Consider the following 113,326-nt stretch of genomic DNA (forward strand, 5'->3'; position numbering starts at 1 on the left):
CTACGGCCTCGACTACCAGGAGCGCTACCGCAACCTGCGTGACATCGGCACGCTCGCGCCGCACGTCTACTCCTGAGTGGTGGGGGTGCTGAGGGTCCGGGTCGACGTGAGGTTCGTCGGCTGGGACCCGGGGCTCTTCCTGGGAACGAGTTCGTGGTCGGCTACGGCCTCGACTACCAGGAGCGCTACCGCAACCTGCGTGACATCGGCACGCTCGCGCCGCACGTCTACTCCTGAGCGGACCGTCCGGCGGGCCCACGGTGCCGCCATTCCGCGGATCCTGAGACAATCGTGATTGCCGACGACGTGTACCGTCGTGGGTTCAGACGTGCCCGAGTCGGAAGAAGCCAGTGAAGCGCATATTCAAGGGTCCGTGGGTCTGGATCGTCGTCGCTGTCGTCGGCGTCCTGCTCGCTCTCCAGTTCCTCACCCCCAACGACGGGGGCAAGGAGATCCCCGCCTCCGAGATGAGCTCGCTCATCGCCGACGGCGGTCTCAAGAAGGTCACCTTCGTCGACGGTGACCAGGAGATCCGGGCGGTGAAGGAGAACGACGACGAGGTCTTCACCAAGTGGATCGGTGGCACCCAGGACACCATCTACGAGGCCGCGATCGCGCAGCAGGACGCCGGCGAGATCGACAAGGTCGAGACCGAGGTCGCCGAGCAGAGCATCCTCGCGACGCTGCTGATCTCGTTCCTGCCGATCATCCTGATCGTCCTGGTCTTCTTCTGGCTCATCAACAGCATGCAGGGCGGCGGCGGCCGCGGCGTCATGCAGTTCGCGAAGTCCAAGGCCAAGCTGATCTCCAAGGACATGCCGAAGACGACGTTCACCGACGTCGCCGGCGCCGAGGAGGCCATCGAGGAGCTCGGCGAGATCAAGGAGTTCCTCCAGGAGCCGGCCAAGTTCCAGGCCGTCGGCGCCAAGATCCCGAAGGGCGTGCTGCTCTACGGTCCTCCCGGCACCGGCAAGACCCTGCTCGCGCGCGCCGTCGCCGGCGAGGCGGGCGTGCCGTTCTACTCCATCTCCGGCTCCGACTTCGTCGAGATGTTCGTGGGCGTCGGCGCCAGCCGCGTCCGTGACCTGTTCGAGCAGGCCAAGGAGAACGCCCCCGCGATCGTCTTCATCGACGAGATCGACGCCGTCGGCCGTCACCGCGGCGCCGGCATGGGCGGCGGCCACGACGAGCGCGAGCAGACGCTCAACCAGCTGCTCGTCGAGATGGACGGCTTCGACGTCCGCGGCGGGGTCATCCTGATCGCGGCCACCAACCGGCCCGATGTGCTCGACCCGGCGCTGCTGCGCCCAGGCCGCTTCGACCGCCAGATCCAGGTCGACGCCCCCGACCTGTCGGGTCGCCACCAGATCCTGCAGGTCCACTCGCGCGGCAAGCCGATGTCCGAGGACATCGACCTGATCTCGGTGGCCCGCCGTACGCCCGGGTTCACCGGCGCCGACCTGGCCAACGTGCTCAACGAGGCAGCGCTGCTCACCGCGCGCAGCAACCAGAAGCTGATCACCAACGCCACCCTCGACGAGGCGATCGACCGGGTGATCGCGGGTCCGCAGCGTCGTACCCGCCTGATGAGCGAGAAGGAGAAGCTCATCACGGCCTACCACGAGGGCGGCCACGCCCTCGTCGCCGCGGCGCTCCCGGGCACCGACCCGGTCCACAAGATCACGATCCTGCCGCGCGGCCGGGCCCTCGGCTACACGATGGTGCTGCCCGACGAGGACAAGTACTCCCAGACCCGCTCCGAGATGCTCGACAAGCTGGCCTACATGCTGGGCGGCCGGGCGGCCGAGGAGATGGTGTTCCACGACCCCACCACCGGCGCCGGCAACGACATCGAGAAGGCCACGAACCTGGCTCGGGCGATGGTGACCCAGTACGGCATGACCGACCGGCTCGGGGCGATCAAGCTCGGCGAGACGCAGGGCGAGCCGTTCCTGGGCCGTGACATGGGCCACCAGCGCAACTACTCCGAGGACGTCGCCGCGGTCGTCGACGAAGAGACCAAGAAGTTCCTCGCGACGGCCCACCAGGAGGCCTTCGACATCCTCGAGGAGAACCGCGACGTCCTCGACTCGCTGGTGCTCGCGCTGCTCGACAAGGAGACGCTCGACAAGGCGCAGGTGGCCGAGATCTTCACGCCGCTGCGCCGCCGTCAGACGCGCCCGGCCTGGACCGGCTCCCCGGACCGCAACCCGTCCGACATCCCGCCGATCGAGATCCCGCAGGAGATCCGCGACCGGGCCGCCGCCAACGGGCACGCGACGGCGTCGTCGCCCGGCGTCGTCGTGACGCCCCCGGGCCCTGGGGGCGACGTCCACGGCGACCCGACCCTCGGCTCCGGAGGCGGTCCCGTCCCGCCCCCGACGCCGCCGGGTCCCGGCCCGGCATGACCGATCCGGTGTCCTCCCCGGTACGCCGGCCGGAGGACGTCCCGGCCTTCGACCACGCCCGGGCCGAGGCCGCCGTGCGCGAGCTGCTGGTCGCGATCGGCGAGGACCCCGAGCGCGAGGGGCTGCTCGAGACCCCGGCGCGCGTCGCCCGGGCGTACGCCGAGCTGACCGCGGGGATCCGGATGACCCCCGAAGACGTGCTCACCACGACCTTCGACCTCGGGCACGACGAGATGGTCCTGGTCCGCGACATCGAGCTGTGGTCGATGTGCGAGCACCACCTGGTGCCGTTCACCGGGGTCGCCCACGTCGGCTACATCCCGGCGGAGACCGGCAAGATCACCGGCCTGTCCAAGCTCGCCCGGCTGGTCGACGTCTACGCCAAGCGCCCGCAGGTCCAGGAGCGGCTGACCACCCAGGTGGCCGACGCCCTGGTCGAGATCCTCGAGGCGCGCGGCGTGATCGTGGTGATCGAGGCCGAGCACCTCTGCATGACCATGCGCGGGGTCCGCAAGGCCGGCGCCCGCACCATCACCTCCGCCGTGCGGGGCTCCTTCCTCAACAGCCCGTCCACCCGGGCAGAGGCCATGGCGCTCATCCACAGCCCGAGGCGTTAGCGCCGCCGTGGACCTGCTGCACCCGACGGGTCGGCCCCGGGTGATGGGCGTCGTCAACGTCACCCCCGACTCCTTCTCCGACGGGGGTCGCTACGCCACCTCGGAGGCCGCGGTCGCGCACGGTCTCCGGCTGCTGGCCGACGGCGCCGACCTGCTGGACATCGGGGGCGAGTCGACCCGGCCCGGCGCGACCCGGCCGGTGGTCTCGGAGGAGCTGGCCCGCGTGGTGCCGGTCATCCGTGAGCTCGCCGCTGCGGGGGCGGTCGTCTCGGTCGACACCATGCGCGCCGAGGTGGCCGAGGCGGCGCTGGCGGCGGGGGCCGCGGTCGTCAACGACGTCTCGGGCGGGCTCGCCGACCCCGCGATGCTGAGCGTCGTCGCGGACGCGGGCGCGCCGTACGTCGCGATGCACTGGCGCGCCCACAGCGACCACATGACCGACTTCGCCCGGTACGACGCCCCCGGCGGGGTCGTCGCCGCGGTCCGCGACGAGCTCGCGGCCCGGGTCGAGGCGATGCTCGCCGCCGGGATCGCGGCCGAGCGCGTGGTGCTCGACCCCGGCCTGGGGTTCGCCAAGCGCGGCGAGCACAACTGGGAGCTGCTGGCCGACCTCGCGCCGCTGCAGGCCCTGGGCCTGCCGCTGCTGGTCGGGGCGAGCCGCAAGAGCTTCCTCGGCAGCCTGCTCGGCCCCGACGGCGGCCGGCCCCGGCCGGTCGACGAGCGCGAGCACGCCCATGCCGCCGTCCTGGCCCACCTGACCCGTCTGGGAGTGTGGGGGGTGCGGGTCCACGACGTCCGTGCGGCCCGCGACGCCATCGCGGCGACCGTCGCGATCGCCTCCAGGGAGGGGTCCGGATGACCGACGAGCTGGCCGTGCTCGGGATCGAGTGCTACGGCCACCACGGCGTGTTCGAGTTCGAGAAGCGCGAGGGACAGACCTTCGTGATCGACCTCGCGCTCGGCATCGACACCGCCCCCGCCGCGGCGTCGGACGACTTGCAAGACACGGTCGACTACGGGAGTCTCGTGGCCGCGGTGAAGATCGCCGTGGAGCAGGACCCGGTCGACCTGATCGAGACCCTGGCGCAGCGGATCGCGGACGTCTGCCTCTTGGACGACCGTGTTGAATGGGCGCGGGTCACGGTCCACAAGCCGGATGCACCCATCGAGGCGACGTTCCGTGACGTCGCGCTGACGATCACGCGAAGGACTCCCCGTGACTGAGACCCCCAACCCGCACATCGTCGACGCGGACACCCTCACCGGTGAGATGCGGCCGATCCGGCGCGCGGTGCTGGCCCTCGGCTCCAACCTCGGGGAGCGGATGACCGCCCTCCAGGGCGCCATCAACGCGCTGGCCGACACCCCCGACGTGTGGATCACCGGCGTCTCGCCGGTCTACGAGACCGTCCCGGTCGACTCCCCGGTCGAGGCCAAGAACTACCTCAACGCGGTGGTCCTGATCGACACCACCCTGGCCGCCACCCGGCTGATGGACCGCGCGCTGGCCATCGAGGACGCCTTCGACCGCGAGCGTTCAGAGGTCCCCAACTCCCCGCGCACCCTCGACGTCGACCTGATCGTCGTCGGCGACCGGCGCAGCGACGACGAGCACCTGCGGCTGCCGCACCCGCGCGCCGCCCAGCGCGCCTTCGTGCTCAAGCCGTGGTTCGACCTGGAGCCCGACGCCGAGTTCCCCGACGCCGGCCCGATCTCGGAGCTGCTGGCGACGATCGGCACCGACGGCCTCACCCCTCGCGACGACCTGACGCTCGAGCTCGAGTGAGCCGCCGGTGAGCCAGCCCTCCGAGGAGCCGCCGGGAGCACCCGACGGGCCTGGTGAGGGGCGGCTCCGCCCGACCTCCCCGGCCGGGCTCACCGTCTGCGCCGTCGCCGGTCTCGTCGGCGGTTGGTTCGTCCGACCGCTGGCCGTCGCCCTCGACGGCACGGCCCGGGTCGTCGGCTGGACCCAGCCGGTCGCCCTCGGCGTGGTCGCCGTGATCGTCGGCGTCGCCGCCTGGTCGACCTGGCGCCAGCTCCAGGTGCGCCGCGAGTGGATGGAGCCGCACCGCGCCCTGAACCGGCTCGCCCTGGCCCGCGCGAGCGCGTACGTCGGCGCGCTGGTCGCCGGCACCTACGCCGGCTACGCCGTCTCCTGGCTCGGCCTGGCCTCCGAGCTGGTGGGCGAGCAGGTGACCCGCGCCCTCGTCGCCGCGGTCGCCGGAGTGGCGATGGTGATCGGCGGGCTGCTGCTCGAGCGCGCGTGTCGCGTCCGATCCGACGACCCGGACGCCTAACCTGCTAGGCATGGCTTCCCCATCAGCAACACGCGTCACAGCACGTCGTCGTCAGCGCAGCACCCGGCTGACGGTGGCCGTGGCGCTCCTGGTGCTCGCGGCCGCCGCCGTCACCGGCGCGGTCGTCAGCGGCTCGTGGCTCCTCGTCACGATCGCCGCGTTCCTCGGCGTCGCCCTCGGGGCGGCCGCCACCCGGATCACCCACACCGAGCTCGCCCAGGCCCGGCGCGACGCCGCCCGCGACCGCGCGGAGCAGGCCCAGGCCTACCGCGTCCTCACCGAGGAGCGCACGGCCGAGCACGCGTCGTACGCCGCCTCGATGGCGGGGCGGATCGCCGAGCGCGAGTCGGCGCTGGCCCAGCTCCAGGAGGCCCTGGGCGACGCCCAGCGCCGGGCCGCCGACGCGACCCGCAAGATGAACGCCGAGGCCCGTCGCGCCGACGTGGCCGAGCGTGAGGGGCAGCGGATCGTCTCGCGGCTCGACGAGGCCGAGCAGACCGCGGCCGAGGCCGTGGTGCTGGTCGCCGAGCTGGAGCAGCAGGTCGACGTCCTGAAGGCCGAGCTGACCGCGGTCACCGCCGCCTGGCGGGCGTCCGAGGCCACCCGCAAGCGCGCCTGACCGCCCGCCTGCCGCCCGCCTACCGCCCGCCTACCGCCCGCCTACCGCCCGCATGGGGGAGGGCGCGGTGGGGCACAATGCCTCTCCGTGATCCCCGACGACTCCCGCTTCGAGACCGATCCCGAGGAGCTGGTCCCGGACCCGCCCGGCCTGCCGGAGGCCTGGAGCGTCGCGACGCCCGACCCGAGTGACCGCTTCGACGTCGCCCGGCTCACCCACCTGCTGCGCGCCCACGAGCGGCACGGCCGAGGCTGGGCCGGCTCCGGCGTCGACGACGTGCTGGTCGAGGTCTCCGAGAAGGGCCTGCGCACGCGCGAGAACGTCGTCGTCCGCGACCCGGGCGGCGAGATCCGCGCCTGGGGCAGCGTCCACGACCGCGCCGGCGGCCGGATGCTCTTCGTGCACGTGGTCGAGCGCGGTCTCGACGACGTGGTCGCGCGGGCCTGCTCCGACGTCCTGGTCGAGTGGGCCGTGGGCCAGGCCCGGGCCGTCGGCTCGGCCCGCGGTCTCGACGTCCAGCAGATCGACACCGGGGCGTTCGCCGACGACGACCGGCAGCACACCTGGCTGGAGGCGTCCGGCTTCACCCGGGTCCGCACCTGGCACCAGCAGAGCCGCCCCGTCACTCCCGACGAGGTCGAGCTGGTCCCCGACCCGGCGGCGTGGGAGTCCGAGGGCATGCGCATCCGGCTGGTGCGTCGTACCGGCTCGGGGATGCCCGACGAGGACGACCTGCGCGACGTCCACGACGTGCTCGAGGGCGCGTTCGTCGACCACTTCAACTCGTGGGAGGAGACCTTCGACGAGTTCCTGCACCGGCTGCGCGAGGACCCCGGGCACCGCTGGGACCACTGGTGGCTGGCCGAGCTCCTCGACGGGGACGAGCCGCAGCCGGTCGGCGCGCTGGTCGCCAACGTCTCCGAGAGCACCTCGGGCCCGGACGGGTCGTACGTCTCCTACATCGGCGTGCTCGAGGCCGCCCGCGGTCGCGGCGTGGCCAAGGGTCTGCTGCGCACCGTGATCGCCGACGCCGCCGCCCGCGGCCGGGACCGGGTCGGCCTCGAGGTCGACGCCGACTCGCCGACCGGCGCCCACGGCCTCTACTCGTCGATGGGCTGGGAGACGACGTACGTCACCGAGTCCTGGCACCGCGACGTCCCGGTCACCGACTGACGGTCCACCCGCATCGACGACAAGCTCACGCCGACTCGGCGTCGGCGAGGGAGGCGCGCAGGGCGCGGTGGATGCCGTCGGGGGTGAGGATGCCGACGACCTGCGGGCCGTCCTGGACGCCGATCACGCCGCGGTCGTCGCGCAGGAGCACGGCGAGCGCCTCCTCCAGCGAGGAGTCGACGTCGATGACCGCGCCGAGGGCGCCGGTGGTGACGCCGTCGACCGGCTCGAGGTGGGCGCGGTCGATGCGGGTCACGCTGAGCCGGCGCAGGCCGCGGGTCGAGCCCACGAAGTCGGCGACGAAGTCGTCGGCGGGCCGGCCGAGGACCTCGGCGGGGGTGCCGTACTGCGCGAGCCGGCCGCCGGTGGCGAAGACCGCCACCCGGTCGCCCATCCGCACCGCCTCGTCGATGTCGTGGGTGACCAGCACGACGGTCTTGCCGAGCTCGCGCTGCAGCCGCAGGAACTCGTCCTGCAGCCGCACGCGTACGACGGGGTCGACCGCGCCGAACGGCTCGTCCATGAGCAGCACCGGCGGGTTGGCCGCGAGCGCCCGCGCGACGCCGACGCGCTGGCGCTGACCACCCGAGAGCTGGTGGGGGTAGCGGTCGGCGTACGTCGCCGGCTCCAGGCCGACCAGCTCCATCAGCTCCAGCGCCCGCCGGCGGGCGGTGGCCTTCGACTCGCCGTACAGCAGGGGCACGGTCATCACGTTGGTGACGATCTTCTGGTGGGGGAACAGCCCCACCTGCTGGATGACGTAGCCGATCCCGCGGCGCAGCTCGACCGGGTCCTGGCCGGTGACGTCGCGGCCGTCGATCTCGATCGTCCCGGTCGTCGGCTCGATCAGCCGGTTGATCATCTTCAGCGTGGTCGACTTGCCGCAGCCGGAGGGGCCGACGAAGCAGACCAGCTCGCCCTGACCGACCTCGAGGTCGAGGCCCTGGACGGCGACGGTGCCGTCGTCGTACGTCTTTCCCACGCCCGACAGGCGGATCATCGCGTGGTCGTCCGCCGAACGGGTACGTTCCATGACCGTGACAGTACCCACGCTGGTCGCCCCGGCGGCGGAGCCGAGCTGCTACAGCCGGCTGACCAACGAGTGGATCTGCGGGCAGTACCTCTCCGACCGCCAGGACCAGATCGTCGACGCGACGGTCCAGCACCTCGCCATCACCGTCGCGGCGGTCGTCCTCGGGGTGCTGATCGCCTTCCCGCTCGCGCTGCTGGCCCGGCGCTACCCGCGCCTGGAGTCGACGGTGCTGGGCGTGAGCACGGGCGTCTACACGATCCCGTCGCTGGCGCTCTTCCCGCTGCTGGTGCCGTTCACCGGGCTGTCGCCGACCACGGTCGTGATCGGCCTGGCCCTCTACGCCCTGACCGTGCTGGTCCGGGCGATCCTGGAGGGGCTGCGGTCGGTGCCCGACGAGGTCCGTGAGTCCGCGACCGGTCTCGGGTACGGCGCCGGCCGGCTCCTCCTGCGGGTGGAGCTGCCGCTGGCGCTGCCGGTGATCATGGCCGGCCTGCGGGTCGCGACGGTCTCCACGGTCGCGCTCACGACCGTCGGCTCCCTGGTCGCGTACGGCGGGCTCGGCAACCTGATCAAGGACGGCGTCAGCACCAACTTCCGGGCCGAGCTGTTCACCGCCTCGGTGCTGTGCGTGCTGCTGGCCCTGGTCCTCGACGTCGTGCTCGTCCTCACCCAGCGCGTGCTGACGCCGTGGACGCGGGGGGTAGGCGCATGACCGTCCTCTCCGACGCCTGGGCCTACCTCACCGCCGGCGACAGCTGGACGGGCGACACCGGCATGCTGGCGCTGCTGCTCCAGCAGCTGCTGCTCACGGTCACCGCGCTGGGCCTCGCGATGCTGGTCGGGCTGCCGGTCGCGCTGTGGCTGGGGCACCTGGGTCGCGGCGGCTTCCTCGCGATCAACATCTCCAACATCGGCCGGGCGGTGCCGACCTTCGCGCTGCTGGCGCTCCTGGTCACCGCCGACTTCCCGGGGGCGCAGGAGTTCGGGCCCTACGGCCGGGCCGGCCTGGCCACCCTGATCGCGCTGGCGCTGTTCGCGCTGCCGCCGATCATCACCAACGCCTACGTCGCCGTCCGCGAGGTGCCGGCCGACGTCCGCGAGGCGGCGACCGGCATGGGCATGACCGGCTGGCAGCGGTTCGTGCGCGTCGAGCTCCCGCTGGCCCTGCCGCTGGTGGTCTCGGGCGTGCGGCTCGCGCTGGTGCAGGTGTGGGCGACCGCGACCATCGCCGCGCTGGTCGCCGGGCCGGGACTGGGCCGGGTCATCACCGACGGGTTCTACCGGACCAACTACGGCAAGGGCATCGCCGGCGCGGTGGTGGTCGCCCTGGTCGCGCTGCTGCTGGAGCTGCTGGCCGCCCTCGCGCAGCGGCTGTCGGACCCGGCCCGCCGGGGATCGTCACCGAATCGAGACCTGTCGGGTGAGGTGGGAATGTCGGTGACCGCTTCTAGTGTTGCGGACGACGCCGGCACCGTCGGCCGATAGCAGCATCCGGACACGCGTGGCCACGACGCCGCGGGACACAGAAGGAACCTCATGCTCGTACGACGCCAGTTGGCCGCGGTCCTCTCGGTCAGCACCCTCTTCCTCGCCACGGCCTGCGCCGGTGACGACCTCTCGTCGGACTCCGCCGACGACCCGGCCCCCTCCTCGGACTCCTCCGACGCCCCCGCGGGCGGCGGCGAGCTGACCCTGGCCGGCCAGAACTTCCCCGAGGCCACCCTGGTCGCCTCGATGTACGAGCAGCTGCTCGAGGACGCCGGCTACACCGTCGACGTCAAGCTGGTCGACGCCCGCGACGCCTACATGTCCACGTTCCCCGCGAGCGTCGACGTCGTCCCGGAGTACGTCGGCGGCATCGTCAACTTCCTCAACTCGCGCGAGAACGGCGCGGAGGCCGAGCCCTTCGAGGCCGGCGACGGCGACCAGTTGGCCAGCGACGGCCAGGCCCTGCTCGAGGGCGCCGGGATCTCGCTGCTCGACGTCTCCCCGGCGACCGACACCAACGCCTTCTTCGTCACCCAGGAGTACTCCGACGAGAACGGCGTCACCAAGCTCTCCGACCTGAAGGGCAAGTCGGTCAAGCTGGCCGCGGCGCCCGACTGCGAGGGTCGGCTCGACTGCGAGGGCGGGCTGAGCGAGCAGTACGGCATCGACGTCACCGACGTGCTGCCGCTCGGCTACGCCAGCGACCAGACCTACCAGTCGGTCCTCGACGGGGAGTCCGAGCTCGGCGAGACCAGCACCACGGACGGCACGCTCGAGGAGCAGGGTCTGGTGGTCCTCGAGGACGACCTGCAGATCCAGCCCGCCCAGAACCTCGTCCCCGCCGTGAGCACCGCGTTCCTCGACGAGCACCCGGACCTGGCCGACGTGCTCAACCCGCTGATGGCGGCGCTGACGACCGAGAACCTCACCGAGCTCAACGGCCGGGTCGCGGTCGACCGCGAGCTGCCCGAGGACGTCGCAGCTGACTTCCTGACCGCCGCCGGCCTGCTCTGACGCCGATCCGGACCCGACACCGGCCGGCCCGTCCCCCCTCGTGCAGGGGCGGACGGGCCGGCCGTCGGTGATGAGGCAGAATCCCCGCCGTGCTCCGTGATCTGCTGCCCGGCGGCCCGGGCGACGAGCTGACGCCGCGCCTCGGCGTGCTGGCCCGCCCCGCCCCGCTCCCGTCCCGCGAGCGGCGGCGCCGGGAGAAGGAGCGCCGGGAGGGCGTCGTCAGCGTGGTCATGCCCGCCTACAACGTGGCGCCCTACATCGCCGACGCCGTCGCGTCCGTGCTGGGCCAGAGCCACTGCGAGGTGGAGCTCGTCGTGGTCGACGACGGCTCGACCGACGGCACCCGCCGGCTCCTCGAGGAGCTGGCCGCGTCCGACCCGCGCCTCCAGGTCCACACCCAGGCCAACGGCGGTCCCAACGCAGCGCGCAACCTGGCCCTGAACCACGCCCGGGGCGAGTTCCTCACCTTCCTCGACGGCGACGACGTGGTCCTGCCGGGGGCCTACGCGCGGCTGGTCGGCTCGCTGCGGGCGACCGGCTCCGACTTCGCGCAGGCGTCGTACCTCCGGCTGCGCGGGAGCGAGCAGGAGCCGCCGATGCCGTGGATCAGCCGGGCGCACGGCCAGGAGCTGCTCGCCGCGTCCGTGACCGATCGGCCGTCGATGATGGTCAACGCGGTCCAGTGGAGCAAGGTCTACCGCCGGTCCTACTGGGACGAGGCGGTCCGGGAGTTCGCGGAGCCCGGCTACTACCAGGACCAGCTGGTGAGCGCCCGCGCGTTCGGCCACGCCCGCGCCGTCGACCACCTGGTCGAGCCGACCGTCGCCTGGCGCGCCCGTGACGACCGCAGCTCGATGACCCAGCAGGTGCTGTCCACGGCCAACCTGCGCGACCGCTTCCGCACGGCGAGCGAGGCGCTCGACATCCTGGCCACGGTCTCGGGTCCGAAGCTCCACGACGCGCGCCTGACCCAGTACCTCAACAACGACTTCGGCTCCACGATCCGCCGTGTCGACGAGGCCCCCGACGACTACTGGCAGGCGCTGGTCGCGGAGGTGCGCGCCTTCACCGCGCTGGTCCCCAAGCCGGCCTTCTGGGACCGCATCTATCCCCAGCACAAGGTCGTCTACCACCTGATCGTCGAGGAGCGGCGATCCGACGCCATCGCCTTCAACGAGGCGGGCGGGCGGGTGATGAGCGACTTCCCCTACCTCGACCTCGAGGACGCCTGCTACCTCCGGCTGCCGCTCTGGGACGACCCGTCGCTGCCCCGCCACCTCTTCCGGCTGCCGCCCCGCTTCACCCGCGGCCTGCGCAGCGGCGAGCGCGAGTGGCCGGCCGGCCGGGTCGACGCCTGACGCTCACCACCCGGGCGGCCGGTAGCATCGGTCCGCCCAGCAGGAGTCGTCGAGAGGAGAACCGTCGGTGCGTCCACGGCAGCGCGTGGCCGAGGCCCTGGTCCGAGCCGGCAAGGCGACGCCCCGGGGCATCCGCGGCCCGATCGGTCGGGCGAGCCGACGCTTCCGCAGCGGGTGGGGCGACCCCCTGGTGACCGTGGTCCTGGCCGTCAGCGACGAGGAGACGACCCGGATCGGTCCCCAGCTCGACGAGCTGCGCGGGCAGGTCTACCGCAACCTCGAGGTGCGGGTGCAGCCGTGGGGCCGCAGCACCGAGGTACGACGGGTCGCGGGCGAGCACGCCGACGCCGACTGGCGCATCCGGATCGCCAAGCACGACGCCCCGGACGCCGCGTCCGCCCGCAACGCGGGCGCCGACGCCGCGAAGGGCGCGTACCTCCTCTTCGCCGGGGGCGGCGACAACATCCCGCCGAAGGGCCTCGACCGGCTCGCCCAGGTCCTGCAGCGCTCCGGCTCCGACTTCGCCGTCGGCCGGATGGTCCTTCCGCCGGGGCCCGCGGGCCGGCACGTCGACTCGCCGTACCGCGCCGCCCACGAGGTGGAGCTGGTCGGCACCGATCTGGCGACCTCGCCGATCGCTGTCACCGACCTGGGCCTCGGCAACCGCCTGCTCCGCACCGAGTTCTGGCGCTCGTCCGGCCTGCGCTTCGCCCCCGACCGGTCGCGCGGCACCGACGTCGCGCTGGCGTCGTACGCGAAGGCGCGCGCGTTCGACCTGCTGGCCGAGGACACCTACGTGCCGGTCGGACGACGCGACGGCGTCAGCGTGGGCTCCATGACCGACGTGCTCGCCGGCCTGGACGCCTGGGTCGAGGAGCACGAGCAGACCTGGTCCCAGCTGGAGGCGCTCGGCGCCGACGACGTCAGCGACTGGTGGCTGTGGGGTGTCCTCGACACCGCGATCCAGCCGTTCGTCTCCGACGTCGAGCGGGCCACCGAGGAGCAGTGGACGCGGCTGCGCGAGCACGCCCGGCTGCTGGTCCGCGAGGGCGGCGACGCGGCGTGGCGCTCCCTCGGCGCCGAGTCCCGGGTGCGGCTCTGGCTGCTGCAGGCCGGGAAGCGCACGGAGCTGGAGGATCTGGTCACGGGCCGGCTCTTCGAGCGCGACAACCGGCCGACCCTGGTCGAGGGCGGCGTCGTGGTCGCCGACCTGCCCTTCCGTCAGGACCCCGAGGTCGGGGTCCCCGACGACTGCTACGTGATGACCGAGCAGGAGACCCCGCTGGTCGTGGTGCTCCGCAACGTCCGGTGGGCCCCCGGAGACCGGCTGCAGCTCGACCTGGCGGCGTACGTCGACCACGTCGGCCTCCCCGACTTCCCGGACCTGCGGGTCGAGCTGGTGCGCGGTGACGAGCGGGTCGCCCTCGAGGTCGAGCAGTACGTCGACTGGTCGATCAACCCCAGCGAGGGCCGGATGTACCAGGACCTGGCCCGCTCCGCGGCCCGGGTCACGGTCGACGCCCCCGCGCTGGCCGAGCTGACGCGGTCGGGCCCGGACGGGACGGCCCGCTGGACGGTCGAGGTGCAGTTGGAGACGCAGGGGCTGACCCGCCGCGGCGGGATCACCCGCTTCGACGAGCGCTCGGTGGCCAGCTCCCTCTGGCACGGGTACGTCGGCGGCCGCCGCTTCGGCGACCAGCGCGTCGACCCGACCCGGCGCGGGGCGCGCTTCCGCGTCGAGGTGCGCCCCGACCACGGGCCCCGGCTCGTCGAGGCGCGCGTGAACGGTCGGCGCGTCGTCGGTGCGCTGCGCCCCGGCACCGGTGCCCTGCGCGCGATCCAGGTCCAGATGGGCAGCCTGGAGAAGCGGGTGACCCTGCGGCCCGACGGCGACCTGCTGCGCTTCGACCTGGAGGTGCCGCAGCCCTGGGTGGGCCGCGAGCACGCCCGCTGGGACCTGCGGGCCGTCGGCGCGTCCGGCGACCTGCTCCCCGTCGGCTGGCCGGACCAGGAGGACCCCTGGCTCGCCGTGGGCGAGGGCGGCCTGGCGCTGAGCCGCTCCGGCACCGGCGACACCGACGTCGTCGAGGCCGACGGCGTCCTGGTCGTCCACGGCCTCGAGCTGGCCGACGGCGCCCTCGACCTGACCGGCTCCTGGCTGGGCCGGCCCGCGGCCCGGGGCCGCGTCGAGCTGCTCGGCCCGGCCCGGCTCACGGCCGACCTGACCACCGGGTCCGACGGCCTGGTGCACGCCGCGCTCCCGACCGTCTGGGACCCGTGGGGCCTCGGTCCCGCCCCGGTCCCGCCGGGCGCCTACACCTTCGAGCTCGACGGCGTCCCCGGGTCCGCGGCCCGGGTGATCTTCGACCCGGCGACCCTCGACCGCCTCCTCGACTTCTCCGTCGCCCACGGCTTCCGCTTCCGGCCCGCGCGCTCGGCCCGTGGCCTCGGCGTCCAGCTGCTCCCGCCGCTCGCCGACGACGAGCGCGGCCCGTTCGCCCAGGCCAGCCTGCAGGCCTGGGCACGCACCCACACCGAGCCGGTCGACGAGCGGGCCGTCTACCTCCAGTCGTACGACGGCGCGACGGCCACCGACAGCCAGCTGGCGATCCACCACGAGCTGCGTCGTACGCACCCGGAGCTGACGATCTACTGGGGCGTCTCCGACAGTGGCTCGCAGGTGCCCGAGGGCGGCGTCCCGGTCCTGATGCGCTCGCGCGAGTGGTACCGCGTGCTGACCACCGCCCGCTACCTCTGCCTCAACATCGACGTCGACCGCTGGTTCTTCAAGCGGCCGGGCCAGCAGCTGCTGCAGACCTTCCACGGCTACCCCGCGAAGTCGATGGGCATCCGGATGTGGGAGGCCAAGGGCTACACCCCGCGCCGGATCGCCCTCGAGCTGGCCCGCACCTCCGGCGACTGGGACCTGATCCTCACCCCGTCGCCCGAGATGGACGTCTACTACCGCACCGAGTACGAGTACGACGGCGCCATCCACAACCAGGGCTACCCGCGCGACGATGCGCTGGTCGCCCCGGACGCCGCGGAGCGGCGGGCCGACACCCGCCGTCGGCTCGGCATCGGTCCCGAGCAGAAGGTCGTGCTGTACGCGCCGACCTGGCGCGACGACCTGGCCACCGACTGGCGCTCGGCCGAGATGATCCACCACCTCGACCTCACCGCGGCCAGTCGCAAGCTCGGGCCTGACTACGTCCTGCTGATGCGCGGGCACCGCTTCCACGCCCGCCCGGACGCCGAGGCGGCCACCCAGGCCCGGCTGCTCGACGTCAGCGGCTACCCCGAGATCAACGACCTGATCCTGGCCTCCGACGCCGCGGTGCTCGACTACTCGTCACTGCGCTTCGACGTCGCCTTGGCCCGCGTCCCGACGCTGTTCCTGGTGCCCGACCTGGCGGCCTACACCGGCGGCGTGCGCGGCTTCCTCTACCCGTTCGAGGACTCCGCCCCCGGCCCGCTCCTCGACACCGCCGACGAGGTCATCGACTGGCTCAAGCGACTGCCCCGGCTCGCCGAGGAGTACGCCGGCGCGCAGGAGGACTTCCACCGCACCTACAACGCGCTGCAGGACGGTCGCAGCGCCGAGCGGGTCGTCCGGGCGTTCTGGGGCTGAGGAGCCCCGCCGCGCTGGCGGCCGCGGGGCTCAGGCCTCGTCGTACGCGGTCTCCTGCATGGCCAGGGCGATCGGGTCGGCGCGGCGCAGGTCGATGAGGTGGCCGGTGCCGCCGGCGATCAGGGTGTCCAGCGAGGCCCGGGCGACGGCGGTGGACTCCAGCAGCGAGTCGGCCGGCTCCTCGCCGAAGGCCTTGGTGCGCATCGGGGTGCCGGTGCGCTCGGGGTTGATGCAGTTGACGCGCACGTGGTCGGCGGCCCACTCGTCGGCGAGCGCCTGGGTCAGGTTGACCGTGGCGGCCTTCGCCGAGGAGTAGAGGCTGTAGCCGCTGCGGCCGCGGGTGTAGGAGCTGGAGGTGAAGAGCAGCAGGCTGCCCCGGGTCTCCTTCAGCAGGGGGTAGAACTCCTGGGCGATGAGGATCGGGCCGATGTAGTTGATCTCGGTGGCGGCCCAGATGGTCTCGTCACTGGTCTCGACGAGGGTCCCGCGGGGCAGCACGCCGGCGGTGTTGACGACGTAGTCGACCCGGCCGTGCTCGGCCACGACCTGCGCGGCGGCGCTGGCGATGTCCTCGCGGCGCTGCACGTGGGTGCCGGTGGTCGAGCGGCTGAAGGCGACCACGGTGGCGCCGTACTCCTCGCCGAGGCGGGCGATGTCGGCGCCGATGCCGTAGCTGCCGCCGAAGACGACCATCACCTTGCCGGCGAGCACGTCGCGGTAGGCCTCGGGCTCGCGGGTCGGGGGCAGGTCGCTCTGGGCGAGCTGGAAGAGCTTGTCGGCGAGGTAGATGTCGATCGGCTCGGTGACCTTCATGTTGCGCTCGTCGCCCGGGACCACCCAGATCGGGACGTCCGGCTGGTAGCGCAGCACGACGGTGCAGTCGTCGGTGGCCTCGAAGTCGGGGTCGAGCTCGGCGCGCGCGTAGGCGGCCTTCAGGACCGAGGCGAGGAAGGCCTGCGGGGTCTGCCCGCGGCGCAGCGACGCCCGCGGCGGGATGTCGCGGATCGTGTTGTCGGGGGCGACCTCGATGATCGTGTCGGCCGACGGGATGGCGACGTCGACGGCGCCGTAGGTCTCGAGGGCCTCGAAGCAGTCGCTGATGATCCGCGGGCTCAGCAGCGGGCGGACGGCGTCGTGCAGCAGCACCTTGCAGTCCTCGTCGCCGAGGGCGGCCAGCGCCCGCCGCGTCGTGTCGTTGCGGGTCTCGGCGCCCTCGAGGATCTGCGTGATCTTCTCGTAGCCGCCGGTGCGGACCATCGCGTGGACCGCGTCGAGGTGACCCGGGGTCATCAGCACCAGGATCTCGTCGACGTCCTCGTGGGCGTCGAGGATGGCCAGCGTGTGCTCCATGATCGGTCGTCCGGCGATCTTGATGAGCTGCTTGGGGACGTCGAGACCGACGCGGACGCCGACCCCGCCGGCCAGCAGAACGGCCACGTTCTTCACGAGCAGGTGATCCTTCGGTGGACGGCAGGAGGGCGTCGAGCAGCCTACAACGCGGGTCGGGCCCGGTCGGGGGCCGTACGGGCGGGGATCTCTCAGGCCGCCGATATAAGGTCGGACCCGTCCTGGTGGCCCCGGGGCGGACACCAACGAGGAGTTGACGGGTCGACATGCGCTCAACGGGGACGGCGCCGACGCTGCCGGACGGGTCGAAGGTCATCCACATCGGCATGCCCAAGACGGGCACGACCGCCCTGCAGACCGCGCTGGACGCCGTCCGCGAGCAGATCGCCGAGGACGGCGTACGCCTCATCGGCAAGGGGCGTCACGAGATGAAGACGGCCCTCGCCGCCGCGGGCACCCTCGCGCCGTACTACCAGGACCGGCGCGAGGAGCGCTGGCAGGAGCTGGCCACCAACTTCCGCACCTCCGACTCCCGGGTGACGATCTGGTCGAGCGAGGCGCTGTCCCAGGCGCTGCCGGAGCGGATCCCGCACATCGCCGAGATGCTCGGACCCGACGTCCACGTCGTCATCACCCTGCGCCCGCTCGCCCCGCTCCTCGCCTCGCAGTGGCAGGAGGTCATCCGCCGACGCGGCCTGGAGACGCTCGACGAGTGGCTTCGCCGGCACTTCTCGTGGGTGTCGCTCGACGGTGAGGTGCACACGACCTGGACCCGGGTGATGCCCGAGCTGCACCGCTTCAGCCTGCGACGGCTCGTCGAGCAGTGGGGCTCGGTCTTCGGCGAGGACCGGCTGACCTTCATCGTGTCCGATCCCCGGGACCGCACCACCAACCAGCGCGCCTTCGAGGCGCTGCTCGGGCTGGGCCCGGACACGCTCACGGCCGAGGAGCGCGCGAACGCCTCGCTGCCGATCGCCGAGGCCGAGCTGCTGCGCCAGTTCAACATCGCCTTCACCGAGCGCGACGGGGACCACCCGACCTACATGAACACCGTGAGCCGGTCCGGCAAGCTCGCCATGCGCGAGCTGACCGGACTGACCGGCCAGCCGATCCAGGCGCCGCGGTGGGCGGCCGAGCGCTGCAACGACTACACGCGGACCTGGATCGAGGCCGTCGAGGCCTCGGACGCGACGGTGGTCGGCGACCTCGACCACCTCCTCGTCGACCCGGCCGACTACCCCGAGGACATCAGCCCGCCCGACAGCATCAGCGTCTCGTCGGCGGGCCTGATCTCCGAGCTGCTCTTCGAGTCCGGTCTCCACCACGTCCCGGAGTCGCACAGCCTTCCGGGCCTGGACCGCTACCCGGGCGGCGACCTGGTGCGCGAGCTCGCCCGCCGCGCCCGCCAGCGGGTGGGACGACGTCGGTGAGGGCGCGAGCCGCCCGGGCCCTGGCCACCGTGCCGGGTGCCCGCCCCGTCGTACGTCGCCTGCGCGGGGGTCGCGCCGCCGTCCGCGGGTTCGCCCGCCGCCGGCGCTACGCCGAGCTGGCCGGCCTGGTCGCGGCCGCCGCAGACGGCGATGCCGTGGTCGTGGTCCTCGGCCCCGCCAGCCCCCGGCTGGTGGCCGCGATCCGCGCGGCCTCGCCCCGGGCGCAGGTGCGGGAGGTCGTCTCCGACGACGAGGAGCGGCACCTCGAGCTGGCGCTGCTCGGCCGGGTCGACGTGATCGTCGACCAGGAGGACGTCGCCGGGCGCCGGCACCGGTTCGAGGAGACGTTCTTCCACCTGCGGGCCGGGGGCTCGTACGTCGTCCCCGACGGCGCCGGCGAGCTGGCCGGCGGTCCCCGGACGCTGGGCGAGCTGCTCGACCCCGACGCCACCCGGCCGCGCGGCCCGCGCCGGGCCCGGATCCGCGTGCGCGACCTGCGCGAGGTCGTGGCTCAGCACGTCACCCACCGGGTGGCCGGACCGGATCTGGTGCTCAGTCACGACGCCGACGGCGTGCTGGCCAAGATGCGCGAGAGCGAGTTCAACGCCTACCTGGCGGCCGGGACGTCCCGGCACCGGCTGCTGAAGACCATCCCGGCCGGCAGCCCGCCGCCCGCCCCGCCCGGCACCGAGGGCCCGGTTCCGCGACGACCGCCGATGCACCGTCGGATCCAGCCGGCGGAGCTCAGCCTGCGCGACTACCGCGACGTGGTCGTCGGCCAGTGGCAGCGGGTGGTGTCCGACGACCTGCTGCTGCCCGACACCTTCCGGCACAACCAGTGGCCCGAGCTGGTCCACACGAAGCTGGTCGAGTACGGCCCGCGGTTCGCCGTACCTCGGCCGCGGATGCCCGCGGACGCCCCGCGCCTCGAGGGCACCTTCCTGCACCTCGACAACGAGTTCCGCGGCCACTTCGGCCACCTGCTCACCGAGAGCCTGTCGCGGGTCTGGACCTGGCGCGAGGCGCTGGCGATCGACCCGGACGTGCGGGTCCTGGTCGGGGCGACCAAGCCACGGCCGCGTCCCTTCGAGTACGAGCTGGAGCTCTACGAGGCCGCCGGCATCCCGCGCGACCGGATCGTCGTCATCGACCACCCGGTCCGCGTCGACCGGTTGATCTCCGGCACGCCGATGTTCAGCCACCCTCAGTACGTCCACCCGCTGATCGCCGAGACCTGGCGTGAGGTGGGCGACAACCTGGCCGCGCAGGCCGAGGACCGCGACTGGCCGGGCCGCTTCTTCGTCGGCCGGCGCAGCGACAAGCGCGCCTGCCTCAACGGTGCCGACGTCGAGGCGATCTTCGGCGAGTACGGCTTCGAGGTCGTCTACCCCGAGGACTTCACGCTCGGCGAGCAGATCCGGCTCTTCCGGGCCGCCGAGGTCGCAGGCGGGTACGCCGGCAGCGGGCTGTTCCAGATCGCGTTCGTGCCTGACCCCACGCACGTGATCATGGTCGGCGCGGCGACGTACACGCCGCGCAACGAGTACCTCATGGCCGCGGTCCACGGGCACCGGGTCGAGGCCGTCATCTGCCGGCCGGGCGGTCGCAGCATCCAGTCGTCGTACACCTTCGACGTGGAGCGCGAGGGGCCGTTCCTGCGGAAGCTGCTCGACCGGCTGCCCTGACCCACTGACGCATGGCCGACAGCCGTGTCGGTTACGTCACACGCGATCCGGTTCCGCGGAGCGAGCGCCGGACGTAGCCTCGAGTCGGAAGCAAGCATCGCTACAACCCGTCCGGTACCCACCCCGGCTCCGTCCTCGGACGGAGTGGTCGGAGGGACTGGAACGAGAGATGTGGAGCAGCAGCATGGTCCAGCAGTCCCCGCGACCCCGGCGCGTCGGCGTCATCGGTGCCGGCCGGGTCGGTGCCGTCCTGGCGGCCGGTCTGGCGAGCGCGGGTCACCCCGTGGTGGCCGCCGCCGGCGAGTCCGACGCGACGCGTGCGCGGATCGCCGCGCTGCTCCCGGGCGTCCGGCACGCGAAGCCGACCGACGTCGCGCGCGCCAGCGAGGTGCTGCTGCTGACGGTCCCCGACGACATGCTCGCCAACGTGGTCTCGATGCTGGCCGCGAGCGGCGCGCTGCGCCCGGGCCAGGTCGTGGTGCACACCTCGGGCCGGCACGGGCTGGCCGTGCTCGAGCCCGCCCGCGAGGTCGGGGCCCGCGTGGTGGCGCTGCACCCCGCGATGACCTTCACCGGCACGGCCGTCGACCTGGGTCGCCTGGCCGGCTGCGTCTTCGGGCTGACCGCCGCTCCGGCGGAGCGCGCGCTCGCCGAGAGCCTGGTCGCCGACCTCGGCGGCCGGCCGATGTGGGTGCCCGAGGAGATGCGCACGCTCTACCACGCGGGCCTGGCCCACGGCGCCAACCACCTGGTCACGCTGGTCAGCGAGGCCATGGAGATGCTGGCCGCCGCCGGGGCCGACGACCCGGCCGGCACGCTCCGCCCGCTGCTGACGGCCGCGCTCGACAACGCGCTCGCCCACGGCGACGCCGCGCTGACCGGACCCATCGTCCGCGGCGACCTCGGCACCGTCCGCGCCCACCTCGACGACCTGGCCACGAACGCCCCGCACACGCTGCCGTCGTACGTCGCCATGGCGCGCGCGACCCTGGCCCGCGCCGTCACCGACGGACGGCTGGTGCCGCTGCGCGCCCTGCGCATCCACGAGGCGCTGACCGAGGCGCTCGCCGACGCCCCCGCCCTGCCGATCCTCCCGGCCGAGACGCGATGAGCCGTGGGCCCGCCCTCGCGCACACGCGCGAGGAGCTCGCCGACCTGCTCGCACGCGCCCGGGGTGCGGGGGAGCGGGTGGGGTTCGTGCCGACCATGGGCGCGCTCCACGAGGGGCACGCCAGCCTGATGCGGACCGCCCGCGAGCGGGTCGGCACCGGACCCGTGGTGGCCTCCGTCTTCGTCAACCCGCTGCAGTTCGCCGCCGGTGAGGACCTCGACCGCTACCCCCGCACGCTCGAGGCCGATCTCGACGTCTGCGCGCGCGAGGGCGTCGACATCGTCTTCGCGCCCAGCGCCGAAGAGGTCTACCCGGGGTGGCCCCAGCAGCGGGAGCCCCAGGTCACCGTCGAGCCCGGACCGCTCGCGACGCTGCTGGAGGGCCGGGTCCGGCCCGGCCACTTCAAGGGTGTGCTGGTGGTCGTGGCCAAGCTGCTCGGCCTGGTCCGTCCCGACGTCGCGGTGTTCGGGCAGAAGGACTACCAGCAGCTGGTCCTGGTCCGGCAGATGGTCGCGGACCTGTGCATGGGCGTCGACGTCGTCGGCGCCGAGACCGTGCGCGAGCCCGACGGGCTGGCCCTGTCGAGTCGCAACCGCTACCTCGACGCCGACCAGCGGGCCGAGGCCGTGCACCTCAACCGGGCGCTGCGCGAGGCCCAGGACAACGCCCGGTACGGCGTCGCGGTCGCGCTCGACGCCGCCCGCGCCGAGCTGCGGCTGGGCAAGGGGGTCGACCTCGACTACCTGGTCGTGACCACCCCGGCGCTGGCCGAGCTGCCGCCCGTCGTACCGCCGGGGACGCAGGCGCGGATCCTCGTCGCCGCCCGGCTCGGCGCCACCCGCCTGATCGACAACCTGCCGCTGGTCCTCGGGACCACCGGGGAGGACGCCTGATGCTCCGCACCATGATGAAGAGCAAGATCCATCGCGCGACCGTGACCCAGGCCGACCTGCACTACGTGGGCTCGGTGACCGTCGACGAGGACCTCCTCGACGCGGCCGACCTGCTGCCCGGCGAGCTGGTCCACATCGTCGACGTCACCAACGGCGCCCGGCTGGAGACCTACACGATCGCCGGCGAGCGCGGCTCGGGCGTGATCGGCATCAACGGGGCGGCCGCCCACCTCGTCCACCCCGGCGACCTGGTGATTCTGATCGCCTACGCCCAGGTGGAGGACGCGGAGGCCCGCGAGCTGCGCCCGCACGTCGTCTTCGTCGACGCCGACAACCGGGTCCTGGCCACCGGCCTCGACCCGGCCGAGGCCGTCGCCGGCTCCGGTCTGGTCCGCGGTGACCGGCTGGTCGAGCGGTAGCCTGCCCGAATGCCTCTCTCTGCGGTACGCCGCGTGCCGGGCCGGCTCACGGCTCCGGATCCCGGGTGGACGACGCGGGCCGACGTCGTCGTCATCGGCTCCGGCATCGCGGGGCTCACCGCCGCGCTGCGCCTGCGGGAACACGTGGACCGGGTCCTGGTGGTCACCAAGGACGTGCTCGCCGCCGGCTCGACGCAGTGGGCCCAGGGCGGCATCGCGGCGGCGCTGGGCCCGGAGGACACCCCGGCCGAGCACGAGCACGACACGCTGGTGGCGGGCGCGGGCGCCTGTGACGCGGACGCCGTACGGGTCCTGGTCACGGAGGGCCCCGAGGCGGTCCACGAGCTGATCGCGCTGGGCGCGCAGTTCGACCACAGCCCGGACGGAGCCCTGTCGCTCACGCGGGAGGGCGGCCACCACCGCGACCGGATCGCCCACGCCGGCGGCGACGCGACCGGCGCCGAGATCCAGCGCGCCCTGATCGCGGCGGTCGAGGCGGCACCCGAGATCGAGGTGATCCAGCACGCGCTCGCGGTCGACCTCCTGCTCGACGGTCCCGCCGGCGAGGGCGGCGGGATCGCCGGCGTCACCCTGCACGTGATGGGCGAGGGGCAGCGTGACGGCGTCGGCGCCGTGCACTGCCGCGCCGTGGTGCTCGCCAGCGGTGGGCTGGGCCAGGTGTTCTCGCAGACGACGAACCCCGCGGTCTCGACCGGCGACGGCATGGCGATCGCGCTGCGCGCGGGCGCGACGCTGCGCGACCTGGAGTTCGTGCAGTTCCACCCGACGGTGATGTACCTCGGTCCGGACTCGGTCGGGCAGCAGCCGCTGATCTCCGAGGCCGTGCGCGGCGAGGGTGCGTTCCTGGTCGACTTCGAGGGACGCCGGATCATGGAGGGCGTCCACGAGCTGGCCGACCTGGCGCCGCGCGACGTGGTCGCCAAGGCGATCATGCGCCGGATGACCGAGACCGGGCACCCGCACATGTGGCTCGACGCCCGCCACCTCGGAGGCGCGTTCTGGGAGCGGCGGTTTCCCACCATCCTCGCGACCGCCCGGTCCCACGACATCGACCCGGTCACCGAGCTGATCCCGGTCGCGCCGGCCTGCCACTACGCCTCCGGCGGTGCGGCGACGGACCTGTGGGGCCGCACCGACGTCCCCGGCCTCTACGCCACCGGTGAGGCGGCCTGCTCCGGGGTGCACGGCGCCAACAGGCTCGCCTCGAACTCCCTGCTCGAGGGCCTGGTCTTCTCGCGCCGGATCGCCTCGGTCCTGCCGGACGAGCTGCGGCCCTGGGCCGAGCCGACCACCGACGAGCGGACGCCGGGCCTGGTGTCCGGGGCCGTCCGCCCGGAGCTGCAGGAGGTCATGTCGGCCCGCGCCGGCGTGCTCCGCAGCGCAGGCGGGCTCGGCGACGCCGCCGCTCACCTGGAGAAGCTGACCGGCGTCCCCGCCGACGCCCCCGACGTCGCCTCGTGGGAGACCACCAACCTGCTGACCATCGCGGGGGCCCTGGTCGAGGCGGCCGCGCTGCGCGAGGAGACCCGCGGGTCGCACTGGCGCGAGGACTTCCCCGAGCGGGACGACGCGCGCTGGGCGGGCCACTTCGACGTCCGGATGCGCGACGGCGAGACCACCATCGCCTTCGCCCCGGCGCCCGCCACGGACGGCCCGGCATGATCGCGCGGACGTCGTACGCCGACCTCCCGCGGCCGTTGATCGAGGAGCTGTCCGGGGCCGGGCTCGACCCGCGCAGCGTCTACGAGATGGTGGTCGCCGCGTTCGAGGAGGACCTGCCCGACGGCGCGGCCGACGTCACCAGCGCGGCGCTGCCGCCCCTGGGTCACGGCACCGGCGACTTCGCCGCCCGCGAGGCCGGGGTGGTGGCCGGGCTCGCGATCGCCGAGCTGGTCTTCGCCTACGCCCTCGGTGACCAGGTCGAGGTCACCGACCGGTTGGCCGACGGGACCCACGTCCGCCCGGGGGACGTGGTGCTGCGGGTGAGCGGTCCGTTCTCCGAGCTGCTCACCGCCGAGCGGACGGCGCTGAACTTCGCGTCGCACCTGTCCGGTGTCGCCACCGCCACCTCGCACTGGGTCGCGGCTCTCGAGGGCACCCGGGCGCGGGTGCTCGACACCCGCAAGACCCTGCCGACCTACCGCGCGCTGCAGAAGTACGCCGTGCGCTGCGGCGGCGGCGTCAACCACCGGTTCAGCCTGGCCGACCGGGCGATGGTCAAGGACAACCACGTGGTGGCCGCGGGCGGCGCGGTGCCGGCGTACGTCGCCGTCCGCGACGCCAATCCGGGGCTGCGGGTCGAGGTCGAGGTGACCGACCTCGACCAGCTGCGCGAGCTGCTCGACGCGGGCTGCACCGAGATCCTGCTCGACAACATGGACTCGCCGACGATGGCCGAGGCGGTCCGCCTCACCGCCGGGCGCGCCACCCTGGAGGCGTCCGGCGGGCTCACCCTCGACCGCGCCCGCGAGGTCGCCGAGACCGGCGTCGACTTCATCTCGGTGGGCGCGCTCACCCACTCGGTGAAGGTCTTCGACCTCGGCCTGGACCTGCACGAGGACTGAGCCCGGTGCCGCTCCTCGCCGCCGACATCGGCAACAGCCACACCGTCCTCGGCCTGCTCGAGGACGGCGAGGTGCTCGCCGACTGGCGGGTGGCGACCGACGAGCGTCGTACCTCCGATGAATGGGCCGTGCTGCTGCGCGGACTGCTCGCCGAGCACTACGCGCGAGTCGACGGCATCGCCGTCTGCTCGACCGTCCCGGCCGTGCTCCACGAATGGCGCGACATGCTCGTGCGGTATTTCCCGGACCGTCCGGCCGTGGTCGTCGAGCCAGGTGTGCGCACCGGTGTGCCCGTCCTCATGGACAATCCGCGCGAGGTGGGCTCGGACCGGATCATCAACGCCCTCGCGGCCGCGACCGAATACGGCGGGCCGGCGATCGTGGTGGATTTCGGCGGTACCGCCACGACGTTCGACGTCGTCAGCGTCCAGGGCCAGTACGTCGGCGGCGCGATCACCCCCGGTATCGAGATATCCCTGGAGGCTTTGGGTCGCCGGGGCGCGCAGTTGCGCAAGGTGGAGCTGCTCCGACCGCGATCGGTGATCGCCAAGAACACCGTCGAGGCGCTGCAGTCCGGCATGGTCTTCGGCGTCGCGAGCCAGGTGGAGGGCATCGTCGCCCGGATGATCGCCGAGCTCGACGTGGCGACGGAGTCCGTGCGCGTGATTGCCACCGGTTATCTCGCTCCGCTCGTGGTCGATGAATGCCGGTGTTTCACCGAGCACGATCCCTGGCTGACGCTGCGCGGCCTGGAGCTGGTTTTCCTCCGCAATTCCTGATTAATCGAATTGCTGACACGTCAGGTTCGGGTTGACGGCTTCGACGGGTTTGGAAAAGCGTCGTATGCCGTGCAACCATATCCGGGCGATATCCGAATAGTCGGGTGTCGTTCGGTGATTTCGACGAAAGAGGAATCATGGCTCAGAAGATCCACATCGTTCTCGAGGACGACCTCGACGGCAGCGAAGCCTCCGAGACGGTGACCTTCGGTCTCGACGGCACGAACTACGAGATCGATCTGAACGACAAGCACGCCGCCGCGCTGCGCGACGCCCTCGCCACCTACGTCGGCCACGGCCGCAAGGTCGGCAGTGCCCCGCGCCGTGGCCGCAAGGCCGCCGCCCCGTCCGCGACCTCGGGGCCGAGCGCCCGCGAGATCCGGGACTGGGCACGCGAGAACGGTCACGACGTCCCCGACCGGGGCCGCGTCTCGTCCGAGGTCCGCGAGGCGTACGACGCCGCGCACTGACCCCGCCGTACCCCTGCACCACGCCGAGTCGGCGTGAGCTCGCCGCCGAATCGGCGCTAGCTCGCGCCGATTCGGCGCTTGAGGGGGACTGGACCCCTGTTCGCTCACAGCGGATGACGGTTTCGGGCTGTGGGGGAACGCGTAGGCTGTCAGCGGGGTTAGTTCTCTCGTCACCTTCCCTGCTACCCAAGCGGGACGGGTCCCCTTTCGAAGTATCAGGAGCGATGCGCATGTTCGAGCGGTTCACAGACCGAGCCCGACGAGTTGTCGTGCTGGCCCAGGAAGAGGCCCGCATGCTCTCCCACAACTACATCGGCACCGAGCACATCCTGCTCGGGCTGATCCACGAGGGCGAGGGCGTCGCCGCGAAGGCGCTCGAGAGCCTCGACATCTCCCTGGAGGCGGTGCGCGCCCAGGTCGAGGAGATCATCGGCCAGGGCCAGCAGGCCCCGAGCGGCCACATCCCGTTCACGCCGCGCGCCAAGAAGGTGCTGGAGCTGTCCCTGCGCGAGGCGCTGCAGCTCGGCCACTCCTACATCGGCACCGAGCACATCCTGCTCGGCCTGATCCGCGAGGGCGAGGGCGTCGCCGCCCAGGTGCTGCAGAAGCTCGGCGCCGACCTCAACCGGGTCCGCCAGCAGGTCATCCAGCTGCTCTCCGGGTTCCAGGGCAAGGAGTCCTCGCAGTCCGCCGCGGCCGCCACCGGCGCCGGCGGCGACGCGCCGTCCTCCTCGCTGGTGCTCGACCAGTTCGGCCGCAACCTGACCCAGGACGCCCGCGAGGGCAAGCTCGACCCGGTCATCGGTCGCGAGCAGGAGATCGAGCGGGTCATGCAGATCCTCTCGCGCCGCACGAAGAACAACCCCGTGCTGATCGGCGAGCCGGGCGTCGGCAAGACGACGATCGTCGAGGGCCTGGCCCAGGACATCGTCAAGGGCAACGTGCCCGAGACGCTGAAGGACAAGCAGATCTACACCCTCGACCTGGGTGCCCTGGTGGCCGGCTCGCGCTACCGCGGTGACTTCGAGGAGCGCCTGAAGAAGGTGCTGAAGGAGATCCGCACCCGCGGTGACATCGTGCTGTTCATCGACGAGATCCACACCCTCGTCGGGGCCGGTGCGGCCGAGGGCGCCATCGACGCCGCCAGCATCCTCAAGCCGATGCTGGCCCGGGGCGAGCTCCAGACCATCGGCGCGACCACCCTCGACGAGTACCGCAAGTACCTCGAGAAGGACGCCGCCCTGGAGCGCCGCTTCCAGCCGATCCAGGTCGCCGAGCCGTCGATCGCCCACACGATCGAGATGCTCAAGGGGCTGCGCGACCGCTACGAGGCCCACCACCGCGTCACGATCACCGACGAGGCGCTCGTGAGCGCCGCGACGCTGGCCGACCGCTACATCTCCGACCGGTTCCTCCCGGACAAGGCGATCGACCTGATCGACGAGGCCGGCTCGCGGCTGCGGATCCGCCGGATGACGGCTCCGTCCGACCTGCGCGAGTTCGACGACAAGATCGGCGACGTCCGCCAGCGCAAGGAGGCGGCGATCGACGGGCAGGACTTCGAGGCCGCGGCCCGCCTGCGCGACGAGGAGAAGCAGCTCATCCTGAAGAAGTCCGAGCGCGAGAAGCAGTGGCGCGCGGGCGACATGGACGAGGTCGCCGAGGTCGACGAGGAGCTGATCGCCGAGGTGCTCGCCGTGGCGACCGGCATCCCGATCGTCAAGCTCTCCGAGGAGGAGTCCTCGCGGCTGCTCAAGATGGAGGACGAGCTGCACAAGCGGGTCATCGGCCAGGACGAGGCGGTCAAGGCGCTCAGTCGCGCGATCCGTCGTACCCGGGCCGGGCTGAAGGACCCCAAGCGGCCCGGCGGGTCGTTCATCTTCGCCGGCCCCTCCGGTGTCGGCAAGACCTGGCTGTCCAAGACGCTCGCCGAGTTCCTCTTCGGCGACGAGGACTCGCTGATCCAGCTCGACATGAGCGAGTTCGGCGAGAAGCACACCGTCTCGCGGCTGTTCGGCTCGCCTCCCGGCTACGTCGGCTACGAGGAGGGCGGCCAGCTCACCGAGAAGGTGCGGCGCAAGCCGTTCTCCGTGGTCCTCTTCGACGAGGTCGAGAAGGCCCACCCGGACATCTTCAACAGCCTGCTCCAGATCCTGGAGGAGGGGCGGCTCACCGACTCTCAGGGCCGGATCGTCGACTTCAAGAACACCGTCATCATCATGACGACCAACCTCGGCACCCGTGACATCAACAAGTCCGTCAACCTGGGCTTCCAGCAGACGGGCGACGCCGCGGGCTCCTACGAGCGGATGAAGAGCAAGGTGTCGGAGGAGCTCAAGCAGCACTTCCGGCCCGAGTTCCTCAACCGGGTCGACGAGATCATCGTGTTCCCGCCGCTGTCGCAGGCGCAGATCGTCCAGATGGTCGACAACATGATCGCCTCGGTCGAGCTGCGGATGCGCGATCGCGACATGAAGCTCGAGCTCACGCAGGCCGCCAAGGACCTGCTCGCGGTTCGTGGCTTCGACCCGGTCCTCGGCGCCCGGCCGCTGCGGCGCACGATCCAGCGCGAGATCGAGGACACCCTCGCCGAGAAGATGCTCTTCGGCGAGGTCGGTCCCGGCATGATCGTGCTGGTCGACGTCGAGGGCGAGGGCCCGACCGCGACGTTCACCTTCGACGGCCAGAAGGTCGGAGAGCTGCCCGACCTGCCCCCGTTCGAGACGGCCGAGATCGGCGGTTCGGAGCTCGAGGGCCCCGACGACTCCGACAGCGGCACCGACGTCCCGAAGGCCAACGGCCCCGACGCCTGATCCTGCACCACCCGCTCCACCCCGTCGGCCCGGCAGTCACCTGCCGGGCCGACGGCCATTTCGCCGTCCACAGGTCAGGGGAGGGCGTAGGTGTCCGGGCCGGCGGGGACGACCAGGCCGTCGGCGACCAGGCCGGCCAGGCAGCGGACCCGCTGGGCCTCCTCGGTCCACGCGGCGTCCAGTCGGCTGCGGTGCACCGGGCCGGGGTCGTCGCGCAGCACCGCGAGCAGCCGGCCGCGGCACTGGCGGTCCGTGCCGGCCCAGGTCTGCACCTTCCGCGGCGGCCCGTCGTACGGCGGATGGCCGGCGGTCCGCCACGCGCAGGCGTCGCGGACCGGGCATGCCTCGCAGCGCGGCTTGGTGGCCGTGCACACCAGGGCCCCGAGCTCCATCAGGGCGATCGACCAGGTGGCCGCGGTCGGCTCGTCGAGGGGGAGCAGCTCCGCGGCCACCTCGCGCTCGGCCCTGGTGACGGCCGTGGCCGGCAGCTCCACGCCCTGGACGACGCGGGCCAGGACTCGCCGCACGTTCGTGTCGAGGACGACGTGCCGGCGTCCGAAGGCGAAGGTGGCGATCGCTGCGGCCGTGTAGTCGCCGATGCCGGACAGGGCGCGGAGGTCGTCGTACGACGAGGGCACCTCGCCCCCGTGGTCGGCGACGATCGCGACCGCGGCGGCGTGCAGCCGCAGCGCCCGACGGGGGTAGCCGAGCCGACCCCAGGCCCGGACCGCCTCACCCACCGGCTCGGCCGCGAGGTCGGCGGGGGTGGGCCAGCGGGTCAGCCAGGCCTCGTGCACCGGGAGGACCCGCGCCACGGGTGTCTGCTGGAGCATGAACTCCGAGACCATCACCGACCACGCGGACGCCTGCGGACCGCGCCACGGCAGCTCGCGGGCGTGGTCGTCGTACCACCGCAGGAGGGGGTCGTGAAGGTCGCTCATCGGCGCCATTGTGGCCCGGCCGCCCGAGCCTCGGTGTGGCACCCCGGCCAGAGGCGTCGCGCTGGATAGCGTGGGCACCATGACCGCTCCGACTCGCGGGCCGCTGACCCGCGGGCCGCTCCCCGCCCAGGTCTACTGGCGCCGTCGCCTGGCCGTGCTCGGTGTGGCGGTGCTGCTCGTGGTGGGCGTCGCCCGGCTCCTCGGCTCCGGCAGCGACGGCTCGTCCGCGTCGGACCGGGCCGAGCTCGCCGACGCGCCCGCCTCCGCGGCGTCGAGCGCCACCTCCGACCCGACGACCTCGCCGACCCCCACCCCGAGCGCCTCACCGACCCCGGTGGCCCCCACGAGCACGGCGCCCGTCCCGGCCGTTCCCGACGGCCCGTGCGTCGACAGCGACGTCGCGGTCACCCCCGAGGTCACCGAGGCCGTGGCCGGCCCCCGCCACGGGGTGACGATCGCCCTGCAGGTCCGCACGATCACCGACGAGGCCTGCACCTGGACGGTCTCGGCGCGGACCCTGACCATGAAGATCACCTCGGGCAAGGACGACATCTGGTCCAGTCGCGAGTGCCCCCGGGTGCTGCCGAAGCAGCAGGTCACCCTGCGGCGGGCGGAGTCCACCACGCTGAACGTCACGTGGAACGCTCGGCGTTCTGACGAGGAGTGCTCGAAGCTGACCGCCTGGGCGATGCCGGGCTTCTACCACGTGTCCGCGGCCGCGCTGGCCGGCGAGCCGTCCGAGGTGCAGTTCGAGCTGCTGGCCCCGCAGCCGGCCGTGGTCACCAAGACCGTCGAGCCGCGACAGGAGAAGGGCTCGAAGAAGGGCACGAAGAAGGACCGGAAGCCCACGACGCCGACCGAGGAGCCCGCGTCGACCGGGGAGCCTTCGGGGGCTGTCGAGCCGGACTGAGGGTCTGTTCGCTCTGGTCTGCTCGGGACACCTGATGGGTCTCGACACGCGCCTTGCGACTTCGTTCCTCAGTCGCAGCGCTCGCTCGACCACCATCGACGAGCCCGCTGACGCGTCCTCGTCACACGTAGCGTTCGAGAATCGTTGACTCGGCGAGGCGGGACAGCCCTTCGCGGACGCTCCGGGCACGCAGCTCGCCGACGCCCTCGACGGCCTGGAGGTCGTCGATGCCGGCGGAGAGCAGCTTCTGGAGGGTGCCGAAGTGGTCGACCAGCCGGTCGACGACCGACCCGGGGAGTCGCGGGACCTTGGCCAGCAGGCGGTAGCCGCGGGGCGCGACCGCTCCGTCGAGGTGCTCGCCGTTGCCGAGGCCCAGGACCCGCGCCGCGGAGGCCGGGTCGACCAGCTCGGTGGCGGAGAGCGCCTCGAGCTTGGTGAGCAGCTCCTCGGGGCTGCGGGTCCGGCGGCCGGAGGGGAGGTAGTCGCGGATGACCAGCTCGCGCTCGGCGTCCACGCCGGTGACCAGCTCCTCCAGCTGCAGCGAGAGCAGGCGGCCGTCGGTGCCGAGCTCCAAGACGTAGTCCTCGATCTCGCGGGCGATCCGGGTGACCATCTCCAGGCGTTGGGCGACCACGGCGACGTCGCGCACGGTCACCAGGTCCTCGATCTCGAGCGCGGACAGCGTGCTGGAGACCTCGTCGAGGCGGAGCTTGTAGCGCTCCAGGGTCGCGAGGGCCTGGTTGGCGCGGGAGAGGATCTGGCCGGAGTCCTCCAGCACGTGGCGCGTCTCGCCGACGTAGGCCGCGATGATCTGCATCGACTGGGACACCGAGATGACCGGGAAGCCGGTCTGGCGCGCGACCCGGTCGGCCGTGCGGTGCCGGGTGCCGGTCTCCTCGGACGGGATGGTGTGGTCGGGCATCAGGTGGACCGCGGCCCGGATGATCCGGGTGAGGTCCTTGTCGACGATGATGCCGCCGTCCATCTTGGCCAGCTCGCGCAGGCCGGTGGCGGTGAACGGGACGTCGAGGACGAAGCCGCCGGTCGAGATCGACTCGACCGTCTTGTCGTTGCCCAGGACGATGAGCGCCCCGGTGCGGCCGCGCAGGATGCGCTCGAGGCCGTCACGCATGGCGGTGCCGGGGGCGATCGAGGCCAGGGTGGCTCGCAGGCGGAGCACCTCGTCCGAGCGGTCGGTGGCCAAGCCGGATCCCTTCGTCACCCTGGCGGAACGCGTCGTGTCCGCGTGCTCACCTTAACCGTCCGAGACGTCCCGGAGCGGCCGTTGCCGCCCGTCGGTCAGCTTCAGCAGTCGCAGCGCGGTGTCGACGTCGGGCACTTCGATCACCCGCATGCCGTCGACCATCCGGCTCTCCTGGCGCTGCGCGGCCCACGCGGGGGAGCGGCTGCCGGGCTGGGCGGGGACGACGGCGACCTGGAAGCCGAGCCGCGCCGCCTCGGCGAGTCGCTGGGGGAGGTCGCGGACCCGGCGCAGCTCGCCGGCCAGCCCGATCTCGCCCATGGCCACCACGCCGCGCGGCGGGACGGCGCCCTGGCTGGCCGAGGCGAGGGCGACGGCCATGGCGAGGTCGACCGCCGGCTCGCTCAGCTTGGCGCCACCGACCGTGGAGGCGAAGACGTCCTGGTTGTGGAACCGGATCCCGCAGTGCTGCTGCAGCACCGCCATCACCATCGCCATCCGCGACCCGTCGAGGCCCGAGGTGGTACGGCGGGGGCGCTCCAGCGCGGAGACGGTGACGAGGGCCTGGACCTCGGCCAGCAGCGGGCGCCGGCCCTCCATCGTGACCGCGACGCAGGTCCCGGGGACCTGGGCGTGGTGGTTCTCGACGAACAGCCCGGTCGGGTCGGTGACGGCGTTGATGCCGTCGCTGGAGAGGTCGAAGCAGCCGACCTCGTCGATCGGGCCGAAGCGGTTCTTCATCGCCCGCACCATGCGGAACCGGGAGTTGCGGTCGCCCTCGAAGTGGAGGACCACGTCGACGAGGTGCTCCAGCACCCGGGGGCCGGCGATCGAGCCGTCCTTGGTGACGTGGCCGACCATCACGGTCGTGATGTTGCGGGTCTTGGCGACCCGGATGAGCGCGGCGGCCACCTCCTTGACCTGGGTGACCCCGCCGGGGACGCCTTCGATGCCGGAGGCGCCGATGGTCTGCACCGAGTCGACGACCAGCAGGGTGGGCCGGACCTCCTCGATGTGGGTCAGCACCGCGCCCAGATCGGTCTCGGCCGCGAGGTAGAGCTCGTCGTGGACGCCACCGGTCCGGTCGGCGCGCAGCCGGACCTGGGACGCGGACTCCTCACCGGTGACGTAGAGCGTGCGGTGGCGGGTGCGCGCGGTCTGCGCGGCGACCTCCAGCAGCAGCGTGCTCTTGCCGACGCCGGGCTCGCCGGCCAGCAGGATCGCGGCTCCCGGGACCAGGCCACCGCCGAGGACCCGGTCGAGCTCGGGCACGCCGCTGGTGCGGAACGCCGACTCGGAGACCGACACCTCGCCGATCGGGACCGCCTTGGTGGTCACCGGCGCCGCGGCGGTGCGGAGGGTGGGTGCCGCGGCCTCGGCCACCGAGCCCCACGCCTGGCACTCGCCGCACCGGCCGACCCACTTGCCGGTCTCCCAGCCGCACTCGGCGCAGCGGTAGGCGGGACGCGGCGACTTGGGTGCGGGCTTCGGCATGTCCCCGACCGTAGGGGACGGCGCCGACAACGCCGGGACACCCGCGCGGGCGGCGGCGGACGGGCCCGTCCGGAGATCGGGCGCGCGGCCGCCGTACCGTCGTTATGCTGCCTTGGATCGATCAAGGCTGGAGGGCGGATGGGCAGGATGCCGGGACGTGTCCCGTCGGCCCCGCCGACCCTGGCCGACGTCGCGGAGCTGGCCGGCGTCTCGCGCCAGACGGTGTCGAACGCGGTCAACAACCCCGACCTGCTGCGCAGCGACACGCTGCTGCGGGTGCAGGACGCGATCGCGACGCTCGGCTACCTGCCCAACCGGGCCGCCCGCAACCTGCGCACCCGCTCCTCGCACCTCATCGGCCTGCGGATCACGGCCGCCCAGGAGGGCACGGCCAACGCGACCATGGACCGGTTCGTCCACTCGTTGGTCGACACCTCGCGGGAGGCCGGCTACCACGTGCTGCTCTTCGCCGGCGACCCCCTCGACCCCCTCGCCGGGTACGACGACCTCCTCCGCTCGACCGCCGTCGACGCGTTCGTGGTGACCGACACCTACCTCGGCAACCCGCAGGCCGCGTGGCTGCAGACCCGCCGCGCGCCGTTCGTGGCCTTCGGCCGGCCCTGGGCCGACCCGGAGGCCACCCACCCGTGGGTCGACGTCGACGGTGCCGCCGGCTGCGACCTGGCGACCTCCCACCTCCTCGACCGCGGCCACCAGCGGGTCGCGTGGATCGGCTGGCGCAAGGACTCCTTCATCGGCGAGGACCGGCGCTCGGGGTGGAGCCGGGCGATGCGGTCGCGGGGGCTGCCGACCACCGGCCTGGCCTCCCGGGTCGAGGACACGGTGTCGTCCGGGCGCGAGGCCAGCGCGGTACTGCTCGACGAGGCGCACCCGTCGGCCTTCGTCTGCGCCAGCGACACGCTGGCCATGGGGGTCCTGCACACCCTGTCCCAGCGCGGGCTGGTCCCGGGGCGCGACGTCGCCGTGGTCGGCTTCGACGACTCCCAGGTGGCGCAGGTCGTCCCGCCCGGCCTGACCTCGGTGCGCCAGCCGCTGGAGGACGTCGCCGCCGAGGTCGTCACCGCCCTCGAGAGCCTCCTCGGCCACCCGCCGGCGGCCCACCCCGGCGTCCTGCTGGAGCCGACCCTGGCGGTCCGCGGCTCGTCGTAGGACTGGGCGGCGCGGGCAGGGGTAGGAAGCCCGCGTGCTGATCCCCCTGTGGCTCCCGTGGGCCGTCGTCGCCGCGGCCGTGCTGTACGCCTTCCTGGCTCCCGGCGAGGCCCTGTCCGTCCCCGACCTGGGCCGCCGGGCGGTGGCCGTCGTCGCGATCGCGGTCGCCCTGGGCGTCACCGTGGACCGCTACTCCGTCAGCGAGACGGAGCTGTACGACGCGACCCTGCACGTCACCGCTCCCCTCGACGGTCGCGCCGGCTACGTCTTGTCGCCGAGCGTCCGGGTGCTGGTCGAGGAGCGGCTCGGGCAGGAGGTCCTCCTCGAAAGCGTCACCGCCGACGACGCGGTCAGCCCGTACGAGCAGGTCAGCGAGCTCGAGGTCCGGGCGGGGGAGGGGGGTCCCGTCGCGTGCCTGGAGCTGCGGACCGCGCTGAGCAAGACGGGCCCCCCGATCACCTACACGTCGGTCCAGGCCGGCGCCTGCCGCCGGTCGGACTAGTAGTCCTTCGACCAGACGTTGACCGCGTAGTCGACCTCGGTGCCCTCGTGCCCGGCGAGGGCGGCCTCGGCGGCGCCGGGCGTCAGCTCGATCCGGACGACCGCCTCGAGGTCCGCGCGCGAGGAGAAGGACCACCGCATGTCCACCGGCGTACGACGCCAGCCGCGGCCCGTCCAGAACCGCTGCACCGCCTCGGGGTCGACCTCCGGGAAGGACCGGCGGAACCAGCCGCCGAAGGTCGAGCGGGTCGGGTCGTTGTCGATGACGAACGCCGTGCCGCCCCGCCGTACGACGCGGTCGAGCTCGGCCAGCCCCGGCTCGCAGCCCGGCCCGAAGAAGTAGGCCCACCGGGCGTGCACGACGTCGACGGACGCGTCCGGCAGCGGCAGGTCCTGGGCGGTGCCCTGCAGCACCGAGACGTGCCGCAGCCGCTTGGTCCGGCGCCGGGCGATGGCGGCCAGGTCGTGGTGCGGCTCGACGCCGAAGACCGAGGCGGCGGCCTCGGCGAAGCGCGGCAGGTGGAAGCCGGTGCCGCAGCCGACGTCGAGCACGGTCCGGCCGGCCCAGGACGCCTGCGCGGCCATCGTCGTCTCGAGGAGGCCGTCAGGGTCGACGGCCCGGTTCTCGATCTCGTACGTCGCCGTGTGGTGCCAGATGTTGGGGCTCGGCCGGGCCCCGGGGGAGACGCCTCGCGAGCCGGATCCGGATCTCGACACGCCCGTCACGACCTCGTTCCTCGGTCGTGGGGCTGCTCGATCCGATCTCCCCGCGCAGCCCGTTCGTTCCTCACGGCCTGCTGGCGATCAGATGCGGACGAGGCCGTTCGGGGTCTGCACCTGCGCCGCGATCACGCCGGGCGTGCCGTGCGGGGCGACCCACTCGACCTTGACGTCCTCCAGCGGCGCCTCGACGGTCTCGCCGAGCCACTCGCTGACCCGCTGGGGGTCACCGGCGATCTCCAGGCAGGCCAGGGAGTAGGCGCCGTCGGCACCGGCGCTGGGCCGCTGCTCGACCGGGCTCTGCCACTCGATGAAGAACGGCAGCTGCGGGTCGGCGATCAGGCCGTGGACGCCGATCTGCTTCCAGCGCAGGTCGGTGCCGTCGGGGACGTGCCGGTTGCCCTGCACGGCCTCGCGGCCGAGCCGGGTCTCGACGGTGCTGATGTCGGGCACGGAGACGACCCAGCCGAGCCAGCCGCCGCCGAGGGCCGAGCGGGCCCGGACGGCCTGGCCGAACGGCGCCTTGTCGGAGGCGGGGTGGTCGAGCACCTCGACGATCTCCAGGTAGGTGCCGCCGCCGAGGGCGAGCGTCATGTTGCGGGTGCCGAAGCGGGGGTGCACGCCGCCGTCGACGAAGGACCGGCCGAGCAGGGCCCCGATGCGCTGGGCGGTGCTCGCGAGGCCATCCGGTCCGGCTGCGTAAGAGAGATGGTCCAGGCGCATGCCACAGATTGTGGGCGACCGCCATGGGCCGACCGGACACCGGGGTCGGGTCTCTTGACGTCGAGAGGACGACGAAACGTTTCAGTAACGCAGCGCGGGTGTCAGCGCGGGTCGGCCGGGTGCAGCGCCAGCGCCGAGCGCGACCGCACGTGCGCCTCGCAGTGCCGGTGCAGCTCGTCGTACGCCTCCTGGCCCATCAGGGCCACCAGCTCGGGGGCGGAGGTGAGGTAGAGCGGCTCCACGGCGACGTGCGCCTCGGTGTTGCCGGTGCAGTACCAGTCGAGGTCGTGGCCGCCCGGGCCCCAGCCGCGCCGGTCGTACTCGCTGATCGACACCTCGGTGTACGACGTGCCGTCGGTGCGCTCCACCTCGCGGAAGGTACGACGGATCGGCAGCTGCCAGCAGACGTCCGGCTTGGTCTCCAGCGGGTTGAGCTCGAGCGTGAACGCCAGCGCGTGCAGCGCGCAGCCGGCGCCGGCGGCGAAGTCGGTGCGGTTGTGGAAGACGCAGGCCCGCTGGCCGTCGACCTCGACGGTCCGGGTCTTGCGCTCGCCCTCGTCGTCGAGCTCGACCCAGTCCTCGCGGCGCAGCTCGCCGGTGGGCCGGTGCTGCCAGAGCCCGTCGGTGAGCTGGTCGACGAAGCCGGCGACCCGCTCCTCGTCCTCGTCGTCGGCGAAGTGGGCGCCGAGGGTGCAGCAGCCGACGTCGGGGGCGTCGGCGTAGATGCCGGGGCAGCCCTGGCCGAAGATGCAGGTGTAGCTCGACGTCAGCCAGGTGAGGTCGCAGCGCAGCACCTCGGTCTCGTCGGCCGGGTTGACGAACTCCACCCAGGCGCGGGGGAACACCAGGTCGACCTCGGGCACCGACCCAGCCTACGGGCCCGGCACGCGGCGAGTACGTTGGAGCCATGCGCGTGGGCGTCCTCGACATCGGGTCCAACACCGGCCACCTGCTGGTGGTCGACGCCCACGGGGGCGCGGCCCCGCTCCCGGCGTACTCCCACAAGGAGCCGCTGCGCCTCGCCGAGCACCTCGACGACACCGGCGCGGTGACCCGGGACGGCATCGACGCCCTCACCGCCTTCACCGCCGGCGCGCTGGTCGTCGCGGAGGACAAGGGCTGCGAGGACATGCTCGCGTTCGCGACCTCGGCGGTCCGCGACGCCTCGAACTCCGACGCCGTGCTCGGCCACGTCCGCGAGCGCACCGGCGTCGACATCGGCGTGCTGTCGGGGGAGGACGAGGCCCGGCTGACCTTCCTCGCCGTACGACGGTGGTTCGGCTGGTCCGCCGGTCGCCTCGCCGTCTTCGACATCGGCGGCGGGTCGCTGGAGATCGCCGGCGGTGCGGACGAGGCCCCCGACGTGGCCTGGTCGATGCCGCTGGGCGCGGCCCGGCTGGCCCGCACCTGGTTCGGCGGCGGCCAGCCCGACGACGACGCGATCCGGCGGCTGCGCAAGGAGATCCGGGCCCAGATCGCCCGCGACGCCGGCAACCTCCTGCGCGCCGGCGTACCCGACCGGGCGGCCGCGACGTCGAAGACCTTCCGCTCGCTCGCGCGGATCTGCGGCGCGGCGCCGTCGGGCGACGGCGCGCTGGTGCCCCGCAGCCTGCCCTGCGCCGAGCTGTCCGAGTGGATCCCCAAGCTGGTGGCGATGTCCACGGCCGAGCTCGCCGACCTCCCGGGCGTCTCGCCGAGCCGGGCCCACCAGATCGTGCCGGGCGCGCTGGTCGCGGAGGCCTGCATGGACATCTTCGACCTGACCGAGCTGGAGATCTGCCCCTGGGCGCTCCGCGAGGGCGTGATCCTCGAGCGCCTCGACCAGCTGTCGGTCCTGGCGGGCTCATGACCGGCGTACGGGTCGGTCTGTCCACCTCCTCGGTCTACCCCGAGTCGTCGGCCCATGCCTTCGGCTACGCCGCCGCCGTCGGGTACGACGCCGTCGAGGTGATGGTCGGCATCGACGCGCTGAGCCAGCAGACCAGCGCGATCCTCCAGCTGTCCGAGCACCACGGGATCCCGGTCTCCGCCGTGCACGCCCCCTGCCTGCTCTTCACCCAGCGGGTCTGGGGCACCGAGCCGTGGGGCAAGCTGGAGCGCTCGGCCGAGATGGCCCACGACGTCGGCGCGGCGGTGGTCGTCGTACACCCGCCGTTCCGGTGGCAGAAGGAGTACGCCGCCAACTTCGTCAACGGGATCGCCGCGCTGGAGGAGTCGACCGGCATCGCCTTCGCCGTCGAGAACATGTATCCCTGGCGGGCCTCGCAGAAGCGGGGGATGGAGATGTACCTGCCCGGCTGGGACCCCTCCGCGGAGCCGTACGCCAACACCACCATCGATCTCTCCCACGCCGCGATCGCCCAGTCCGACGTCATCGCGATGGCCGAGCGGCTCGGCAGCCGGCTGCGCCACGTCCACCTCACCGACGGCACCGGCTCGGCCAAGGACGAGCACCTGGTGCCCGGCCGCGGCGGGATGGGCGCCGCGGCGTTCTTGGCGCACCTGGCGGCCACCGGCTTCAGCGGCGAGATCGTCGTCGAGATCAACACCCGGCGCTGCAGCACCCGCGAGGAGCGGGAGGCCGACCTGCGCGAGTCGCTGGAGTTCGCCCGCGAGCACTTCGCGGTCACGACCCCCTGACGGGTCAGCGGTCGGTGAGCCCGAGGCGCTCGCTGACCTCCTGCCAGGCGTCGAAGGCGACCTGCCAGTAGAGGTGGGCGTCGCGGTGCTCCGACCGCAGGGTGCGGTAGACCCCGAGGGACCCGGGGTCCGGGACCTGCCCTGTCGCGAGGGCGTCGGCGATGATCCGGGACTGGGCGTCGCGGCGGCGCCCGGCCTGCTCCAGGGCGTCGCTCGCCGAGCGCAGCGCCACCCGGGTGCGGGTCAGGTCGGGGCTGACGACTCCCCGGGGGAGCGGGAGCTCCTCGGGATCCGGCGCGGGCGAGCTCGGGTCGGCGAGCCGGGCCTCGAGCACGTGCACCTCACGGAGCAGTCGCCGCTCGCGCTCGGCCGAGCGGACCGAGTGGACCGCCACGCCGAGGTCGCGGCCGATGTCGAGGGCCGCCACGGCCTCGACCGAGGTCCAGTCGGGGCCCTCCGCGTCCCGGGTCAGCGCCAGCACCCCGAGGCACTGGTGGCCGGCGCCGAGCGGCACGAGCAGCACCGACTCGACGTCGAGGCTCGTGATGAAGGTCTCCACCGCGCGCGACTCGGCCTGGGTGAGCAGCCGGGACGGTCGCCGAGGGCTGAGCACGGTCGTGTGCTGGTGGTCCCAGAGCCGATGCGCCAGCTTGGCGGAGATCTGGTGGACCTCCGGGGTGAACTCGATCGTCCGGCCGTCGGCGGAGTAGACGGTGCTGCGGCCGAGTCCGTCCTCGTCGAAGGTCTGGATCCACATCCCGAGAGCGCCGAAGCCCTCGAGCAGCGCCGGTCGCGCCGTCTCGAGCACGTGCTGGAGCGAGCGCTCCTCCGACGCCTGGCGTACGACGTGCCGCGCGGTCTCGGCCAGGTGCAGCCGGTCGGCCAGCCGCTCGCGGTGGAGCGTGGCCGCGACCGCCCGCGAGGCATGCGCGGCGTACGCCTCGAAGACCCGCAGGGCGCCGGTGCCCGGCGCGGGGGTCCCCTGCGGCAGGTACGCCGTCAGCGCGCCGCGGACCTCGCCGTGCTCGTCGCGCAGCGGTGCGCGGAGCCGGTCCGGGAGGACCTCGAGGCCGGCTGCGGCCTCGGAGTCGGGGGATCGGACCTCGTCGCCCGCGCTCGCCACGACGTCGAGGTGGCCGTCGTCGCGGACGATCTCCGCGGTCGCCAGGGTCGCGCCGGTGAACGCAGCGACACCCTCGGCGATCAGCTGGAGCGCGTCGTACGACGGCAGCGAAGTCGGTTCTGCCACGGACAATCCCCCACGTCACCCCCCGGTGCAGTTCGGGTCGATCTTCCCCCACCTCCCCGTCACAGGGGAACCGGGTCGGGCGAATCCGTTCAGCTGGCGCGTGCCGCCGCCCCCGGTCGGGCCTGGTAGACCGACGACTTGCCGGCCGGGATCCGGTCCCACGCGTCGTCGACGCCCATGGTCATCTCGGCGGCACCCAGGAACAGGTAGCCGTCGGGAGCCATCACGTCGCGGACCCGGCGCAGGATGTCGCGCTTGGTCTGGACGTCGAAGTAGATGAGGACGTTGCGGAGGAAGACGACGTCGAACTTGCCCATCGGCGGGAACGGCCGGGTCAGGTTGGCGGTGCGGAAGCTGACGCCCTGCTTGATACTCGGGTGGATCCGCCAGCCGGCCCCGGCGCGCTCGAAGTGGCGCACGAGGGAGGTGGCGGGCAGGCCGCGGTTGACCTCCAGCTGGGAGTACTCGCCGGTGCTGGCGCGCTTGACCATCGCCTCGGACAGGTCGGTGCCGATCACCTCGAGCTTCCAGCCGGAGACGGCCGGGGTCTCCGAGGCGACCATCGAGATGCTGTAGGCCTCCTGCCCGCTGGAGCAGGCGGCCGACCAGACGCGCAGCTGGCGGCTCGGCCGGCTCTTCGCGAGGGTCGGGAAGACGGTGGTCTTCAGCGTGTTGAACGGGTCCGCGTCGCGGAACCAGGACGTCTCGTTGGTGGTCAGCGCCTCGACGACCGCGCGCAGCGCGGCCGGGTTGCGGCGGCTCTGGAGCTCGGCCACGTAGCTGTCGACGTCGGTGTGTCCGGCCGCCTTGGCCAGCGGGATCAGCCGCGACTCGACCAGGTACTCCTTGCCAGCGTTCAGGACGATGGCGCTCTCCGTGCGTACGACGTCGCACACGAAGGAGAAGGAGGCCGTGCTGATGCTCATGAGTTCCGTCCCGTCATGACGGCGATCCCGGACGGCACCAGCCGTCGCGCGATCGCGGCTGCGATCTGATCCAGCGGAAGGATCTCCTCCGCCAGGCCTGCGCCGGCGATGGCGCCGGGCATTCCCCAGACCACGGACGTGGCCTGGTCCTGGGCGACGACGCTCCCGCCGGCTGCGACGATCGGCGCAGCGCCCTTGGCGCCGTCCGATCCCATGCCGGTGAGGACGACGGCGAGCGTGGCCGCCCCTGTGACGTGTGCCGCACTGCGGAACAGCACGTCGACCGCGGGCCGGCAGAAGTTCTCGGCGGGCCCCTGGGAGAGCTTGGTGACCAGGCCGCGGGCGTCGCGGACGACCTCCATGTGGAAGTCACCCGGCGCGATCGCGACCATGCCCGGTCGGAGCACCTGGTTGTGCTCGGCCTCGACGACGTCGAAGCGGGTCTGCCGGTCGAGGCGCTGCGCGAACTGGCGGGTGAAGAGCGGCGGCATGTGCTGGACCAGGGCGATCGGCACCGGCAGCGGCGGGAGGGCCGTGAGCAGCTTCTGGACCGCGTCCGGTCCGCCGGTCGAGCTGCCGACGACGAGGAGCTTGTGGCCACCGGCCGGCACGGGGGCGGCGGGGCGCAGCGACACCGGGCCGCCGGTCGGGGCGGGGCGCGCGGTGGCGCCGGCCTGGGGCGCGGCGGCGAGACCGCGGGACGGCACGAGCGCCTTGATCCGGGGGATCAGCGCGTCCCGGACCTGCTCCATCGAGCGGCCGACGCTGCCGACGTTGGCCGGCTTGGCGACGTAGTCGGAGGCACCGGCGGCCAGGGCGTCCAGGGTGGCGGAGGCGCCGCGCTCGGTGAGGGTGCTGAACATGATGATCGGGACCGTGTGACCGGCCGCGCGGATGCGTCGTACGCCCTCGATGCCGTCGACCTCGGGCATCTCCACGTCCATGGTCACCAGGTCGGGGCGCAGCTGCTCGATCTTCTGCAGCGAGGCCCGGCCGTTGATCGCCGTACCGACGACCTCGATCGCGGGGTCGTCGTTGAGGACGCCGCTGACGAGCCGACGGATGACCACCGAGTCGTCGGTGACGAGCACACGGATCTTGCTCACGTGGGTGTCCATTCCTGTCGGTGGCCGCGGCACCAGCGGAGTGGCGGTGCGTCCGAAGCATCGGCGCGCCGACGGGCGACCTGAGGAAGTAGGACGGCGGCCTACGCCGCGGGCCCGGCCTCGCGCCAGGGGCGCAGCAGCACGTCCGCGGTCTCGTCGGCGAGCAGGTCGGCGGCGACGGTCGCCTGGACCACGCCGGACAGGGCGTTCCAGACGCCGTACGCCGCGTCCTGGAGCGTGAAGCCGGCCTGCCGGAAGGCCATGGCGGCCGCGAGCTGCGCGTCGGCGCCGGCGCGCAGCCGGTCGGCGAGCGAGAGGGCCCAGGTGGCGTCGTGCATCGCGGGGGCCCACTCGGCGGTGCGGGCGCGGTGGCGCTCGACGCTCTCCCGCCAGGCCCGGCGGGTGGCCTCGTCGGCCGAGAGCAGGTCCTGCAGCACCGGGTCCACGGCGGGCACGGCGGTGCGGCCCGGGTCGTCGGGCAGGGCGAGGCCGGCCAGCAGGAAGGGCCGGCTCATGGCTCGGCGGACGCCGTCGGGCAGCTCGGTCCCGAGGTAGGCGGCGACGGCGGCATCGGACAGGACGTCGGCCGCGAGGGAGGCGACGGGGTCCTGGGAGAGCAGGCCGCCGGACCCGATCCAGGTCCAGTCGAGGAGGTCGCGTCGGACGAACCGGTCGACGGCGTCGGCGTCGCCGATCCGGCTGGTCTCGAGACGGCGCAGGAGGGTGGTGTCGCCGTCGACGGCCCCGTCGAGGGCCGCGCCGGCGAGGCCGAGCGCGCTGCCGACCTGCCAGGGCGCGTCGGTGGCGTCGGGAACGCGGGTACGACGCCAGTCCTCGCGGACCCGGTCACCCGGGTGCGCGTCGGCCAGCCGGTCGACCTCCGACGGACCGGCGGCGAGCCCGGTCCGCAGGACGACGGCGACCAGCTCGCCCCCGGGGGAGCGGGTCAGGTCGAAGCCGATGGTCGACGAGCCGACTAGCGAGTACACGGGGCCATCCTTCCGCAGTGGTCCGGTGAACCGTCGCGGTGGGACGGCCCCGTGCTGGCTCGGGGGTTCAGGCCTTGAACTGGCCGACGGTGGTGCGCAGCGAGCCGGCCAGCTGGGCCAGCTCGTCGACAGCGGTCTGGGTCTGGGCCAGGGCGGCCGTCGTCGACTCCGCCGCGGCGGAGACCCCCGAGATGTTGGCGGCGATCTCCCCGGAGCCGGTGGCGGCCTCGGCGACGTTGCGGCTCATCTCGTTGGTGGTGGCGGTCTGCTCCTCGACCGCGGCGGCGATGGTGTTCTGGTAGTCGTTGATCGAGGTGATGATCGTGGCGATCTCCCCGATCGCGACCACGGCGCCGGACGTGTCGGCCTGGATGGCCTCGACCCGACGGGCGATGTCCTCGGTGGCGCGGGCGGTCTCCTGGGCCAGCTCCTTGACCTCGTTGGCGACGACGGCGAAGCCCTTGCCGGCCTCGCCGGCGCGGGCGGCCTCGATGGTCGCGTTGAGGGCCAGCAGGTTGGTCTGCTCGGCGATCGAGGTGATCGTCTTGACGACCGCGCCGATCTCCTGCGAGGAGACGCCGAGCTTGGCGACGGTCTCGTTGGTGACCTCGACGGAGGTGACGGCCTCGCCGGCGACGCGGGCGGCCTCGTTGGCGGAGTGGGCGATCTCGCGGATGGACGCCCCCATCTCCTCGGCACCCGCGGAGACGGTCCCGACGTTGCGGGAGACCTCCTCGGCGGCGCCGGTGACGACGCCGGCCTGGACCGAGGTCTCCTCGGCGCCGGCGGCGATCTGCTGCGACGACGCGGAGAGCTCCTCCGACGACGCGGCGACCGCGTCGGCCGAGGACATCACCGAGTTCATCAGCTCGCGGAGCTTCTCGGTGGCGACGTCGAGGCTGGCGGCCATCCGGCCGACCTCGTCCTCGGAGTCGACCTCGGCGCGCCGGGTGAGGTCGCCGTCGGCGAGGGCGTCGGCGACGTCCTTGACCTTCCCGACGTTGCGGGCCTGGACGTTCGCCACCCACAGGCCCAGGGCCAGGGAGAGGGCGACGCCGATGACCAGCACCAGGATCGCGGTGAGCCGGTTGGCCTCGTAAGAGTCCTGAACCAGCGTCACGGCCTCGGCGGCTTCCGTTGCCTCGATCTCGTTCAGGGTCGCGATGGAGTCCGTCATCGCGGCGGTGAACGGTTTGATGACGGTGTCGTTGGCCTTCGTCCATTCGGCTCGGTCGCCCTTCACGGCCAGGGGCGCCATGACGCTCTGCTGGGCGTCGACGTAGCCGGCGAGGGCGGTGGTGAGGGCGTCGAGTGCGTCCTGCCGCTCTGGGTCGACTCCGCTCTCGATGTAGCGAGACTCGGCCTCGTCGAAGTCGTCCTGCAGGTCGACGAGCTCGCCGAGCGCCGTCTGGGTGTCCTCGGGCGATGCCGCGATCAGGGCGTCGCGAGCCTTCTGGCGCATCTGGAAGACGACGATCTCCATGTCGGCGGCCGCGGCGCTGCCCTGGAGGTTGCTGGCGTACATGCTCTCGGCCGCATCGGCCGAGGCACCGAGGGAGCGGAGCCCCATCACGCCCACGACCAGGGCCACGATCGCCGTCAGGAGGACGGCGCTGAGGATCTTGGTGCGGACACCCCGGTTGCGTGCCCACTTCAAGGGTGAGGTCCGGGCGGGTGCGGTGACGGTGGACATGAGGGGGGCTCCTGGCAGGGGGATCAGGCGGTGCGGAACCGCGCGACCTCGGAGTTGAGGTCGGCGGCCATGGTGGCCAGCTCGGAGATCGCGGTCAGCGTCTGGTTGACGGCCTGGGTCGTGGTCTCGGCCGCGGTGGCCACGCCGGAGATGTTGGTCGCGATCTCGCCGGAGCCGGTGGAGGCCTCCCCGACGTTGCGGGACATCTCGTTGGTGGTGGCGGTCTGCTCCTCGACCGCGGAGGCGATCGTGAGCTGGTAGTCGTTGATGCTGGTGATGATCGTGGCGATCTCGCCGATCGCGTCGACGGCACCGCCAGTGTCGGCCTGGATGGCCTCGACGCGCCGGGCGATGTCCTCGGTGGCGCGGGCGGTCTCCTGGGCCAGCTCCTTGACCTCGTTGGCGACGACGGCGAAGCCCTTGCCGGCCTCGCCGGCGCGGGCGGCCTCGATGGTGGCGTTGAGGGCGAGGAGGTTGGTCTGCTCGGCGATCGAGGTGATCACCTTGACCACGTTGCCGATCTCCTGGCTCGACGTCCCGAGCTTCGCGACGGTCTCGTTGGTCGTGTCGACCATGGAGACGGCCTGGGAGGCGACGCGGGCGGCCTCGTTGGCGGAGTGGGCGATCTCGCGGATCGAGGCGCCCATCTCCTCGGCGCCGGCGGCGACGGTCCCGACGTTGCGGGAGACCTCCTCGGCGGCACCCGAGACGACGCCGGCCTGGACCGAGGTCTCCTCGGCACCGGCGGCGATCTGCTGCGAGCTGGCGGACAGCTCCTCGGAGGAGGCGGCCACGGCGTGGGCCGACGCGGAGACGGCCCCGATGATCCGGCCGACGGAGTCGACGGACTGGTTGAGCGCGTGCTCGAGCTCGCCGAGCTCGGCGGCCGACTTCTCCTCCGCGCGCTGGGTGAGGTCACCGTCGGCGAAGGCCTTCAGGACGTCGATGCTGCTGCGCAGCGGGAGGGTGATCGAGCGGGCGATCAGGAAGGCGAGGGAGACCAGCGCGAGCAGGCCCACGAGGCCGGCGATGATCAGCAGCCGCTGGGCGGAGCCCAGGCTCTCGTCCATCTGCTCGCTCTCGGTGTCGGACAGCGCGGTGACCGCCTCGATCGCGGCACCGACGACGGCGTCGGTGGCGTCGTTGGCGGCCTGCACCTCCTCGACGATCTGCGGACCCTTGGCCTGCCACTGCTGCTGGTCGGCCGCGACCTTCGCGACGATGCCGCCGATGGCCTCGCCGTAGGTGGTGAAGGCCTGGGCGAACGCCTGGGCCTCCTCGCCGCCGTCGTCGAGCCCGAGGTCGCGAAGATCCTCGAGGTACCCCTGCACCTGGGCGAGGTCGTCCTCGACGTCCGCCTGCAGCGCGCCCGGGTCGTCCGAGGCGAGCGCCTTCAGGCCGGTGACCTTCAGCTCGCTCGCCCGGGTGTCGATGGCGCGCAGGACGACGACGGCGTCGTCGTACTTCTCGACCTCGTTGTTCTGGTGGTCGAGGGTGCGGAGTCCGTTGAGCGCGACGCCTCCGATGACGACGGCCGTGACGGCGCCGATGCCGGAGATGGCCGCCAGCCGACGGCCCACCGTCCAGGTGATGGGGCTCTTCATGATGGATCTGGTCCTTTCGGGACGTTGAGGTCAGGCGGCGACCGCACGGTCGACGTCCAGGGCGAGCAACAGCTGGTCGTCGAGCTTGTAGGCCCCGAGGATCAGCTCCCGAGAGGGTCCGGACAGGGTGTCCGGGGGAGATTCGAACTGGTCGTCCTCGACGTCCACGACGGAGCCGATGGAGTCGACCAGGAACGCGACCGGCTCGCCGGCCACGCGGATGACCACGAGCATCGGCTCGTGCTCGGTGCTGCGCGGGGGCAGCTGGAGCTGCTCGCGCAGGTCGACGGCGCTGAGCACCTGCCCACGCAGGTTGATCAGGCCCGCCAGGGTCTGCGGGGCGAGCGGGATCCGGGTGCGGGGGAGACCGCGCAGGACCTCCTGGACCGCGCCCACGCCGACGCCGTACATCCGGTCGTCGAGGGTGAAGGTCACCAGCCGGGTGCTCACATCGCCTCCTGGAGCTCGTTCGTCGCGAGGCCGGCGAGCTCCGCGTCGGTGATGGAGTAGAACTTCGGGTCGGCCGCGAGGATCGCGGCGCGGACGTCGAGGACCTCGACGATCCGGTCGCGGATGAGCGCGCTGCCGAGCAGCCCGTGGTCGTCGATGTCGCTGCTGACCTGGGCCTCGTCGTCGACGATGTCGACGATCTCGTCGACCACGATCGCGACGCTGCGCGAGCCGGCCGAGTAGACGACGACCACCAGGTCCTCGCCCTCGCGCTCGCTGTAGGCGCCGAGGTGGCTGTTGAGACGCAGCAGCGGCAGGATCGCGCCGCGGTACTGCACGACCTCGCGGCTGCCGACCTGCTCGACCTGGTCGGTCGGGATGTTCTCCAACCGGGTGACCGAGGACAGCGGGATCGCCACGCGACGACCACCGCCGATGCCGGCGATCAGCATCCGCAGGTGCTCGCTGGTGCCGAGGGTCTCGTCGGTGACCGAGGTGTCGGTGCGCTCGGAGACGTCGGCGACCAGGGCCCGGCGGGCCAGGGCCTGCACGTCGAGGATGAGGGCCACGCGGCCGTCGCCCAGGATCGTCGCGCCGGAGTAGGTGCCGAGCGCCTTCAGCTGCGAGCCGAGCGGCTTGACCACGATCTCCTCGGTGTTGAGGACGCGGTCGATGACCAGGCCGAAGCGCTTGGAGTCGGCCTGCAGCACGGCGATCAGCACGTGGCCGTCCGAGCGGTCGGACTCGACGCCCAGGACGTCGGTGAGCCGGACCAGGGGCAGCAGCGTGCCGCGCAGGCGGTAGACCGAGGCGCCGTTGACGTCCTCGACGGCCGTCGCGGCGCGGTCGGCGTCCAGCGCCACCAGCTCCAGCAGGCTGACCTGCGGAATGGCGTAGCGGTCGCCGGCGCACTCGACGGTGAGCGCGGGGACGATGGCGAGGGTGAGCGGGATCCGCAGGCGGCACGTCGTACCGCGCCCGACGACGGACTCGACCTCGATGTTGCCGCCGATGCCCTCGATGTTGGTGCGGACGACGTCCATGCCGACACCGCGCCCGGAGACGTTGGTGACGGCCGCGGCGGTCGAGAAGCCGGGCAGGAAGATCAGCTGCAGGATGTCGGCCTGCGACATCGCGGCGACCTGGGCCTCGGTGCGCAGCCCGCGCTGGACCGCCTTGGCGGCGATCTTCTCGGCGTCGATGCCGCCGCCGTCGTCGCAGACCTCGACGACGACCTGGCCGCCCTCGTGGTAGGCGCGCAGCGTCAGGGTGCCCTCGGCCGACTTGCCGGCGGCGACGCGCTCCTCCGGGCTCTCGAGCCCGTGGTCGACGGCGTTGCGGACCAGGTGGGTCAGCGGGTCCTTGACCGACTCCAGGAGCGAGCGGTCGAGCTCGGTCTCGCGACCGACCATCGCCAGGGAGACCTTCTTGCCGCACTGGGCACCCAGGTCGCGCACGACGCGGGGCAGCTTGGACCAGAGGTGGTCGATCGGCTGCATGCGCGTCTTCATGACGCCCTCCTGCAGCTCGGTCGCGATCAGGTTCAGCCGCTGCGAGGAGCGGGCGAGGTCCTGGTCGGCCTGCTCGCCGGCCTGGCGGACGATCTGGTTGCGGGTCAGCACCAGCTCGCCCACGAGGCGCATCAGGGTGTCGAGCACGTCGACGTCGACGCGGATCGAGGACTCGGCGACGGTACGACGCGCGGCGGGCTCGTCGGTGGTCTGTTCGGCCTTGGGCGCCTTCGCCGGAGCGGGCGCGGGAGCCGGAGCGGCCGGGACCTCGGCGACCGGCGCGGGGGCCGGCTCGGGCTCGACGGCCTGCTCGGCCACGGCGGTGCTGAGCTCCTCGAGGAGCTCGGCCACGACCTCGGCGACCGGCTCGGCGACGGGCTCGGTCACGACCTCGGCGACCGGCTCGGGGGCCTCCGCGACCTCCGGGGCGGCGGCGACCGGCGCGGGGGCGACCTGGCCGCCCTCCAGCACGATGGTGATGTCGGCGACCACGCTGTCGACGACGACGCCGCTCTCGTTGCCCGAGGCCTCGATCGCGGACAGCAGCTCGCGGACCTTGTCCACCATGGCGAGCAGCACGTCCGTCGTCTGGGGCGTCATCGACATCTTGCCGTCGCGCAGCCGGGCCAGGAGGTTCTCGCCCACGTGGGCGACCGCCTCGAGGCTGCCGAACGCGAGGAAGCCGCTCGTGCCCTTGATCGTGTGGATCGTCCGGAAGATGCTGCCGAGCAGCTCCCGCGACCCGGGGGACTGCTCGAGTGCGACCAGGTCACGATCGAGCTGGTCCAGGTTCTCGTGGCTCTCCACGAGGAACTCCTGGACGATCTCGTCCATCTCCTCCACGGTGCCCGCCTTTCGTATGGTCACATCCGTCGATGTCCTGCCCATCGACCGCTGGGCGGGGGACCTGAGGCGAACGCGGGCGCCGTCCGGGGCGCGACGTAGCCTGAGGGCATGTCGTTGCTCCGCCAGCCGATCCTGCTGCTCGCGCGCAGCCACCGGGTCAAGTCGCTCGTCAGCACGCTCCCGGTCTCGGCGGGCATCGTCACGGGCTACGTGCCCGGCGAGACGACCGAGGCCGCGGTCGCGGCGACCGGCCGGCTCGCCGCGGACGGCCTCCGGGCCACGCTCGACCACCTGGGCGAGGACACGCTGGACTCCGGCCAGGCCGACGCGACGACCGAGGCGTACGTCGTACTCCTGCGCGAGCTGGCCGCGGCCGGGCTCACCCCCGGTGCCGAGGTGTCGGTGAAGCTCTCGGCGATCGGTCAGGCGCTGCCCGACATCGGGCCCAAGGTCGCGCTCGAGAACGCCCGCACCATCTGCCGCGCGGCCCGCAACGCCGGCACCACGGTCACCCTCGACATGGAGGACCACACCACCACCGACTCGACGCTGGCGATCCTGCGCGAGCTGCGCAAGGACTTCCCCGAGACCGGGGCCGTGCTCCAGGCCTACCTGCGCCGTACCGAGGCCGACTGCCGCGCGCTCTCCTACGAGGGCTCGCGCGTCCGGCTCTGCAAGGGCGCCTACTCCGAGCCGGAGAGCGTGGCCTTCACCGACCGCCTCGACGTCGACAGGTCCTACGTCCGCTGCCTGAAGGTGCTGCTGGCCGGCCGCGGCTACCCGATGATCGCCACCCACGACCCGCGGATGGTCGAGATCGCCTCGTCACTGGCCAGCCGCTTCAGCCGGGCGCCGGGCTCCTACGAGTTCCAGATGCTCTACGGCATCCGTCCCGAGGAGCAGAAGCGGCTCGCGGCCGCGGGCGAGACCGTCCGGGTCTACGTCCCCTACGGCGCCGAGTGGTACGGCTACCTCATGCGCCGGCTCGCCGAGCGTCCGCAGAACCTGTCATTCTTCGCCCGGTCCCTGATCAGCAAGAAGTGAACTAGGAGAACGATGAGCTCGCAGACCGCCATCCTCGGCGCCGGGGTGATGGGCGAGACCCTGCTCTCCGGCCTGGTCCGCGCCGGTCGCCGGGTCGACCACCTGCTGGTGGGCGAGAAGCGTCCCGAGCGGGCCCGCGAGCTGGAGGAGCGGTACGGCGTCGCCGTCGTCGGCAACGTCGAGGCGGCCCGCCGGGCCGACACCGTGGCGCTCGTGGTGAAGCCGCAGGACATGGCCGACGTGCTGGCCGAGATCGCCCCCGAGCTCCGGCCCGGGCAGCTGCTGGTCTCCCTGGCCGCCGGCATCACCACCGCGTTCATCGAGTCCCGGGTGCCGGCGGGCGTCGCCGTCGTCCGGGTCATGCCGAACACGCCGGCGCTGGTCGACGAGGGCATGGCCGCGATCTCGCCCGGCTCCCACTGCAGCGAGGACCACCTCGCCGAGGCCGAGGCGCTGATGGGCTCGGTCGGCAAGGTGCTGCGCATCCCCGAGCGGCAGCAGGACGCGGTCACGGCCATCTCGGGCAGCGGGCCGGCGTACATCTTCTTCGTGGTGGAGTCGATGATTGAGGCCGGCGTCCACCTCGGCCTGCCCCGCTCGACCGCCACCGACCTGGTCATCCAGACCCTGGTCGGCTCGGCCAAGATGCTCCGCGAGACCGGCACCCACCCGACGGTCCTGCGCGAGCAGGTCACCTCGCCCGCCGGCACCACCGCTGCGGCCCTGCGCGAGCTGGAGATCCACAAGGTCCGGGCCGCGTTCCTGGCCGCGATGGAGGCCGCGCGCGACCGCTCGCGGGCCCTGGCCGAGGGCAGCTGATGCTTCCCGCTCGTCTGGGGTGCCACCCCGGACGAGCACGCCCGGCCCTACCCGGCCGACCTCCTGGTCGACCGGCCGCTGCTGCTGACCCGCGCGGTCGCCGTCGCCGCGCCGGTGGAGCTGATCTGGCGCTGGCTGTGCCAGGTCGCGGTCGCGCCGTACTCCTACGACCTGATCGACAACCGGGGCCGCCGCTCGCCGCGCTCACTCACCCCGGGCGCCGACCGCCTGGAGCTCGGCCAGACCATGGCCATGGTCTTCACGCTGACGTCGTACGACGTGCCGCGGCAGTGGACGGCCCTCACCGACGCCCGCGGGCAGCGGCTGTTCGGCCCGTGCGCGATGACCTACGCCGCCGAGCCGGACGGGCCGGGTGCCTCCCGGATCGTGTGTCGCCTGGCGGCCGCCGCGGGCGGCGTGCGGACCCTCCGCGCCCACGCGCTCGCCTGGGGCGACCTGGTGATGATGCGCAAGCAGCTGCGCACCCTGCGCGACCTCGCCGAGCGGGATGCGCGAACGGCCGGTCCGGATGCGCCGGCACCGGTTCCTGAACGGGCACGACGACCGCCCGACACGTGACCGACCTCGTCTTGGGCCCGGGCGACGTGACCAGGCGCCACCCGTCGTGGGCCGTGGGCTCAGCCCGGTCTCCGCGCCCTCGAAGTCGCGAGCTGAGTCTTCCGCCTCCACCTCGTAGCCGCGCTGGGTGGCGAAGGCGAGCTCCTGGTGCCGGCGACGAAGCTCCTCGATGTCTCCCGCGGTGCACCCGGCCGACGGGGTGACAGGACCGGGCCGGTCGCGGGCCCACCGAGGCCTGAACATGCCGCTGAGTGTGACTCCGGAGCGGCCCAGGACGCCAACATCCATCGACGTGTGCGTGTGGGGGCATGCCCGTGGCCCTGCCGAGGGTTCTCGGTCAGGGCTGCGGGGTGGTGGTGCCGGTGTGGTCGCGCGTGAAGGTCAGTCCGTTGGGGCTGCGCCAGACGAATGTCGTGTCGTCGATCTTGTTGTAGCGCCATCTGGTGTGGGTCTTGGCGCGGTGATGTCGTCGGCAGAGTGGGGCGATGTTGCAGTCGCAGGTCGGACCGCCTCTGGATGCTGGGTCGTTGTGGTCGTGGTCGCACGACCTGGCCCTGCGGCGGCACCAGGGGAAGACACAGGATTGCTGAAGCAGGGCCTGGCGTTCCTTCAACCTGTCCGGGACCTCGTAGGCATCCACGTGCACGTGACCGGCCAGGTCGATCACGGGCTTGATGACGACCTGACTGTCTCCGTCCTGACACCAGCTCTTGACCTGCTCGACGGAGATCATCGACCGGGTGTTCTCGACGCGGGCGATGGCGGCGTCGGCGAGGTGCACGTGCACCACGACCTGCCGGGGTCGCTTCCGGTCCGGGTCGGGTTCGGGTTCGGCGTTCAGGTCGAGGGTGAGCTGGCGGCGGGCCAGGTCACCGACGGCGATGGATCGGCGTACGTCGAGGGAGAGGTCGGCGGCGATCGTTCCGAGGTGGGTCGCACCCCGCGCGACGGCATCCTCCAGATCCAGTGCGTCGACCAGGTCCAAGGTGCCGCGGACTTCGACGTGGCCGTCGTAGGAGACCTGCTGCACCTCGATGTCGAAGTGCCGCACCTCGGCCGCATCCCGGGCCCGCTGCCGGGCTGCTTCGGGGTCGAAGCGGGTGCGGGCTTCTTCGATGGTCCGGTCGAGTTGGGCGATCGAGATCTTGTGCGCCACTGAGGCGACGTGGGTGTCGACGAACTCGGCGCCGTCTTCGGGGAGGTCGATGGTCTCGGCGGCGATGCGTCGGGCCTTCCACACCGGAAGGTCCAACGACTGGACGCGTTCGTAGACCCTGGGGAGTCGGTGGGCGAGCTCGACGGCGTGTCCGAGGTAGATCCGCCCGGAGTCGGACGACAGGCCGAGCGCAGCGGAGAACTCCAGCACGGAGAACTCAGCGATCAGGGGTGCGCCGGGTCCGGCGATAGCCATCTCGTCCTCACAACCCGGCACCCAGACGGCGGCAGCGTCGGTCAGGGAGTCGGTGGAGTGCATGCCGGCCCAGGTGACGGCGGCAGCGAGCTGGTCGGCCTCGGCCTGGAGCTGCACGGTGCGTCGGGCGCGCACGAAGGCGAGCACCGTGGGTGCGGTGTCGCAGTCGTCGAGGTCCCGAGCCATGCCGTCATTCTAGTCGAACAGGTGATCGAATGCGAGGGTTGTTCACAGCCTTGGCCGAACGGTCGACCCCAAGAGACCGAAAGCTAGAAGCAGGCTCGTGATGGCCCTTGATCACCGCGGACGGTGAGCACCCTTTCTTTCAGTAAATGTCTTTGAACCGGCCTGGTGCCAGGCGCAGACGCCACGGCAGAGGCCGGCTCGAACGAGGTCAGCGGCAGGGCTGCGGGGGTCTCGACGGGCGTTCAGGACTTCGTCCTTCACTGCTCGACCACCGGTGGGGCGACTGGTCCGAACAAGGTCAGTGGCAGGGCTGCGGGGGTCTCGACGGGCGTTCAGGACTTCGTCCTTCACTGCTCGACCACCGGTGGCGCGACCGGCTCGAACGAGGTGAGCGGCAGGGCTGCAGGGGTCTCGACGGGCGCTCGACCGCTAAGGCGGCCTCGCTGCTCGACCACTGGAGGGGCGAGGTCAGCCGCGCAGGGCGGCCACCAGCCCGAGCACGTCGTCGACGAGCCCGCGCACGAGGGGCAACCGCGACATTCGGACGATCCGGTCCACGACCGGGACGATCCGGGTGACCAGCTCGCGGGAGCGCCGCTGCTCGGGGCTGTCGTCGTACACCCAGAAGAGCACGACGCCCATCTGGAGCAGCCACAGCAGCTCGGGCAGCTCGCGACGCACGTTGGGGGCGAGCTTGAGGTCGGTGCCCTCGACGACCCGGGCGTAGAGCCCGGTGGAGGCGGCGCGCGCGGGCGCCGACTCGGCGCTGAAGGGGGACAGGGGCGAGCGCGGGTCGGCGGCGTTCTTGAAGAACTGTCCCGCGAACTCGTGGCTCGGAGCGGCGACGTCGAGCCACACCTCGAGGACGCCGCGCAGTCGGGCGTCGAAGGCGGTCTCCCGCTTGAGCACGTCGGCGGCCGCGTCGGCGTGCTCGTCCTGCATCCGGTCGTAGAACGCCTGGATCAGGTGTTCCTTGGAGCCGAAGTAGTAGTAGGCGTTGCCGACCGAGACGCCGGCCTCGGCCGCGATGGCCCGCATGGTGGTCCGGTCGTAGCCGTCGCGGCGGAACAGTCGCATCGCCGACTCCAGGATGGTGCCGCGGGTCTGCTCAGCCTTGGGCGAGCGGGGCGCAGGATCCGGCACAGGGCTCAGGGTAGTCACCCCTCTCGCGAACCGGGGCGGAGTGCAGCAGGTGACGCAGTCCGGCGGCCGAGTACGCCGCGCCGCGGGCGAGGGGCAGCCACTGCGGTCGGGCCAGCCGCTCGGCGAGGCCGCGGTGCGTCCGGGTGGCCCACAGGCACATCACCCAGGCGTGCTCGTTGGTCCACACCGACCCGTCCGACCCGACGACCGTGATGTCGCGCAGCGTCGCTGCGTGGTCGAGCGTCGGGAACATCCGCCGAGCCTCATCCGAGCCGGCCGGCACCAGGTCGAGCGGCACCAGGAAAGCCTGGCCGGCCAGCCACGACGCGAACCGCCGGCAGAGCGGGCAGCCCGGGTCGTGGAGGACGACGAGCCGGTCGACGTCGATCACGGGAGCGTCACCGCCCCGGCGCCGGGTACGGCGCGGCGTACGGCGCCACGTGCGCCTGGGGCGGGACGGGTGCGCTGCGCAGCGACTCCATCCGGCCGCGGCGACGGATCGCGTTGAAGACGTAGACGTTGAAGAAGTGCAGGACGCCGAGGACCAGGGTCACGACCCCGACCTTCACGCTGAGCTCCTCGAACAGTCCGGCGGCGTCCGGGACGGTGGTCCCGATCCGCAGGTAGAGGCTGACGAAACCCAGGTTGAGCAGGTAGAAGCCGACGACCAGCAGCGTGTTGACGGCCTCGGCGAGCCGGTCGTTGCCGGCGAAGACGTCCTCCAGGAACACCTTCCCGTTGCGCGACAGGGTGGTGGCCACCCACACGGTCAACGGCACGGTCACCAGCAGGTAGACCACGTAGGTTCCGACGGTCCAGGTCATCTCAATCTCCTTGAACGTGTTCAAAAATGGGATGTCCCGAACTGTAGAGCAAGTTCTGAACGCGTTCAACTACAGGCCGACGGCGGCCTCGGCCGCGGCCAGCACCGGCGACGCCAGGGCACGGGCGCGGACCGCGCCGGCGTCGTACACCTCCGAGACGTGGGCGGCGTCGGCCGCGAGCTCGGCGTAGCGCTCCTGCAGCGGCCCGAGCTCGGCCACCACCGCGTCGGTCACCGCCTTCTTCAGGGCGCCGTACGTCGTCAGCCCGTCGGCCGACCCGCCGCAGGCGACCAGGATCTCCAGCAGGTTCGTGACCCCAGGCTTCGCGGCTCGGTCCGCGCGGACGGCGGCCGGCCCGGTCTCGGAGTCGGTGACCGCGCGCGCCACCTTCCGTCGTACGACGTCCGGCGGGTCGAGCAGGAGGATGCTGCCGGCGGCGTCGGCCGACTTGCTCATCTTGCGGGTCGGCTCGGCGAGGTCCATGACCCGCGCCCCGGCCGCGGGCGTGACGGCCTCGGGCACGATGAAGACCTCGCCGTACGTCCGGTTGAAGCGGAGGGCGAGGTCGCGGGTCAGCTCGACGTGCTGGCGCTGGTCGTCGCCGACGGGGACCTGGGTCGGGCGGTAGAGCAGGATGTCGGCCGCCATCAGCACCGGGTAGGTGAGCAGTGAGGTCCGCGACGACGAGCGGCCCTTCTCCTTGTACTGGATCATCCGCCCCAGCTCGCCGGTGGTCGCGACGCACTCGAGCAGGTAGGCCAGCTCCCGGTGAGCAGGTACGGCGCTCTGCCGGAACAGCGTCGCCCGGTCCAGTCCGGCCGCCAGCAGCAGCGTGGCAATCTCGAGCGATCGCGCGCGCAGCTCGGCCGGGTCGTGGGGGACGGTCATCGCGTGCAGGTCGGACAGCCCGTAGAGGGCGTCGTCCTGTCGAGCGGCCATCGGTCGCAGCGCGCCGAGCAGGTTGCCGAGCGTGAGCCGGCCGGAGGGGGTGAGGAGGGAGAGGGTGCGGGTCATCGGGGCTCCTGGACGAAGGTGGGTGAGGCCCACCGGGAGCGCCGAGAAATCGACGACGGCCGCCCGGAGGGCGGCCGTGGGTGAAGTGCGTGCTTCAGACGTGGTCCGCCGTCAGGCGGGCCACCACTGCAGGGCGAGCGGGGTCGTGAGCACGGACACATCATGGCACGGCGGGCGGCGGCGGGTAGCGTCGCGGACATGCCCGCCTGCGAGGGACCGGCCACGGTCGTCTTCGACCCGACGCTCACCGAGTACGACTTCGGTCCCGCCCACCCGATGTCGCCGCTGCGGGTCGACCTGACGATGCGGCTGGCGACCGAGCTCGGGGTGGTGGGCGCCGGCGGACTGAGGACGGTCGCGGCCCCGATCGCCGACCTCGACCTGCTGGCCACGGTCCACGACCCGGCCATGATCGAGGCGGTGATGCGGGCCGGCCGCACGGTCGCGCCCGACGAGGCGTTCGGCCTGGGCACCGACGACAACCCGGTCTTCGCCGGCATGCACGACGCCTCCTCCCACGTCGTCGGCGCGACCGTCGAGGCGTTCCGGCAGGTGTGGAGCGGCGAGTCGCTGCACTCCGCCAGCATTTGCGGCGGCCTGCACCACGCGATGCCCGAACGGGCCAGCGGCTTCTGCATCTACAACGACGTCGCCGTCGGTATCCGCAGCCTGCTCGACCAGGGGGCGCAGCGGGTGGCTTACGTCGATGTCGACGTCCACCACGGCGACGGCGTCGAGAAGGTCTTCTGGGACGACCCGCGGGTGCTCACCATCTCCCTGCACGAGACCGGCCAGATGCTCTTCCCCGGCACCGGGTTCGCCCACGACGTGGGCGGCCCGGACGCGCAGGGGAGTGCGGTCAACGTCGCGCTCCCGCCCGGCACCGGCGACGGCGGCTGGCTGCGCGCGTTCCATGCGGTCGTGCCCCCGCTGCTGCGCGAGTTCAAGCCCGAGGTGCTGGTCACTCAGCACGGCTGCGACTCCCACGCCGAGGACCCGCTGGCCCACCTGATGCTGACCGTGGACGGGCAGCGGGCGGCCTACCAGGCCCTGCACGACCTGGCCCACGAGGTCGCCGGCGGGCGCTGGGTGGTCACCGGCGGGGGCGGCTACGCGCTGGTCGAGGTGGTGCCGCGTGCCTGGACCCACCTGCTGGGCATCGTCGGCGGCCGGCCCGTCGACCCGCAGACCGAGACGCCGGGCGGCTGGCGCGAGTACGTCGCCGAGTACCTCGGCCGCACCGCGCCGTACCGGCTCACGGACGGGCGGAACCCGGCGTACCGCGACTGGCGCGAGGGCTACGACCCGGACACCTGGCTCGATCGGGCGGTGCACGCGACGCGCACCGAGGTCTTCCCCCTGCACGGCCTCGATCCGCTGCCCTGAGGTCGCCCTGACTCCCACAGGGAGGTTCTGCAAGTCAACACGCCGTAGACCACTGGTGTTTCTTTCGTCCATCCCTTCCCACGAGTCACACCAGGCCCTATTCTCACGACAGCGCCGCCCGTGTGATCACCGGTGGGGAAGCCGGTGGCGGGCGCACAAGAAAGAGAGCTGGTGCACGATGGCTGCCAACTCGTCCGGGGACATCTCCGAAGCGAAGTTTCTGACCGTCGCCGAGGTCGCGTCGATGATGCGGGTCTCGAAGATGACCGTCTACCGCCTGGTCCACAACGGTGACCTGCCCGCCGTGCGGGTCGGCCGGTCGTTCCGCGTCCGCGAGGAGGACGCGAACGAGTACCTCCGCAAGAGCTTCTACGACGCCGGCTGACCGGCCCTCGGGCCGCGATTCTCACCTGCCACCCTGCGGCGGATAGGCTGTCTTGGTCCTGCGGTGTCTCCGCCGGATCGCCTCACAGCTGTTGAAAGGTATCCCGTGGGTTCTGTCATCAAGAAGCGGCGCAAGCGTATGGCCAAGAAGAAGCACCGCAAGCTGCTGAAGAAGACGCGCGTCCAGCGCCGCAAGCTCGGCAAGTAAGCCACCTCCCAGGTCGAGGGGTCGCCATGGGCAGCGCTGGCTCGGTCGTCCTGGTCACGGGCGTGTCCCGCGACCTGGGGCGGAAGTTCGCGCGGTCCGTCGCAGTCGACCCTGCCGTCGACCGGGTGATCGGAGTCGACGTCGTCCCCCCGCGGGGCGACCTCGGCGACGTCTCGTTCGTCCGCGCGGACATCCGCAACCCGGTGATCGCCAAGGTGATCGCCAAGGAGGACGTCGACACCGTCGTCCACATGAGCGTCATCTCGACGCCGGGGAGCGCCGGTGGGCGCAACAGCATGAAAGAGCTGAACGTCATCGGGACGATGCAGCTCCTCGCCGCGTGCCAGAAGGCACCCGGGCTGCGCAACCTCGTGGTCAAGTCGACGACCACCATGTACGGCGCGAGCAGTCGCGACCCTGCGATGTTCACCGAGGACATGGAGCCCCGGCGCGCCCCGCGCTCGGGCTACGCGAAGGACGTCGCCGAGATCGAGGGCTACGTCCGCGGCTTCGCCCGGCGGCGCTCCGACGTACGCGTGGCGACGATCCGGGCGGCCAACGTCATCGGGCCCTACGTCTCGAGCCCGATCACGTCGTACTTCCGGCTGCCGGTGATCCCGACCGTGCTCGGCTTCGACGCGCGGCTGCAGTTCCTCCACGAGCAGGACCTGCTCGAGGTGCTGCGGCAGGCCGTGACCCGCGAGGTCGCCGGCACCTTCAACGTCGCCGGCGACGGCATCCTGATGCTCTCCCAGGCCGTACGACGCCTGCAGCGCCCGACGGTGCCGATGCCCGGGATCCTGGTCGGCAACCTCGGGTCCGTGCTCCGCTCCGCCCGGCTCGCCGACTTCTCGCCCGAGCAGCTGGCGTTCCTGACCTACGGCCGCGGCGTCGACACGACCCGGATGCGCGAGGTGCTCGGCTTCGAGCCGTCGTACTCCACGGCGGAGGCCTTCGCCGACTTCGCCTCGACCCTCACGCCGACCGGCGGTCGCGCCGACCGGGCGCTCGCCGGCGTCGAGCGCCAGCTCACGACCGGCCCTGCAGTGCGCTCGGGAGGCGACCATGGGTGACGCCGAGATCATCCCCATCGGCACCCGCGGCCGGCCCGGCCGCGGCACCGGCAAGCAGCCGTCCTCGGCGGCGCGCGGCCTCGCCGGCGGGTCCAAGCCGGCGAAGCCCCGGGCGGCGACGCGCAAGGCCCGCCCGGCTCCCGAGCCGGCGGGGGTCGAGGAGCCGGTCGAGACCGTCGAGGTGCCCGAGGTGCCCCAGGTGGTCGAGGCCGCCGAGCGTCCGCCGGTGACGACGGTCGACCGCGGCCCGCTCACCGGCATCCCCGCCGCCGACTGGCTCTCGGCGTTCCAGCACGCCGCGCTCGAGGTCTTCGGCGACCAGTGGGAGCCCCAGCTGGCCCGGTTCCTCGCCTTCCTGCGCCGCCGGGTCACCGGCGACTACGCCGTCGACGAGTACGGCTTCGACCAGGAGATCACCGAGCGCTTCTTCATGGCCGCGCTGCGCCCGATCGCCGAGCGGTGGTTCCGGATCGAGGTCCGGGGCATCGAGAACATCCCGACCGAGGGCGGCGCCCTGGTCGTCTCCAACCACTCCGGCACCGTGCCCGTCGACGGGCTGATGACGATGGTCTCGGTCCACGACCAGACCGGCCGGTTCCTCCGGCCGCTCGGCGCTGACCTGGTCTTCCGGCTGCCGGTCGTCTCGGCGCTGGCCCGCAAGAGCGGGGCCACCCTGGCCTGCACCGAGGACGCGGAGCGGATGCTGAGCGGGGGCGAGCTGGTCGGCGTGTGGCCGGAGGGCTTCAAGGGCATCGGCAAGCCCTACTCGGAGCGCTACAAGCTCCAGCGGTTCGGGCGGGGCGGATTCGTCTCCGCCGCGCTGCGCACCGGCGTGCCGATCGTGCCGCTGTCGGTGGTCGGCGCCGAGGAGATCTACCCGCTGGTCGGCAACGTCCCGTCGCTGGCCCGGTTGCTCGGCGTCCCCTACATCCCCATCACGCCGCTCTTCCCGCTGCTGGGGCCGCTCGGCCTGGTGCCGCTGCCGTCGAAGTGGCTGCTGGAGTTCGGCGAGCCGATCCGCACCGACGAGTACGACCGGGGCGCTGCGGACGACCCGATGCTGGTCTTCAACGTCACCGACCAGGTGCGCGAGACGATCCAGCAGACCCTCTACTCGCTGCTGATGAAGCGGGAGTCGGTCTTCCGCTGACCGGAGTGGTCAGGGCTTGGTGGTCGGCTTCGGCGGGTTGAGCAGGCCGCCCACGATGTCGCCGACGCCTTCGAGCGTGTCGGTCACGATCGGGATCTCGGGGTCCTCGGTGGGCGTCGAGCTGCTGCCGCCGCCGAGCAGCCCGTTGACCAGGTCCTCGACGGGGTTCTTGCCGCCCGAGGAGCCGGAGCCGCCCGAGCCACCCGAGCCGCCGGAGCCGCCCGAGCCGCCGGAGCCGTTGCCCCCACCCGGCGTGGGCAGGGGTACGGCGGGCGCCGTCGGGACCCCGGCCGAGGGCGCGGACTTCCCGGGCTTCGGGGAGGTCGGCTTGCCCCCGCCCGAACCGGGCTTGGGGTCGGCCGTCGTCGGGGCCTGGCCGGTCCCGGAGGAGATCAGCTGGTCGAGGGTGTTGCCGACCGGCTGGAGGAGCGACTGCGGCAGCTGGGTCAGCGACACCACGCAGCTGGGGCAGGCCTGCTGGACGGCGGCCTCGATCGCGGCCAGCACGTTGCCGACCGGCACCAGTGCCTCGCGCACCTCATCGGTGGCGTCGGAGGCCAGCTGGTCGAGGAGGGTGAAGCCGCGGTCGGTGAAGTCCTGCAGCTCGCTCAGCGCCTCGTCGTCGCCCTCGGCGTCGTAGGCGGCGAGCAGCAGGTCACTGGCCTCGGTCGCCTGGGCCGTGAACAGCACGACGGTCTCCTCGACCGCGCGGACGTCGACCTCGCCGGATGCCGAGGCGCGGGTGAGACGGTCGACCTCCTCGAGCCGGCCGCTCGCGTTGGCCAGCAGCGTCGAGCCCTTCTGCTCGTCGTCGACGCTGAGCCCGGTGTGGGCGTTCTCGATGGCCCGCTTGAGCGGGTAGAGCACGTCGCCCGGGAGCGCGGACTGCGCGGCGACCGCCATCGAGGTGGTCGCGCCGATGATGGCGAACCCGCCGACGACGGCGGCCAGTCGGCGCTCGCGCGGCGAGCGGCGTGTCACGGTGAGCCGATCCTGGACGGCGGCGGTCGGCGCGGCGGGGACCAGCTCGGTCTCGGCCGCGGTCATCAGCCGCTCGCGGAGGTCGGCGACGAAGGCGGGCCGGGGCTCGACCGGGGCGGTCGCGCGGAGCGTGCCCACCAGCGCCAGAAGCTCGTCGTACCGTGCGGGGTCGACCGGCCCGGTCGAGGTTCCCTCGACCAGGGAGTCGAACTCCTCGGCGCGTCTGCGCGCCGCGAACACGGGGCTCATCGGTGGATCCGTCCTGTTGTCTCGGCCATGACCGGGCGCGCGGTGGCGCTCCCGGACGAACGTTTCAACGACGGGCGGACGGCGGAGGTTACGGCGTGTGACGCAGGCGTCAGGACGACTTCAGCACGGGTGCTCATCAGCCGCGGATCCCCTCCGGCATCAGCTTGGCGAGGTTGCGCACCCCACGCAGCTGGAGCTGCTTGATCGCGCCGTCGCTGCGGCCCAGGACGGCGGCCGTCTCGGCGATGCTCATGCCCTGCAGGAACCGCATCACCAGGCAGTCGCGCTGCTCGACGGGCAGCTCGGTCAGGGCCCGCAGCAGGATCTCGTTGGTCAGCCCGGCCAGCACCGCGGCCTCGGGGCCCTCGGTGGCGTCGTCGTGCTGACCCATGTCCTCGGTGGCCATCTCCAGCCGGGTCCGGCCCGCCTTGAAGTGGTCGGTGGCCAGGTTGCGCGCGATGGTCATCAGCCAGGCGCCGAAGTCCTTGCCCTGCCAGCGGAAGCTGGTCATGCTCCGCAGCGCCCGGAAGAAGGTCTCCGAGGTCAGGTCCTCGGCGAGCGTGCTCGAGCGGGTCCGGTAGAACAGGAAGCGGTAGACCGAGCCCTGGTAGTGGTCGTAGAGCAGGCCGAACGCCTCGGAGTCGCCCTGGCGGGCCAGCTCGACCAGGGCGATCAGCCGGGTGCGCTCGGCCTCGGACTCCTCCGAGGAGGCGGCCAGCTCGCTGTCGTCGTACGACGAGCCGGGGCCGGTCGGGACCGGGCCACCCTCGCCGGTGAGCGCTTCGGCCAGGAGCATCCCGGGACCCGGCGTGGCGAGGGGCGGCGGGGCCAGCAGCCGCGCGACCTCGGCGCGCAGGGCATCGAGCCCCCGCGCGGCGTCGCGCACGCCATCGCCACGGTGCCACGGCATCTGGTCGATCCCCTCCCGGAAACGCTCGGCCCCATCGAGCGTTCTTCCCACCTTACGCACGAGTAGTCCGGCATGTGAACGAAACCGTCCGCAAAATCCCGGGCAGGGGAAAGCGGTTCAGTGCCGCCGGCGGACGGCCAGACCCGCCGCGACCGCGCCGGTGGCGGCGCCGGTCATCGCGCCGACCAGGAGCCCGGCGCGAGCGGCCTTGCGGCCGGTGCGGTAGTCGCGGACCCGCCAGCCCTGCTCGCGGGCGTGGGCACGCAGCCGGGCGTCGGGATTGATGGCGCACGGGTCGCCCACCATCGAGAGCATGGGGAGGTCGTTGTAGGAGTCGGAGTACGCCGAGCAGGCGGCCAGCTCGAGCTCCTCGCGCGCGGCGAGCGCCTTGACCGCCTCCGCCTTGGCGGGCCCGTGCAGCATGTCGCCGACCAGTCGCCCGGTGTAGACGCCGTCGTCGTGCTCGGCGACGGTGCCCATCGCCCCGGTCAGCCCGAGCCGGCGGGCGATGATCTGGGCGATCTCGATGGGCGCGGCCGTGACCAGCCAGACCCGCTGGCCCTGGTCGAGGTGCATCTGGGCGAGGGCGCGGGTGCCGGGCCAGATCCGGTGGGCCATCGCCTCGTCGAAGATCTCCTCGCCCAGCTCCTCGAGCTCGGTGACGGTGTGGCCGGCGATGAAGGAGAGCGCGGAGTTGCGGGCGTCGGCGACGTGCTCGGGGTCCTCGACGCCGACCACCCGGAAGTAGGCCTGCTTCCAGGCGGCGCCCGCGATCTCGCGGGTGGTGAAGAACTTGCGGCGGTGCAGGCCGCGGGCCAGGTGGAAGATGCTCGCGCCCTGCATCACGGTGTTGTCGACGTCGAAGAACGCCGCCGAGCGGGCGTCGGCCGGGGTGTGCAGGGCCGTCTCGACCTCGGCGGCCGCCGCGGCGGCCTCGCCGGCCAGCGTGGACCGCTGCTGGAGGTTGGGGAGGCTGCGCCGTTCGGCGGGCGGGGTCACCCGGCCAGGGTAGAGCCCCGACCGGTGTCCGGAGGAGTCCGCCGCGTGCCGTTGCGTGGTGTGGAAGTATCCCTCCATGCCTGCCTCAGCCGAGGTTCCCGACGTCCGTGACGTGGCCGACCTGGTCGCCGCCGCCGCTGTGGAGAGCCCGGACAAGCTGGCGGTCGTCGAGGCCGGCGGTCGCAGCATGACCTGGGCGGAGCTCGACGACGAGGTCGGCCGGATCGCCACAGGCCTCGGCGCGGCGGGCATCGTGGCCGGCTACCGCGTGATGCTCGTGCTCGGCAACCGCCTGGAGTTCGTCGCGACGTACTTCGGGGTGCTGCGGTCGCAGGCGGTCGCCGTACCCGTGAACCCGCTGGCGACCCCGGGTGAGCTGGCCCGGATGATCGCCGACTCCGGGGCGAAGATGGTCGTGACCGACCTCGCCGCGGTGCGGGCCGTCCGCGAGGGCGTCGCACTGCTCGCCCGGGCGGTCGACGACCACGCCGCGGGCCGCGCCCCCGAGCTCGACCCCGAGCTGCTGACCCGGGCGGTCACGCCGCGCGTCGTGGTCGCGGGGGCCACGCTGCTGCCCGGCGAGCGCTCCTACGACCACCTGCGCGCCGATCGGGCCCGGTTCGTCCCGCCGCTCCAGGACCCCGAGAAGCTCGCGTGCCTCCTCTACACCAGCGGCACCTCGGGCCGCCCGCGCGCGGCGATGCTCACCCACCGCGCCCTGCTCGCCAACATCGAGCAGGTCGCGGTCGTCGACCCGCCGATGATGCACGGCGACGACGTCGTGCTCGGCGTGCTGCCGCTCTTCCACGTCTACGGCCTCAACGCGGTGCTCGGCGGTGTCGTGCGGCACCGCGCCAAGCTGGTGCTGGTCGAGCGATTCGACCCCCAGGGCACCCTCGACATCATCGACGACGAGGCCTGCAGCGTCGTCCCGGTGGCCCCGCCGGTCTTCGCCTACTGGCGGGGCGAGGACCACCTGGCCGAACGGCTCGGCCCGGTCCGGCTGGTGCTGTCCGGCTCCGCGCCGCTCGCCCCCGAGCTCGTCGAGGAGTTCGTCGTGCGCACCGAGATCCCGGTGCACCAGGGCTACGGCCTCACCGAGGCGTCCCCGGTGGTGACCAGCACCCTCTGCAGCACGCGGCCACCGGCGGCCGGCTCGGTCGGTGCCGCGCTGCCCGGGATCGACCTGCGCCTGATCGACGACGCCGGCCGCGAGCCCGAGGGGGAGGACCCCGGGCAGATCCAGGTGCGGGGGGCCAACCTGTTCAGCGGCTACTGGCCCGACGGCGCCGACGGCCCGGACGACGACGGCTGGTGGTCGACCGGCGACGTCGGCTTCCTCGACGCCGAGGGCGACCTCTTCCTCGTCGACCGGCTCAAGGAGATGGTCATCGTCTCCGGGTTCAACGTCTACCCGGTCGAGGTCGAGGAGGTCATCCGCGAGCTCGACCAGGTGCTGGAGGCCGCCGTCATCGGCGTCGCCGACGAGCACACGGGCGAGGCCGTGGTCGCCTACGTCGTGGCGAACGGTGACGACCCGGCCATCGTCGGCGCCGCCGTCCGCGACCACTGCGAGGCCCGGCTGGCCCGCTTCAAGCGCCCGCAGCGCATCGAGGTCGTCGCCGAGCTCCCGCTCACCGTCACGGGCAAGGTGCAGAAGGGCCGGCTGCGCGGCATCGAGCGCCGCCGCGCGCTGGGCCTGCTGGAGGAGGCGCCGTGACCGCCCGGGTCACGCTCTACTCCAAGCCGGGGTGCCACCTGTGCGACGACGCCCGTGCGGTGGTCGCGCGGGTCTGCGCCGAGCTCGGTGAGGAGTACGACGAGATCTCAATCCTCGACGACCCCGCCCTGCTCGAGCGGTACGGCGAGGAGATCCCGGTGACCCTCGTCGACGGCCGGCAGCACGACTTCTGGCGGGTCAGCGAGGACCGCTTGCGCACGGCTCTCACCTCGTAGCCACCCCTCCGCGGGTGGGACATGTCACATGTGCTAGGCGTGCCCCCGGACGAGGCTTCCGCCGGTTTGTTCTCTCGTTCACAAACTCCTACAGTGAGCGAGCCGTCGGACGAATCCGGGCTGCGCCGGCCCCCATCTGCGGCAGCTACTTGCCCCTCGTGGCATGGAGAGAAGACGCACGTGACCGCACGGACGCCCAGCGAGACCGCCCGGGACATTCCCGAGGCCACCGTCGCGCGGCTGCCCGTCTACCTCCGGGCCCTGACGTCACTGTCGGAGGCCGGTACGTCGACGTGCTCGAGCGAGGCGCTCGCGGCGTCGGCAGGGGTCAACAGCGCGATGCTCCGCAAGGACCTGTCCTACCTCGGCAGCTACGGCACGCGCGGGGTCGGCTACGACGTCGACTACCTGCGCTACCAGATCGCCCGCGAGATCGGCGTGACCCAGGACTGGCCGGTGGTGATCGTCGGGATCGGCAACCTCGGGCACGCGCTGGCCAACTACTCCGGGTTCCGCAGTCGCGGGTTCCGCACCGTGGCGCTGCTCGACGCCGACCCGGCGCGGACCGGTGAGACGGTCGCGGGCATCGACGTACGCCCGTTCGACGACCTGGAGGGCATCGTGGCCGAGCACGGCGTGGCGATCGGGGTCATCGCGACCCCGGCCCCGGCCGCCCAGGCCGTGGCCGACCGGATGGTCGCCGCCGGCATCAGCAGCATCCTCAACTTCGCCGCCTCCGTGCTGACCGTTCCCGCGGGGGTCGACGTCCGCAAGGTCGACCTGTCCATCGAGCTGCAGATCCTCGCGTACCACGAGCAGCGCAAGGCGCAGGACCAGCAGCAGGAGGAACCGGCATGAGCATCCTGGTCGTCGGCATCTCCCACAACTCCGCTCCCGTCGCTCTCCTGGAGAGCGTCGCGCTGACCTCCGACGGTGTGCAGAAGCTGGTCACCGACGTCGCGTCGTGCACCCACGTCACCGAGGCCACGGTGATCTCCACCTGCAACCGGCTGGAGATCTACACCGAGGTCGACCGGTTCCACGGCTCCGTGGAGGAGCTGTCGCGGCTGCTGGTCGAGCGCGCCGGTCGGAGCGCGGAGACGATGCTCCCGCACCTCTACGTCCACTACGACGACGGCGCCGTCTCCCACCTCTTCCAGGTGGCCGCGGGCCTCGACTCGATGGCCGTCGGCGAGGGCCAGATCCTCGGCCAGGCCCGAGAGGCGCTGCGCCTGGGCCAGGAGCTCGGCACCGTCGGCCCCGCCCTCAACGTGCTCTTCCAGCAGGCCCTGCGCGTCGGCAAGCGCTCGCGCGCCGAGACCGACATCGACCGGGTCGCGCCCTCCCTGGTGACCGCCGCCCTGGAGCGCTCCGAGCTCGCGGGCGGCGGCGTCGCCGGTCGCCGGGTGCTCGTGGTCGGGGCCGGTGCGATGGCCGGTCTGGCCACCGCGACGGTCGCGCGCCTCGGTGCCGGCGAGATCGTCGTCGCCAACCGCAGCCAGGAGCGGGCCGACCGACTCGCCCGCGAGTACGACGCCCGTCCGGCCCCGCTCGCCGACCTCGAGGCCGAGCTGGCCCACGCCGACCTGGTCGTGAGCTGCACCGGCTCGACCGGCGTGCTCGTCACCCGCGCCATGCTCGAGCGGTCCCGTCCCGACAATCGCCCGGTCGTGCTCATCGACCTCGCCCTGCCGCACGACGTCGACCCGGGCGTGACCGAGCTGGACGGGGTGACCCTGCTCGGCCTGGCCGAGCTCGCCGACGACCTGCACGCCTCCGACGCCGGACGCGAGGTCGTCGAGGTCCGCCGGATCGTCGGCCAGGAGGTCGCCGCGTTCCTGGCGGCCCGGCGCCAGGCCAGCGTCACCCCCACGGTCGTGGCGCTGCGCTCGATGGCCACCGCCGTCGTCGACGCCGAGATGGAGCGGCTGGACGGCCGGCTGCCCGGCCTCGACGACACCACCCGCGCCGAGGTGCTGCACACCGTGCGCCGGGTCGCCGACAAGCTGCTGCACGAGCCGACGGTGCGCGTGAAGGAGCTGGCCAACGAGGCCGGCGCCGTGTCGTACGCCGCCGCGCTCGCCGAGCTCTTCGCCCTCGACCCCGAGGCGGTCGACGCGGTCACCCGTCCGGAGGGTCTGCGGTGAGCGCCGCGACCGTGCGCGTCGGCACCCGCGCCTCGCTGCTGGCGACCACCCAGGCCGGTCACGTCGCCGAGCTGATCCGCACCCGGCTGGGCCGCGAGGCCGAGCTGGTCGAGATCGCCACCGACGGCGACCGCAGCCAGGCCGCCGGCACGCCGCTGACCGCCGTGGGCGGCACCGGTGTCTTCGTCGGCGCGCTCCGCGACGCGCTGCTGCGCGGCGAGGTCGACGTGGCGGTGCACTCCCTGAAGGACCTGCCGACCTACCCCGCGGACGGGATCGCGCTGGCCGCCGTACCCGGTCGCGAGGACCCGCGCGACGTGGTCGTCGCCCGCGACGGACTGACCCTGGGCGAGCTCCCGGTCGGGTCGCGGGTCGGCACCGGCTCCCCCCGACGGGCGGCCCAGCTGCACGCCCTCGGCCTCGGTTTGGACGTCGTCGGCGTCCGTGGCAACGTCGACACCCGGATCGGCAAGGTCCGGTCGGGCGAGTACGACGCCGTCGTGCTCGCGCGCGCCGGCCTGGCCCGGATCGGCCGGCTGGAGGAGGCGACGGAGGTGCTCGACCCGCTGCAGATGCTCCCCGCCCCCGGCCAGGGGGCGCTGGGCGTCGAGTGCCGCAGCGACGACGCGCTCGCCGCAGACCTGGCCGTCCTCGACGACCCGCGCGCGCGGGCCGCGGTCGAGGCGGAGCGGGCCGTGCTGGCCACCCTCGAAGGTGGCTGCTCGGCCCCGATCGGCGCCCTCGCCGAGGTTGCCGAGGGCGATGACGGAGACGAGATCTGGGTGCGCGCCATCGCGCTCTCACCCGACGGGGCCCTCGCGGTGCGGATGTCCGCGTCGGGAGACCCCGCCGACGCCGTGGGCGTCGGCAACCGGCTGGCGGCAGAGATGCTCGCCGACGGGGCCGGACAGCTGGACACACGACAGCACGACGAGTCAGAACAGGTGCGCAACGCATGACCCGAGGCAAGACCACCACCGCCACCCCGACCCGCGGATGGGTGTCCTTCGTGGGCAGCGGACCCGGCGACCCGGAGCTGCTCACGGTCCGCGCCGTGGGCCTGATCGAGCAGGCCGACGTGATCGTCACCGAGGCGCCGGAGCACGCCGCCCTGGTGCGGCACCTGCTCGGCCTGGCCGACCCGGCCGACCTTCCCGAGGGTGAGCCGGTCCCCGGCCCCGAGCTGGTCGACGGCGGGTTCGGCGAGGACGGCCAGCCGCTGACCCACGCCGCCCGCGCGAAGGTCGTCGTCAAGCAGGCCAAGCGCGGACACCGCGTCGTGCGGCTGATGACCGGCGACCCGTTCCTCTACGCCTCGGGCCCCGAGGAGGCGCAGGCCTGCGCCAAGGCGGGCCTCGGCTTCGAGATCGTGCCCGGCGTCTCGTCGGTCAGCGCGGTCCCGGCGTACGCCGGCATCCCGCTCACCACCAAGGACCACCGCGAGGTCGCGGTCGTCACCTGTGGCGAGAAGATCGACTGGAGCCACTACGCCGACCGGCGCACCCTGGTGCTGCTCTCGGCCGTCGGCCAGATCGGCGAGGTTAGCAAGGCGCTGGTCGCCGCGGGCCGCTCGCCGCAGACCCCGGTCGCAATGACCCGGGTCGGCACCACCACCACCCAGAGCACCGTCACCTCGACGCTGGAGCACATCGCCACCGACGCCCGCGCGGCCCGGATGGCCCCCCCGGCGATCACCGTGGTCGGCGACGTCGTCGACCTGCGCGACACGCTCTCGTGGTTCGAGACCAAGCCGCTCTTCGGCTGGCGGGTCCTGGTGCCTCGCACCAAGGACCAGGCCGGCCCGCTGGTCAACCGGCTGCGCGGCTACGGCGCCGTCCCCGACGAGGTGCCGACCATCTCGGTCGAGCCGCCCCGCAACCCGCAGCAGATGGACAAGGCCGTCCGCGGCCTGGTCGAGGGTCGCTACGAGTGGATCGCCTTCACCTCCGTCAACGCGGTCCGCGCGGTCCGCGAGAAGTTCGAGGAGTACGGTCTCGACGCCCGGGCCTTCTCCGGCCTGAAGATCGCCGCCGTCGGTGACAAGACCGCCCAGTCCATCGCCGACTGGGGTCTGCGGGCCGACCTGGTCCCCTCGGGCGAGCAGTCCGCGGCCGGCCTGCTCGCCGACTGGCCCGAGTACGACGACGTCCTCGACCCGATCAACCGGGTCTTCCTCCCGCGCGCCGACATCGCCACCGAGACCCTGGTCGCCGGCCTGGTCGACCTCGGCTGGGAGTGCGACGACGTCACGGCCTACCGCACCGTGCGGGCCACCCCGCCGCCGGCGCCCACCCGCGACGCGATCAAGACCGGCAAGTTCGACGCGGTCGTCTTCACCTCGTCCTCGACGGTGCGCAACCTGGTCGGCATCGCCGGCAAGCCGCACCCGTCGACGATCATCGCGGTGATCGGTCCGGCCACGGCCAAGACCGCCGAGGAGCACGGCCTGCGGGTCGACGTCCTGGCCCCCAAGCCGGACGTCGACGAGCTGGTCGACGCGCTCGCCGACTTCGGCTCCGCTCGCCGGGCCGCGATGGTCGAGGCGGGCCAGGAGGTCACCCGGCCGTCCGAGCGCAAGCCGTCGGGCCGCCGGAAGACCACCACCGCGCGATGACCGGCCCCGTCATCCGGCCGCGGCGCCTGCGGACCACCGCGGCGCTGCGGCAGATGGTGGCCGAGACCTCGGTGGAGGCGCGGCAGCTGGTGCTGCCGCTCTTCGTCCGCGAGGGCATCGACGAGCCGGTCCCGATCTCCTCGATGCCGGGCGTCGTCCAGCACTCCCGCTCCAGCGTGCTGGCTGCGGTGAGCGAGGCGGCCGAGCTGGGTCTCGGCGGGGTGATCCTGTTCGGCGTCCCCGAGACCAAGGACGCTGTCGGGTCCGGTGCGGTCGACCCGGCCGGGATCCTCAACGTCGCGATCACCGACGTGGTCGCCGAGGTCGGCGACGCGATCACCGTGATCGGCGACCTGTGCATCGACGAGTTCACCGACCACGGCCACTGCGGGGTGCTCACCCCCGACGGTCGGGTCGACAACGACCGGACCCTCGAGGTGTACGCCGAGATGGCCCGGGCCATGGCCGCGGCCGGCGCCGACATGGTCGCGCCCAGCGGCATGATGGACGGCCAGGTCGCGGCCATCCGCGAGGCGCTGGACGGCGCCGCGCACACCGACGTCTCGATCATGGCCTACTCCACGAAGTACACCTCTGCCTTCTACGGGCCGTTCCGCGAAGCCGTGGACTCCTCGTTGACCGGCGACCGCCGTACCTACCAGCAGGACGGCGGCAACGCGGTCGAGGGCGTCCGCGAGGCGCTGCTCGACGTCGCGCAGGGCGCCGACCTGGTCATGGTGAAGCCCGCGCTGGCCTACCTCGACGTGCTCCGCCGGGTGCGCGACGCCGTCGACGTCCCGGTCGCCGCCTACAACGTCTCCGGCGAGTACGCGATGCTCGAGGCGGCCGCGGCGCAGGGCTGGATCGATCGTGAGGCCGCGATACTCGAGACGCTGACGTCGATCCGCCGCGCGGGTGCCGACGTGGTGCTGACCTACTGGGCGGCCGAGGCCGCCCGGCTGCTCGCCCGCTGACGCGACCCGGTCAGGGGTTCGTGTACTTGGCGATGCAGGCCTCGGTCGCCTCGGCGCCCACCACGGTGTTGAGCAGGCTGAGGATCACGTTGACCAGGCCGTTGACGTCGACCTTCAGGCCGTAGTCGAGCGCGCACTGCACGATCGCCTGGGCCCGGGTCAGGGTCTCGTCGACCGGGGTGACCCCGGTGCTCGGCAGCGTCGGCACGACCACCGGCGGGATGCTGGGGGCCTTCGTGGGCTTGCCGCCGCCCTTGCCGCCGCCGTCGCCCTTGCCGCCGCCGGACGGCGCGGTGGGCGTCGGGGTGGTGGGCGCGGCCGGCGCGGTGGCCTCGGGCTGGTTCGCGCCGGGCTTGCTCTCCTTGACCACCTTCGGGCCGGAGCTCGCGCTCGGCGGCGGGGTGTACGACGTGTCGGGCTGGATGTAGCCCGCGGCCGTGGTGCCGTTCGGGACCGAGGTGTAGGAGCCGGCCAGGTAGTTGCTCATGATCGAGAGCACCAGGTCGACGTAGGAGTCGCTGTGGTTGTAGCGGTAGACCGCGGTGCGCTGCCCGGCGGTCGTCGACAGGTCGTCGTCGCCGGAGCAGAGGTAGACCGCTGAGGCCAGGGCCGCGTCGTCGATGTCCTGCGGGTCGCGCCGGCCGTCGCCGTCGGCGTCCACGCCCACGACCGACCAGGTCGAGGGGATGAACTGCAGCGGGCCGACCGCGCGGTCCCACTTCGCGTCGCCGTCGAACTGGCCGGCGTCGGTGTCGGCGATGGCCTGGGTCTTGTTGGTGCCGTCGAGGGCGATGCCGAAGATGCCGGGGCGGGCGACGCCCTGGTCGTCGAGGGTGTTGCCGCCGTAGCGACCGTGGTCGGACTCGACCCGGCCGATGGCCGCGACCAGCTGCCAGGTGAGGTTGCAGCTCTCGTCGGCGGCGTTGATGACGGTCTCGGCGCGCTGGTAGGCGGCCAGGGCGACCGAGGGGATGCCGGCCGTGGAGGCGGTCGAGACGGCCTGGGCCGCCCCGCCGGCACCTATGCCGGGGGCGACGCCGTCGGGGGAGGAGACGCTGGCGGGGGCCTCGATGGCCTGGGTCGGGACGCTGGTCCCGTCGGGCAGGCTGGTGGCCGGGAGCGGGTCGGGGGTCTGGGTGGCCGTGGCCGACCCCGCGCCGACGCCGGCGAGGCTGGCGGTCCAGGCGGCGGACAACAGCGCGAGCGGCACCAGGGCCGTCGCGCGCTGCGCGCGTCCGAGTCGCTTTGCCATGCGGTCTACTCCCGATCTTCGAGCGATGTGTCGTCCCCGAGCGTTCCGACGTCCGTGGGCGATCAACGAATCGTGTCACGGGCAAGTTACGCGGAGGTTCGAATCAGCCGAACAACTCGGACGAGCTTGAGTGGTCGGCGTCACGATGGTGCCCGACCGGCATGAGCGCGAAACGACCGAGTCCACTGAGTGGGCCATACCACTGTGACGGACGGTGGTCGAGGACCCTCGCCGACGGTCGGTTGGGCGGCTGGGCGACAATGAGGCGATGTCTGCCGCGATCCGTCCCACCCCTGCCTCTGAGGCGCTGTTCACGCGCGCCCGCGCGGTCACGCCCGGGGGCGTGAACTCCCCGGTCCGGGCCTTCAACGCGGTCGGCGGCACCCCGCGCTTCATCCGCTCCGCCGCCGGCGCCTGGCTCACCGACGTCGACGGACACGAGTACGTCGACCTCATCTGCTCGTGGGGCCCGATGCTGCTCGGGCACGCCCACCCGGAGGTGCAGGCCGCGGTGCAGGCCGCGGTGGCCCGCGGCACGTCGTACGGCACGCCGACGGAGCCGGAGGTGGAGCTCGCCGAGGAGATCGTCGACCGCGCGCCGGTCGACCGGGTGCGCTTCGTGTCCTCCGGCACCGAGGCGACCATGTCGGCGATCCGGCTGGCCCGCGGCTTCACCGGCCGTGACGTCGTCGTGAAGTTCGCCGGCTGCTACCACGGCCACGTCGACGCCCTGCTCGCGTCGGCCGGGTCGGGGCTCGCGACGTTCGCGGTCCCGGGGACGCCGGGCGTGCCCGCGTCGTCGACCGAGCTGACCCTGGTGCTGCCCTACAACGACCGCGCCGCGGTGGAGCGGGTCTTCGCCGAGCACGGCGACCGGATCGCCTGCCTGGTCACCGAGGCCGCTCCCGGGAACATGGGCGTCGTCCCGCCGGAGCCAGGCTTCAACCGGTTCCTGTCCGAGACCTGCGCCCGCCACGGCGCGCTGTTCGTGAGCGACGAGGTGATGACCGGCTTCCGTGCGTCGCGGCAGGGGCAGTGGGGCCTCGACGGGGCGGTCGAGGGCTGGCGGCCCGACCTGGTCACCTTCGGCAAGGTGATGGGCGGCGGCTTCCCGGCCGCGGCCTTCGGTGGTCGCGCCGACGTGATGGGCCGCTTGGCGCCGGACGGGCCCGTCTACCAGGCCGGCACGCTGTCGGGGAACCCGATCGCGACCACCGCCGGGCTGACCACGCTGCGGCTGGCCACCGACGAGGTCTACGCCCACATCGGGGCGGCGGGCGAGACGATCAAGGCGGCCGCGACCGAGGCGCTGAGCGCCGCCGGCGTACCTCACGTCGTGCAGGCGAGCGGCACCATGTTCTCCGTGTTCCTCACCGACGGACCGGTCCGCGACTTCGCGGACGCCTCGCGCACCAGCGCCCCGGCGTACGCCGCCTTCTTCCACGCGATGCTCGACGCGGGGGTCTACCTGCCGCCCTCGGCGTACGAGGCGTGGTTCCTCTCCAGCGCCCACGACGACCGCGCCGTCCAGACCGTGGTCGACGCCCTGCCCGGAGCCGCCCGCGCGGCCGCTGCCGCCCTGGAGACCGCATGAGCGCCACCCCCGACACGATCGTCCACCTGCTGCGCCACGGCGAGGTGCACAACCCGCAGGGCGTGCTCTACGGCCGGCGCGACGGCTTCCACCTGTCGGCGCTGGGCAACCGGATGGCCGAGCGGATCGCCGAGTCGATCGGCGACCGCGACATCACCCACCTGGTCGCCTCGCCGCTGGAGCGGGCCCAGGAGACCGCCCGCCCGCTGGCGGCGGCCCGGGGCCTGGAGATCGTCACCGACGAGCGGGTCATCGAGTCCACGACCGTCTTCGAGGGGCTGAGCTTCGGCGAGGGCGCGATGACGCTGGTCAAGCGGCCCAGCCTGTGGAAGCACCTGCGCAACCCGTTCACGCCGTCCTGGGGCGAGTCGTACAAGGCGATCGCCGCCCGGATGATGGCGGCCGTCGAGGACGCCCGGGTCGCGGCGCAGGGCCACGAGGCCGTCCTGGTCTCCCACCAGCTGCCGATCTGGACGACCCGGCTGCACGTCGAGAAGCGCTCCTTCCTGCACGACCCGCGCAGCCGGCAGTGCACCCTGTGCTCGCTGACGTCGTTCCACTTCGTGGGGGAGCGGCTCGCGCAGGTCTCCTACTCCGAGCCCGCCGGTGACCTGATCCCGGCCGGCGACCGCAAGGCCCCGTTCTCGGCCGGTGGCGCGCCTGAGGAGAACCGGCCCTGACATGAGGTTCTCCCGCGCCCTCTCCGGCGCCCTTCTCGCCGGTGCCCTGGTGATCACCGGCGGCTGCACGTCCGTCGGCCAGACGAACCCGAACGGCTACATCGAGGGCGACAGCCAGGTCATCCAGTTCGGCGTCGACGAGCGGAAGGATCCTATCGAGCTGTCGGCCGAGACCATCGCGGGCGACGAGCTCGACCTCGCCGACTATCGCGGCCAGATCGTCGTCGTCAACGCGTGGGGCTCGTGGTGCGGCCCGTGCAACCGGGAGATGCCGCTGCTCGCCGAGGCCGCCGAGGAGCTCGGCGACCGGGCCGCCTTCCTGGGCATCAACATCCGCGACTCCAGCCGCGACGACGCGCTGGCCTTCGAGCGCTCGCACGGCGTCGAGTACCCCTCGCTGGACGGGTCGAGCGACCCGTCGGTGCTGCTCGCCTTCCGTGGCTCCTTCCGGCCGGCCAGCGTGCCCTCGACGGCCGTCCTCGACGAGCAGGGGCGGGTGGCCGCGATCGTCAGCGGCGAGGTCCCGTCCGTGCGCACCCTCGTCGGCATGGTCGAGGACGTCGAGAAGGGGAGCGGGTAGCGGCGTGGGTGACTGGTTCGGCCAGACCGCAGGCTCCGGCTCGCTGGTCCTGGCCATCCCCGTGGCGCTGCTCGCAGGCCTGGTGTCGTTCTTCTCCCCCTGCGTGATCCCGCTGCTGCCGGCGTACTTCTCCTACGCCACCGGGCTCTCCGGCGCCGACCTCGCGACCGGCAACGTCAAGCGCGGGCGGATGGTCGCGGGGTCGACGCTGTTCGTGCTCGGCTTCTCGGTCGTGTTCGTGCTGCTGGGCGTCGCGACCGGGTCGGTCGCCACCTGGCTGCTGGTCAACGAGGACACCCTCAACGTCGTCCTGGGCTGCTTCGCGATCGCCATGGGCCTGGTCTTCATCGGGCTGGTCCCGCTGCTGCAGCGCGACGTCCGGTTCCACAAGGTCCCCTCCGTCGGGCTGGCCGCCGCGCCGCTGCTGGGCTTCCTCTTCGGACTGGGCTGGCAGCCCTGCATCGGTCCGACCCTCGGCGTGATCATCACCCTCGGGTACGACGAGGGCACCGCCGGGCGGAGCGGGCTGCTGCTGGCCTGCTACTCCCTGGGGCTCGGCATCCCGTTCATCCTGGCCGGGCTGTTCTGGCAGCGCGCGCTCGGCGCCCTCGGCTTCGTGCGCCGCCACCAGCAGTGGGTCACCCGGGTCGGCGGCGTGATGCTGGTGCTGGTCGGGCTGATGCTCGTCACCGGCTGGTGGGACTACGCCGTCACCTGGCTGCAGATCCACCTGGTCAGCGACTTCGAGGTGGGCGTGTGAGCGACACCCCCGAGACCGGCCGCCGGTCCGGCGAGCTCTCGCCGCTGGAGCTGCTGCGCTGGACCTGGCGACAGCTCACGTCGATGCGGACCGCGCTGATCCTGCTGCTGCTGCTCGCGCTGGCCGCCGTACCGGGGTCGGTGATCCCGCAGCAGGGCGTCGACTCGCTCAAGACGACCCAGTGGCAGGAGGCGCACCCCGACCTGACGCCGATCTACGAGAGGCTCGGGCTGTTCAACGTCTACAGCAGCCCGTGGTTCGCCGCGATCTTCGTGCTGCTGATGGTCTCGCTGGTCGGCTGCATCATCCCGCGCACCCTGGTCTACCTGCGCGCGATCAAGGCGCCGCCCCCGCGCGCCCCCCGCAACCTCGGCCGGCTGCCCGACCACGCGTCGTACCGCACGGACGACGACGCCGAGGAGGTGCTGGCCCGCGCCCGCCAGGTGCTGAAGCGACGGCGCTACCGGGTCCGCCCGGCGGACGCCGGGGACGCCGCGGTGAGCAGCGAGCGCGGCTACCTCCGCGAGGTCGGCAACCTGGTCTTCCACCTGTCGGTCGTGGTGGTGCTGGTCGGCTTCGCCGTCGGTGGCCTGTTCGGCTACAAGGGCGGCGTCATCCTGACCGTCGGCACGCCGTTCTCGAACACCCTGACCCAGTACGACGACTTCGTCCCCGGCCGGCTCTTCGACCCCGAGTCGATGGAGCCGTTCTGCTTCACCGTCGACGACTTCTCGGTGGAGTGGCTCGTCGACGGTCCCCGCCGCGGCATGTCCCGCGGCTTCAGCGCCGACACCCGCTACCGCGAGGACTGCACGGACCAGTCCGGCGAGGAGCGCGAGCACGACCTGCGGGTCAACCACCCGCTCGCCATCGGGGGCACCGACGTGTTCCTGATCGGGCACGGCTACGCGCCGGTGATCACGGTCCGCGACGGGGACGGCAACATCGCCGCCACCGGCCCGAAGCCGTTCCTGCCCCAGGACCAGAGCCTCTTCTCCTTCGGGGTGGTGAAGGCCAGCGGGGCCGAGCCCCAGCAGATCGGGCTCGAGGGCGTGTTCTTCCCGACGTTCTTCCTCAACGAGGACGGCGACCCGGTCAACCTGATGGGTGAGCTGAACAACCCGCTGCTGTCGCTGAGCGTCTTCACCGGCGATCTGAACCTCGGGGAGCCCCAGTCGGTCTACGTGCTCGACAAGTCCCAGATGTCGCAGGTCGAGAACCCCGACGGGACGCCGCTGCGCCTTGACCTGCAGGAGGGCGAGACCGTCGAGCTCCCGGACGGGCTCGGGTCGGTGACCTTCGAGGGCATCGAGCAGTGGAACCGGCTGCAGATCAGCAAGACCCCCGGCAAGCTGGTGACCCTGGCGGGCGTCGTGCTCGCGCTGGCGGGGCTGCTGGGCTCGCTGTTCGTCCGTCCGCGCCGCGTCTGGGTTCGCGCCCGGGTGGTCGACGGGGAGACACTGGTCGAGGTCGCCGCCCTCGACCGCTCCGGTGGGGGAGACGTGCGGCCCGAGATCGACGAGGTCGTGGCCGCGTTGCGCGGCGCTGACGTCGTACCGACTGGCGAGGAGAAGTCGTGACCAACGCATCGTGGGAGACCCTGAGCAACCAGGCCGTCGCGTTCTGCGGGGTGATCTACTTCCTCGCGCTGCTGAGCCACCTGGTCGAGTGGTCGGCGCTGCGCCGACTGCCGGTCTCGGCCGGCTCGGTCACCCTCCCGGCCCGTCGTACGGGCTCGGGCTCGATCGCCGTCGCCGAGGGCGGGTCCGACGACGCGGAGGTGGACGAGGACGTCGAGCGCCGGACGAACCTCTTCGGTCGCCTCGGCCTGCTGCTCACGGTCCTCGCGCTCGCGGTGCACTTCGTCGCCCTGCTCGGCCGGGGCATGGCCGCGGACCCGAACCGGGTGCCGTGGGGCAACATGTACGAGTTCACGCTCGCCGGCACGTTCTTCGTGACCCTCAGCTACCTGGCGCTCTACAAGCGGTTCTCGCTGGCCTGGATGGCCCCGATCGTCACCGGCGTCGTCCTGGTGCTGCTGATGGTCGACGTGATCGTCCTGCACGAGGAGGTCGCGCCGCTCACCGAGGCCCTGGACTCGCCCTGGCTGGTCATCCACGTCGTCTCCGCCGTGATCGCGACCGGCGCCTTCACCGTCGGCGGCATCGTGTCGGTGCTCTTCCTGGTCCAGGAGCGAGCCGAGCGACGCGGTCGCACCGGCGGTGGCTACCTCGGCCGGGTGCCCGACACCGCGACGCTCGACCGGGTCGCCTACCGGATCAACGCGTTCGCGTTCCCCGTCTGGACCTTCGCCGTCCTGATCACCGGCCCGATCTGGGCCTTCCACGCCTGGGGCTCCTACTGGAACTGGGACCCCAAGGAGGTCTGGGCGTTCATCACCTGGGTGCTGTACGCCGGCTACCTGCACGCCCGGGCCACGGCCGGCTGGAAGGGCCGCAACGCCGCGATCCTGGCCCTCTGCGGGATGGCGACGCTGTGGTTCAGCTTCATCGGCGTCAACTTCTTCATCTCCAGCATCCACTCCTACGCCTAGGTCACCCGGCTAGGTCTCGGCCAGGCTCTCCAGGAGGGCGCGGTACGTCGCGTCCGGGTCGCCCTCGGGACTGGTGACCACCACCGCGTCCGGGCGCTCGGCGACGAGCCGGACCAGCCGTGCGTGGTAGTCCAGCAGCACCTGGTCCCCGCCCTGCACGGCCACGATCTCGCGGACCCGGTCGTGCCACGGGTCGGGTGCCTCGTCGCCGACGCCGCGCCGGTGGAACCGGGAGACGGCCGCGGCCGGGGTGTCGAGCAGGACCCGTTCGACGTACGCCGCGCCGGCGCGGGTCGCGGCCGCCTCGAACCGCTGCAGCTCGGACGGGCGGACGAGCATCTGGGGGAGCACGACGTCGCGGCCCTCGCGCAGGTGCGTCTCGATCATCGCGAGCGCGAGCGGCCGGATCACGGCACCGGCGATGGCGAAGTCGTCGCGCCAACCCCCGATCAGCGTGCGCAGGACGTCGATGTCGCAGCACAGGACGCCGGGGTGCTCGTCGGCGTACCGGCGCGCGATCATGGACTTGCCGATCCCCGGCGGTCCGTTGAGGTGGATCAGGCGGCTCATGCGTCCGCGGCTCAGGCGGAGTCGGGATCCTCGGGGTCCTCGGGGAGTCGACGCTTGCGGTCGAGGTCGCGCAGGAAGTCCTCGTCGTCGTCGGGAGCGACGATGCGGGGCTGGGGGCGAGGACCGGGGCGCTTCGTGCCGCCCGGGGTCGGCGGCAGGATGCCGCGGCGCTGGATGACGCGGACGACGAGGTACGTCGCCAGCGCGAAGAGCGCAACCACGAACAGGAACTTCAGCACACCTCCAATGTAGGCCCCGACTGGTGACGATCTACCCTGGAGGGGTGAAGGAGTTCTGGGTCTACACCGGTCTGCGCCTCGCGCTGTTCGTCGCGTCGCTCGCGGTGGTGTTCTCCGCCTGGCTCCTGATCGCCGGCGAGGCCAACATCCTGGTGTGCGTCGTGATCGCGTTCGTGGTCAGCGGCATCGGCTCGTACTTCCTCCTCGAACGTCAGCGCCTCGCCCTCGCCCAGCACGTCGAGGCCCGGGCCACCCGCGCCACCGCGCGGTTCGAGGAGATGAAGACGAAGGAGGACGTCGACTAGCTCGACGTCCCGGCCGCCCGCCGTCGCCCCTCAGAGCCCACGCGCGGCGTTCCACGTCGGCACCGAGCCACCCACCAGCTCCAGCCGCGGATCGCCGGACTGTGGCCAGCGCGATCAAGCGGATCGCCCACGAGCATCGCGGTGTGCGCAGTCTCGGCCAGGACGTCGAGCAGCGACTGCGCGGTGGGCCGATCGACCTCGACGAACTGGTCGAAGCCGACGAGCGCCAGCACCAGTCCGTTGCTCCTGTCGGCCAGCCGTACTGCCCGTGGGCGACCTCGTCCAGGCAGTCGTTGAGCGCGTCGAGGTTGTGCCCGTAGGAGGGCGGGAAACCGAACGTCTCCGCCGGAGTGCTGTGCATCTCGGACTCCGATCCCCGCCGCGCAGCCGCGAGGGTGACGCAGTGGTACCCCTCGTCGCTCAGCCACCGCACGGTCTCGTCCAGGACCGACGTCTGCCAGAACAAGGTCACGAAGCAGTCCTGCACGAGACGGAGGTCGAGCGCGTCCGCCGGGAGAGTGCCCGGCTCCCAGGAAGCCAGCGCGGCAGCGCAGCTGCCTCCGGGCGCGCCCGTAGCCCTGAGCGGGCGGGCCGTCAGGACTGCGGGGTGGTGCCGGTGTAGTCGCGGACGAAGGTCAGTCCGTTGGGGCTGCGCCAGATGAAGGTGGTGTCGTCGATCTTGTCGTAGCGCCATCTGGTGTGGGTCTTGGTGCGGTGATGTCGCCGGCAGAGTGGGGCGATGTTGCAGTCGCACGTGGCGCCGCCGTGGGCGGCGGGGTCGCTGTGGTCGTGGTCGCACGACCGGGCTCTGCGGCGGCACCACGGGAACACGCAGGAGTGCTGCAGGAGGGCCTGGCGTTCTTTGAGCCTGTCGGGGACTTCGTAAGCGTCGACGTGGACGTGGTCGGCCAGGTCGATCACGGGCTTGATGACGACCTGGCTGTCGCCGTCCTGACACCAGGACCGCACCTGCTCGACCGAGATCATCGACCGGGTGTTCTCGACGCGGGCGATCGCGGCGTCGGCGAGGTGCACGTGCACGACGACCTGGCGGGGGCGTTTGCGGTCGGGGTCGGGTTCGGCGTTGAGGTCGAGGGTGAGCTGGCGTCGGGCGAGGTCACCGACCGCGATCGAGCGCCGTACATCGAGGGAGAGCCCGTCGGCGATCGTGGCGAGGTGGGTAGCGCCGCGGGCGACGGCGTCTTCGAGGTCGAGTGCGTCGACGAGGTCGAGGGTGCCGCGGACTTCGACGTGGCCGTCGTAGGAGACCTGCTGGGTGTCGAGGTCGAAGTGCCGCATCTCGGCCGCGTCACGCACGCGCTGGGCCGCGGTGTCGGGGTCGAAGCGGGTGCGGGCTTCTTCGATGGTGCGGTCGAGCTGGGCGATCGAGATCTTGTGCGCGACGCGGTGGACGTGAAGGTCGACGAACTCCGCACCGTCCTCAGGCAGGTCGATGGTCTCCGCCGCGATGCGTCGGGCCTTCCAGACCGGGAGGTCAAGGGACTGGACGCGCTCGTAGACCCTGGGCAGGCGGTGGGCGAGCTCGACGGCGTGTCCGAGGTAGATCCGCCCGGAGTCCGATGACAGGCCCAGTGCGGCGGAGAACTCCAGCACACTGAACTCGGCGATGAGGGGTGCGCCGGGGCCGGCGATGGCCATCTCGTCCTCGCAGCCGGGGATCCACACCGCGGCGGCATCGTGCAGGGAGTCGGTGGAGTGCATGCCGGCCCAGGTGACGGCGGCGGCGAGCTGGTTCGCGGCCGCGCGCAGCTCGTCTCGTCGCTCGAAGCGCACGTACGACAGCACCGCCGAGGCGGTGTCGCAGTCGTCGAGGTCCCGAACCATGGCCTCATTCTAGTCGAACAGGTGATCGAATGCGAGGTTGTTCACAGCCTTGTTCGAACGGTCGACCCGAAGAGTCCGAAAGCTAGAAGCAGGCTCGTGATGGCCCTTGATCACCGCGGACGGTGAGCCCCCTTGTCTCTGTAAAAAGTCTTTGAACCGACCTGGTGTACCGAGCAGACGCCGCGGCAGGGACCGGCCTACCGCGAGGTCGCTTGTTGGTTGCGGGGGTCTCGACGGGCGCTCAGGACTTCGTCCTTCACTGCTCGACCACCGGAGGCAGGGACCGGCGGCGGGGGCTGGCCTACTGAGAGGTTGCTTGTTGGTTGCGGGGGTCTCGACGGGCGTTCAGGACTTCGTCCTTCACGGGAGAGACCACCGGAGGCAGGGACCGGCGGCGGGGCCGGCCTACCGAGAGGTTGCTTGTTGGTTGCGGGGGTCTCGACGGGCGCTCAGGACTTCGTCCTTCACTGCTCGACCACCGGCGACAGCGACCGGCGGCAGGGCTTACCTACCGGAGGTCGCCTGCTGGCGGCGGGAGTGGTCAGGCGCAGGTGATGAGGGCGGCGGTGGTGAGGGCGGCCCAGGCGAGCTCGGCGGTGCCGGTGGACTGCAGGACGGGGATGAGGTCGGGGCCGGTGGCGTCGCCGAGGACCAGGCGGAGGCCGGGGGCGGCGAGCACGAGGAAGAGGAGGCCGACCAGGACGCACCAGGACGTCGTGGCGGCGAGCGCGACGACGGCGAGGGCGGCGACCAGCACGAGGGCGGCGTACAGGAGGCGGGTGGCGCGGTCGCCGAGGACGACGGCGAGGGTGCGCTTGCCGGCGATCGTGTCGGTGGGGATGTCGCGCAGGTTGTTGACGACCAGGATCGCGCAGGCGAGCGCGCCGATGCCGACGGCGGCGTACAGGGCGGCGAGCTCCCAGGTCTCGGTCTGGACGTACGTCGTGCCGATGACGGCGACCAGCCCGAAGAAGACGAAGACCATCACCTCGCCGAGGCCGAGGTAGCCGTAGGGCTTCGAGCCGCCGGTGTAGTACCAGGCGGCGAGCACCGAGACGGCGCCGACGGCGAGCAGCCACCACGCGGTGGAGGCGGCCAGGACCAGGCCGGCGACGCCGGCGACGCCGAAGGCCAGGAAGGCGGCCCGCTTCACCGCCGACGGGGAGGCCGCGCCGGACCCGACGAGGCGCATCGGGCCGACCCGGTCGTCGTCGGTGCCGCGGATGCCGTCGGAGTAGTCGTTGGCGTAGTTGACGCCGACCTGGAGGGCCAGGCTCACCACCAGGGCGAGCAGCGCCTTCCAGAGCACCAGCCCGTCGACGTACGACGCGACGCCGGTGCCGGCCAGCACCGGCGAGACCGCGGCCGGGAGCGTGCGGGGCCGGGCACCGGCCAGCCAGTCACCAGGAGTCGCCACGAGGGGTGATTGTGGCAGTCGGCCCGGGGTGGTCGGGTCAGAGGGGCCGGGCCACGGCCCCGGGGACGTCGCCGCCGGGCTCGCCGGGCTGGGTGGCCGAGGGCGGCCCGAGGGGCGGGGGCTCCTCCTCAGCGCTCGCCTCCGAGGCCGAGGCCTCGGCCAGGACGTCGGCCGGGACGTGCTGTTCCAGGAAGCGCCGGGCCATGGCCGTCGCGGGGTGCAGACCGGCCGCGGCGACGGTGATGAGGCCGGCGATGACCAGCCAGCCGGTCGCCCCCCAGTTCATCGCGAGGAACGTGTAGACCGCCGGAGCCCAGACCCGGCCGAGGGTGCTGCTCAGCTCGGCGCTGCCCTGGTACTCACCGCGGCGGCGGGGGTCCATCAGCTCGGCCTCGAAGGTCCAGCTGGCCGCCGAGAGGAACAGCTCGGCGCCGGTGAGCGTGACGTGGCCCAGGAAGAACAGGGCGATGGTGAGCCAGCCGACGCTCTGGTGGGTCGAGAGGGTGATGACGCAGGAGACGACGAAGAAGACCGTCGAGACCCGGATGGCGCGCAGAGCCGTCGTACGGTCCCGGACGCCGCGGGCGGCGGCCAGGGGCAGGAAGATGCACATCACGGTGTTGGTGCCGAAGAGCAGGGCGAGCACCGACCACGGGGCGTCGGTCTTCTCGACCAGCCACAGCGGGATGACCATGTGCAGGAGCACCTGGTTGGTCCACAGCACGCCGGAGAAGAACGACGAGAGCAGCCAGCCCGGGTTGCGCATCGGCCCGGGTCCGGGGACCTTGGCCGCCCGCTCCTCGGCGGTTTTCAGGTCGTGCGGGGCCTTGGGCAGGCGGGTGATGAAGAAGGCGTTGACCAGGAAGACCGCGGCGGTGAACAGGGGCACCAGCTCAAGGAGCGTGATCGACTCGAAGGCCAGGGCGATGCCGCCGACCAGGGAGCCGAGGGTGAAGCCGACGTTGAGCGCCGAGTACATGTAGGCGCGCGAGGTGACCCGCTCGCGCGGGGGCAGGACGTCGATCGTGTACGCGCCGTGGGCGGTGCTGCCGAGCGCGCCCACCACCTCCATCACCACGGCCATGACGAGGTAGCCGGTGAAGCTGTCGATGAACGGCCACACGGCGAACATCGCCGACTGGCCGAGCGAGCTGACCGCCCACGCGCGCTTGGGTCCGATCCGGTCGACGAGGCGGCCCATCGGGTAGGCCGCGATGAAGGCGGCGACGCCGGCCAGGGTCAGCCCGAGGCCGACCTGGGCGGCACTCAGGCCCACGACCTGGGTGAAGAAGACGGCGGAGCCGGTCAGGAAGGTGCCTTCTCCGACGGCGAAGAGCACCGACTGCAGGGACAGGCGTCCCGCGAGGGGAGACGGCGGAGCGAAGCGCCCGAGAAGGGTTGGCACGGGCGCATCCCATCACGAGGACTAGGTTTCGGCCTATGGGGATTGCGGTGGCCGACTGGCTGGCCGCGGCCGACGAGCCGCGGCCGTGGGTCGTGGAGACGTCGGGGTCGACCGGCCGGCCCAAGCGGGTGCTGCTGCCGCGCCGGTCCCTGCTGGCCTCCGTCGAGGCCTCCGCCCGCCGCCTCGGCGCCGCGGGGCAGTGGCTGCTCGCCCTCCCCGAGGAGTACGTCGCCGGACTGCAGGTCGTCTGCCGCTCGCTGGTGGCCGGCCGGGCGCCGGTCCGCCTCGACGACCACCCCGCCTTCGCGGCGGCCGCGGCGGCGATGACCGGCGAGCACCGGTTCGTGTCCCTGGTCCCGACGCAGCTGCACCGGCTGCTGGAGACCGACGCCGAGGTGCTGGCCGGGTTCCACACCGTGCTGCTCGGCGGCGGGCCGATCGACCCGGCGCTGCGGGACCGGGCGGCCGCGGCCGGCGTCCGGGTGGTGACGACGTACGGCTCGGCGGAGACCGCCGGCGGCTGCGTGTACGACGGGCTGCCGTTGGACGGCGTCGGGCTCGCGATCGGCACCGGCGGCCGGGTGCGGATCAGCGGGCCCACCCTCTTCGCGGGCTACGACGGCGACCCGGAGCTGACCGCGGAGGTGCTGGTCGACGGCTGGTTCCTCACCTCGGACGCCGGTCGGCTCGACGAGGACGGCCGGCTGCAGGTGCTCGGCCGGCTGGACGACGTGGTGGTGACCGGCGGGGTCAACGTGCCCGCCCCCGCGGTCGCGGCGCGGCTGCGCGCGCACCCCGCGGTCGAACAGGCCGAGGTGCTCGGCGTCCCCGACGAGGAGTGGGGCAACCGGCTGGTCGCGTTCGTCGTGGGCGACATCGACCTCGACGCCGCTCGCGACTGGGTGGCCGCCGAGCGACCCCGCTCCTGGGCGCCGCGCCAGCTGGTCGCACTCGCCGAGATCCCGCTGCTGCCCAACGGCAAGCCCGACCGGCTGCGGTTGAAGGAGCTCGCGTGAGAGTCGTCTCGATCCCGATGCGCACCCGCTTCCGCGGCATCACCGTCCGCGAGGCGGTGCTGCTGGAGGGCCCGGCGGGGTGGGGCGAGTGGAGCCCCTTCCTGGAGTACGACGACGAGGTCGCCGCCCCCTGGCTGCGCTGCGCCGAGGAGGCCGCCGCGGGCGACTGGCCGGCGCCGCTGCGCACCCGGGTGCCCGTCAACGTGACCGTGCCCGCGGTCGGGCCCGAGCAGGCGCACGCGATCGTCAAGCGCGGCTGGTGCGCCACCGCCAAGGTGAAGGTGGCCGAGCCCGGCCAGACCCTGGCCGACGACCTGGCCCGGGTCGAGGCGGTCCGCGACGCCCTCGGGACGACCGGGCACGTGCGGGTCGACGCCAACGGCGCCTGGGACGTCGACACCGCGGTCGCGTCGATCGCGGCGCTCGACCGCGCCGCGGGCGGCCTGGAGTACGCCGAGCAGCCGGTGGCGAGCGTCGAGGACCTCGCGACGGTCCGCCGGCGGGTCGGCGTGCCGATCGCGGCCGACGAGTCCATCCGCCGCGCGGCCGACCCCTACCGGGTCCGCGACCTGGAGGCGGCCGACATCGCCGTGCTGAAGGTGCAGCCGCTGGGCGGGGTGCGCGCGTGCCTGCGCATCGCCGAGGACATCGGGCTGCCCGTCGTCGTGTCGTCCGCGCTCGAGACCAGCGTCGGGATCGCCGCCGGGGTCGCGCTGGCCGCCGCGCTGCCGGAGCTGCCCTACGCCTGCGGGCTCGCGACCGTCCAGCTGCTCACCGACGACGTGACCGGCCGCTCGCTGCTCCCGATCGAGGGCGCGCTGCCGGTGGAGGTCCCGCGGGTGGACGGGGCCGCGCTCGACCGGCTGGCCGCGAGCCCCGACCGGGTCGCCCACTGGGAGGCCCGCCTGGCCGCCGTCCTGGCGGTCGGGCAGGATCGGTGACGTGACCAGCACCGACCTCGCCCGCAGCGTCGTCCGGGCGCTGCTCGACGGCGGGGTCACCGAGGTCGTGGTCGCGCCGGGCTCGCGCAACGCCCCCCTCTCCTTCGCCGTGTACGACGCCGCGCAGGCCGGCCTGCTGCGCCTGCACACCCGCATCGACGAGCGGTCCGCCGGCTTCCTGGCCCTGGGGCTGACCACGGTGCACGCGCGGGCGGCCGTGGTGTGCACCTCCGGCACCGCCGTCGCCAACCTGCACCCGGCCGTCCTGGAGGCGGCGCACGCCGGCGTACCGCTCGTGGCGGTGACCGCCGACCGGCCGGCCCGGTTGCGCGGGACCAGTGCCAACCAGACCACCGACCAGCTCGGGATCTTCGGGCCGCTGGTGCCGACCAGCAACCTGACCGAGCCCGGCCCGGTGCACCTGGTCGAGGACGGCCCCACCCACCTCAACGTGCAGCTCGACGACCCGCTCGTCCCGACCGACCGGTGGCAGCCGTGAACGTCCTCCCGGCCGGCCCCCGCACCGTCGTCGTCGCCGGCGACGACTCCGGCCCGCCGCCGCGGATCCTCGCCCAGGACGGCGGCTGGCCGCTGCTCGCCGAGCCCACCAGCGGCGCGCGCACCGGCGACCACGCCCTGCGCTGCTACCGGCTGCTGCTCGACGGCGAGCTCGGCCGGAGCATCGAGCGGGTGGTGGTCTTCGGCCGACCGACGCTCTCCCGACCGGTCACCCGGCTGCTGTCGCGCCCCGACGTCGAGGTCCTCGCCGCCCCCGCCCGCGGCGCCTGGTCGACCTCGCCCTTCCCGGTCGACGGCACCGTCGACCGCGACACCCGCCCGGAGGCCCGCGACGACACCGACTGGTTCGCGGCCTGGGTCGAGGCGGACCGCTCCGTCGGCCGGCAGCTCGACCGGCTGCTGCACGAGGAGCCCGGACTCACCCCCCACGAGGTGGCCGGGGCCGTCGGCCGCGCCGTCCCTCCCGGCGGGCTGTTCGTGGTCGGTCCCTCCAGCCCGATCCGCGACCTCGACCTGATGGTGCGGGGGTACGCCGTCGGCGACCGCCGCAAGCTGATCGCCAACCGTGGGCTCTCCGGCATCGACGGCGTCGTGTCGACCGCGATCGGCGCCGCCCTCGGCCGCCCGCACTCGACCCGCAGCCTGGCGCTGATGGGCGACGTGACCTTCCTCCACGACACCAACGGCCTGGTCCTCGGCCCGGGTGAGCCCGAGCCCGACCTGACGATCGTCGTCGTCAACGACGACGGCGGCTCGATCTTCACGATGCTGGAGCAGGGCGCCCCCGAGCACGCGCAGCAGTTCGAGCGGCTCTTCGGCACCCCCCACGGCGTCGACCTGTCCCAGCTCTGCGCGGCGACCCGGACGCCGCACTGGCGGGTCGGGTCGCTCGCCGAGCTGGAGCACGCGCTCGGCTCGCCCAACGGGGGCATCGAGGTCGTCGAGGCCGTCGTACGACGGGACAACCGGCGCGAGCTCGACGAGCGGATCCGTAGGCTCGTCCCGTGAGCGAGCAGCAGGCCCCCGCCGGCGTCATCCCGTACGTCGAGCACCATCTCGGAGAGCGCCGCGTCCTCACGCTGCACCTCACCACCGGCAACTCGCTGCTCGGCGGGAAGACGACGCCGGTGGTCGGCATCGACGGCCGTCAGTACCTCGTCTACTGGGGCTCGGTCTCCTTCGAGGTGCCGGCCGACCGGGCCGTCCACGTCAGCGTGCACGTCGAGGTGGAGCGGGTCGGACAGGTCGCCTCCGCGCTGCTGCCGCCGGGCGGCTCGCTCGCGATGACCTACGCCACCGACTTCATGTCCGGGGTGGGCTCGCTGCACTGACCCCTCCGGGTGGAGGATCAGGTCGTGGACATCGCCCTGCTCCTATGCGGTCTCGCGGTCGGGGTCCTGATCTCGACCGAGATCGCGCGCCGTCTCGACATCCCGGCGCCGTTCCTGCTGATCGCCGTGGGCGTCGCGGCGTCGTACGTCCCGCAGGTGCCGCAGGTCTACCTGGACCACGACGTGGTGCTCCTCGGCCTGCTGCCCCCGCTGCTGTACGCCGCCGCGCAGCAGACGTCGCTGGTCGACTTCACCGCCAACCGCCGGCCGATCCTGGCCCTCTCGGTGGGGCTGGTGATCTTCACGACGGCCGGCGTCGGCTGGGTGGTGCATCTGCTGCTGCCAGGCATCTCGTGGGCGGTCGCGCTCGCGATCGGCGCGGTCGTCGCCCCGCCGGACGCGGTCTCCGCGACCGCGATCGGACGGCGGATCGGGCTGCCGAGGCGCATCGTCACGATCCTGGAGGGCGAGTCGCTGGTCAACGACGCGACCGCGCTGGTCAGCCTGCGGACCGCCCTGGCCGTGGCTGCCGGCACGGGGCTCGACGCCTGGGAGGTCTCGCTCGACTTCGTCTGGGCGGCCGGCGGCGGCGTCGCGGTCGGGTTCGTCTTCTTCGTCGGGGTCGCCAAGCTCCGCCGGCTGATCGCCGACCCGGTGACCGACAGCGCGGTGTCGCTGGTGGTGCCGTTCGCGGCGTACGTCGGCGCGGAGGAGCTGCACGCCTCGGGCGTGATTGCCGTGGTCGTCGCCGGCCTGCTGCTGGGCCACAAGGCGGCGGTCCTGCAGACCGCCCAGTCCCGGATCGCCGAGCGGCTCAACTGGCGCACGATCGCCTTCGGGCTCGAGAACGCCGTCTTCCTGCTGATCGGGCTGCAGGCGTGGTGGATCGTCGAGGGCGCCGCGGACAGCGACCTGGGCGTGGGGCGGATCGTCGCGGTCTGCGCGGCGGTGCTCGCGACGGTGGTGGTGCTGCGGCTGGTCTGGGTCTTCCCGTCGCGCTACCTCTTCGTGCGGCCCAGCGTCGATCCCGACAGCGGCGTCACGCCGCCGTGGACCTACACCTTCCTGCTCGGCTGGGCCGGCATGCGCGGGGTCGTCACGCTGGCCGCGGCGTTCGTCATCCCGGAGGACACCGAGTACCGCGAGGTGCTGCTGCTCATCGCCTTCTCGGTCGTGGCCGGCACGCTCTTCCTGCAGGGCATGTCGCTGCCCTGGTTCGCCCGGGTGCTGCGGGTGCCCTCGCCCGACCCGGCCGAGGACGCCCTGGCCCGCGCGACGCTGCTCCAGCAGGCGTCGAAGGCCGCGCTGCACCGCCTCGACGAGATCGAGTACGACGACCGCCACGGCGTGGTCGACCTGATCCGCCAGCGTCTCGACCAGCGCAACTTCGCGGCCTGGGAGCGGTTGGCCACCGTCGAGGACCAGGAGTCGCCCAGCGACCTCTACAACCGGGTGCGGCTCGAGCTGATCGAGGCCGAGCGGAGTCGGGTGCTGGAGATCCGGTCCTCCGGCACGGTCGCGGCCGAGGTGGTCGCCGACGTGCTGGCCATGCTCGACGTCGAGGAGTCGATGCTCGACGTCGCGGCCGAGGAGCGGCGGGAGGTCCGGGTGGGCGCGGCCCGTCGTACCGGCGAGGTCTGCGCGGAGCTCGAGCACCACCCGGCGGTCGAGACCGCGACCGACCCGGTCTGCCAGGACTGCCTCGACGAGGGCTTGGAGTGGGTCGCGCTGCGGCAGTGCCTCGAGTGCGGGAACGTCGGCTGCTGCGACTCGTCGGTCGGGCAGCACGCGACCCGCCACTTCCACGAGACGACCCACCCGGTCATGCAGTCGGCCGAGCCGGGCGAGGACTGGCGCTGGTGCTACGTCCACCACCTCACCGCGTGACGCCGCTCTCTCCCTAGGCTTGAGGGGTGAGCCAGGAGCAGTCAGCGTGCGGGCAGGGCCAGGACGACGAGTTCGCGCGGCAGACGGGACACCAGCTCCGGCGCTTCATCCGCACCGAGGCCGGCAGCGCCGGGCTGCTGGTCGTGGCCTCCCTGGTCGCCCTGGTGTGGGCGAACTCGCCCTGGTCGGATTCGTACGTCGACCTCTGGCACACCACCGTCGAGATCACCGTCGGCTCGATGGGCGGGCTCTCGATGGACCTGCACCACTGGGTCAACGACGGCCTGATGGTGGTGTTCTTCTTCGTCATCGGTCTGGAGGTCCGCCGCGAGTTCTCGGTCGGTGAGCTCACCGACCGGCGCCGGCTGGTCGTGCCGCTGGTCGCGGGCCTCGGCGGCATGCTGGTGCCGGCGCTCGTCTACCTGGCCCTGAACTCCTCGGGCGAGGCGGCCAACGGCTGGGGCGTGGTGATCGGCACCGACACGGCGTTCCTGCTCGGGGTGCTGGCCCTGGTCGGCCCGCGGGTCTCCACCCAGCTGCGGATCTTCCTGCTGACCCTGACCGTCATCGACGACATCGTCGCGGTCAGCGTGATCGGGCTGGTCTACTCCGAGTCCATCGAGACCGTGCCGCTGCTGGTGGCCGCCGCCGGCCTGGTCGCGCTGGTCGTCCTGGCCCGGGTCGGCGAGTGGCGCGCGTCGCCGTACGTCGCGGTCGTCGTGGTGATGTGGATCGCGACCCTGGAGTCGGGCCTGCACGCCTCGATCGCCGGCATGCTCGCCGGCCTGCTGGTGCCGGCCCTGAACCCGACCCGCAGCGACGTCGAGTCGGCCGCGTCGAGCTTCCGGGCGTTCCGGCAGTCGCCGATGCCCGGCGTGCAGCGCACCGCCCGGCAGAGCCTGACCCGGGCCATCTCGGTCAACGAGCGGCTCCAGGAGGCGCTGCACGGCTGGACGAGCTACGTCGTGGTCCCGGTGTTCGCGCTCGCGAACGCCGGCATCGACCTGCGCGACGGCGTCCTGGGCGAGGCGCTGCGCTCGCCCGTGACCTGGGGCGTCACCCTCGGCCTGGTGCTCGGGAAGCTGGCCGGCATCGGGCTCGGCACGTTCGGCAGCGTCCGGCTCCGGCTGGGCAGCCTGCCGCAGGGCGTCGGTCAGGGCCACACGCTCGCCGGCGCCGCGCTGTCCGGCATCGGGTTCACCGTCTCGCTGCTGATCGTCGGGCTGGCCTTCGAGGACCCCGACCTGCAGGCCCAGGCCGCGGTCGGCGTGCTGATGTCGGCGGTGCTCGCCAGCGTCGTGGGCTGGCTGGTCTTCGCCCTGGCCGCCCGCTTCTTCGACCAGCGCGACGCCGCGCTCCCTCGGCTGCTCAGCGACCCCGTCGACCCCGAGGTCGACCACGTGCGCGGACCGGCCGACGCCGAGCTCACCCTCGTCGAGTACCTCGACTACGAGTGCCCGTTCTGCGCCAAGGCGACGGGTGCCGCCAACGAGGTCCGCGCCCACTTCGGCGACCGGCTGCGCTACGTCAGCCGGCACCTGCCGCTGACCGTCCACGTGCACGCCGACATCGCCGCCCTGGCGGCCGAGGCGGCGGCCGAGCAGGGCCGGTTCTGGGAGATGCACGAGCTGCTCTTCGCCCACCAGGACGAGCTGGAGGTCGAGGACCTCGCCGGCTACGCCGCCGACCTCGGCCTGGACGTCGAGGAGTTCCTCCGGGCGCTCGACGAGGAGCGGCTCGCCGCCCGCGTCCGCCGCGACCTGGTCAGCGCCGAGGCCAGCGGCGTGCGTGGCACCCCGACGTTCTTCGTCGGCGACCAGCGCCACCTCGGTGCCCACGACGCCCGGTCGCTGATCGAGGAGCTGGAGCGGTCGGCCCGTCGTACGACCGGGCGGTTCGGGGCGTGAGGGCCGAGGAGCGACAGGTCCTCGCCCAGGAGGTCGAGCGGTGGCGCCGCACGTCGTACGACGACCTTCGCGCGCAGTGGCAGGACGCCCCCGACGCCTACGAGGCGACCGGTCCCGGGGCCGGACGCACCAGGTCGAGGTCGAGGCCTGCTGGGAAGACCCGCGTCGCCCGGGCGACCTGCGGGTCGTCGTCGCCGTCGGCAGCGGCTTCAGCCCGCCCAGCGCCTCGTTCATCGTGGCGGCGGACGGGGCCTTCGTCGGCGAGTGAGCGCCCCGGCTCAGCCGGTGGTGTGCGCGATGTAGACGTCGCACGGCGCCTTGCGGACGACGTCGACGGCCACGCTGCCGAGGATCCGCGAGACGCCCTGGACCCGCTTGTTGCCGATCACGATCAGGGTGGCGCCGGCCGTCTCCGCGGCGTTCACCAACGCCTCGGCGGGCTTGCCCGGCTCGGCGTCGCTGTTCACCGTCAGGTCGGGGTACGCCGACCGCAGCGCGCCGGCGGTGGTGAGCGCGAGCTCCTCGGCCGTGTCGCGGGAGGTCGGCCCGGTGGCGTCGGTCGGGCCGGGGTTGCCGGTGGGGAAGGCGGAGACGACGTGCAGCGACGTCCCGAGCGCGCTGGCCAGACCGGCGGCCGTCGACGCCGCCTGTGCTGCGGTCTCGCTCCCGTCCACTCCCACGACGATGACGCTCATGACGGTCCTCCACACTCTCGGGTTGCTTGGTGGACCGAACCCTAGCCAGATTTCGACTGCAACGATTCAACCGTCCGTCAGGGCGGCCTCGATCGGGCGGGCCGGGCGGCCGGTGACCCGCTCGACGTCGCCCGTCACCTCGGCGACGGAGCCGTCGGCGATCGCCGTGTAGGTGCTCACCCAGGCGTCCAGCTGCCAGTCCTCGGCCTCGGGGTACGACGCCCGCCGCGAGGCGTAGGCCTCCGCGACGGTCTCGTCCACGAAGCGCAGCTCGCGCCCGAGCGCGGAGCCTGCCCGGCTCGCGACCTCCGCGAGGGTGAGGGCCTCCGGGCCGGTGAGGGCGTAGACGGCGCCCGCGTGGCCGGCGGGGTCGCGCAGCACGGCTGCCGCCACCGCGGCCACGTCGGCCCGGGCGACCGCCGCCACCCGCCCGCTGCCGGCCGGTCCGCGGATCGTGCCGGTGGCGTCGGCGAAGGAGGGCAACAGGTCGCTGTAGAAGTTGTCGCGCAGGATGGTGGCCGCGAGCCCGGTCTCGCGGATCGCCGCCTCGGCGTCGAAGTGGTCGCGGCCCAGCGTGAAGGTCGCGTCGGCCGCGGCGCCCGCGAACGAGGTGTAGACGAGGTGCCCGACCCCGGCCTCGGCCGCGGCCCGGATGAAGGTGCGGTGCTGCTCGCGCCGGTCCGGCGCCTCGGCCGCTGAGACCATGAACAGGGTGTCGACGCCGCGCAGGGCCTCGACGGAGGCGTCCCGGTCGGCGTAGGTGCACACCCGGACGTCGGTGTCGTAGTCGGGCGCCCGCGCCGCGTCGCGTACGACGAGCCGCAGGTCGGTGCGCAGGTCGTCGGCGAGCGAGCGGGCGACCAGCCCGCCCACGGCGCCGGTGGAGCCGGTGATGGCGATCGTCATGCCACCCAGTCTGCCGAGTCAGCAGAAGTAGTGGGTCGAGTCAGCACCAGTAGTGCTGACTCGACGGTCAGCGGCCGGGGGTGAAGCGGATCGGGAACTCCAGCGCCCCGGTGTTGCCGCTGACCGGCAGCCAGCGGCCGGGTCCGTCGGGGGCCGCGTCGGGCATCCGCCGGGCCAGCAGCGGCAGCGCGACGGCCATGTCGGTGCGGGCGACGAAGTGTCCGAGGCAGTGGTGCACGCCGGCGCCGAAGCCGTGATGCGGCGGGCGCTGCTGGGTGATGTCGAACGACGGGTCCGGCATCGCGGCCGGGTCGGTGCCGGCGCTGTGGGAGAGCATCTGGACGATCCCGCCACGGGGAATGCGCAGGCCCTGGAACTCCACGTCCTCGAGTGCCTCGCGGGTCACCCAGGTGACCGTCGGGTTGACCCGCATCACCTCCTCGACGGCACGCCCGCCGAGGTCGGGACGCTCGCCCAGGAGCCGCCACTGGTCGGGGTGCTGGAGCAGGGTCTGCAGGGCCAGCCCGAGCTGGTTGCGGGTGGTCTCCATGCCGGCGAAGGCGAGGAAGACCAGGGCCACGCCGAGCTCATGGCGGCTGAGCCGCTCGCCCTCGACCGAGGCCTGGACGAGCGTCGTCACGAGGTCCTCGCGGGGGTGGGCCATCCGGTCCTCGACGATCTCGTCCAGGTAGCCGTGCAGCCCGCTCAGGGCCGCCTCGATCCGCGGCACCTGCCGGCCGACGTCGATGGAGAACGACGCTCCGAGGTCGTCGGCCCAGTGCGCGACCTGACGCCAGTGCGACTCGTCGAGGCCGAGCAGCAGGCAGATGATCCGGGCGGCGTACGGCTCGGCGAACTCCGAGATGAACTCCACCGAGCCCCGGTCGGCGAATCCGTCGACCAGCTCGTCGGCGAGCGCCTGGAACCGCGGCACCATCGCCTCGATCGCCCGCTTCTTGAACGCCGGGACCATCAGTCGCCGGATCCGGGCGTGGTCGTCGCCCTCCAGGCTCAGCAGGGTCTCCTGCCACCAGTCGCTGAACAGCCCGGAGTGGATGCCGTTCTGGGCCGGCCAGCGGGCGTTGCCCTGGCGGAACCGGCGGTCGCGGAGCAGCGCCGAGACCTCGGCGTACCGCAGCACGGCCCAGCCCCAGTTCGTCTCGACGTACCAGTCCTGGTCGCGGGCGGCGTGCACCTCGTCCGAGGTCACGTCGAAGGCCGGGTCGGACAGGTCGAACCTCACGTGCCGCTCCTGACCATCCGCACGTGCAGCCCCTCGTCGTGCTCGTCCTCGGTGCCGTCGAGCCGGAAGCCCTGGCGCTCGTAGAACCGCAGGGCCCGGTCGTTCCCCCCGAGCACCCAGAGGTACGCCGCGCGGTCGCCGATCGCCTCCTGCAGCAGGGCGTAGCCGACCCCGGTGCCCCAGTGCGTGGCCCGCACGTACAGGGCCATCAGCTCCAGGTCCAGGTCGACGTCGTTGTCGCGACCCGGTCCGGCCGAGGCGAACCCGACCAGCCCGTCCGGGCCCACGGCGAGGTACGTCGGGTTCCCGCTCGTCGTGAGGATGTCGCGCCAGCGCTCGACCCGTTCGGCCACCTTCTCGCGGCGGTCGTCGAGGATGCCCTGGGGCATCAGGCCCGTGTAGGCGTCGTCCCAGACGTCGAGGTGCAGGTGCGCGAGCGCTTCCGCGTCGACGGGGGTGGCGAGGCGGATCGTGACGTTCACCCGCGCATCCTAGGGACTACGTTGGGTCCCATGCGGATCACGAAGTTCGGCCACTCCTGCGTCCGGGTGGAGCACGACGGGGCCACGATCGTCCTCGACCCCGGCGTCTTCACCGACCGCTCCGCGCTCGACGGCGCGGACGCGGTGCTGATCACCCACGAGCACCCCGACCACTACCTGCCCGACCACCTCGCGGCGGTCGACGTACCGGTCTTCACGATCGACGCGGTGGCGGCCAAGATCCGCGCCGACGTCCCCGACGTCGGCGAGCGGACGACGGTGGTGGCGCCGGGCGACTCCTTCGAGGTCGTCGGGATCCCGGTGCGCGCCGTCGGCGAGCTGCACGCGGTGATCCACCCCGAGCTGCCGCGCTTCCACAACAGCGGCTACGTCATCACGGCCGGGACCGAGAAGGTCTTCCACCCGGGCGACGCGCTGACCGGGCCCGACGAGGCCGTCGACGTGCTCCTGGCCCCCGTCTGCGCCCCGTGGATGCGGGTCTCCGAGGGCGTCGACTTCGCGCGCTCGGTCGGGGCGCCGCGCAACGTCGCGATCCACGACCGGGTCTTCTCCGACGCCGGGCTCGGCATCGCCGACACCCAGATGACGACGTTCCTGTCGAAGCAGGGGCTCAGCTACGTCCGGCTGGCCGACGGCGACGACCTGGCCTGAGCTGGCCTGAGCTGGCCTGAGCTGGCCTGAGCTACGGCGCGAGGGCGTCCCGGACCGGGACGAACTTGGCCTGCGCCTCGGCGAGCTCGGCCTCCGGGTCGGAGTCGCCGACGATCCCGCAGCCGGCGAAGAGCCGGACCGTGGCGCTGTCGACCGACGCCGAGCGCAGGGCGATGCCCCACTCGCCGTCGCCGGAGGCGTCCATCCAGCCGACCGGGCCGGCGTACCGACCGCGGTCCATGCCCTCGATCTCGGTGATCAGGGCGGTGGCGACGGGGGTCGGGGTCCCGCCGACGGCGGCCGACGGGTGCAGCGCCTCGGCGAGCTGCAGCGACGACACGGTGGTGGCGTCGTGGACGACGCCGTTCACGTCGGTCGCGAGGTGCATGACGTTCGGCAGGTGCAGCACGAACGGGGCCTCGGGGACGTTCATCGAGGAGCAGTGCGGCTCGAGCGCGTCGGCGACCGAGCGGACGGCGTACTCGTGCTCCTCGAGGTCCTTCGACGAACGGGCGAGGGTGGCGGCGAGGGCGAGGTCGCGCTCGTCGTCGCCGGTACGACGGATCGTGCCGGCCAGCACGCGGGAGGTGACCAGGCCGCGCTCGCGGCGCACCAGCATCTCGGGGGTGGCCCCGAACAGCCCGTCGACGTGGAAGGTCCAGCACATCGGGTAGCCCTCCGTCAGCCGGCGCAGCGGCCAGCGGACGTCGACCGGCTCGGTGGCGGTCGCGATCAGGTCGCGGGCCAGGACCACCTTCTCCAGGTCGCCGGCCTCGATCCGGCGCACGGCGTCGGCGACGACCGACATCCACTGCTCGCCGTTGAGGGCACCGTCGGCGAAGCGGACGCCGACCGGGGCGGGCGGCACGTCCTGCGCGACCGGCACCTCGACGTCGGCGCCGACGGTGGTCAGCCAGGCGGAGTCACCGTGGCGCCCCACGACGACCGATGGCACGACCAGGACCGAGTCGCCCGGCTCGTCGGCGAAGGCGAAGGAGCCGAACGACACCAGCCCGGTGCCGGGCTCCTGGACGTGGTCGTGGACGACGGCGCGGGCCGTGGTCTCGCTCCACCACTTCGCGGCGTCGGCGAACCGGGTCGGGCCGCTGGTGCGGACCTCGGCGGCGACGCCCCAGCCGACCAGGCCCTGGCCGCGGCGCAACCAGGTCACCGGACGGTCGGTGGGCAGCAGGTCGAGCAGGGATCCCGCGACGGCGGGGTCGAGCGGCACGGTCCTCGCGACCAGTGGGCTCGACGTCACGGCCGCGAGCCTACGCCCGGGAACGCGCTCAGCCCGCCTCCACCCCGACGTCATCCTCGTCACGTGGGGCGAACCCGGCCAGCACGTCCCGGACGTCGACCAGCCGCGGGCGGGCCGCCGGGTCGAGGTCGACGCACGCCAGCAGCAGCCCGCGCAGCGGCTCCGGCAGACCCTCCGGTACGGCGCGCGGCCCGCTCGGCATCCGCCGCCCGACCGCCGACCATCGTGGCGACCATCGGGTCGACCAGCGCCGCCGGCTGTCCCAGGTGGCCTCGTCACCGAACGGCGGTTCGCCGCTCAGCGACTCCAGCAGCGTGACCCCGAGCGCCCACACGTCGGTGGCCGGGCCGACGTGGTCGCCGCGGGCCTGCTCGGGCGCGAGGTAGCCGGGCGTCCCGGCCCCGGCCCGCGCGGGTCCCGGCCGGCCGGCGAGGCTGAGGTCGATGAGCACCGCCTTGCCGTGCTCGACCACCACGTTGGCCGGCTTGAGATCGAGGTGCAGCCAGTCGTGGCGGTGCAGCCAGCCCAGCACGGACGAGAGTTGCAGCCCGAGGAGCGCGACGTCGGGCAGGTCGAGGGCGGCGTCCTCGACGACCGCGGCCAGGGTGGCCCCGCGCAGCGTCTCGAGCACCACCGCCGGGAGCGGCTCCTCGACCACCGCGTAGCCGCGGACCAGGTGCGGGTGAGTCAGGGTCGTGACGATCTCGCCCTCCCGGAGCACCGCGTCGCGTACCCGCTGCTCGCCGGCGCGCTCGGGACGCAGCACCTTGACGACGCACCGGGCGTCGCGGGCCTCGTCGTAGGCGTCCCAGGTCTCCATCCGACGGCCGCGGGCGAGCAGCCGCAGGCCGCGGTAGCCCGCAGGCAGGACGGCGCTCACCAAGCACCTGCCGGGACGGGCGCCAGCTCGACGACGCGGTCGACGTGCTCGAGCACCTGCGGGTCGTGGGTCAGGACGACGACCGTCCGCCCGCTGGCCACGACCGCGCTCATCAGCCGGTCGGCGGAGGCGCGGTCCAGCCCGGTCGTCGGCTCGTCGAGCACCAGGACCCGGCCGCCGTGCAGCAGGGCCCGGGCCAGGGCGAGCCGCTGGCGCTGTCCGCCCGAGAGCCAGCGACCGCGCTGGCCGACGCGGGCGTCGTACCCGTCGGGGAGCCGGCTGACGAACTCGTGGGCGTCGGCGGCGCGCGCGGCCCGCTCGACCTCCTCGCGCGTGGCGCCGGGCCGGGCGAAGGCGATGGTGTCGTGGATGCTGGCGTCCAGCAGCAGCTGCTCCTGGGACAGCACCGTGACGGCGGCGCGCACCGACGTCGTGGTGTGCTCGGCGACGTCGTGCCCGTCGAGGCGTACGACGCCCGCGTCCGGCTCCAGCTGGCGGGCCAGCAGCCGGGCGACGGTCGACTTGCCGACCCCGCTCGGCCCGACCAGGGCCACCCGCTCGCCGGCGGCGACGTGGAGATCGAACTCGGTCAGCGCCGGTCCGCTCGCGCCCGGGTAGGTGATGGAGACGGCGTCCAGCGCGACCGCGCCGGCCCCGCCCGGCAGCGCGATGGCCCCCGGTCGGTCCCGGTGACCGGGCTCGTCGAGCAGCTCGACCACGCGCTCGACGCCGGCCGTGGCCGAGAAGAGCGAGGGGAGCAGGTCGCTGAGCTCGCGCACCGGTCGGTAGCACTGCATGAGCAGGGTCAGGAACGCGAGCAGCCCGCCGAGCGTGAGGCGGTCGGTCGACAGCGCCCACACGCCGAGGGTGATGACCAGGAGCATGCCGAGCAGCTCGGCCAGGTCGACCAGAGGGAGGAAGAGGCCCCGGACCCGGCTGCCGGCGAGCTCCGCGTCGGCGATGGCGAGGTTCTGGCGGTGGTAGGCCGCGACCGCCTCGTCCTCGCGCCCGAACGCCTGCACCATCGACGCGTTGCCGAGGCTCTCCTCGGTGATGCTGGTCAGCGATCCCCCGCGTCGCCGACGCTCGCGGGAGACGTCACGCGTGAAGGCCGCGAAGCGGGTCGAGACCCACCAGAACGCCGGGATGACGAGCAGAGACGCCAGGGTGAGCTGCCACTGCAGCCAGAAGAGCGCGCCGAGGAAGAGCACCAGGCGGACGAGGGCCCCGAGCCCGGTCGCGAGCTGGCCGACCATGAAGCTCTCGACGGCGGACACGTCGGAGGTGAGCCGCGCGAGGACGTCGCCGAGACGGCGCCGGTCCTGGACCGCGGCGGGCTGGGAGAGGACCTGGGCGAAGAGGTCGCGGCGCAGGCCGACCAGGAACCTCTGCGAGATCCAGGTGGCGAGGTAGTCGTCGGCGGCGGAGACGACGCCGCTCGCGAGGTTGAGTGCGAGGTAGAGCAGGACCAGCAGGACCAGCGGCGAGAAGTCGGCCGGCACCAGCACGTCGTCCACGAGGCGCTGGAAGAGCAGCACCTCGACGACCTCGATGGCCGGCGCGGCGGCAAGCAGTGCCAGGCCGAGGAGCAGCCAGCCGCGCAGCGGGCGCAGCCGTGGCCAGAAGCGTCGTACGACGTCGGCGATGGTCAGGGACCTCGCGGCGGCGACCAGCGGGTCGTCGTCGGGGGTGGGACGCAGGGCGGCGAGGACGCGCTGCCAGGGACGGCTCATGGGGGATCCTGTGCTCCGAGCGGGTGGGTGGCTCCGTGGACGAGCCACCCACCCGCTCCTGGGGGGAGGGTCAGCCGCGCGAGCGGCTGCGGCTGTTGCTGCGGTTGCGACGCCGGTTCCGGCGCCGGCGCCGACGCCGCCGACGGCGGTCGTCGTCGCTGCTCGAGTCGCCCCGGCGGGCCATGCGCGCCGGCTGGAGGGCGCTGAAGATGCTCGATCGAGCCATGGTCGTGCCTCCTTCGGTAGGTGTTCCGCCCCGGTTCCTCCGGGGTGGTCACCAACCTGTCCGGCCCGCGTGAGCCTGGCGTGAGGCCCGGATGAGAGGCGTCTCACGGGGACTGCGGCCCCCGGCCCGCCGCGGGCTCGGTAACGTCTCGGGCGTGCAGAACACTCCCGCCGCCCAGCGCGTCGTGGGCCTCGGCCTCGGTGCCGTCGTCCTCGGCCTCCTCATCGTGCTCGCCGTCGCCCTCCCCCAGGCGCAGGGCGACGCCGGCACGACGCCGGCCGAGCTGCCGGCGACCCTGCCGGGCGGCTGGACCGCGACCGACGAGCTCGACGTCGCCGACCTGCCCGCCGAGGCCGGCATCGACGAGGAGGCGATCCAGCGCCAGGCCGACCTCCGCGACTACGCCGAGGAGGTCTACGCCGGCGTGTACGACGACGCGCCGTCGTTCCGCAGCTACACCGACAAGACGCTGCAGAAGTACGCGCTGGTGACCGTCTTCGCCGGCGAGTCGCACGCCTTCCTGCCCGACGCGCCGCCGATCGACGCCGAGGTCGCCGGTGCGGAGCGCTCCGGCACCGACCTGGTCCGTGAGGGCGACGCGCTGTGCTCGGCCAGCTACCAGCTGGTGCAGGCGGGCCAGGACGCTGGTGAGCCGACCTCGGTCACCTGCCAGCTGCCCACCGCCGGCCGCACCATCCAGCTCGAGGCCCAGGGCGTCTCGGTCGAGGATTCCTTCACCCTGCTCGACGACATCGCCGCGGCCATCGCCTGACCCGACCTCGGTCGCCGCTCAGGAGCGGTAGACGACCACCCGGTCACCCACCCGGGCCCGGTCGAACAGCCAGGCCACGCCGTCGCGGTCCCGCACGTTCACGCAGCCGTGGGAGGCGCCGGCGTACCCGACCGCGGCGAAGTCCGGGCTGTAGTGCACGGCCTGGCCGCCGCTGAAGAACATCGCGAAGGGCATCGAGGTGTCGTAGAGCGACGACACGTGGTCGCGGCTCTTGGACCGGATGCCGAAGGTGCCCTCGCGGGTCGCGTGGCCCACCCCGCCGAAGCGGGCGTCGACCGTCAGCTGCACCCGGCCGTCGACGACCCAGCGCAGCGTGCGGCTGGTCTTGTCGACGCAGACGACCCGGCCGGTGCGGCAGCGCTGGTCCATCCGCCCGGGCGCGTTGCCCCCGACGAGGGCGGCCTGGCTGGGGGCGGAGGTCATCGCGCGCAGCTTGCGCAGGGTGGTCCGGTCGACCTTGCCGGTCGCGGGGAACCCACGCTTGGCCTGGAAGCCGCGGACCGCCTCGGTCGTGAGGTCGCCGTAGAAGCCGGTGGGGCTCCCGAAGAACCAGTCGAGCTGGGCGAGTCGGGCCTGCAGGGCGCGGACCCGGCGGTTCTTGTCCCCGGGCTCGAGGACCGCGGGCTTGGGCGCGGTCCGGGCGGAGGCGGCGTGGGCGGAGACGGGCTGGTCGGTCCGGTCGCTCGCCCGGCCGGCGTCGTACGCCGTGCTCGAGAGCAGGACCGAGAGCGTGACGACGAGCACCAGGCGGCGCACGAGCAACATGACGGTTTCCTTCGGTTCGAGGTGGTGTCCGACGTGCTGTCGGGACACGGGGAAGACGCCCGGCCGAAGCACTTGGTTGCATCCGGCTCCGAAGTTCTCGCGGCTCCGCTCTAGCCTGTGCGCGTGGCCCGTGCAGAGCTCGACAAGCAGCCGACCGACGTCCGACGCATGTTCGACGCGGTCGCCCGTCGCTACGACGTGACGAACGACGTCCTCTCGCTGGGGCAGGACCGGCGCTGGCGCAAGGCCGTCATCGCCGCCGTCGACCCGCAGCCGGGGGAGCGGGTCCTCGACCTCGCCGCCGGCACCGGTACGTCGAGCCAGCCCTTCGCCGACCGCGGCGCCACGGTCGTCCCCTGCGACTTCTCGCTGGGGATGCTGCAGGTCGGCAAGGCGGCCCGCCCGCACCTGCCCTTCACCGCAGGCGACGGCACCCGCCTGCCCTTCGCCGACGACACCTTCGACGCGGTCACGATCTCCTTCGGGCTGCGCAACATCGTCGACCCGGTCGCGGGCCTGGCCGAGCTCCAGCGGGTCACCCGCCCCGGCGGCCGCCTCGTCGTCTGCGAGTTCAGCCACCCCACCTGGACCCCGTTCCGCACCGTCTACCTCGAGTACCTCATGAAGGCCCTGCCCGCGATCTCGCGCGCCGTCTCCTCCTCCCCGGACGCCTACATCTACCTCGCCGAGTCGATCCGGGCCTGGCCGGACCAGGAGGGCCTCGCCGTCCTGGTCGCCGAGGCCGGCTGGCGTCGTCCCGAGTGGCAGAACCTCTCCGGCGGCATCGTCGCCCTGCACCGCGCGACCAACTAGCACCGCCGCCGCGACCGGTGGTCGCGCCGGTCGCCCGGCCTCCACCGGTGGTTGAGCAGGTCGCGCAGCGACCGTGTCGAAACCCCCGCAGCCCGCAAGACGCCTGACGTCGCCCCTCGACGTGGGACAGGTCACGGTGCCGTTCTCCGGTGGGGGAGACGTGCTCCGCAGTCGCGGTCCCAGGACCTTCGTCCCGGTCCGGTTCGACGCCTTACCACACTCGCGGGGGCCTCTCGACCACGCGAACGCGGCGTCCTCCTCCGAGTGGGTGATCTGGGTCATGGAACGCGTTCTCGCAGGTCAGGTCCAGTGCGAATTAAGGCACGTTCGCGTTGACTAAATGCCCAGGTCAGGACCTATTTCCTGGTTCTGTCCCCCCGGCGTGCGGGCGGGGTGGGTGAGTGGCAGTATGTGCGCGACGCCACTTCGTGATTCGGTTCACAAAGGCACAAAACTGGACCGATCGCGGCGACCTGCTAGGGGAGGACCGACGGCATGGAGCTCTACACCCCGGTGCTGTTCCTGGCCGCGCTCGCGGCCCTGTTCGCGGTGGGATCCGTGGCCATGTCGGCCTTCGTCGGTCCCAAGCGCTACAACCGCGCCAAGCTCGACTCCTACGAGTGTGGAATCGAGCCGACCCCGCAGCCCGTGGGCGGCGGCCGGTTCCCGGTGAAGTACTACATCACCGCGATGCTCTTCATCGTCTTCGACATCGAGATCATCTTCCTCTACCCGTGGGCCGTGCACTTCGACGCGATGAAGTTCTTCGGCCTGGTCGAGATGGTCGTCTTCATCGCCACCGTCTTCGTCGCCTACGCCTACGTGTGGCGCCGCGGCGGCCTCGAGTGGGACTGAGCGCCGCCATGCACGCACCCTGCCCGCGTTCTCCTCGGTCGACGGCCAACCCCGGGCCGCCTCCTCCGTCGGCCTTGGCAGCGCACGCGCCGGACGACGCTCAGCAGACTGAAAGGGCACATTGAGATGGGTATCGAGGAGAAGCTCCCCAGCGGCGTGCTGCTGACGACCGTCGAGGGCGTCGCCGGCTATATGCGCAAGGCGTCGTTCTGGCCGGCCACCTTCGGCCTGGCCTGCTGCGCCATCGAGATGATGACCAGCGGCGGCCCCAAGTACGACCTTGCGCGCTTCGGCATGGAGGTCTTCCGGGCCAGCCCGCGCCAGGCCGACCTGATGATCGTCGCCGGCCGGGTCAGCCAGAAGATGGCGCCCGTCCTGCGCCAGATCTACGACCAGATGCCCGACCCGAAGTGGGTGCTCGCGATGGGCGTCTGCGCCAGCAGCGGCGGCATGTTCAACAACTACGCGATCGTCCAGGGTGTCGACCACGTCGTCCCCGTCGACATGTACCTCCCCGGCTGCCCGCCGCGGCCCGAGATGCTCATCGACGCGATCCTCAAGCTGCACGACCAGGTCCAGGCCAAGAAGCTCGGCGTCAACCGCCTCGTCGAGATCGAGGAGCGCGAGAACGCCGCGCTCCGGGCGCTGCCGACCTCGGACATGAAGGGCCTTCTCCGTTGACTGAGAACGATCACACCGACGAGACGCCTGAGAACGCCGTACCGGCCACCACCGAGCCCGAGGTCCGCACCGTCGGTGTCCGCACCGGGATGTTCGGGGCCAAGGGGTCCGGTGACACCAGCGGGTACGGCGGGCTCGTGCAGCCGGTCGTCCTGCCGGGAGCGGCCCAGCGGCCGTTCGACGGCTGGCACGAGGAGGTCGCGAGCGCGCTCGAGACGGCCCTCGGCACCGCGGGCCTCGAGCACGCGATCGAGAGCGTGGTCATCCACCGTCGCGAGATCACCTTCCACGTCCGGCGCGAGGACCTCCCGACCGTGGCGAGGACGCTGCGCGACGACCCGGCGCTGCGCTTCGAGCTGCTCTCCGGCGTGAGTGGCGTGCACTACCCGGCCGACGAGGGGCGCGAGCTGCACGCGGTCTACCACCTGCTCTCGATGACCCACAACCGCCGGATCCGGGTCGAGGTGTCGGCGCCCGACGCCGACCCGCACGTCCCCTCGATCGTCGCGACCTACCCGACGGCCGACTGGCACGAGCGCGAGACCTACGACATGTTCGGGCTGATCTTCGACGGTCACCCGGCGCTCACCCGGATCCTCATGCCCGACGACTGGCCGGGCCACCCGCAGCGCAAGGACTACCCCCTCGGGGGCATTCCCGTGGAGTACAAGGGCGGCACGGTTCCGCCGCCGGACCAGCGGAGGAGCTACAACTAGTGAGCACCACCGAAGACCTGTACGCAGGCACCAGCGAGACCACCGAGGGCCGCGTCTTCACGGTCACCGGTCAGGACTGGGACCAGATCGCCGACGGCCTCGCCGAGGAGGTCGAGGAGCGGATCGTCGTCAACATGGGTCCGCAGCACCCGTCGACCCACGGCGTGCTCCGACTCATCCTCGAGCTCGAGGGCGAGACGGTGACCGAGGCCCGGTGCGGCATCGGCTACCTGCACACCGGCATCGAGAAGAACATGGAGTTCCGCTCCTGGGTCCAGGGCGTCACGTTCTGCACCCGGATGGACTACCTCTCGCCGTTCTACAACGAGATGACCTACGTCCTCGGCGTCGAGCGGCTCCTCGACATCGAGGACCAGATCCCGGAGAAGGCCGAGGTCATGCGGGTGCTCCTCATGGAGCTCAACCGGATCTCCTCCCACCTGGTCTGCATCGCCACCGGCGGCATGGAGATCGGCGCGCTGACCGTGATGACCATCGGCTTCCGCGAGCGGGAGCTGGTGCTCGACCTGTTCGAGCTGATCACCGGTCTGCGCATGAACCACGCGTTCATCCGTCCCGGCGGCGTCGCCCAGGACCTCCCGCCGGGCGCGCTCGACGAGATCCGCGGCTTCGTGGCCCTGATGAAGAAGCGCCTCCCCGAGTACGCCGCCCTCTGCAACGCCAACCCGATCTTCAAGGCCCGGCTGGTCGACGTCGGCCACCTCGACCTCGAGGGCTGCCTGGCGCTGGGTCTCACCGGCCCGGTGCTCCGCAGCACCGGCTACCCGTGGGACCTGCGCAAGACCGAGCCGTACTCCGGCTACGAGGACTACGACTTCGAGGTCCAGACCTGGGACACCGCCGACGCGTACGGCCGGTTCCGGATCCGCCTCAACGAGATGTGGGAGTCGCTGAAGATCATCGAGCAGGCCGCCGACCGGCTGGCCGGCCTCGAGGGTGCCCCGGTCATGGTCGGCGACAAGAAGATCGCCTGGCCCAGCCAGCTGGCCATCGGCTCCGACGGCATGGGCAACTCGCTCGACCACATCCGCCACATCATGGGCGAGTCGATGGAGGCGCTGATCCACCACTTCAAGCTGGTGACCGAGGGCTTCCGGGTCCCGGCCGGCCAGGCCTACGTGCCCGTCGAGTCGCCCCGCGGCGAGCTCGGTGCCCACGTCGTCTCCGACGGCGGCACCCGCCCGTTCCGGGCGCACTTCCGCGACCCGTCGTTCACCAACCTGCAGGCCACGAGCGTGATGAGCGAGGGCGGCATGGTCGCCGACGTCATCGTCGCGATCGCGTCCATCGACCCCGTGATGGGAGGCGTCGACCGATGAGCTGCACCCCACGGAGTTCTTCGCTCCCCCGCTTCGCTCCTCCGCGAACAACTCCGCGGGGACCCCGAAAGGTTGGTGGCCAGTGACCAGCGCAATCACCGACGAGACGTACGCCGAGCTCGAGTCCATCGCGGCCCGCTACCCGCAGCCGCGCTCCGGCCTGCTGCCGATGCTGCACCTCGTGCAGTCGGCCCAGGGCCGGATCACCCCGGAGGGGATCGAGGCCTGCGCCGACATCCTCGGCATCTCCGCGGCCGAGGTCAGCGGCGTCGCGACCTTCTACACGATGTACAAGCGCAAGCCGGTCGGCGACTACCACGTCGGCGTCTGCACCAACACGCTCTGCGCGGTGATGGGCGGCGACGAGATCTTCGCCCGCCTGAAGGACCACCTCGACGTCGGCAACGACGAGACCACCACCGACGGCAAGGTCACCCTGGAGCACCTCGAGTGCAACGCGGCCTGCGACTACGCCCCGGTGATGATGGTGAACTGGGAGTTCATGGACAACCAGACGCCGCAGTCCGCGGTGGCCCTGGTCGACGACCTCCGCTCCGGCAAGGAGGTCACCTCCACCCGCGGCCCGCGCATCTGCACCTGGCGCGAGGCGGAGCGGGTCCTGGCCGGCTTCCCCGACGGCCGTGTCGACGAGGGCCCGGCCGCCGGCCCGGCCTCGCTGGTCGGCCTCGGCATCGCCCGCGAGCGCGGCTGGACCGCTCCCGACAGGGATCAGGGCGACGGCGGGCACGGCGTGCCCGAGCAGCCCGCCCAGGCGGTCGAGGGCGCTCGCGTGTCCGACGACAAGCAGGCCGAGCAGGCCGCGGTCGAGGAGAAGGCGCCGACCACCACCACGGCGGCTGAGAAGGAGGACGCGGAGTGACCAGCATCCTGACCCCGGTGCTCACCGACAACTGGGGGGACGAGCGCGCCTGGACGCTTGCGTCGTACGAGGCGCGCGGCGGCTACGACGCCCTCAAGAAGGCGCTGACCATGGCGCCCGACGAAATCATCTCCGCGGTCAAGGACTCCGGCCTGCGCGGCCGCGGCGGCGCGGGCTTCCCGACCGGCATGAAGTGGTCGTTCATCCCGCAGGACAACCCCAAGCCCAAGTACCTCGTCGTCAACGCCGACGAGTCCGAGCCGGGCACCTGCAAGGACATCCCGCTGATGATGGCCTCGCCGCACACCCTGGTCGAGGGCGTGATCATCAGCTCCTTCGCCATCCGCGGCAACAAGGCCTTCATCTACATCCGCGGCGAGGTGCTGCACGTGATCCGCCGGGTGCAGGCCGCGGTCGCCGAGGCGTACGCCGCCGGCCACCTCGGCACCAACATCCACGGTTCCGGCTACGACCTCGACATCGTGGTGCACGCCGGAGCCGGCGCCTACATCTGCGGCGAGGAGACGGCGCTGCTCGAGGGCCTCGAGGGCCGTCGCGGTCAGCCCCGCCTGCGCCCGCCGTTCCCGGCCGTCGCCGGTCTCTACGCCAGCCCGACGGTCATCAACAACGTCGAGTCGATCGCATCGGTGCCGAGCATCGTCGGCAACGGCGCGGAGTGGTTCGCCAGCATGGGCACCGAGAAGTCCAAGGGCTTCGGCATCTTCTCGCTCTCCGGCCACGTCAACCGCCCGGGGCAGTACGAAGCTCCGCTCGGCATCACCCTGCGCGAGCTGGTCGACCTGGCCGGCGGCATCCGCGCCGGCCACCAGCTGAAGTTCTGGACGCCCGGCGGCTCCAGCACCCCGCTGCTGACCGCCGAGCACCTCGACCTGCCGCTCGACTTCGAGGGGATGGCCGGCGCCGGCACCATGCTCGGCACCCGCGCCCTCCAGCTCTTCGACGAGACGGTGTGCGTCGTCCGCGCGGTGCTGCGGTGGACCGAGTTCTACAAGCACGAGTCCTGCGGCAAGTGCACGCCCTGCCGCGAGGGCACCTGGTGGCTGGTCCAGACGCTGGCCGCGCTGGAGAAGGGGCAGGGCTCCGAGTCCGACCTCGACCTGCTGCTCGACCAGTGCGACAACATCCTGGGCCGCTCGTTCTGCGCCCTCGGCGACGGCGCGACCAGCCCGATCACCAGCTCGATCAAGCACTTCCGCGACGAGTACCTCGCCCACCTCACGCACGGCGGGTGCCCCTTCGACGCGAGCCGGTCCACGGCCTGGGCCGGACAGGAGGCGATGGCATGACGGTCTCGACAGGCTCGACCAACGGGGTGGAGCGCACCGACCTGGTGTCCGTCACGATCGACGGCGTCCAGGTCAGCGTCCCGAAGGACACCCTGGTGATCCGGGCGGCCGAGCAGGCCGGCGTCCAGATCCCGCGGTTCTGCGACCACCCGCTGCTCGCACCGGTCGGCGCCTGCCGCCAGTGCCTGGTCGACATCCCCGACGCCGGCAACGGCCGCGGGTTCCCGAAGCCGCAGGCCTCCTGCACGCTGCCGGTCGCCGAGGGCATGGTCGTGAACACCCAGGCCACCAGCCCCGCGGCCGACAAGGCGCAGCAGGGAATCATGGAGTTCCTGCTGGTCAATCACCCGCTCGACTGCCCGGTCTGCGACAAGGGCGGCGAGTGCCCGCTGCAGAACCAGGCCATGTCGAACGGGCGCGGCGAGTCCCGGTTCGAGGGCGTCAAGCGCACCTACCCGAAGCCGATCAACATCTCGGCCCAGGTGCTGCTCGACCGCGAGCGCTGCGTGCTCTGCGCGCGGTGCACCCGCTTCTCCGAGCAGATCGCGGGCGACCCGTTCATCGCGCTGGTCGAGCGCGGTGCGCTCCAGCAGGTCGGGATCTACGAGAAGGAGCCGCTGCAGAGCTACTTCTCGGGCAACACGATCCAGATCTGCCCGGTCGGCGCGCTGACCTCCGCCGAGTACCGCTTCCGCTCGCGGCCTTTCGACCTGGTCTCGACCCCGTCCGTCGCCGAGCACGACGCCTGCGGCTCCGCCATCCGCGTCGACCACCGGCGCGGCAAGGTGATGCGCCGGCTGGCCGGCAACGACCCCGAGGTCAACGAGGAGTGGATCACCGACAAGGACCGCTTCGCGTTCACCTACGCGCAGCAGCCCGACCGGCTGACCTTCCCGCAGGTGCGCGGGGAGGACGGCGAGCTCCGCCCCGCGTCCTGGCCCGAGGCGTTCGCCGTCGCGGCCCGCGGCCTGCAGGCCGCGGGCGCGACCGGCGTGCTCACGGGCGGCCGGGTGACGGCCGAGGACGCCTTCGCCTACAGCACCTTCGCCCGGGTCGCCCTCGGCACCAACGACGTTGACTTCCGGGCCCGCCCGCTGTCGTCGGAGGAGGCCGAGTTCCTGGCCGCCGAGGTCGCGCTGACCCACCCCGACACCGGCTCCCCGACGTACGCCGACCTGGAGTCCGCCGCGACCGTGGTCCTGCTCGGCCTCGAGCCCGAGGACGAGGCGGGCGCGATCTTCCTGCGGCTGCGCAAGGCCCACCAGCAGCACGGCACCCGCGTCCTCGCGGTCGCGCCGTACCGCTCGCGCGGGCTGCGCAAGATGGGCGGTCAGGCGATCATCGCCGCCCCCGGCGCGGAGGCGGCGGTCATCGAGTCCCTCCTCGAGCAGGCCGAGTATGGCGTCGACAGCACCGCGGTGATCCTGGTCGGCGAGCGGCTGGCCACCTCGCCGGGTGCCCTCTCCGCCGCCGCGGCGCTGGCCCGCAAGACCGGGGCCAAGCTGGCCTGGGTGCCGCGCCGGGCCGGTGACCGCGGCGCGGTCGAGGCCGGCTGCCTGCCCACCCTGCTGCCCGGTGGTCGCCCCGTCTCCGACCCGGCCGCCCGCGTCGACGCCGCGGCCAGCTGGGGCGTCGACACCCTGCCCGAGGCCCCCGGCCGCGACGCCGACGCGATCGTGGCCGCGCTGGTCGACGGCCAGCTCGGCGGCCTGGTGATCGGCGGCGTCGACCCCGACGACACCAGCAACCCCGCCGCCACGCGCGCGGCGGTCGAGGCGGCGTCGTTCGTCGTCGCCCTCGAGCTGCGCGAGACCGACGTGACCCGGGCCGCCGACGTGGTGTTCCCGGTCGCGCCGGTCAGCGACAAGGCCGGCACGTTCATCACCTGGGAGGGTCGCCCGCGGCCCTTCGAGGCGGTCTTCAGCAACCCGGCCTCGCTGCCCGACCTGCGGATCCTGGCCGGCATCGCCGAGGAGCTGGGTCACCCGCTCGGGTTCCGCACCGTCGCCGACGTCCGCGCCCGGATGGCCGAGATGGGTCCCTGGGACGGCCAGCGGCCCGCGACCCCGTCGTACTCCTCGGGCGGCGGAGCCGCCGGTGCGATGGGCGGCGTGCGGCTCGCGAGCTGGAAGCAGATGGTCGACCTCGGCACGATGCAGGACGGCGACGAGCACCTGCGTGCCACCGCCCGGATGCCCGTGGTCCGGGTGCCGGCGGCGATCTTCGAGCAGCACGGCCAGCTGGTCACCCTCACCGGTGACCGCGGCTCGGTGACGCTGCCCGCGGTCATCAACAAGGAGCTGCCCGACGACGTGGTCTGGGTGCCGGCGAACTCGGTCGGCCGCGGCGTGCTCGCCGACCTCGCCTCGCCCGGCTCGACGGTCACCGTGAAGGGAGCGGGCGCGTGATCCTCTCGACCCTGCCGCTGGCGGCGGACGACACCAGCCTGGCCGACTTCGGCCAGGACCCCTGGTGGATCATCCTGATCAAGACCTTCCTGATCTTCCTGATCCTGGTGCTGCTCACCCTGTTCAACATCTGGTGGGAGCGCCGCGTCGTCGCCCGGATGCAGCACCGCATCGGGCCCAACGTCAACGGACCCTTCGGCCTGCTGCAGTCGCTGGCCGACGGCGTGAAGCTGGCGCTGAAGGAGGACATCATCCCGAAGGCGGCCGACAAGGCGGTCTTCCTGATCGCCCCGGTGCTGGCCGTGGTCCCCGCGTTCGTGACGTTCTCGGTGATCCCCTTCGGACCCGAGGTGACCCTGTTCGGCGAGCGCACGCCGCTGCAGCTGACCGACATGCCGGTCGCCGTGCTGTTCGTGATGGCCGTCGCCTCGATCGGCATCTACGGCATCGTGCTCGGCGGCTGGTCCAGCGGCTCGACGTACTCCCTGCTGGGTGGGCTGCGCTCCAGCGCCCAGATGATCTCCTACGAGGTCGCGATGGGCCTCGCCCTGGTCGCGGTCTTCCTGTACGCCGGCTCGATGTCGACCTCCGAGATCGTCGAGGCCCAGGACAATCTGTGGTTCGGCTTGATCCTCGCGCCGTCGTTCGTCATCTACACGATCGCCATGGTGGGCGAGACCAACCGCGCGCCGTTCGACCTCCCCGAGGCCGAGGGCGAGCTGGTCGGCGGCTTCCACACCGAGTACTCCTCGCTGAAGTTCGCCCTGTTCTTCCTGGCCGAGTACATCAACATGGCCACGGTGTCGGCGCTCGCGACGACCCTGTTCCTCGGCGGCTGGCACGCGCCGTTCTGGATCGACGAGCTGTACGCCGGGTTCAACGAGGGCTACTGGCCGGTGCTGTGGTTCTTCGGCAAGGTCCTGGCCTTCATCTTCGTCTTCATCTGGCTGCGCGGCTCGCTGCCGCGGCTGCGCTACGACCAGTTCATGGCCTTCGGGTGGAAGCGGCTGATCCCGGCCGCGCTGCTGTGGATCATCGCGGTGGCCACCATCCGCGCGATCTCCCTTGAGGGCGGCATCGACCGTCAGTACCTCCTGATCGGGATCGGGGTGCTGGTGGTGCTGTTCCTGGCCCTCTTCTTCTTCACCGACGAGGACGCCGACGGCGACGAGGAGCCCGCGGCGGCTCCGGCCGCGCCGGCGTCCGGCTCGTTCCCGGTCCCGCCCATGCCCGCCGGTGGCGCCGTCCGCGGTGCGGCCGAGCCGCTGACCTTCAGATCCAGTTCCACGGTCCCGGCCGGGGAGGAGCACTGACATGCCCACGTTGAAGGAGCAGTTCTGGGACCCGGTCGCCGGGTTCGGGGTGACCTTCCGGACGATGTTCAAGAAGGTCGTCACCGAGCAGTACCCCTTCGAGAAGCTGCCGACGGCGCCCCGCTTCCACGGTCGCCACCAGCTGAACCGCTGGCCCGACGGGCTGGAGAAGTGCATCGGCTGCGAGCTGTGCGCCTGGGCCTGCCCGGCCGACGCGATCTACGTCGAGGGCGCCCAGAACGTCGACACCGACGACGGCTCCGGCCGGTTCAGCCCGGGGGAGCGGTACGGCCGCGTCTACCAGATCAACTACCTGCGCTGCATCCTCTGCGGACTGTGCATCGAGGCCTGCCCGACCCGGGCGCTCACGATGACCAACGAGTACGAGCTGGCCGACGACAACCGCGCCGACCTGATCTACGAGAAGTCCGACCTCCTCGCCCCGCTGCTGCCGGGCATGGAGCAGCCGCCGCACCCGATGCGGCTCGGCGACGACGAGGGCGACTACTACCGCGGCGCGACCCGGGCGCCCGCGAGCGGGACCGAGGGGGCCCCGGAGTGAGCCCCGCGTTCTACGTCCTGGCGCCGATCATGGTCATCGCGGCGCTCGGCATCCTCTTCGTGCGCAAGGCCGTGCACGCGGCCCTGCTGCTCGCGGTC

The 113,326-nt window shown here is 72.6% G+C and carries 111 protein-coding genes and 2 pseudogenes (1 of these 113 running past the window's edge); 72 read left to right on the plus strand and 41 right to left on the minus strand.

Annotation, left to right across the window (positions count from 1 at the left end; translation table 11 throughout):
- The 9 genes and pseudogenes from V7S47_RS22015 to V7S47_RS22055 all read left to right on the plus strand — a co-directional run.
- Nucleotides 1-76, plus strand: a pseudogene (locus V7S47_RS22015) (hypoxanthine phosphoribosyltransferase); the annotation flags it as partial.
- Nucleotides 77-350: 274 nt separating this feature from the next.
- The gene (gene ftsH / locus V7S47_RS22020) at nt 351-2,408 is read left to right on the plus strand and encodes an ATP-dependent zinc metalloprotease FtsH (protein ID WP_336563583.1); all 2,058 of its coding nucleotides are present in this window, start codon (nt 351-353) and stop codon (nt 2,406-2,408) included.
- Complete coding sequence (gene folE, locus V7S47_RS22025) at nt 2,405-3,025, plus strand: GTP cyclohydrolase I FolE (protein WP_336563584.1); 621 nt, start codon at nt 2,405-2,407, stop codon at nt 3,023-3,025. The genes ftsH and folE overlap by 4 nt, the downstream gene beginning before the upstream one ends.
- A 43-nt stretch (nt 3,026-3,068) precedes the next feature.
- A complete protein-coding gene (folP, locus tag V7S47_RS22030) occupies nt 3,069-3,884 on the plus strand; it encodes a dihydropteroate synthase (protein WP_336563693.1) in 816 nt (271 codons plus the stop codon).
- On the plus strand, nt 3,881-4,249 hold the full coding sequence (gene folB, locus V7S47_RS22035) for a dihydroneopterin aldolase (protein ID WP_090853626.1): 369 nt from the start codon (nt 3,881-3,883) through the stop codon (nt 4,247-4,249). The genes folP and folB overlap by 4 nt, the downstream gene beginning before the upstream one ends.
- Complete coding sequence (gene folK, locus V7S47_RS22040) at nt 4,242-4,811, plus strand: 2-amino-4-hydroxy-6-hydroxymethyldihydropteridine diphosphokinase (protein ID WP_090853623.1); 570 nt, start codon at nt 4,242-4,244, stop codon at nt 4,809-4,811. The genes folB and folK overlap by 8 nt, the downstream gene beginning before the upstream one ends.
- Before the next feature lie 7 nt (nt 4,812-4,818).
- Nucleotides 4,819-5,322, plus strand: coding sequence for a DUF3180 domain-containing protein (locus V7S47_RS22045; RefSeq protein ID WP_336563586.1), 504 nt, complete (start codon nt 4,819-4,821; stop codon nt 5,320-5,322).
- 10 nt (nt 5,323-5,332) lie between these two features.
- A complete protein-coding gene (locus V7S47_RS22050; protein WP_336563587.1) occupies nt 5,333-5,941 on the plus strand; it encodes a hypothetical protein in 609 nt (202 codons plus the stop codon).
- 87 nt (nt 5,942-6,028) lie between these two features.
- Nucleotides 6,029-7,114 (plus strand): GNAT family N-acetyltransferase, encoded by a 1,086-nt coding sequence (locus V7S47_RS22055; RefSeq protein ID WP_336563588.1) that lies wholly within the window; start codon nt 6,029-6,031, stop codon nt 7,112-7,114.
- A gap of 25 nt (nt 7,115-7,139) precedes the next feature.
- Here V7S47_RS22055 and V7S47_RS22060 read toward each other — a convergent pair whose 3' ends face one another.
- Entirely contained in the window at nt 7,140-8,147 is a 1,008-nt protein-coding gene (locus V7S47_RS22060) for an ABC transporter ATP-binding protein (RefSeq protein WP_442945372.1), read from the minus strand.
- A gap of 4 nt (nt 8,148-8,151) precedes the next feature.
- Here V7S47_RS22060 and V7S47_RS22065 point away from each other — a divergent pair, with 4 nt between their 5' ends.
- From V7S47_RS22065 to V7S47_RS22085, 5 genes are all read left to right on the plus strand, one after another.
- Nucleotides 8,152-8,859 carry an ABC transporter permease gene (locus V7S47_RS22065; RefSeq protein WP_336563589.1) on the plus strand — a complete coding sequence of 236 codons (708 nt, stop codon included), beginning with the start codon at nt 8,152-8,154 and terminating at the stop codon, nt 8,857-8,859.
- Nucleotides 8,856-9,632 carry an ABC transporter permease gene (locus V7S47_RS22070; protein WP_336563590.1) on the plus strand — a complete coding sequence of 259 codons (777 nt, stop codon included), beginning with the start codon at nt 8,856-8,858 and terminating at the stop codon, nt 9,630-9,632. Before V7S47_RS22065 ends, V7S47_RS22070 begins: the two co-directional genes overlap by 4 nt.
- Nucleotides 9,633-9,683: 51 nt before the next feature.
- Nucleotides 9,684-10,649, plus strand: coding sequence for an ABC transporter substrate-binding protein (locus V7S47_RS22075; RefSeq protein ID WP_336563591.1), 966 nt, complete (start codon nt 9,684-9,686; stop codon nt 10,647-10,649).
- Between the two features lie 89 nt (nt 10,650-10,738).
- Nucleotides 10,739-12,007, plus strand: coding sequence for a glycosyltransferase family 2 protein (locus tag V7S47_RS22080; RefSeq protein ID WP_336563592.1), 1,269 nt, complete (start codon nt 10,739-10,741; stop codon nt 12,005-12,007).
- Nucleotides 12,008-12,074: 67 nt separating this feature from the next.
- Nucleotides 12,075-15,638, plus strand: coding sequence for a bifunctional glycosyltransferase/CDP-glycerol:glycerophosphate glycerophosphotransferase (locus V7S47_RS22085; RefSeq protein ID WP_336563593.1), 3,564 nt, complete (start codon nt 12,075-12,077; stop codon nt 15,636-15,638).
- A 30-nt stretch (nt 15,639-15,668) separates the two neighbouring features.
- Here V7S47_RS22085 and V7S47_RS22090 read toward each other — a convergent pair whose 3' ends face one another.
- Nucleotides 15,669-17,084: a bifunctional cytidylyltransferase/SDR family oxidoreductase gene (locus V7S47_RS22090; RefSeq protein ID WP_336563594.1), complete on the minus strand. Its 1,416-nt coding sequence runs from the start codon at nt 17,082-17,084 to the stop codon at nt 15,669-15,671.
- Nucleotides 17,085-17,251: 167 nt separating this feature from the next.
- Between V7S47_RS22090 and V7S47_RS22095 the strand changes: the two genes are divergently transcribed.
- The 10 genes from V7S47_RS22095 to V7S47_RS22140 all read left to right on the plus strand — a co-directional run bounded on the left by V7S47_RS22095 (nt 17,252) and on the right by V7S47_RS22140 (nt 29,170).
- Entirely contained in the window at nt 17,252-18,415 is a 1,164-nt protein-coding gene (locus V7S47_RS22095) for a sulfotransferase (RefSeq protein WP_336563595.1), read from the plus strand.
- Entirely contained in the window at nt 18,412-20,100 is a 1,689-nt protein-coding gene (locus V7S47_RS22100; RefSeq protein ID WP_336563596.1) for a glycosyltransferase family 61 protein, read from the plus strand. The genes V7S47_RS22095 and V7S47_RS22100 overlap by 4 nt, the downstream gene beginning before the upstream one ends.
- Before the next feature lie 184 nt (nt 20,101-20,284).
- A complete protein-coding gene (locus V7S47_RS22105; RefSeq protein WP_336563597.1) occupies nt 20,285-21,211 on the plus strand; it encodes a Rossmann-like and DUF2520 domain-containing protein in 927 nt (308 codons plus the stop codon).
- Nucleotides 21,208-22,104 carry a pantoate--beta-alanine ligase gene (gene panC / locus V7S47_RS22110; protein WP_336563598.1) on the plus strand — a complete coding sequence of 299 codons (897 nt, stop codon included), beginning with the start codon at nt 21,208-21,210 and terminating at the stop codon, nt 22,102-22,104. Before V7S47_RS22105 ends, panC begins: the two co-directional genes overlap by 4 nt.
- Nucleotides 22,104-22,523 carry an aspartate 1-decarboxylase gene (gene panD, locus V7S47_RS22115; protein ID WP_090853582.1) on the plus strand — a complete coding sequence of 140 codons (420 nt, stop codon included), beginning with the start codon at nt 22,104-22,106 and terminating at the stop codon, nt 22,521-22,523. The genes panC and panD overlap by 1 nt, the downstream gene beginning before the upstream one ends.
- Nucleotides 22,524-22,532: 9 nt before the next feature.
- Nucleotides 22,533-24,206 carry an L-aspartate oxidase gene (locus V7S47_RS22120; protein ID WP_336563599.1) on the plus strand — a complete coding sequence of 558 codons (1,674 nt, stop codon included), beginning with the start codon at nt 22,533-22,535 and terminating at the stop codon, nt 24,204-24,206.
- Nucleotides 24,203-25,108: a carboxylating nicotinate-nucleotide diphosphorylase gene (nadC, locus tag V7S47_RS22125; RefSeq protein ID WP_336563600.1), complete on the plus strand. Its 906-nt coding sequence runs from the start codon at nt 24,203-24,205 to the stop codon at nt 25,106-25,108. Before V7S47_RS22120 ends, nadC begins: the two co-directional genes overlap by 4 nt.
- Nucleotides 25,109-25,113: 5 nt before the next feature.
- Nucleotides 25,114-25,887, plus strand: a complete 774-nt coding sequence (locus tag V7S47_RS22130; RefSeq protein ID WP_090853573.1) for a type III pantothenate kinase — start codon at nt 25,114-25,116, stop codon at nt 25,885-25,887.
- 137 nt (nt 25,888-26,024) lie between these two features.
- A complete protein-coding gene (locus V7S47_RS22135) occupies nt 26,025-26,357 on the plus strand; it encodes a histone-like nucleoid-structuring protein Lsr2 (protein ID WP_336563601.1) in 333 nt (110 codons plus the stop codon).
- A gap of 230 nt (nt 26,358-26,587) precedes the next feature.
- Complete coding sequence (locus tag V7S47_RS22140) at nt 26,588-29,170, plus strand: ATP-dependent Clp protease ATP-binding subunit (RefSeq protein WP_336563602.1); 2,583 nt, start codon at nt 26,588-26,590, stop codon at nt 29,168-29,170.
- A 74-nt stretch (nt 29,171-29,244) separates the two neighbouring features.
- Here the strand turns inward: V7S47_RS22140 and V7S47_RS22145 are convergent, their stop codons facing one another.
- Nucleotides 29,245-30,111, minus strand: coding sequence for an A/G-specific adenine glycosylase (locus tag V7S47_RS22145; RefSeq protein WP_336563603.1), 867 nt, complete (start codon nt 30,109-30,111; stop codon nt 29,245-29,247).
- A 79-nt stretch (nt 30,112-30,190) separates the two neighbouring features.
- On the opposite strand from V7S47_RS22145, the gene V7S47_RS22150 reads away from it, so the two are divergent.
- Nucleotides 30,191-31,021, plus strand: a complete 831-nt coding sequence (locus tag V7S47_RS22150; protein ID WP_336563604.1) for a hypothetical protein — start codon at nt 30,191-30,193, stop codon at nt 31,019-31,021.
- A 121-nt stretch (nt 31,022-31,142) separates the two neighbouring features.
- Here the strand turns inward: V7S47_RS22150 and disA are convergent, their stop codons facing one another.
- Nucleotides 31,143-32,225: a DNA integrity scanning diadenylate cyclase DisA gene (disA, locus tag V7S47_RS22155; RefSeq protein ID WP_090853561.1), complete on the minus strand. Its 1,083-nt coding sequence runs from the start codon at nt 32,223-32,225 to the stop codon at nt 31,143-31,145.
- Between the two features lie 51 nt (nt 32,226-32,276).
- Nucleotides 32,277-33,716 carry a DNA repair protein RadA gene (gene radA / locus V7S47_RS22160; RefSeq protein WP_336563605.1) on the minus strand — a complete coding sequence of 480 codons (1,440 nt, stop codon included), beginning with the start codon at nt 33,714-33,716 and terminating at the stop codon, nt 32,277-32,279.
- Nucleotides 33,717-33,863: 147 nt separating this feature from the next.
- Between radA and V7S47_RS22165 the strand changes: the two genes are divergently transcribed.
- The gene (locus V7S47_RS22165) at nt 33,864-34,886 is read left to right on the plus strand and encodes a LacI family DNA-binding transcriptional regulator (RefSeq protein WP_244509313.1); all 1,023 of its coding nucleotides are present in this window, start codon (nt 33,864-33,866) and stop codon (nt 34,884-34,886) included.
- Nucleotides 34,887-34,920: 34 nt separating this feature from the next.
- Complete coding sequence (locus V7S47_RS22170; protein ID WP_336563606.1) at nt 34,921-35,388, plus strand: hypothetical protein; 468 nt, start codon at nt 34,921-34,923, stop codon at nt 35,386-35,388.
- Here V7S47_RS22170 and V7S47_RS22175 read toward each other — a convergent pair.
- The 3 genes from V7S47_RS22175 to V7S47_RS22185 all read right to left on the minus strand — a co-directional run bounded on the left by V7S47_RS22175 (nt 35,385) and on the right by V7S47_RS22185 (nt 37,693).
- Nucleotides 35,385-36,113, minus strand: coding sequence for a class I SAM-dependent methyltransferase (locus tag V7S47_RS22175; RefSeq protein ID WP_336563607.1), 729 nt, complete (start codon nt 36,111-36,113; stop codon nt 35,385-35,387). The two genes, V7S47_RS22170 and V7S47_RS22175, sit on opposite strands and share 4 nt — an antisense overlap.
- Before the next feature lie 78 nt (nt 36,114-36,191).
- Entirely contained in the window at nt 36,192-36,830 is a 639-nt protein-coding gene (locus V7S47_RS22180) for a VOC family protein (RefSeq protein WP_090853548.1), read from the minus strand.
- A 101-nt stretch (nt 36,831-36,931) separates the two neighbouring features.
- Entirely contained in the window at nt 36,932-37,693 is a 762-nt protein-coding gene (locus tag V7S47_RS22185; protein WP_336563608.1) for a hypothetical protein, read from the minus strand.
- Nucleotides 37,694-37,737: 44 nt separating this feature from the next.
- Between V7S47_RS22185 and V7S47_RS22190 the strand changes: the two genes are divergently transcribed.
- Nucleotides 37,738-38,679 (plus strand): Ppx/GppA phosphatase family protein, encoded by a 942-nt coding sequence (locus tag V7S47_RS22190; RefSeq protein ID WP_336563609.1) that lies wholly within the window; start codon nt 37,738-37,740, stop codon nt 38,677-38,679.
- Nucleotides 38,676-39,470 (plus strand): sugar phosphate isomerase/epimerase family protein, encoded by a 795-nt coding sequence (locus V7S47_RS22195; protein WP_336563611.1) that lies wholly within the window; start codon nt 38,676-38,678, stop codon nt 39,468-39,470. The genes V7S47_RS22190 and V7S47_RS22195 overlap by 4 nt, the downstream gene beginning before the upstream one ends.
- Nucleotides 39,471-39,474: 4 nt before the next feature.
- On the opposite strand, the gene V7S47_RS22200 is transcribed toward V7S47_RS22195, so the two are convergent.
- The 8 genes from V7S47_RS22200 to V7S47_RS22235 form a co-directional block, all read right to left on the minus strand.
- Nucleotides 39,475-40,719 (minus strand): hypothetical protein, encoded by a 1,245-nt coding sequence (locus V7S47_RS22200; RefSeq protein WP_336563612.1) that lies wholly within the window; start codon nt 40,717-40,719, stop codon nt 39,475-39,477.
- 89 nt (nt 40,720-40,808) lie between these two features.
- Entirely contained in the window at nt 40,809-41,645 is an 837-nt protein-coding gene (locus tag V7S47_RS22205) for a CheR family methyltransferase (protein ID WP_336563613.1), read from the minus strand.
- Nucleotides 41,642-42,751, minus strand: a complete 1,110-nt coding sequence (locus V7S47_RS22210) for a protein-glutamate methylesterase/protein-glutamine glutaminase (RefSeq protein ID WP_336563614.1) — start codon at nt 42,749-42,751, stop codon at nt 41,642-41,644. The genes V7S47_RS22205 and V7S47_RS22210 overlap by 4 nt, the downstream gene beginning before the upstream one ends.
- Before the next feature lie 101 nt (nt 42,752-42,852).
- Nucleotides 42,853-43,740 (minus strand): hypothetical protein, encoded by an 888-nt coding sequence (locus V7S47_RS22215; protein ID WP_336563615.1) that lies wholly within the window; start codon nt 43,738-43,740, stop codon nt 42,853-42,855.
- Nucleotides 43,741-43,807: 67 nt separating this feature from the next.
- Complete coding sequence (locus V7S47_RS22220; protein ID WP_336563616.1) at nt 43,808-45,433, minus strand: methyl-accepting chemotaxis protein; 1,626 nt, start codon at nt 45,431-45,433, stop codon at nt 43,808-43,810.
- Nucleotides 45,434-45,456: 23 nt separating this feature from the next.
- Nucleotides 45,457-47,037, minus strand: a complete 1,581-nt coding sequence (locus V7S47_RS22225) for a methyl-accepting chemotaxis protein (RefSeq protein ID WP_336563617.1) — start codon at nt 47,035-47,037, stop codon at nt 45,457-45,459.
- 30 nt (nt 47,038-47,067) lie between these two features.
- Entirely contained in the window at nt 47,068-47,487 is a 420-nt protein-coding gene (locus V7S47_RS22230) for a chemotaxis protein CheW (RefSeq protein ID WP_090856687.1), read from the minus strand.
- Entirely contained in the window at nt 47,484-49,832 is a 2,349-nt protein-coding gene (locus V7S47_RS22235) for a chemotaxis protein CheW (protein WP_336563618.1), read from the minus strand. Before V7S47_RS22235 ends, V7S47_RS22230 begins: the two co-directional genes overlap by 4 nt.
- 120 nt (nt 49,833-49,952) lie before the next feature.
- Between V7S47_RS22235 and V7S47_RS22240 the strand changes: the two genes are divergently transcribed.
- The 3 genes from V7S47_RS22240 (at nt 49,953) to V7S47_RS22250 (ending at nt 52,286) form a co-directional block, all read left to right on the plus strand.
- Nucleotides 49,953-50,888, plus strand: a complete 936-nt coding sequence (locus V7S47_RS22240; RefSeq protein WP_442945373.1) for a proline dehydrogenase family protein — start codon at nt 49,953-49,955, stop codon at nt 50,886-50,888.
- Between the two features lie 12 nt (nt 50,889-50,900).
- On the plus strand, nt 50,901-51,707 hold the full coding sequence (gene proC, locus V7S47_RS22245; RefSeq protein ID WP_090856693.1) for a pyrroline-5-carboxylate reductase: 807 nt from the start codon (nt 50,901-50,903) through the stop codon (nt 51,705-51,707).
- Nucleotides 51,708-51,821: 114 nt separating this feature from the next.
- Nucleotides 51,822-52,286 (plus strand): hypothetical protein, encoded by a 465-nt coding sequence (locus V7S47_RS22250; protein ID WP_336563619.1) that lies wholly within the window; start codon nt 51,822-51,824, stop codon nt 52,284-52,286.
- Between the two features lie 337 nt (nt 52,287-52,623).
- Here V7S47_RS22250 and V7S47_RS22255 read toward each other — a convergent pair whose 3' ends face one another.
- From V7S47_RS22255 to trpS, 5 genes are all read right to left on the minus strand, one after another.
- Nucleotides 52,624-53,883 (minus strand): HNH endonuclease, encoded by a 1,260-nt coding sequence (locus V7S47_RS22255; RefSeq protein WP_336563620.1) that lies wholly within the window; start codon nt 53,881-53,883, stop codon nt 52,624-52,626.
- 468 nt (nt 53,884-54,351) lie between these two features.
- Entirely contained in the window at nt 54,352-55,026 is a 675-nt protein-coding gene (locus tag V7S47_RS22260) for a TetR family transcriptional regulator (RefSeq protein WP_336563621.1), read from the minus strand.
- Nucleotides 54,992-55,417, minus strand: coding sequence for a hypothetical protein (locus tag V7S47_RS22265; protein ID WP_336563622.1), 426 nt, complete (start codon nt 55,415-55,417; stop codon nt 54,992-54,994). Before V7S47_RS22265 ends, V7S47_RS22260 begins: the two co-directional genes overlap by 35 nt.
- Nucleotides 55,418-55,424: 7 nt before the next feature.
- On the minus strand, nt 55,425-55,850 hold the full coding sequence (locus V7S47_RS22270) for a hypothetical protein (protein WP_336563623.1): 426 nt from the start codon (nt 55,848-55,850) through the stop codon (nt 55,425-55,427).
- A gap of 69 nt (nt 55,851-55,919) precedes the next feature.
- The gene (trpS, locus tag V7S47_RS22275) at nt 55,920-56,864 is read right to left on the minus strand and encodes a tryptophan--tRNA ligase (RefSeq protein ID WP_336563624.1); all 945 of its coding nucleotides are present in this window, start codon (nt 56,862-56,864) and stop codon (nt 55,920-55,922) included.
- Nucleotides 56,865-57,062: 198 nt separating this feature from the next.
- On the opposite strand from trpS, the gene V7S47_RS22280 reads away from it, so the two are divergent.
- From V7S47_RS22280 to V7S47_RS22300, 5 genes are all read left to right on the plus strand, one after another.
- Nucleotides 57,063-58,250: an acetoin utilization protein AcuC gene (locus V7S47_RS22280; RefSeq protein ID WP_336563625.1), complete on the plus strand. Its 1,188-nt coding sequence runs from the start codon at nt 57,063-57,065 to the stop codon at nt 58,248-58,250.
- Nucleotides 58,251-58,428: 178 nt separating this feature from the next.
- A complete protein-coding gene (locus tag V7S47_RS22285) occupies nt 58,429-58,635 on the plus strand; it encodes a helix-turn-helix domain-containing protein (RefSeq protein WP_090856718.1) in 207 nt (68 codons plus the stop codon).
- Between the two features lie 105 nt (nt 58,636-58,740).
- Nucleotides 58,741-58,842 (plus strand): 30S ribosomal protein bS22, encoded by a 102-nt coding sequence (locus tag V7S47_RS22290; protein WP_008356322.1) that lies wholly within the window; start codon nt 58,741-58,743, stop codon nt 58,840-58,842.
- 26 nt (nt 58,843-58,868) lie between these two features.
- Nucleotides 58,869-59,915, plus strand: a complete 1,047-nt coding sequence (locus V7S47_RS22295; protein WP_336563627.1) for an NAD-dependent epimerase/dehydratase family protein — start codon at nt 58,869-58,871, stop codon at nt 59,913-59,915.
- Nucleotides 59,908-61,065 carry a lysophospholipid acyltransferase family protein gene (locus V7S47_RS22300; RefSeq protein WP_336563628.1) on the plus strand — a complete coding sequence of 386 codons (1,158 nt, stop codon included), beginning with the start codon at nt 59,908-59,910 and terminating at the stop codon, nt 61,063-61,065. Before V7S47_RS22295 ends, V7S47_RS22300 begins: the two co-directional genes overlap by 8 nt.
- 9 nt (nt 61,066-61,074) lie before the next feature.
- Here V7S47_RS22300 and V7S47_RS22305 read toward each other — a convergent pair whose 3' ends face one another.
- The 3 genes from V7S47_RS22305 to V7S47_RS22315 form a co-directional block, all read right to left on the minus strand.
- On the minus strand, nt 61,075-62,295 hold the full coding sequence (locus tag V7S47_RS22305) for a DUF5667 domain-containing protein (protein WP_336563629.1): 1,221 nt from the start codon (nt 62,293-62,295) through the stop codon (nt 61,075-61,077).
- 136 nt (nt 62,296-62,431) lie between these two features.
- The gene (locus tag V7S47_RS22310; protein WP_336563630.1) at nt 62,432-63,205 is read right to left on the minus strand and encodes a sigma-70 family RNA polymerase sigma factor; all 774 of its coding nucleotides are present in this window, start codon (nt 63,203-63,205) and stop codon (nt 62,432-62,434) included.
- Nucleotides 63,206-63,322: 117 nt separating this feature from the next.
- Complete coding sequence (locus V7S47_RS22315) at nt 63,323-64,204, minus strand: HAD family hydrolase (protein ID WP_244509399.1); 882 nt, start codon at nt 64,202-64,204, stop codon at nt 63,323-63,325.
- Nucleotides 64,205-64,280: 76 nt separating this feature from the next.
- Between V7S47_RS22315 and V7S47_RS22320 the strand changes: the two genes are divergently transcribed.
- The 7 genes from V7S47_RS22320 (at nt 64,281) to hemB (ending at nt 71,895) form a co-directional block, all read left to right on the plus strand.
- Nucleotides 64,281-65,924: a class I adenylate-forming enzyme family protein gene (locus tag V7S47_RS22320; RefSeq protein ID WP_336563631.1), complete on the plus strand. Its 1,644-nt coding sequence runs from the start codon at nt 64,281-64,283 to the stop codon at nt 65,922-65,924.
- Nucleotides 65,921-66,160: a glutaredoxin family protein gene (locus tag V7S47_RS22325; protein ID WP_090856735.1), complete on the plus strand. Its 240-nt coding sequence runs from the start codon at nt 65,921-65,923 to the stop codon at nt 66,158-66,160. Before V7S47_RS22320 ends, V7S47_RS22325 begins: the two co-directional genes overlap by 4 nt.
- Before the next feature lie 180 nt (nt 66,161-66,340).
- A complete protein-coding gene (locus tag V7S47_RS22330; RefSeq protein WP_336563633.1) occupies nt 66,341-67,018 on the plus strand; it encodes a redox-sensing transcriptional repressor Rex in 678 nt (225 codons plus the stop codon).
- Complete coding sequence (locus V7S47_RS22335) at nt 67,015-68,307, plus strand: glutamyl-tRNA reductase (protein ID WP_336563634.1); 1,293 nt, start codon at nt 67,015-67,017, stop codon at nt 68,305-68,307. The genes V7S47_RS22330 and V7S47_RS22335 overlap by 4 nt, the downstream gene beginning before the upstream one ends.
- Nucleotides 68,304-69,266, plus strand: coding sequence for a hydroxymethylbilane synthase (hemC, locus tag V7S47_RS22340; protein WP_336563635.1), 963 nt, complete (start codon nt 68,304-68,306; stop codon nt 69,264-69,266). The genes V7S47_RS22335 and hemC overlap by 4 nt, the downstream gene beginning before the upstream one ends.
- Nucleotides 69,263-70,921: a uroporphyrinogen-III synthase gene (locus tag V7S47_RS22345; RefSeq protein WP_090856745.1), complete on the plus strand. Its 1,659-nt coding sequence runs from the start codon at nt 69,263-69,265 to the stop codon at nt 70,919-70,921. Before hemC ends, V7S47_RS22345 begins: the two co-directional genes overlap by 4 nt.
- Nucleotides 70,918-71,895: a porphobilinogen synthase gene (hemB, locus tag V7S47_RS22350; RefSeq protein ID WP_336563636.1), complete on the plus strand. Its 978-nt coding sequence runs from the start codon at nt 70,918-70,920 to the stop codon at nt 71,893-71,895. The genes V7S47_RS22345 and hemB overlap by 4 nt, the downstream gene beginning before the upstream one ends.
- A gap of 10 nt (nt 71,896-71,905) precedes the next feature.
- Here hemB and V7S47_RS22355 read toward each other — a convergent pair whose 3' ends face one another.
- The gene (locus tag V7S47_RS22355) at nt 71,906-73,147 is read right to left on the minus strand and encodes a lytic transglycosylase domain-containing protein (RefSeq protein WP_336563637.1); all 1,242 of its coding nucleotides are present in this window, start codon (nt 73,145-73,147) and stop codon (nt 71,906-71,908) included.
- Nucleotides 73,148-73,415: 268 nt separating this feature from the next.
- Between V7S47_RS22355 and hemL the strand changes: the two genes are divergently transcribed.
- The 6 genes from hemL to ccsB are packed head-to-tail and all read left to right on the plus strand — an operon-like array spanning nt 73,416 to nt 79,315.
- Nucleotides 73,416-74,741, plus strand: coding sequence for a glutamate-1-semialdehyde 2,1-aminomutase (gene hemL / locus V7S47_RS22360; RefSeq protein ID WP_336563638.1), 1,326 nt, complete (start codon nt 73,416-73,418; stop codon nt 74,739-74,741).
- The gene (locus V7S47_RS22365) at nt 74,738-75,421 is read left to right on the plus strand and encodes a histidine phosphatase family protein (protein WP_336563639.1); all 684 of its coding nucleotides are present in this window, start codon (nt 74,738-74,740) and stop codon (nt 75,419-75,421) included. Before hemL ends, V7S47_RS22365 begins: the two co-directional genes overlap by 4 nt.
- Before the next feature lies 1 nt (nt 75,422).
- Entirely contained in the window at nt 75,423-76,001 is a 579-nt protein-coding gene (locus V7S47_RS22370; protein WP_336563640.1) for a TlpA disulfide reductase family protein, read from the plus strand.
- A 4-nt stretch (nt 76,002-76,005) separates the two neighbouring features.
- Nucleotides 76,006-76,761 carry a cytochrome c biogenesis CcdA family protein gene (locus V7S47_RS22375; protein ID WP_090856761.1) on the plus strand — a complete coding sequence of 252 codons (756 nt, stop codon included), beginning with the start codon at nt 76,006-76,008 and terminating at the stop codon, nt 76,759-76,761.
- Complete coding sequence (gene resB / locus V7S47_RS22380; protein ID WP_336563641.1) at nt 76,758-78,341, plus strand: cytochrome c biogenesis protein ResB; 1,584 nt, start codon at nt 76,758-76,760, stop codon at nt 78,339-78,341. Before V7S47_RS22375 ends, resB begins: the two co-directional genes overlap by 4 nt.
- Complete coding sequence (gene ccsB / locus V7S47_RS22385; RefSeq protein ID WP_090856763.1) at nt 78,338-79,315, plus strand: c-type cytochrome biogenesis protein CcsB; 978 nt, start codon at nt 78,338-78,340, stop codon at nt 79,313-79,315. The genes resB and ccsB overlap by 4 nt, the downstream gene beginning before the upstream one ends.
- Nucleotides 79,316-79,324: 9 nt before the next feature.
- Here the strand turns inward: ccsB and V7S47_RS22390 are convergent, their stop codons facing one another.
- Both V7S47_RS22390 and V7S47_RS22395 read right to left on the minus strand, forming a co-directional pair.
- Nucleotides 79,325-79,885 (minus strand): AAA family ATPase, encoded by a 561-nt coding sequence (locus V7S47_RS22390; RefSeq protein ID WP_336563642.1) that lies wholly within the window; start codon nt 79,883-79,885, stop codon nt 79,325-79,327.
- A gap of 11 nt (nt 79,886-79,896) precedes the next feature.
- Complete coding sequence (locus tag V7S47_RS22395) at nt 79,897-80,124, minus strand: hypothetical protein (RefSeq protein WP_090856769.1); 228 nt, start codon at nt 80,122-80,124, stop codon at nt 79,897-79,899.
- Between the two features lie 44 nt (nt 80,125-80,168).
- Here V7S47_RS22395 and V7S47_RS22400 point away from each other — a divergent pair, with 44 nt between their 5' ends.
- The gene (locus V7S47_RS22400; protein WP_090856772.1) at nt 80,169-80,429 is read left to right on the plus strand and encodes a DUF4229 domain-containing protein; all 261 of its coding nucleotides are present in this window, start codon (nt 80,169-80,171) and stop codon (nt 80,427-80,429) included.
- On the opposite strand, the gene V7S47_RS22405 is transcribed toward V7S47_RS22400, so the two are convergent.
- The 5 genes and pseudogenes from V7S47_RS22405 to V7S47_RS22420 form a co-directional block, all read right to left on the minus strand.
- Nucleotides 80,426-80,662 carry a hypothetical protein gene (locus tag V7S47_RS22405; RefSeq protein ID WP_336563643.1) on the minus strand — a complete coding sequence of 79 codons (237 nt, stop codon included), beginning with the start codon at nt 80,660-80,662 and terminating at the stop codon, nt 80,426-80,428. The two genes, V7S47_RS22400 and V7S47_RS22405, sit on opposite strands and share 4 nt — an antisense overlap.
- A 56-nt stretch (nt 80,663-80,718) precedes the next feature.
- Nucleotides 80,719-81,123: pseudogene (locus tag V7S47_RS25715) on the minus strand (barstar family protein); the annotation flags it as partial.
- Nucleotides 81,024-82,274, minus strand: a complete 1,251-nt coding sequence (locus V7S47_RS22410) for an HNH endonuclease signature motif containing protein (protein ID WP_336563644.1) — start codon at nt 82,272-82,274, stop codon at nt 81,024-81,026. The gene V7S47_RS22410 and the pseudogene V7S47_RS25715, both read right to left, overlap by 100 nt.
- Nucleotides 82,275-82,815: 541 nt before the next feature.
- Nucleotides 82,816-83,691 carry a 1,4-dihydroxy-2-naphthoate polyprenyltransferase gene (locus V7S47_RS22415; protein ID WP_336563645.1) on the minus strand — a complete coding sequence of 292 codons (876 nt, stop codon included), beginning with the start codon at nt 83,689-83,691 and terminating at the stop codon, nt 82,816-82,818.
- 37 nt (nt 83,692-83,728) lie between these two features.
- Complete coding sequence (locus V7S47_RS22420) at nt 83,729-85,096, minus strand: MFS transporter (protein ID WP_336563646.1); 1,368 nt, start codon at nt 85,094-85,096, stop codon at nt 83,729-83,731.
- Nucleotides 85,097-85,131: 35 nt separating this feature from the next.
- Between V7S47_RS22420 and V7S47_RS22425 the strand changes: the two genes are divergently transcribed.
- The 8 genes from V7S47_RS22425 to V7S47_RS22460 all read left to right on the plus strand — a co-directional run bounded on the left by V7S47_RS22425 (nt 85,132) and on the right by V7S47_RS22460 (nt 92,965).
- Nucleotides 85,132-86,112: an AMP-binding protein gene (locus V7S47_RS22425; protein ID WP_336563647.1), complete on the plus strand. Its 981-nt coding sequence runs from the start codon at nt 85,132-85,134 to the stop codon at nt 86,110-86,112.
- The gene (locus V7S47_RS22430) at nt 86,109-87,053 is read left to right on the plus strand and encodes an o-succinylbenzoate synthase (RefSeq protein WP_336563648.1); all 945 of its coding nucleotides are present in this window, start codon (nt 86,109-86,111) and stop codon (nt 87,051-87,053) included. Before V7S47_RS22425 ends, V7S47_RS22430 begins: the two co-directional genes overlap by 4 nt.
- A 1-nt stretch (nt 87,054) precedes the next feature.
- Nucleotides 87,055-87,552 carry a thiamine pyrophosphate-binding protein gene (locus V7S47_RS22435; protein ID WP_336563649.1) on the plus strand — a complete coding sequence of 166 codons (498 nt, stop codon included), beginning with the start codon at nt 87,055-87,057 and terminating at the stop codon, nt 87,550-87,552.
- The gene (locus V7S47_RS22440; RefSeq protein ID WP_336563651.1) at nt 87,549-88,580 is read left to right on the plus strand and encodes a thiamine pyrophosphate-dependent enzyme; all 1,032 of its coding nucleotides are present in this window, start codon (nt 87,549-87,551) and stop codon (nt 88,578-88,580) included. The genes V7S47_RS22435 and V7S47_RS22440 overlap by 4 nt, the downstream gene beginning before the upstream one ends.
- Nucleotides 88,577-88,903 (plus strand): hypothetical protein, encoded by a 327-nt coding sequence (locus V7S47_RS22445; RefSeq protein WP_336563652.1) that lies wholly within the window; start codon nt 88,577-88,579, stop codon nt 88,901-88,903. The genes V7S47_RS22440 and V7S47_RS22445 overlap by 4 nt, the downstream gene beginning before the upstream one ends.
- A gap of 24 nt (nt 88,904-88,927) precedes the next feature.
- Complete coding sequence (locus V7S47_RS22450) at nt 88,928-90,790, plus strand: Na+/H+ antiporter (RefSeq protein ID WP_336563653.1); 1,863 nt, start codon at nt 88,928-88,930, stop codon at nt 90,788-90,790.
- Nucleotides 90,791-90,816: 26 nt separating this feature from the next.
- A complete protein-coding gene (gene nhaA, locus V7S47_RS22455; RefSeq protein WP_336563654.1) occupies nt 90,817-92,697 on the plus strand; it encodes a Na+/H+ antiporter NhaA in 1,881 nt (626 codons plus the stop codon).
- Nucleotides 92,698-92,773: 76 nt separating this feature from the next.
- Nucleotides 92,774-92,965, plus strand: coding sequence for a hypothetical protein (locus tag V7S47_RS22460; RefSeq protein ID WP_336563655.1), 192 nt, complete (start codon nt 92,774-92,776; stop codon nt 92,963-92,965).
- A gap of 10 nt (nt 92,966-92,975) precedes the next feature.
- On the opposite strand, the gene V7S47_RS22465 is transcribed toward V7S47_RS22460, so the two are convergent.
- The 4 genes from V7S47_RS22465 to V7S47_RS22480 form a co-directional block, all read right to left on the minus strand.
- Entirely contained in the window at nt 92,976-93,392 is a 417-nt protein-coding gene (locus tag V7S47_RS22465) for a universal stress protein (RefSeq protein ID WP_336563656.1), read from the minus strand.
- Nucleotides 93,393-93,458: 66 nt separating this feature from the next.
- Complete coding sequence (locus V7S47_RS22470) at nt 93,459-94,298, minus strand: NmrA family NAD(P)-binding protein (protein WP_336563657.1); 840 nt, start codon at nt 94,296-94,298, stop codon at nt 93,459-93,461.
- Nucleotides 94,299-94,365: 67 nt separating this feature from the next.
- Entirely contained in the window at nt 94,366-95,541 is a 1,176-nt protein-coding gene (locus tag V7S47_RS22475) for a cytochrome P450 (protein WP_090856807.1), read from the minus strand.
- Nucleotides 95,538-96,023, minus strand: a complete 486-nt coding sequence (locus V7S47_RS22480) for a GNAT family N-acetyltransferase (protein ID WP_336563658.1) — start codon at nt 96,021-96,023, stop codon at nt 95,538-95,540. The genes V7S47_RS22475 and V7S47_RS22480 overlap by 4 nt, the downstream gene beginning before the upstream one ends.
- A gap of 30 nt (nt 96,024-96,053) precedes the next feature.
- Between V7S47_RS22480 and V7S47_RS22485 the strand changes: the two genes are divergently transcribed.
- Nucleotides 96,054-96,695 carry an MBL fold metallo-hydrolase gene (locus V7S47_RS22485; RefSeq protein WP_336563659.1) on the plus strand — a complete coding sequence of 214 codons (642 nt, stop codon included), beginning with the start codon at nt 96,054-96,056 and terminating at the stop codon, nt 96,693-96,695.
- Between the two features lie 31 nt (nt 96,696-96,726).
- Here V7S47_RS22485 and V7S47_RS22490 read toward each other — a convergent pair whose 3' ends face one another.
- The 4 genes from V7S47_RS22490 to V7S47_RS22505 form a co-directional block, all read right to left on the minus strand.
- A complete protein-coding gene (locus V7S47_RS22490) occupies nt 96,727-97,956 on the minus strand; it encodes an isochorismate synthase (protein WP_336563660.1) in 1,230 nt (409 codons plus the stop codon).
- 28 nt (nt 97,957-97,984) lie between these two features.
- Entirely contained in the window at nt 97,985-98,836 is an 852-nt protein-coding gene (locus V7S47_RS22495; RefSeq protein WP_336563661.1) for a serine/threonine-protein kinase, read from the minus strand.
- The gene (locus V7S47_RS22500; RefSeq protein WP_336563662.1) at nt 98,833-100,569 is read right to left on the minus strand and encodes an ABC transporter ATP-binding protein; all 1,737 of its coding nucleotides are present in this window, start codon (nt 100,567-100,569) and stop codon (nt 98,833-98,835) included. Before V7S47_RS22500 ends, V7S47_RS22495 begins: the two co-directional genes overlap by 4 nt.
- Nucleotides 100,570-100,639: 70 nt before the next feature.
- Nucleotides 100,640-100,795, minus strand: a complete 156-nt coding sequence (locus V7S47_RS22505) for a hypothetical protein (RefSeq protein ID WP_170867053.1) — start codon at nt 100,793-100,795, stop codon at nt 100,640-100,642.
- 154 nt (nt 100,796-100,949) lie between these two features.
- Here V7S47_RS22505 and V7S47_RS22510 point away from each other — a divergent pair, with 154 nt between their 5' ends.
- Complete coding sequence (locus V7S47_RS22510) at nt 100,950-101,567, plus strand: hypothetical protein (protein ID WP_336563664.1); 618 nt, start codon at nt 100,950-100,952, stop codon at nt 101,565-101,567.
- Between the two features lie 18 nt (nt 101,568-101,585).
- Here V7S47_RS22510 and V7S47_RS22515 read toward each other — a convergent pair whose 3' ends face one another.
- Nucleotides 101,586-102,353 carry a L,D-transpeptidase family protein gene (locus V7S47_RS22515; RefSeq protein ID WP_336563665.1) on the minus strand — a complete coding sequence of 256 codons (768 nt, stop codon included), beginning with the start codon at nt 102,351-102,353 and terminating at the stop codon, nt 101,586-101,588.
- A 123-nt stretch (nt 102,354-102,476) separates the two neighbouring features.
- Here V7S47_RS22515 and V7S47_RS22520 point away from each other — a divergent pair, with 123 nt between their 5' ends.
- The 11 genes from V7S47_RS22520 to V7S47_RS22570 all read left to right on the plus strand — a co-directional run.
- Nucleotides 102,477-103,166, plus strand: coding sequence for a demethylmenaquinone methyltransferase (locus V7S47_RS22520; protein ID WP_336563666.1), 690 nt, complete (start codon nt 102,477-102,479; stop codon nt 103,164-103,166).
- A gap of 495 nt (nt 103,167-103,661) precedes the next feature.
- Complete coding sequence (locus V7S47_RS22525; protein WP_090856831.1) at nt 103,662-104,021, plus strand: NADH-quinone oxidoreductase subunit A; 360 nt, start codon at nt 103,662-103,664, stop codon at nt 104,019-104,021.
- A gap of 126 nt (nt 104,022-104,147) precedes the next feature.
- Nucleotides 104,148-104,702, plus strand: a complete 555-nt coding sequence (locus V7S47_RS22530; protein ID WP_090856834.1) for a NuoB/complex I 20 kDa subunit family protein — start codon at nt 104,148-104,150, stop codon at nt 104,700-104,702.
- Nucleotides 104,699-105,418, plus strand: a complete 720-nt coding sequence (locus tag V7S47_RS22535) for an NADH-quinone oxidoreductase subunit C (protein WP_336563667.1) — start codon at nt 104,699-104,701, stop codon at nt 105,416-105,418. The genes V7S47_RS22530 and V7S47_RS22535 overlap by 4 nt, the downstream gene beginning before the upstream one ends.
- Complete coding sequence (locus V7S47_RS22540) at nt 105,418-106,758, plus strand: NADH-quinone oxidoreductase subunit D (protein ID WP_336563668.1); 1,341 nt, start codon at nt 105,418-105,420, stop codon at nt 106,756-106,758. The genes V7S47_RS22535 and V7S47_RS22540 overlap by 1 nt, the downstream gene beginning before the upstream one ends.
- 82 nt (nt 106,759-106,840) lie before the next feature.
- Nucleotides 106,841-107,638 carry an NADH-quinone oxidoreductase subunit NuoE gene (gene nuoE / locus V7S47_RS22545; protein ID WP_090856843.1) on the plus strand — a complete coding sequence of 266 codons (798 nt, stop codon included), beginning with the start codon at nt 106,841-106,843 and terminating at the stop codon, nt 107,636-107,638.
- Nucleotides 107,635-108,945: an NADH-quinone oxidoreductase subunit NuoF gene (gene nuoF / locus V7S47_RS22550; protein WP_336563669.1), complete on the plus strand. Its 1,311-nt coding sequence runs from the start codon at nt 107,635-107,637 to the stop codon at nt 108,943-108,945. Before nuoE ends, nuoF begins: the two co-directional genes overlap by 4 nt.
- Nucleotides 108,942-111,353: an NADH-quinone oxidoreductase subunit G gene (locus V7S47_RS22555; protein ID WP_336563670.1), complete on the plus strand. Its 2,412-nt coding sequence runs from the start codon at nt 108,942-108,944 to the stop codon at nt 111,351-111,353. Before nuoF ends, V7S47_RS22555 begins: the two co-directional genes overlap by 4 nt.
- Nucleotides 111,350-112,666, plus strand: coding sequence for an NADH-quinone oxidoreductase subunit NuoH (gene nuoH / locus V7S47_RS22560; protein WP_336563671.1), 1,317 nt, complete (start codon nt 111,350-111,352; stop codon nt 112,664-112,666). The genes V7S47_RS22555 and nuoH overlap by 4 nt, the downstream gene beginning before the upstream one ends.
- Nucleotide 112,667: 1 nt before the next feature.
- Nucleotides 112,668-113,228: an NADH-quinone oxidoreductase subunit NuoI gene (gene nuoI / locus V7S47_RS22565; protein ID WP_090856852.1), complete on the plus strand. Its 561-nt coding sequence runs from the start codon at nt 112,668-112,670 to the stop codon at nt 113,226-113,228.
- Nucleotides 113,225-113,326: the beginning of an NADH-quinone oxidoreductase subunit J gene (locus tag V7S47_RS22570; protein ID WP_280139648.1), read on the plus strand. Its footprint extends 768 nt past the window's final position; the window shows 102 of its 870 coding nt (coding positions 1-102); the start codon lies at nt 113,225-113,227; the stop codon falls past the right edge of the window. The genes nuoI and V7S47_RS22570 overlap by 4 nt, the downstream gene beginning before the upstream one ends.

Origin of the sequence: Nocardioides sp. CCNWLW216, assembly GCF_037120545.1 — a bacterium.
Classification (GTDB): Bacteria; Actinomycetota; Actinomycetes; order Propionibacteriales; family Nocardioidaceae; genus Nocardioides; species Nocardioides lianchengensis.

What these genes read in the sequence shown, in the direction of transcription:
- V7S47_RS22220 (WP_336563616.1), bottom strand. Translation starts at nt 45,433, where the DNA reads ATGTCCACCGTCACCGCACCCGCCCGGACCTCACCCTTGAAGTGGGCA.
- V7S47_RS22370 (WP_336563640.1), top strand. Translation starts at nt 75,423, where the DNA reads ATGAGGTTCTCCCGCGCCCTCTCCGGCGCCCTTCTCGCCGGTGCCCTG.
- V7S47_RS22190 (WP_336563609.1), top strand. Translation starts at nt 37,738, where the DNA reads ATGCGCGTGGGCGTCCTCGACATCGGGTCCAACACCGGCCACCTGCTG.
- proC (WP_090856693.1), top strand. Translation starts at nt 50,901, where the DNA reads ATGAGCTCGCAGACCGCCATCCTCGGCGCCGGGGTGATGGGCGAGACC.
- V7S47_RS22465 (WP_336563656.1), bottom strand. Translation starts at nt 93,392, where the DNA reads ATGAGCGTCATCGTCGTGGGAGTGGACGGGAGCGAGACCGCAGCACAG.
- V7S47_RS22140 (WP_336563602.1), top strand. Translation starts at nt 26,588, where the DNA reads ATGTTCGAGCGGTTCACAGACCGAGCCCGACGAGTTGTCGTGCTGGCC.
- trpS (WP_336563624.1), bottom strand. Translation starts at nt 56,864, where the DNA reads ATGACCCGCACCCTCTCCCTCCTCACCCCCTCCGGCCGGCTCACGCTC.
- V7S47_RS22135 (WP_336563601.1), top strand. Translation starts at nt 26,025, where the DNA reads ATGGCTCAGAAGATCCACATCGTTCTCGAGGACGACCTCGACGGCAGC.
- V7S47_RS22145 (WP_336563603.1), bottom strand. Translation starts at nt 30,111, where the DNA reads ATGAGCGACCTTCACGACCCCCTCCTGCGGTGGTACGACGACCACGCC.
- V7S47_RS22270 (WP_336563623.1), bottom strand. Translation starts at nt 55,850, where the DNA reads ATGACCTGGACCGTCGGAACCTACGTGGTCTACCTGCTGGTGACCGTG.
- V7S47_RS22120 (WP_336563599.1), top strand. Translation starts at nt 22,533, where the DNA reads ATGCCTCTCTCTGCGGTACGCCGCGTGCCGGGCCGGCTCACGGCTCCG.
- folP (WP_336563693.1), top strand. Translation starts at nt 3,069, where the DNA reads ATGGGCGTCGTCAACGTCACCCCCGACTCCTTCTCCGACGGGGGTCGC.
- V7S47_RS22515 (WP_336563665.1), bottom strand. Translation starts at nt 102,353, where the DNA reads ATGTTGCTCGTGCGCCGCCTGGTGCTCGTCGTCACGCTCTCGGTCCTG.
- V7S47_RS22470 (WP_336563657.1), bottom strand. Translation starts at nt 94,298, where the DNA reads ATGACGATCGCCATCACCGGCTCCACCGGCGCCGTGGGCGGGCTGGTC.
- V7S47_RS22485 (WP_336563659.1), top strand. Translation starts at nt 96,054, where the DNA reads ATGCGGATCACGAAGTTCGGCCACTCCTGCGTCCGGGTGGAGCACGAC.
- V7S47_RS22180 (WP_090853548.1), bottom strand. Translation starts at nt 36,830, where the DNA reads ATGCGCCTGGACCATCTCTCTTACGCAGCCGGACCGGATGGCCTCGCG.
- nuoI (WP_090856852.1), top strand. Translation starts at nt 112,668, where the DNA reads ATGCCCACGTTGAAGGAGCAGTTCTGGGACCCGGTCGCCGGGTTCGGG.
- V7S47_RS22205 (WP_336563613.1), bottom strand. Translation starts at nt 41,645, where the DNA reads ATGAGCATCAGCACGGCCTCCTTCTCCTTCGTGTGCGACGTCGTACGC.
- V7S47_RS22225 (WP_336563617.1), bottom strand. Translation starts at nt 47,037, where the DNA reads ATGAAGAGCCCCATCACCTGGACGGTGGGCCGTCGGCTGGCGGCCATC.
- V7S47_RS22300 (WP_336563628.1), top strand. Translation starts at nt 59,908, where the DNA reads ATGGGTGACGCCGAGATCATCCCCATCGGCACCCGCGGCCGGCCCGGC.
- V7S47_RS22310 (WP_336563630.1), bottom strand. Translation starts at nt 63,205, where the DNA reads ATGCCGTGGCACCGTGGCGATGGCGTGCGCGACGCCGCGCGGGGGCTC.
- folB (WP_090853626.1), top strand. Translation starts at nt 3,881, where the DNA reads ATGACCGACGAGCTGGCCGTGCTCGGGATCGAGTGCTACGGCCACCAC.
- V7S47_RS22555 (WP_336563670.1), top strand. Translation starts at nt 108,942, where the DNA reads ATGACGGTCTCGACAGGCTCGACCAACGGGGTGGAGCGCACCGACCTG.
- V7S47_RS22355 (WP_336563637.1), bottom strand. Translation starts at nt 73,147, where the DNA reads ATGGCAAAGCGACTCGGACGCGCGCAGCGCGCGACGGCCCTGGTGCCG.
- V7S47_RS22390 (WP_336563642.1), bottom strand. Translation starts at nt 79,885, where the DNA reads ATGAGCCGCCTGATCCACCTCAACGGACCGCCGGGGATCGGCAAGTCC.
- V7S47_RS22295 (WP_336563627.1), top strand. Translation starts at nt 58,869, where the DNA reads ATGGGCAGCGCTGGCTCGGTCGTCCTGGTCACGGGCGTGTCCCGCGAC.
- panC (WP_336563598.1), top strand. Translation starts at nt 21,208, where the DNA reads ATGAGCCGTGGGCCCGCCCTCGCGCACACGCGCGAGGAGCTCGCCGAC.
- V7S47_RS22305 (WP_336563629.1), bottom strand. Translation starts at nt 62,295, where the DNA reads ATGAGCCCCGTGTTCGCGGCGCGCAGACGCGCCGAGGAGTTCGACTCC.
- V7S47_RS22165 (WP_244509313.1), top strand. Translation starts at nt 33,864, where the DNA reads ATGCCGGGACGTGTCCCGTCGGCCCCGCCGACCCTGGCCGACGTCGCG.
- folE (WP_336563584.1), top strand. Translation starts at nt 2,405, where the DNA reads ATGACCGATCCGGTGTCCTCCCCGGTACGCCGGCCGGAGGACGTCCCG.
- V7S47_RS22150 (WP_336563604.1), top strand. Translation starts at nt 30,191, where the DNA reads ATGACCGCTCCGACTCGCGGGCCGCTGACCCGCGGGCCGCTCCCCGCC.
- V7S47_RS22410 (WP_336563644.1), bottom strand. Translation starts at nt 82,274, where the DNA reads ATGGTTCGGGACCTCGACGACTGCGACACCGCCTCGGCGGTGCTGTCG.
- V7S47_RS22335 (WP_336563634.1), top strand. Translation starts at nt 67,015, where the DNA reads ATGAGCATCCTGGTCGTCGGCATCTCCCACAACTCCGCTCCCGTCGCT.
- V7S47_RS22095 (WP_336563595.1), top strand. Translation starts at nt 17,252, where the DNA reads ATGCGCTCAACGGGGACGGCGCCGACGCTGCCGGACGGGTCGAAGGTC.
- V7S47_RS22050 (WP_336563587.1), top strand. Translation starts at nt 5,333, where the DNA reads ATGGCTTCCCCATCAGCAACACGCGTCACAGCACGTCGTCGTCAGCGC.
- V7S47_RS22365 (WP_336563639.1), top strand. Translation starts at nt 74,738, where the DNA reads ATGAGCGCCACCCCCGACACGATCGTCCACCTGCTGCGCCACGGCGAG.
- V7S47_RS22530 (WP_090856834.1), top strand. Translation starts at nt 104,148, where the DNA reads ATGGGTATCGAGGAGAAGCTCCCCAGCGGCGTGCTGCTGACGACCGTC.
- hemB (WP_336563636.1), top strand. Translation starts at nt 70,918, where the DNA reads ATGACCGGCCCCGTCATCCGGCCGCGGCGCCTGCGGACCACCGCGGCG.
- nadC (WP_336563600.1), top strand. Translation starts at nt 24,203, where the DNA reads ATGATCGCGCGGACGTCGTACGCCGACCTCCCGCGGCCGTTGATCGAG.
- V7S47_RS22195 (WP_336563611.1), top strand. Translation starts at nt 38,676, where the DNA reads ATGACCGGCGTACGGGTCGGTCTGTCCACCTCCTCGGTCTACCCCGAG.
- V7S47_RS22345 (WP_090856745.1), top strand. Translation starts at nt 69,263, where the DNA reads ATGACCCGAGGCAAGACCACCACCGCCACCCCGACCCGCGGATGGGTG.
- V7S47_RS22280 (WP_336563625.1), top strand. Translation starts at nt 57,063, where the DNA reads ATGCCCGCCTGCGAGGGACCGGCCACGGTCGTCTTCGACCCGACGCTC.
- V7S47_RS22235 (WP_336563618.1), bottom strand. Translation starts at nt 49,832, where the DNA reads ATGGACGAGATCGTCCAGGAGTTCCTCGTGGAGAGCCACGAGAACCTG.
- V7S47_RS22255 (WP_336563620.1), bottom strand. Translation starts at nt 53,883, where the DNA reads ATGGCTCGGGACCTCGACGACTGCGACACCGCACCCACGGTGCTCGCC.
- radA (WP_336563605.1), bottom strand. Translation starts at nt 33,716, where the DNA reads ATGCCGAAGCCCGCACCCAAGTCGCCGCGTCCCGCCTACCGCTGCGCC.
- V7S47_RS22105 (WP_336563597.1), top strand. Translation starts at nt 20,285, where the DNA reads ATGGTCCAGCAGTCCCCGCGACCCCGGCGCGTCGGCGTCATCGGTGCC.
- V7S47_RS22075 (WP_336563591.1), top strand. Translation starts at nt 9,684, where the DNA reads ATGCTCGTACGACGCCAGTTGGCCGCGGTCCTCTCGGTCAGCACCCTC.
- V7S47_RS22425 (WP_336563647.1), top strand. Translation starts at nt 85,132, where the DNA reads ATGGGGATTGCGGTGGCCGACTGGCTGGCCGCGGCCGACGAGCCGCGG.
- V7S47_RS22500 (WP_336563662.1), bottom strand. Translation starts at nt 100,569, where the DNA reads ATGAGCCGTCCCTGGCAGCGCGTCCTCGCCGCCCTGCGTCCCACCCCC.
- hemL (WP_336563638.1), top strand. Translation starts at nt 73,416, where the DNA reads ATGTCTGCCGCGATCCGTCCCACCCCTGCCTCTGAGGCGCTGTTCACG.
- V7S47_RS22505 (WP_170867053.1), bottom strand. Translation starts at nt 100,795, where the DNA reads ATGGCTCGATCGAGCATCTTCAGCGCCCTCCAGCCGGCGCGCATGGCC.
- V7S47_RS22070 (WP_336563590.1), top strand. Translation starts at nt 8,856, where the DNA reads ATGACCGTCCTCTCCGACGCCTGGGCCTACCTCACCGCCGGCGACAGC.
- V7S47_RS22060 (WP_442945372.1), bottom strand. Translation starts at nt 8,147, where the DNA reads ATGGAACGTACCCGTTCGGCGGACGACCACGCGATGATCCGCCTGTCG.
- panD (WP_090853582.1), top strand. Translation starts at nt 22,104, where the DNA reads ATGCTCCGCACCATGATGAAGAGCAAGATCCATCGCGCGACCGTGACC.
- V7S47_RS22525 (WP_090856831.1), top strand. Translation starts at nt 103,662, where the DNA reads ATGGAGCTCTACACCCCGGTGCTGTTCCTGGCCGCGCTCGCGGCCCTG.
- V7S47_RS22320 (WP_336563631.1), top strand. Translation starts at nt 64,281, where the DNA reads ATGCCTGCCTCAGCCGAGGTTCCCGACGTCCGTGACGTGGCCGACCTG.
- V7S47_RS22285 (WP_090856718.1), top strand. Translation starts at nt 58,429, where the DNA reads ATGGCTGCCAACTCGTCCGGGGACATCTCCGAAGCGAAGTTTCTGACC.
- V7S47_RS22240 (WP_442945373.1), top strand. Translation starts at nt 49,953, where the DNA reads ATGTCGTTGCTCCGCCAGCCGATCCTGCTGCTCGCGCGCAGCCACCGG.